105 protein-coding genes and 4 pseudogenes (2 of these 109 only partly in view) are annotated in these 111685 nt (G+C 73.9%); 55 read left to right on the top strand and 54 right to left on the bottom strand.

Annotation, left to right across the window (positions count from 1 at the left end; genetic code table 11):
* On the top strand, positions 1-189 hold the final stretch of the coding sequence (locus tag IG86_RS0107415; protein ID WP_030895679.1) for a glycoside hydrolase family 16 protein. 1233 nt of this gene lie to the left of the window's left edge; only the last 189 of its 1422 coding nucleotides appear in the window; its start codon lies beyond the left edge, outside the window; the stop codon is at positions 187-189.
* Positions 190-254: 65 nt separating this feature from the next.
* On the opposite strand, the gene polX is transcribed toward IG86_RS0107415, so the two are convergent.
* The gene (polX, locus tag IG86_RS0107410; protein ID WP_030818040.1) at positions 255-1982 is read right to left on the bottom strand and encodes a DNA polymerase/3'-5' exonuclease PolX; all 1728 of its coding nucleotides are present in this window, start codon (positions 1980-1982) and stop codon (positions 255-257) included.
* A 142-nt stretch (positions 1983-2124) separates the two neighbouring features.
* On the opposite strand from polX, the gene IG86_RS0107405 reads away from it, so the two are divergent.
* Both IG86_RS0107405 and IG86_RS0107400 read left to right on the top strand, forming a co-directional pair.
* Positions 2125-2667: a hypothetical protein gene (locus IG86_RS0107405; RefSeq protein ID WP_030818042.1), complete on the top strand. Its 543-nt coding sequence runs from the start codon at positions 2125-2127 to the stop codon at positions 2665-2667.
* Between the two features lies 1 nt (position 2668).
* On the top strand, positions 2669-3181 hold the full coding sequence (locus IG86_RS0107400) for a hypothetical protein (protein ID WP_030818044.1): 513 nt from the start codon (positions 2669-2671) through the stop codon (positions 3179-3181).
* A 50-nt stretch (positions 3182-3231) separates the two neighbouring features.
* On the opposite strand, the gene IG86_RS0107395 is transcribed toward IG86_RS0107400, so the two are convergent.
* Positions 3232-5670 carry a SpoIIE family protein phosphatase gene (locus IG86_RS0107395; protein WP_051785014.1) on the bottom strand — a complete coding sequence of 813 codons (2439 nt, stop codon included), beginning with the start codon at positions 5668-5670 and terminating at the stop codon, positions 3232-3234.
* A gap of 147 nt (positions 5671-5817) precedes the next feature.
* Between IG86_RS0107395 and IG86_RS0107390 the strand changes: the two genes are divergently transcribed.
* From IG86_RS0107390 to IG86_RS0107375, 4 genes are all read left to right on the top strand, one after another.
* Positions 5818-6654 carry a class II glutamine amidotransferase gene (locus IG86_RS0107390; RefSeq protein WP_030654414.1) on the top strand — a complete coding sequence of 279 codons (837 nt, stop codon included), beginning with the start codon at positions 5818-5820 and terminating at the stop codon, positions 6652-6654.
* Between the two features lie 142 nt (positions 6655-6796).
* On the top strand, positions 6797-7984 hold the full coding sequence (locus IG86_RS0107385) for a carboxylate-amine ligase (RefSeq protein ID WP_078848347.1): 1188 nt from the start codon (positions 6797-6799) through the stop codon (positions 7982-7984).
* Positions 7985-8032: 48 nt separating this feature from the next.
* A complete protein-coding gene (locus IG86_RS0107380) occupies positions 8033-8278 on the top strand; it encodes a hypothetical protein (RefSeq protein WP_030818052.1) in 246 nt (81 codons plus the stop codon).
* Between the two features lie 10 nt (positions 8279-8288).
* On the top strand, positions 8289-8891 hold the full coding sequence (locus tag IG86_RS0107375; RefSeq protein ID WP_063761499.1) for a hypothetical protein: 603 nt from the start codon (positions 8289-8291) through the stop codon (positions 8889-8891).
* Positions 8892-9021: 130 nt separating this feature from the next.
* On the opposite strand, the gene IG86_RS0107370 is transcribed toward IG86_RS0107375, so the two are convergent.
* Positions 9022-10128 carry an NAD-dependent epimerase/dehydratase family protein gene (locus IG86_RS0107370; RefSeq protein WP_244305798.1) on the bottom strand — a complete coding sequence of 369 codons (1107 nt, stop codon included), beginning with the start codon at positions 10126-10128 and terminating at the stop codon, positions 9022-9024.
* Between the two features lie 266 nt (positions 10129-10394).
* Here IG86_RS0107370 and IG86_RS0107365 point away from each other — a divergent pair, with 266 nt between their 5' ends.
* From IG86_RS0107365 to IG86_RS0107355, 3 genes are all read left to right on the top strand, one after another.
* A complete protein-coding gene (locus IG86_RS0107365; RefSeq protein WP_030818062.1) occupies positions 10395-10748 on the top strand; it encodes a hypothetical protein in 354 nt (117 codons plus the stop codon).
* An 8-nt stretch (positions 10749-10756) separates the two neighbouring features.
* Positions 10757-11767 carry a glutathione S-transferase family protein gene (locus tag IG86_RS0107360; RefSeq protein WP_030818064.1) on the top strand — a complete coding sequence of 337 codons (1011 nt, stop codon included), beginning with the start codon at positions 10757-10759 and terminating at the stop codon, positions 11765-11767.
* Positions 11768-11859: 92 nt separating this feature from the next.
* The gene (locus IG86_RS0107355) at positions 11860-12903 is read left to right on the top strand and encodes a LacI family DNA-binding transcriptional regulator (RefSeq protein WP_030895659.1); all 1044 of its coding nucleotides are present in this window, start codon (positions 11860-11862) and stop codon (positions 12901-12903) included.
* Positions 12904-12946: 43 nt separating this feature from the next.
* Here IG86_RS0107355 and IG86_RS0107350 read toward each other — a convergent pair whose 3' ends face one another.
* Positions 12947-13597 carry a DUF4360 domain-containing protein gene (locus IG86_RS0107350; RefSeq protein WP_030895656.1) on the bottom strand — a complete coding sequence of 217 codons (651 nt, stop codon included), beginning with the start codon at positions 13595-13597 and terminating at the stop codon, positions 12947-12949.
* 267 nt (positions 13598-13864) lie between these two features.
* On the opposite strand from IG86_RS0107350, the gene IG86_RS0107345 reads away from it, so the two are divergent.
* Positions 13865-15739 carry a galactose oxidase early set domain-containing protein gene (locus tag IG86_RS0107345; RefSeq protein ID WP_078905826.1) on the top strand — a complete coding sequence of 625 codons (1875 nt, stop codon included), beginning with the start codon at positions 13865-13867 and terminating at the stop codon, positions 15737-15739.
* On the opposite strand, the gene IG86_RS0107340 is transcribed toward IG86_RS0107345, so the two are convergent.
* Genes IG86_RS0107340 through IG86_RS0107330 form a run of 3 tightly spaced genes read right to left on the bottom strand, consistent with a single transcriptional unit; the run spans position 15736 to position 17137 of the window.
* Positions 15736-16314 (bottom strand): HutD/Ves family protein, encoded by a 579-nt coding sequence (locus tag IG86_RS0107340; RefSeq protein ID WP_030818074.1) that lies wholly within the window; start codon positions 16312-16314, stop codon positions 15736-15738. The two genes, IG86_RS0107345 and IG86_RS0107340, sit on opposite strands and share 4 nt — an antisense overlap.
* Entirely contained in the window at positions 16311-16688 is a 378-nt protein-coding gene (locus IG86_RS0107335; RefSeq protein ID WP_030818077.1) for a DUF4180 domain-containing protein, read from the bottom strand. Before IG86_RS0107335 ends, IG86_RS0107340 begins: the two co-directional genes overlap by 4 nt.
* 11 nt (positions 16689-16699) lie before the next feature.
* Positions 16700-17137 (bottom strand): MarR family winged helix-turn-helix transcriptional regulator, encoded by a 438-nt coding sequence (locus tag IG86_RS0107330; RefSeq protein ID WP_030818079.1) that lies wholly within the window; start codon positions 17135-17137, stop codon positions 16700-16702.
* Between the two features lie 153 nt (positions 17138-17290).
* On the opposite strand from IG86_RS0107330, the gene IG86_RS0107325 reads away from it, so the two are divergent.
* Both IG86_RS0107325 and IG86_RS0107320 read left to right on the top strand, forming a co-directional pair.
* Entirely contained in the window at positions 17291-18805 is a 1515-nt protein-coding gene (locus tag IG86_RS0107325) for an MFS transporter (RefSeq protein ID WP_030895652.1), read from the top strand.
* 79 nt (positions 18806-18884) lie between these two features.
* Positions 18885-19403: a mycothiol transferase gene (locus IG86_RS0107320; protein WP_030895650.1), complete on the top strand. Its 519-nt coding sequence runs from the start codon at positions 18885-18887 to the stop codon at positions 19401-19403.
* A gap of 52 nt (positions 19404-19455) precedes the next feature.
* Here the strand turns inward: IG86_RS0107320 and IG86_RS0107315 are convergent, their stop codons facing one another.
* The 3 genes from IG86_RS0107315 to IG86_RS0107305 all read right to left on the bottom strand — a co-directional run bounded on the left by IG86_RS0107315 (position 19456) and on the right by IG86_RS0107305 (position 22228).
* A complete protein-coding gene (locus IG86_RS0107315) occupies positions 19456-19851 on the bottom strand; it encodes a hypothetical protein (RefSeq protein ID WP_030895648.1) in 396 nt (131 codons plus the stop codon).
* Positions 19852-20080: 229 nt separating this feature from the next.
* Positions 20081-20743 carry an NADPH-dependent F420 reductase gene (locus tag IG86_RS0107310; protein WP_030895645.1) on the bottom strand — a complete coding sequence of 221 codons (663 nt, stop codon included), beginning with the start codon at positions 20741-20743 and terminating at the stop codon, positions 20081-20083.
* Between the two features lie 123 nt (positions 20744-20866).
* Positions 20867-22228, bottom strand: a complete 1362-nt coding sequence (locus IG86_RS0107305) for an FAD-dependent oxidoreductase (protein WP_030895644.1) — start codon at positions 22226-22228, stop codon at positions 20867-20869.
* Positions 22229-22445: 217 nt separating this feature from the next.
* Between IG86_RS0107305 and IG86_RS0107300 the strand changes: the two genes are divergently transcribed.
* The 3 genes from IG86_RS0107300 to IG86_RS0107290 all read left to right on the top strand — a co-directional run bounded on the left by IG86_RS0107300 (position 22446) and on the right by IG86_RS0107290 (position 24287).
* Positions 22446-22637, top strand: a complete 192-nt coding sequence (locus IG86_RS0107300) for a DUF5302 domain-containing protein (protein ID WP_030895643.1) — start codon at positions 22446-22448, stop codon at positions 22635-22637.
* Between the two features lie 177 nt (positions 22638-22814).
* Positions 22815-23228 carry a rodlin gene (locus IG86_RS0107295; RefSeq protein ID WP_030818104.1) on the top strand — a complete coding sequence of 138 codons (414 nt, stop codon included), beginning with the start codon at positions 22815-22817 and terminating at the stop codon, positions 23226-23228.
* 141 nt (positions 23229-23369) lie between these two features.
* Complete coding sequence (locus tag IG86_RS0107290; protein WP_030895638.1) at positions 23370-24287, top strand: glycoside hydrolase family 19 protein; 918 nt, start codon at positions 23370-23372, stop codon at positions 24285-24287.
* 24 nt (positions 24288-24311) lie between these two features.
* Here the strand turns inward: IG86_RS0107290 and IG86_RS0107285 are convergent, their stop codons facing one another.
* The 3 genes from IG86_RS0107285 to IG86_RS0107275 all read right to left on the bottom strand — a co-directional run bounded on the left by IG86_RS0107285 (position 24312) and on the right by IG86_RS0107275 (position 30285).
* Positions 24312-27080 carry a helix-turn-helix transcriptional regulator gene (locus IG86_RS0107285; RefSeq protein WP_030895637.1) on the bottom strand — a complete coding sequence of 923 codons (2769 nt, stop codon included), beginning with the start codon at positions 27078-27080 and terminating at the stop codon, positions 24312-24314.
* Positions 27081-27315: 235 nt separating this feature from the next.
* Complete coding sequence (locus tag IG86_RS0107280) at positions 27316-29079, bottom strand: S8 family peptidase (protein ID WP_030818111.1); 1764 nt, start codon at positions 29077-29079, stop codon at positions 27316-27318.
* A 456-nt stretch (positions 29080-29535) separates the two neighbouring features.
* Positions 29536-30285, bottom strand: a complete 750-nt coding sequence (locus tag IG86_RS0107275; protein ID WP_030818113.1) for a DUF1838 family protein — start codon at positions 30283-30285, stop codon at positions 29536-29538.
* 203 nt (positions 30286-30488) lie between these two features.
* Between IG86_RS0107275 and IG86_RS0107270 the strand changes: the two genes are divergently transcribed.
* From IG86_RS0107270 to IG86_RS0107260, 3 genes are all read left to right on the top strand, one after another.
* Positions 30489-31496, top strand: coding sequence for a DUF1996 domain-containing protein (locus IG86_RS0107270; RefSeq protein ID WP_030895636.1), 1008 nt, complete (start codon positions 30489-30491; stop codon positions 31494-31496).
* A 99-nt stretch (positions 31497-31595) separates the two neighbouring features.
* Positions 31596-32207, top strand: a complete 612-nt coding sequence (locus tag IG86_RS0107265; protein WP_030818118.1) for a sigma-70 family RNA polymerase sigma factor — start codon at positions 31596-31598, stop codon at positions 32205-32207.
* On the top strand, positions 32204-32929 hold the full coding sequence (locus tag IG86_RS0107260; RefSeq protein ID WP_030818120.1) for an anti-sigma factor: 726 nt from the start codon (positions 32204-32206) through the stop codon (positions 32927-32929). Before IG86_RS0107265 ends, IG86_RS0107260 begins: the two co-directional genes overlap by 4 nt.
* Before the next feature lie 402 nt (positions 32930-33331).
* Here IG86_RS0107260 and IG86_RS0107255 read toward each other — a convergent pair whose 3' ends face one another.
* Entirely contained in the window at positions 33332-34063 is a 732-nt protein-coding gene (locus IG86_RS0107255; protein ID WP_030654325.1) for a DUF7873 family protein, read from the bottom strand.
* Between the two features lie 176 nt (positions 34064-34239).
* Here IG86_RS0107255 and IG86_RS0107250 point away from each other — a divergent pair, with 176 nt between their 5' ends.
* The 4 genes from IG86_RS0107250 (at position 34240) to IG86_RS39740 (ending at position 37548) form a co-directional block, all read left to right on the top strand.
* Positions 34240-35151, top strand: a complete 912-nt coding sequence (locus IG86_RS0107250; RefSeq protein ID WP_030895633.1) for an ATP-grasp domain-containing protein — start codon at positions 34240-34242, stop codon at positions 35149-35151.
* Positions 35148-35936 carry an ATP-grasp domain-containing protein gene (locus IG86_RS0107245; RefSeq protein WP_030895631.1) on the top strand — a complete coding sequence of 263 codons (789 nt, stop codon included), beginning with the start codon at positions 35148-35150 and terminating at the stop codon, positions 35934-35936. Before IG86_RS0107250 ends, IG86_RS0107245 begins: the two co-directional genes overlap by 4 nt.
* 115 nt (positions 35937-36051) lie before the next feature.
* Positions 36052-36906 carry a DMT family transporter gene (locus IG86_RS0107240; protein ID WP_030818127.1) on the top strand — a complete coding sequence of 285 codons (855 nt, stop codon included), beginning with the start codon at positions 36052-36054 and terminating at the stop codon, positions 36904-36906.
* A gap of 249 nt (positions 36907-37155) precedes the next feature.
* Positions 37156-37548 (top strand): hypothetical protein, encoded by a 393-nt coding sequence (locus IG86_RS39740; RefSeq protein ID WP_157854780.1) that lies wholly within the window; start codon positions 37156-37158, stop codon positions 37546-37548.
* Positions 37549-37649: 101 nt separating this feature from the next.
* Here the strand turns inward: IG86_RS39740 and IG86_RS0107230 are convergent, their stop codons facing one another.
* From IG86_RS0107230 to IG86_RS0107200, 8 genes and pseudogenes are all read right to left on the bottom strand, one after another.
* Complete coding sequence (locus IG86_RS0107230) at positions 37650-38381, bottom strand: maleate cis-trans isomerase family protein (RefSeq protein WP_045936902.1); 732 nt, start codon at positions 38379-38381, stop codon at positions 37650-37652.
* An 85-nt stretch (positions 38382-38466) separates the two neighbouring features.
* A complete protein-coding gene (locus IG86_RS0107225; protein WP_030818134.1) occupies positions 38467-39405 on the bottom strand; it encodes a fumarylacetoacetate hydrolase family protein in 939 nt (312 codons plus the stop codon).
* A 47-nt stretch (positions 39406-39452) separates the two neighbouring features.
* Positions 39453-40571 carry a cupin domain-containing protein gene (locus IG86_RS0107220; protein ID WP_030895627.1) on the bottom strand — a complete coding sequence of 373 codons (1119 nt, stop codon included), beginning with the start codon at positions 40569-40571 and terminating at the stop codon, positions 39453-39455.
* Entirely contained in the window at positions 40568-41578 is a 1011-nt protein-coding gene (locus tag IG86_RS0107215; RefSeq protein WP_051785012.1) for a carbon-nitrogen hydrolase family protein, read from the bottom strand. The genes IG86_RS0107220 and IG86_RS0107215 overlap by 4 nt, the downstream gene beginning before the upstream one ends.
* An 18-nt stretch (positions 41579-41596) precedes the next feature.
* Positions 41597-43915, bottom strand: coding sequence for an oxidoreductase (locus IG86_RS0107210; protein ID WP_030895623.1), 2319 nt, complete (start codon positions 43913-43915; stop codon positions 41597-41599).
* Positions 43897-44265 (bottom strand): annotated as a pseudogene (locus tag IG86_RS45685) (acyl-CoA thioesterase); the annotation flags it as partial. The gene IG86_RS0107210 and the pseudogene IG86_RS45685, both read right to left, overlap by 19 nt.
* A 207-nt stretch (positions 44266-44472) precedes the next feature.
* Positions 44473-46074, bottom strand: a pseudogene (locus tag IG86_RS0107205) (AMP-binding protein); the annotation flags it as partial.
* A 150-nt stretch (positions 46075-46224) separates the two neighbouring features.
* Entirely contained in the window at positions 46225-46665 is a 441-nt protein-coding gene (locus IG86_RS0107200) for an ATP-binding protein (RefSeq protein ID WP_078848400.1), read from the bottom strand.
* A 225-nt stretch (positions 46666-46890) separates the two neighbouring features.
* Here IG86_RS0107200 and IG86_RS0107195 point away from each other — a divergent pair, with 225 nt between their 5' ends.
* The 4 genes from IG86_RS0107195 to IG86_RS0107180 all read left to right on the top strand — a co-directional run bounded on the left by IG86_RS0107195 (position 46891) and on the right by IG86_RS0107180 (position 49865).
* Complete coding sequence (locus IG86_RS0107195) at positions 46891-47943, top strand: alpha/beta hydrolase (protein ID WP_051785011.1); 1053 nt, start codon at positions 46891-46893, stop codon at positions 47941-47943.
* A gap of 137 nt (positions 47944-48080) precedes the next feature.
* Positions 48081-48899 carry a phosphatase PAP2 family protein gene (locus IG86_RS39735; RefSeq protein ID WP_051785010.1) on the top strand — a complete coding sequence of 273 codons (819 nt, stop codon included), beginning with the start codon at positions 48081-48083 and terminating at the stop codon, positions 48897-48899.
* 96 nt (positions 48900-48995) lie between these two features.
* A complete protein-coding gene (locus IG86_RS0107185; RefSeq protein ID WP_157854778.1) occupies positions 48996-49316 on the top strand; it encodes a hypothetical protein in 321 nt (106 codons plus the stop codon).
* A gap of 42 nt (positions 49317-49358) precedes the next feature.
* Complete coding sequence (locus tag IG86_RS0107180) at positions 49359-49865, top strand: DinB family protein (RefSeq protein WP_030895612.1); 507 nt, start codon at positions 49359-49361, stop codon at positions 49863-49865.
* Positions 49866-50248: 383 nt separating this feature from the next.
* On the opposite strand, the gene IG86_RS0107170 is transcribed toward IG86_RS0107180, so the two are convergent.
* From IG86_RS0107170 to IG86_RS38445, 4 genes are all read right to left on the bottom strand, one after another.
* Positions 50249-50635, bottom strand: coding sequence for a VOC family protein (locus IG86_RS0107170; RefSeq protein WP_030818152.1), 387 nt, complete (start codon positions 50633-50635; stop codon positions 50249-50251).
* A gap of 129 nt (positions 50636-50764) precedes the next feature.
* Positions 50765-51772 carry a LacI family DNA-binding transcriptional regulator gene (locus tag IG86_RS0107165; protein WP_030818154.1) on the bottom strand — a complete coding sequence of 336 codons (1008 nt, stop codon included), beginning with the start codon at positions 51770-51772 and terminating at the stop codon, positions 50765-50767.
* Between the two features lie 65 nt (positions 51773-51837).
* The gene (locus IG86_RS0107160; RefSeq protein ID WP_045936897.1) at positions 51838-53397 is read right to left on the bottom strand and encodes a carboxylesterase/lipase family protein; all 1560 of its coding nucleotides are present in this window, start codon (positions 53395-53397) and stop codon (positions 51838-51840) included.
* Positions 53398-53534: 137 nt separating this feature from the next.
* Positions 53535-54260 carry a phosphatase PAP2 family protein gene (locus IG86_RS38445; protein ID WP_157854777.1) on the bottom strand — a complete coding sequence of 242 codons (726 nt, stop codon included), beginning with the start codon at positions 54258-54260 and terminating at the stop codon, positions 53535-53537.
* 2001 nt (positions 54261-56261) lie between these two features.
* Between IG86_RS38445 and IG86_RS0107150 the strand changes: the two genes are divergently transcribed.
* The 4 genes from IG86_RS0107150 to IG86_RS0107135 all read left to right on the top strand — a co-directional run bounded on the left by IG86_RS0107150 (position 56262) and on the right by IG86_RS0107135 (position 61144).
* Positions 56262-57515 carry an MFS transporter gene (locus IG86_RS0107150; RefSeq protein WP_030818158.1) on the top strand — a complete coding sequence of 418 codons (1254 nt, stop codon included), beginning with the start codon at positions 56262-56264 and terminating at the stop codon, positions 57513-57515.
* A 167-nt stretch (positions 57516-57682) separates the two neighbouring features.
* On the top strand, positions 57683-58606 hold the full coding sequence (gene surE / locus IG86_RS0107145) for a 5'/3'-nucleotidase SurE (protein WP_051785007.1): 924 nt from the start codon (positions 57683-57685) through the stop codon (positions 58604-58606).
* Positions 58607-58718: 112 nt separating this feature from the next.
* The gene (locus IG86_RS0107140) at positions 58719-60353 is read left to right on the top strand and encodes a carboxylesterase/lipase family protein (RefSeq protein ID WP_051785006.1); all 1635 of its coding nucleotides are present in this window, start codon (positions 58719-58721) and stop codon (positions 60351-60353) included.
* A gap of 50 nt (positions 60354-60403) precedes the next feature.
* Entirely contained in the window at positions 60404-61144 is a 741-nt protein-coding gene (locus IG86_RS0107135; protein ID WP_030895602.1) for a class I SAM-dependent methyltransferase, read from the top strand.
* A 7-nt stretch (positions 61145-61151) separates the two neighbouring features.
* On the opposite strand, the pseudogene IG86_RS40905 reads toward IG86_RS0107135, so the two are convergent.
* A pseudogene (locus IG86_RS40905) lies at positions 61152-62234 on the bottom strand (DUF2330 domain-containing protein); the annotation flags it as partial.
* A gap of 85 nt (positions 62235-62319) precedes the next feature.
* On the opposite strand from IG86_RS40905, the gene IG86_RS0107115 reads away from it, so the two are divergent.
* Positions 62320-62832: a hypothetical protein gene (locus IG86_RS0107115; protein ID WP_157854776.1), complete on the top strand. Its 513-nt coding sequence runs from the start codon at positions 62320-62322 to the stop codon at positions 62830-62832.
* Positions 62833-62857: 25 nt separating this feature from the next.
* Here the strand turns inward: IG86_RS0107115 and IG86_RS0107110 are convergent, their stop codons facing one another.
* The gene (locus tag IG86_RS0107110) at positions 62858-63799 is read right to left on the bottom strand and encodes an NAD-dependent epimerase/dehydratase family protein (protein ID WP_030895599.1); all 942 of its coding nucleotides are present in this window, start codon (positions 63797-63799) and stop codon (positions 62858-62860) included.
* 71 nt (positions 63800-63870) lie between these two features.
* Between IG86_RS0107110 and IG86_RS0107105 the strand changes: the two genes are divergently transcribed.
* The gene (locus IG86_RS0107105) at positions 63871-64800 is read left to right on the top strand and encodes a LysR family transcriptional regulator (RefSeq protein WP_030895598.1); all 930 of its coding nucleotides are present in this window, start codon (positions 63871-63873) and stop codon (positions 64798-64800) included.
* Between the two features lie 140 nt (positions 64801-64940).
* Positions 64941-66371: a hypothetical protein gene (locus IG86_RS0107100; RefSeq protein WP_324611336.1), complete on the top strand. Its 1431-nt coding sequence runs from the start codon at positions 64941-64943 to the stop codon at positions 66369-66371.
* A 7-nt stretch (positions 66372-66378) separates the two neighbouring features.
* On the opposite strand, the gene IG86_RS0107095 is transcribed toward IG86_RS0107100, so the two are convergent.
* Entirely contained in the window at positions 66379-67092 is a 714-nt protein-coding gene (locus IG86_RS0107095; RefSeq protein ID WP_051785005.1) for a response regulator, read from the bottom strand.
* On the bottom strand, positions 67089-67949 hold the full coding sequence (locus tag IG86_RS0107090) for a sensor histidine kinase (RefSeq protein WP_030895595.1): 861 nt from the start codon (positions 67947-67949) through the stop codon (positions 67089-67091). The genes IG86_RS0107095 and IG86_RS0107090 overlap by 4 nt, the downstream gene beginning before the upstream one ends.
* Before the next feature lie 133 nt (positions 67950-68082).
* On the opposite strand from IG86_RS0107090, the gene IG86_RS0107085 reads away from it, so the two are divergent.
* From IG86_RS0107085 to IG86_RS0107070, 4 genes are all read left to right on the top strand, one after another.
* The gene (locus IG86_RS0107085; RefSeq protein ID WP_030895592.1) at positions 68083-68793 is read left to right on the top strand and encodes an ABC transporter ATP-binding protein; all 711 of its coding nucleotides are present in this window, start codon (positions 68083-68085) and stop codon (positions 68791-68793) included.
* Positions 68790-71096, top strand: coding sequence for an ABC transporter permease (locus IG86_RS0107080; RefSeq protein WP_030895591.1), 2307 nt, complete (start codon positions 68790-68792; stop codon positions 71094-71096). Before IG86_RS0107085 ends, IG86_RS0107080 begins: the two co-directional genes overlap by 4 nt.
* 84 nt (positions 71097-71180) lie before the next feature.
* Positions 71181-71594 carry a hypothetical protein gene (locus IG86_RS0107075; protein ID WP_030818193.1) on the top strand — a complete coding sequence of 138 codons (414 nt, stop codon included), beginning with the start codon at positions 71181-71183 and terminating at the stop codon, positions 71592-71594.
* Between the two features lie 69 nt (positions 71595-71663).
* On the top strand, positions 71664-73145 hold the full coding sequence (locus IG86_RS0107070; protein ID WP_051785004.1) for a condensation domain-containing protein: 1482 nt from the start codon (positions 71664-71666) through the stop codon (positions 73143-73145).
* Positions 73146-73166: 21 nt separating this feature from the next.
* Here IG86_RS0107070 and IG86_RS0107065 read toward each other — a convergent pair whose 3' ends face one another.
* The 3 genes from IG86_RS0107065 to IG86_RS0107055 all read right to left on the bottom strand — a co-directional run bounded on the left by IG86_RS0107065 (position 73167) and on the right by IG86_RS0107055 (position 75268).
* Positions 73167-74387, bottom strand: a complete 1221-nt coding sequence (locus tag IG86_RS0107065; protein WP_063761498.1) for an RNA polymerase sigma factor — start codon at positions 74385-74387, stop codon at positions 73167-73169.
* Positions 74388-74468: 81 nt separating this feature from the next.
* Positions 74469-74825: a YciI family protein gene (locus IG86_RS0107060; protein ID WP_030895585.1), complete on the bottom strand. Its 357-nt coding sequence runs from the start codon at positions 74823-74825 to the stop codon at positions 74469-74471.
* A gap of 173 nt (positions 74826-74998) precedes the next feature.
* Positions 74999-75268 carry a hypothetical protein gene (locus tag IG86_RS0107055; protein WP_030818200.1) on the bottom strand — a complete coding sequence of 90 codons (270 nt, stop codon included), beginning with the start codon at positions 75266-75268 and terminating at the stop codon, positions 74999-75001.
* A 115-nt stretch (positions 75269-75383) separates the two neighbouring features.
* Between IG86_RS0107055 and IG86_RS0107050 the strand changes: the two genes are divergently transcribed.
* From IG86_RS0107050 to IG86_RS0107040, 3 genes are all read left to right on the top strand, one after another.
* Positions 75384-75722, top strand: a complete 339-nt coding sequence (locus tag IG86_RS0107050; RefSeq protein WP_030818203.1) for a thioredoxin family protein — start codon at positions 75384-75386, stop codon at positions 75720-75722.
* Between the two features lie 131 nt (positions 75723-75853).
* Positions 75854-76207 (top strand): DUF1304 domain-containing protein, encoded by a 354-nt coding sequence (locus tag IG86_RS0107045; RefSeq protein ID WP_030895582.1) that lies wholly within the window; start codon positions 75854-75856, stop codon positions 76205-76207.
* On the top strand, positions 76204-76776 hold the full coding sequence (locus tag IG86_RS0107040; RefSeq protein WP_030818206.1) for a TetR/AcrR family transcriptional regulator: 573 nt from the start codon (positions 76204-76206) through the stop codon (positions 76774-76776). Before IG86_RS0107045 ends, IG86_RS0107040 begins: the two co-directional genes overlap by 4 nt.
* A gap of 85 nt (positions 76777-76861) precedes the next feature.
* Here IG86_RS0107040 and IG86_RS0107035 read toward each other — a convergent pair whose 3' ends face one another.
* On the bottom strand, positions 76862-77068 hold the full coding sequence (locus IG86_RS0107035) for a cold-shock protein (protein ID WP_030818208.1): 207 nt from the start codon (positions 77066-77068) through the stop codon (positions 76862-76864).
* Positions 77069-77239: 171 nt separating this feature from the next.
* On the bottom strand, positions 77240-77608 hold the full coding sequence (locus tag IG86_RS0107030; protein WP_030818210.1) for an HGxxPAAW family protein: 369 nt from the start codon (positions 77606-77608) through the stop codon (positions 77240-77242).
* 107 nt (positions 77609-77715) lie between these two features.
* On the opposite strand from IG86_RS0107030, the gene IG86_RS0107025 reads away from it, so the two are divergent.
* Both IG86_RS0107025 and IG86_RS0107020 read left to right on the top strand, forming a co-directional pair.
* Positions 77716-78237, top strand: coding sequence for a MarR family winged helix-turn-helix transcriptional regulator (locus IG86_RS0107025; protein WP_045936900.1), 522 nt, complete (start codon positions 77716-77718; stop codon positions 78235-78237).
* A gap of 43 nt (positions 78238-78280) precedes the next feature.
* The gene (locus IG86_RS0107020) at positions 78281-79768 is read left to right on the top strand and encodes a DEAD/DEAH box helicase (protein WP_030818216.1); all 1488 of its coding nucleotides are present in this window, start codon (positions 78281-78283) and stop codon (positions 79766-79768) included.
* 15 nt (positions 79769-79783) lie between these two features.
* Here IG86_RS0107020 and IG86_RS0107015 read toward each other — a convergent pair whose 3' ends face one another.
* The 5 genes from IG86_RS0107015 to IG86_RS0106995 form a co-directional block, all read right to left on the bottom strand.
* Positions 79784-80545, bottom strand: a complete 762-nt coding sequence (locus tag IG86_RS0107015; RefSeq protein ID WP_030895578.1) for a GNAT family N-acetyltransferase — start codon at positions 80543-80545, stop codon at positions 79784-79786.
* Entirely contained in the window at positions 80542-81051 is a 510-nt protein-coding gene (locus IG86_RS0107010; RefSeq protein WP_051785003.1) for a hypothetical protein, read from the bottom strand. The genes IG86_RS0107015 and IG86_RS0107010 overlap by 4 nt, the downstream gene beginning before the upstream one ends.
* Positions 81048-81284 carry a hypothetical protein gene (locus IG86_RS0107005; RefSeq protein ID WP_158718520.1) on the bottom strand — a complete coding sequence of 79 codons (237 nt, stop codon included), beginning with the start codon at positions 81282-81284 and terminating at the stop codon, positions 81048-81050. The genes IG86_RS0107010 and IG86_RS0107005 overlap by 4 nt, the downstream gene beginning before the upstream one ends.
* A gap of 101 nt (positions 81285-81385) precedes the next feature.
* Positions 81386-82030: a GNAT family N-acetyltransferase gene (locus tag IG86_RS0107000; protein ID WP_030895574.1), complete on the bottom strand. Its 645-nt coding sequence runs from the start codon at positions 82028-82030 to the stop codon at positions 81386-81388.
* A 4-nt stretch (positions 82031-82034) separates the two neighbouring features.
* The gene (locus IG86_RS0106995; RefSeq protein ID WP_078905824.1) at positions 82035-82691 is read right to left on the bottom strand and encodes an SDR family oxidoreductase; all 657 of its coding nucleotides are present in this window, start codon (positions 82689-82691) and stop codon (positions 82035-82037) included.
* Between the two features lie 110 nt (positions 82692-82801).
* Here IG86_RS0106995 and IG86_RS0106990 point away from each other — a divergent pair, with 110 nt between their 5' ends.
* Positions 82802-83173, top strand: a complete 372-nt coding sequence (locus IG86_RS0106990) for a VOC family protein (protein WP_030895570.1) — start codon at positions 82802-82804, stop codon at positions 83171-83173.
* Between the two features lie 39 nt (positions 83174-83212).
* On the opposite strand, the gene IG86_RS0106985 is transcribed toward IG86_RS0106990, so the two are convergent.
* Both IG86_RS0106985 and IG86_RS0106980 read right to left on the bottom strand, forming a co-directional pair.
* Positions 83213-83728 carry an SRPBCC domain-containing protein gene (locus tag IG86_RS0106985; protein ID WP_045936507.1) on the bottom strand — a complete coding sequence of 172 codons (516 nt, stop codon included), beginning with the start codon at positions 83726-83728 and terminating at the stop codon, positions 83213-83215.
* Positions 83729-83817: 89 nt separating this feature from the next.
* The gene (locus IG86_RS0106980; RefSeq protein WP_234316025.1) at positions 83818-84843 is read right to left on the bottom strand and encodes an NUDIX domain-containing protein; all 1026 of its coding nucleotides are present in this window, start codon (positions 84841-84843) and stop codon (positions 83818-83820) included.
* Positions 84844-85078: 235 nt separating this feature from the next.
* Between IG86_RS0106980 and IG86_RS0106975 the strand changes: the two genes are divergently transcribed.
* A complete protein-coding gene (locus tag IG86_RS0106975) occupies positions 85079-86341 on the top strand; it encodes a DUF418 domain-containing protein (RefSeq protein WP_063761497.1) in 1263 nt (420 codons plus the stop codon).
* 502 nt (positions 86342-86843) lie between these two features.
* Entirely contained in the window at positions 86844-87881 is a 1038-nt protein-coding gene (locus IG86_RS0106970; RefSeq protein ID WP_030818242.1) for an AraC family transcriptional regulator, read from the top strand.
* 10 nt (positions 87882-87891) lie between these two features.
* Here the strand turns inward: IG86_RS0106970 and IG86_RS0106965 are convergent, their stop codons facing one another.
* The 3 genes from IG86_RS0106965 to IG86_RS0106955 are packed head-to-tail and all read right to left on the bottom strand — an operon-like array spanning position 87892 to position 91366.
* A complete protein-coding gene (locus IG86_RS0106965) occupies positions 87892-88245 on the bottom strand; it encodes a UBP-type zinc finger domain-containing protein (RefSeq protein WP_030818244.1) in 354 nt (117 codons plus the stop codon).
* Positions 88242-89693: an ATP-binding protein gene (locus IG86_RS0106960; RefSeq protein ID WP_030818246.1), complete on the bottom strand. Its 1452-nt coding sequence runs from the start codon at positions 89691-89693 to the stop codon at positions 88242-88244. The genes IG86_RS0106965 and IG86_RS0106960 overlap by 4 nt, the downstream gene beginning before the upstream one ends.
* The gene (locus IG86_RS0106955; RefSeq protein ID WP_030895562.1) at positions 89690-91366 is read right to left on the bottom strand and encodes an NAD(P)/FAD-dependent oxidoreductase; all 1677 of its coding nucleotides are present in this window, start codon (positions 91364-91366) and stop codon (positions 89690-89692) included. Before IG86_RS0106955 ends, IG86_RS0106960 begins: the two co-directional genes overlap by 4 nt.
* Positions 91367-91611: 245 nt before the next feature.
* Here IG86_RS0106955 and IG86_RS0106950 point away from each other — a divergent pair, with 245 nt between their 5' ends.
* The 3 genes from IG86_RS0106950 (at position 91612) to IG86_RS0106940 (ending at position 96866) form a co-directional block, all read left to right on the top strand.
* Positions 91612-92103, top strand: a complete 492-nt coding sequence (locus IG86_RS0106950) for a hypothetical protein (protein WP_030818251.1) — start codon at positions 91612-91614, stop codon at positions 92101-92103.
* A 70-nt stretch (positions 92104-92173) separates the two neighbouring features.
* Positions 92174-93976: an RNA ligase family protein gene (locus IG86_RS0106945; protein WP_030895560.1), complete on the top strand. Its 1803-nt coding sequence runs from the start codon at positions 92174-92176 to the stop codon at positions 93974-93976.
* Complete coding sequence (locus IG86_RS0106940) at positions 93963-96866, top strand: poly(A) polymerase (protein ID WP_030895557.1); 2904 nt, start codon at positions 93963-93965, stop codon at positions 96864-96866. The genes IG86_RS0106945 and IG86_RS0106940 overlap by 14 nt, the downstream gene beginning before the upstream one ends.
* A 36-nt stretch (positions 96867-96902) precedes the next feature.
* Here IG86_RS0106940 and IG86_RS0106935 read toward each other — a convergent pair whose 3' ends face one another.
* Positions 96903-97820: an NADP-dependent oxidoreductase gene (locus IG86_RS0106935; RefSeq protein ID WP_107051826.1), complete on the bottom strand. Its 918-nt coding sequence runs from the start codon at positions 97818-97820 to the stop codon at positions 96903-96905.
* A 124-nt stretch (positions 97821-97944) separates the two neighbouring features.
* The gene (locus IG86_RS0106930) at positions 97945-99021 is read right to left on the bottom strand and encodes an RNA ligase (ATP) (RefSeq protein ID WP_030895555.1); all 1077 of its coding nucleotides are present in this window, start codon (positions 99019-99021) and stop codon (positions 97945-97947) included.
* A gap of 203 nt (positions 99022-99224) precedes the next feature.
* On the opposite strand from IG86_RS0106930, the gene IG86_RS0106925 reads away from it, so the two are divergent.
* A complete protein-coding gene (locus tag IG86_RS0106925; protein WP_030818262.1) occupies positions 99225-99968 on the top strand; it encodes an SDR family NAD(P)-dependent oxidoreductase in 744 nt (247 codons plus the stop codon).
* A gap of 29 nt (positions 99969-99997) precedes the next feature.
* On the opposite strand, the gene IG86_RS0106920 is transcribed toward IG86_RS0106925, so the two are convergent.
* Together IG86_RS0106920 and IG86_RS0106915 are read right to left on the bottom strand one after the other, a co-directional pair.
* A complete protein-coding gene (locus IG86_RS0106920) occupies positions 99998-100777 on the bottom strand; it encodes a peptidoglycan-binding domain-containing protein (RefSeq protein ID WP_030818265.1) in 780 nt (259 codons plus the stop codon).
* Between the two features lie 318 nt (positions 100778-101095).
* The gene (locus tag IG86_RS0106915) at positions 101096-102226 is read right to left on the bottom strand and encodes an MFS transporter (RefSeq protein WP_234316024.1); all 1131 of its coding nucleotides are present in this window, start codon (positions 102224-102226) and stop codon (positions 101096-101098) included.
* Positions 102227-102592: 366 nt separating this feature from the next.
* Here IG86_RS0106915 and IG86_RS39730 point away from each other — a divergent pair, with 366 nt between their 5' ends.
* Positions 102593-103042, top strand: a complete 450-nt coding sequence (locus IG86_RS39730) for a hypothetical protein (RefSeq protein WP_157854774.1) — start codon at positions 102593-102595, stop codon at positions 103040-103042.
* Between the two features lie 2 nt (positions 103043-103044).
* Here IG86_RS39730 and IG86_RS38435 read toward each other — a convergent pair whose 3' ends face one another.
* Entirely contained in the window at positions 103045-103368 is a 324-nt protein-coding gene (locus IG86_RS38435) for a hypothetical protein (protein WP_030818272.1), read from the bottom strand.
* A 93-nt stretch (positions 103369-103461) separates the two neighbouring features.
* On the opposite strand from IG86_RS38435, the gene IG86_RS0106900 reads away from it, so the two are divergent.
* Positions 103462-103929, top strand: a complete 468-nt coding sequence (locus IG86_RS0106900) for a hypothetical protein (protein ID WP_030818274.1) — start codon at positions 103462-103464, stop codon at positions 103927-103929.
* Between the two features lie 63 nt (positions 103930-103992).
* Positions 103993-104859 carry a GNAT family N-acetyltransferase gene (locus tag IG86_RS45295; RefSeq protein WP_078905820.1) on the top strand — a complete coding sequence of 289 codons (867 nt, stop codon included), beginning with the start codon at positions 103993-103995 and terminating at the stop codon, positions 104857-104859.
* On the opposite strand, the gene IG86_RS0106890 is transcribed toward IG86_RS45295, so the two are convergent.
* Positions 104850-105815, bottom strand: coding sequence for a helix-turn-helix transcriptional regulator (locus tag IG86_RS0106890; RefSeq protein WP_030818277.1), 966 nt, complete (start codon positions 105813-105815; stop codon positions 104850-104852). The two genes, IG86_RS45295 and IG86_RS0106890, sit on opposite strands and share 10 nt — an antisense overlap.
* A gap of 105 nt (positions 105816-105920) precedes the next feature.
* Here IG86_RS0106890 and IG86_RS0106885 point away from each other — a divergent pair, with 105 nt between their 5' ends.
* Complete coding sequence (locus tag IG86_RS0106885) at positions 105921-106331, top strand: DUF3224 domain-containing protein (RefSeq protein ID WP_030818279.1); 411 nt, start codon at positions 105921-105923, stop codon at positions 106329-106331.
* Between the two features lie 80 nt (positions 106332-106411).
* Here the strand turns inward: IG86_RS0106885 and IG86_RS0106880 are convergent, their stop codons facing one another.
* Together IG86_RS0106880 and IG86_RS0106875 are read right to left on the bottom strand one after the other, a co-directional pair.
* Positions 106412-109144 (bottom strand): DNRLRE domain-containing protein, encoded by a 2733-nt coding sequence (locus IG86_RS0106880; RefSeq protein ID WP_030895544.1) that lies wholly within the window; start codon positions 109142-109144, stop codon positions 106412-106414.
* Positions 109145-109271: 127 nt separating this feature from the next.
* A complete protein-coding gene (locus tag IG86_RS0106875) occupies positions 109272-109883 on the bottom strand; it encodes a helix-turn-helix domain-containing protein (RefSeq protein WP_030895541.1) in 612 nt (203 codons plus the stop codon).
* Between the two features lie 77 nt (positions 109884-109960).
* Between IG86_RS0106875 and IG86_RS44175 the strand changes: the two are divergent.
* Positions 109961-111256 (top strand): annotated as a pseudogene (locus tag IG86_RS44175) (MFS transporter); the annotation flags it as partial.
* Positions 111257-111519: 263 nt separating this feature from the next.
* On the opposite strand, the gene IG86_RS0106860 reads toward IG86_RS44175, so the two are convergent.
* Positions 111520-111685, bottom strand: partial view of a glycoside hydrolase family 5 protein gene (locus tag IG86_RS0106860; protein WP_030895531.1) — the 3' end only. It continues 1763 nt past the right edge of the window; only the last 166 of its 1929 coding nucleotides appear in the window; its start codon lies off the right edge, out of view; the stop codon is at positions 111520-111522.

Here is a 111685-nt window from a genome sequence, read left to right as displayed (position 1 = left end):
CGGCTCGACAGCCGGACCTCGCCGCCGGTCGGCAGCTTCTCCGTCGCGAACACCGGCGGATGGCAGAGCTGGCGCACGGTACCGGCGAACATCACGGCGGTCACGGGCACGCACGACGTCTACCTGACCTTCACCAGCGGCCAGCCGGCCGACTTCGTGAACGTCAACTGGTTCGACTTCGGCCACTGACCGGGCAGCACCGCTCGCGGTCGCGCCGCACGCCGGGCGCGCCCGCGAGCGGGTGGCGAGGGCCGTCAGGCCGTCTTCCCGCCCAGGAAACGGCGCAGTCTGGTCAGCGGCCAGGCGTTGACGACGTCGTCCGCCGTCAGCCAGCCGCGCTGCGCCGTGCCCACCCCGTACCGCATGTAGGGCAGGTGCGTGGTGGCGTGGGCGTCGGAGTTCACCGCGAACTTCACGCCGTACCGCTTCGCCCGCAGGATGTCCTCGTCGCACAGGTCCAGCCGCTCGGGGTGGGCGTTGATCTCCAGAGCTGTCCCCGATCGCGCGCACGCCTCGAAGACGGCGTCGAAGTCGGCGTCGATGCCCGGGCGTTTGCCGAGCCGGCGGGTCGTCGGATGGCCGATCACGGCGACGTGCGGGTTCTCGCAGGCACGGATCAGCCGGCGGGTCAGGTCCCGCCGGCTCTGGTTGAAGTGCGAGTGGACCGAGGCCACGCAGATGTCGAAGCCGGCGAGGAACTCGTCGGGCCAGTCCAGCGAACCGTCCGGGCCGATGTTGAGTTCCGTGCCGTGCAGCAGCCTCATCCTGTGGTGCCTGCCGTCGAGTTCCCGCACCCGCTCGCGCTGGGCGAGCATCTTCTCGCTGGTCATGCGCTGCATGGCGAGGTCCGGGGCGTGGTCGGTGACGGCGTAGTACGCGTATCCCCGCGCGGCAGCGGCGGCGACCATGTCCTCCAGCGGGGCGAGTCCGTCCGTGAGGTCGGTGTGGGTGTGCAGATCGCCGCGGATGTCCTTCTCCGTGAGGAGGTCGGGAAGTTCGCCGCGCAGCCCGGCCGCGATCTCGCCGCGGTCCTCCCGCAGCGCCGGGGGTATCCAGGGCAGGCCGAGCCGTTCGTAGACGCCCTCCTCCGTCTCCGAGGTGACGCTCTCGCCGCTCTCGGCGTCGAAGAGCCCGTACTCGGAGAGCTTCAGGCCCTGGCGCACGGCGAGTTCGCGGGTGCGGATGTTGTGCGCCCTGGACCCGGTGAAGTACTGCAGCCCGGCGCCCCAGGAGGCGGGCGGAAGGACCCGCAGGTCCACCTGGAGGCCCGTGGCGGTCCGTACGGAGGTCTTCTTCTCGCCGCGCGCGATGACCTCGGCGACGTACGGGAGGGACGTGAGGGTCTCCATGAACGGCGCCGGCCGGCGCGCCGCCACCAGGATGTCGACGTCGCCGATCGTCTCCCGCATGCGGCGCAGGGATCCCGCGTACGCGCACCGGACGCAGCCGCGTACGGCGGACAGCTCGGCGACGAGCTGTTCGGCGACGTCCATGGCGGCTCCGACGAGGATCCGGCCCTCGCCCGCCTTCTGCAGCAGTGCGATGCCGTGCAGGATGTTGTCCTCGGTCCGCTCGCCGAAGCCCTTGAGGTCGCGCAGCCGTTCCCGGTGGACGGCTTCGAGCAGCTGGTCGACGGAGGTGATGCCCAGCTCCTCGTACAGCACCATGGCCTTGCGCGGTCCGAGCCCGGGGATCGCGATCAGCTCGCGCACTCCGGACGGTACGGAGGCCCTGGCCTCGTCGACGACGGACATGCGGCCGGTCCGCAGGTACTCCAGGATCTTGTCGGCGACCGACCGGCCGACGCCCGGGATCTCGCGCAGCCCTCCGGCGTCCAGGGTGGCGATGTCCTGGGGGTGGCCCCCGACGGCGCGGGCGGCCTTTTCGTAGGCGCGCGCTTTGAAGGCCTCCCCGCCCCGGATCGCGATGAGGTCCGCGTACTCCTGGAGCATCGCCTCGACCTGGTCGTTGGCTCGGGCCATGCCTCCAGGGTGCCCCGCGGGCACCGGGCGGGCACGCCGGCCGCGCCACAACCGCCCCGGGTCCCGCCGGCCCCGGGTTTGGCGGGCGGCAGCGCGGGCAGCCGCGTGACACATAGCGAAGGCCCCGGAATGGAGTGCGGACATGTCTACAACCACACTCGTAGTGGTGATCGTCATCGCGGCGGTCGTGGTGCTCGCGCTCATCGCGACGCTGTGGCTGTCGGCGCGACGCCGGCACCTGCGTGAACGGTTCGGCCCCGAGTACGAGCGCACCGTGCAGGAGGAGGGCGGCGCGAGGGCCGCCGAGCGAGACCTGCGGGCCCGTGAGCAGCGCCACGACCAGCTCGACATCAAGGAACTCCCCGCCGAACGGCGCCGTGAGTACGCCGAGGCCTGGAGCGACGTCCAGGAGCACTTCGTGGACCGCCCGGAGAACTCCGTGGCGGAAGCGGACGAGCTGGTCTCCAGGCTGCTGGACGAGCGCGGATACCCCACCGCGGGGTACGAGGACCGGCTGCGCGACCTGTCCGTCGAGCACGGGCGCACCCTCGACCACTACCGGGCCGCGCACGACGTCAAGGTGCGAAGCGGCGGGGGCCGGGCGACGACAGAGGAACTGCGCGGGGCGATGGTGCACTACCGCGCCCTGTTCGAAGAGCTGCTGACGGACCAGAGGAGTCGTTGACATGCGTATACGTGGAGACCAGGAGGCCCGGGACAGCGAATCCGGTCCGACCACGGAAGACATCATGAAGTCGGGCGCGGACGAGGAACGGCAGGCGCCGATGTACCCGGGCGAGGCCACCTCCGAGCGTACCGACGGCCTGCGGGCCGAGGACCCGGCCGGGACGACGGGGACGGCGGAGGAGGCAGGGGCGGACGGGACGACCGGCCGGGTCGACGCCGGTGGCCCGGCCGACGCCGACACGGAGGAGCCGCTGCTCGGCACGACGGAGACCGAGGAGTACCGCAGGAAGTGGAGCGAGATCCAGGGCCGGTTCGTCGACGACCCGCAGGAGGCCGTGAGGTCCGCGGACACCCTGGTGGCGGAGGTCATGCAGGCCCTGGCCGGCAGCTTCTCCACGCGCAAGCAGGGCCTGGAGGGCCAGTGGGGACGCGGTGAGCAGGTGGCGACGGAGGACCTGAGGGTCTCGCTGCAGCACTACCGCTCGTTCTTCAACCGGCTCCTCAAGACCTGAACCACCACCTGAACCGACACCTGAGCACCCGTCCCGGCCGGCGCCGCACATCACTCGGCGTCGTCCGGGACGTGTATGTCCAGGACACAGAGGTCGTCGCGGTTGCCCGCGCGCTGCGCCGCCAGCGTGCGGGCGAGCTCGCCGTCCACGCCGGTGCGCAGCAGCTGCAGCGCGGTCTGCGCGAGCCGGCCCAGTCCGAGGTCTATGTCCTCGCCCGGCCGCTCCACGAGCCCGTCGGTGTAGAGCAGGAGATGGTCGCCGGGCTCGAGGTCGATGACGGCCTGCCCGTACACGGAGTCGCGGGCGGCGCCCAGGAGGCAGCCGTCGGGCTGCGCCAGGAATTCGGCCCGGCCGCGCCGGATCAGCAGCGGAGGCAGGTGTCCGGCCCGCGCCCAGGTCAGGCGGCGGACGTCCGGCTGGTAGCGGCCGATGACCATGGTCGCGGTGGCGGACGGCTCCGAATCCGTGTGCAGCAGCAGGTTGTTGAGCCGGCGCAGGACGTCGATGAGGGCCGAACCGGTCGCGGCCATGCCCTTGGCGGTGAACCGCAGCTGGGCCATGGTGCCGACGGCAGCCAGGCCGTGGCCGGCCACGTCCCCGACGACGAAGAGGGCGCTCCTGTCGGGCAGTTCGATGGCGCTGTACCAGTCCCCTCCGACGTTGACCCCGCTCTCGGAGGGCACGTAGGCCACCTCGACGCACAGCCCCGCGAGTTCCACGGACCGTTCGGGGATCGGCAGCAGGGTCGCCTGCAGGCGGGCGGCGAGCGCGCGTTCGGCCTGCAGCATGCCGCTCTGGACCAGGACGGCCCGCTCGCTCTCGCGCAGGGCGAGTTCGGCGTCGCGCAGCGCGGTGACGTCCTGGAAGAAGCCGTGCACCTCGACCGGCCTCCCGCCGGCGTCCGCCCGGGCCTCGACGACCATCCGCACGTGCCGGACGCCCTCGGCGGTGGTGATCCGGAAGGGATGGTCGACGGCCCGCTGCCCCAGCCGGAGCAGCCGGTGGACGACCGCGGCCATGCGTGCCCGGTCGTCGGGCAGGACGTGGCGGGGCAGCTCCTCCAGCCCGATCGGCCCCGTCGCCGGATCCCGGTCGAAGATGGCGTAGACCTGGTCGGACCAGACGACCCCGTCCGTCGTCAGCTGCCAGCCGGCCCAGCCGAGGTTGCCCAGGCGCTGCATGTCGGTCAGCCTGCGGGCCTCGCGCTCACTGAGGTCGTGGCGGATCCAGGACACGACCAGGCGCCCTCCCAGCCGCGTCGCCCGGACCGAGTACACGGACTCCTGGGGGAACCCGGCGCCCAGTTCCTGGTAGGTGAAGGGCTCGCCCTCGTACACGGCCCCGGTGGCCAGGGTGTCCTCGTAGCCCTCCCACAGCGCGGTGCCCGCCACGGTGGGGTAGGTCTCCAGGACCCGTCGGCCCACGAGTTCCTTGCCCCGCCGTCCCTGCACGTCGACGGATTCCGGCGCGGCGCCGTCGATCCGGTAGTCCTCGATCTCTCCGGTCGCCGAACGCAGGGGGGTGAGCAGGACGGCGGGCCCGGACAGCACGTCCAGGATCGCCTGGACGGACGCGACGTCGTCGGGGACGGCGGTCTGCGCACCGTCGCCGCGGGGCCCGCCGTTGCGCAGCAGGGCGGCGCACAGCCGGACCGCCTGGCACAGCACCGTACGGGTGTCCACGTCGAAGGGGCCCGGACGGCTGCGCATGAAGCCGATGGCGCTGCGCACGCGTCCGCCGGACGGTACGGGGATCCAGGCGCGGGACGGCCACTGTCCGGGGGCCTCGCCGATCAGCAGGTAGCGGCGGGCGTCCGTCGCCGGGTCCTCGAGCCATACGGCCTGCCCCGCGGCGATGGCTTCGAGGGCGGCGACGCCGCTGAGCGGGGGAACGTGGCGCCACTGGTCGGCCAGCGACTCGGTGATGCCGGCGTGGCCCGTCAGGTCCAGGCTGCCGGTGGACGTCACGGTGTAGATCATCACGCCGTCCACGCCCAGCGGCGCTCCCAGAGCGTTGCGCAGCAGCTGCGCGATGTCGTCCTCGCAGCCGGCCTCTGCGAGGTCTTCGGCCAGCCGGGGCAGCAGCGTCCGCGGGCCGTCGTCGGCCGGAGCGGCGACGGCGTCGCCGGTCCCGGCGGCCGGATCCGCCGGTTGCCGGCGCTGTCCGGTCCCGCCCGGCCCGGGCGCGGTGGACGGCGACGCGGCGGCTCCGGGGGGCGGCCGGGTCCGGACCTGGCCCAGGGTGAGCCAGCATTCCTCCAGGAGGGTCCTGCCCCACCGGGTCCCGCGCGCGAGCAGCGTCTCGTAGGCCGCGTCGGCGGATATCCCCGTCTGGGCCATCAGCACGCCCTTGGCCCGTTCGATGACGGCGGTGGCCGCGGCGACGCCCTCCAGGTCCGCGATCTCCGATCGCAGCCTGGCCACCACCTTGGCCAACGCGAGCACCTCGGGTGAGGCGCCGTCGTCGGGAGGCACGACGTCGTGCGTCATACCTTGAGGATGGCACGACGGTGCCGGGATGGGCCGGGTCTTCCGGATCAGGCGCCCGGCCACGGGCATGAGGCGCCCGCGGGCCCCGCGGGAAGGGCACGGCCCGCGGAGTTACCCTCGGAGCAAGCCGCGAAAGGGATGGTGCGCATGTGTCGGTGGCTCGCATACTCGGGTACGCCCGTCCTGCTCGACACCGTGCTCTACCGCCCCGAGCACTCGCTGATCAACCAGAGCCTCAAGTCCCGGCTGGGCGTGGAATCGACCAACGGCGACGGTTTCGGCCTCGGCTGGTACAGCGCCGACGGCAACGGCACGCCCGCGGTCTTCCGTGACATCGGCCCCGCCTGGAACAACCGCAACCTCCAGGAGCTGGCCGCTCACGTCCGCTCCCCGCTGTTCTTCGCGCACGTCCGGGCCTCGACCGGTTCGGCCATCCAGCAGACGAACTGCCACCCGTTCCGGCACGGTCGCTGGCTGTGGATGCACAACGGGGCGATCGGGGACTTCGCCCGGCTCCAGCGCGATCTGTGCATGGCCGTCGACCCGGCCCTCTTCTCGTGCATCGAGGGGTCCACGGACTCCGAGGTGATGTTCTACCTCGCGGTCACCTACGGGCTCGACCAGGACGTCCCGGGCGCGGTGGCGCGGATGGCGGGGCTGGTGGAGCGGCTCGGCAAGGAGCACGGCGTGGCGGAACCGCTGCAGATGACGGTGGCGGTGAGCGACGGCGAGCGCGTGTGGGCGTTCCGCTACTCCAGCGTGGGGAAGTCGCGATCCCTCTACTACAGCAGCCGGGCGGACACGGTCCGGCACCTCTACCCGGAGATCGACTACCTCAGGGAGGTGTCCGACGACACGCGCATCGTGGTCTCCGAGCCGCTGGGGGACCTGCCGGGGGTGTGGAACGAACTGCCCGAGAGCAGCTACGCGGTCCTCCCGTCCGGTCCGGACGCGGACTACCTCCCCTTCATTCCGGAATTTTAGCCAGGGCCGTACCCCTGCGTGAGGGGTGGTCCGGCGGGTAAGTGAAGCACAGGAGGAGGGCCTGGAAGGACGGCAACACCGCCTCGGCCGACCGGTCGCAACCGGTCGTCGGCGGCGCCCACCCTCACCGAAAGGACCCCCGATGTCACTGGCCGTGTCCACATCTGCGCCCCACCGCGGGAGCCGGACGCTCGCGCCCCTCGGACCGGGAAGCGGCCGCTCGGCCGCGGCCGTCGTGCCGACCATGGGCGTGGAGGAGGAGTTCCTGCTCGTCGACCGCCGCAGCCGGGCCCCGGTGGGCCGCGCCGCACGGGTCATCGAGGCGGCTTCGGGCAGACTCGGACCGCTGGTCCAGCCGGAGTTCTTCACCGCCCAGGTGGAGTCGTGCACGAACCCCACGTCGAGCACGGCCGTGCTGCGCGCCGAGCTGGCGTGGCTGCGGGCCGAGCTGGTCCGGGCGGCGGACGCACAGGACTGCCTGCTCGTCGGCACCGGCACCGCGGTGATACCCCCGGAGCATCCGCTGACCATCACCCCGGACGAACGCTACGGGCGGATGGCGGTCCGCTTCGCGTCGGCCGTCGGGGGCTACGACCAGCCGGTCTGCGGATGCCATGTCCACGTCGGCGTGTCCTCCCGGGCTCAGGCCCTGGACCTGGCCAACCGGCTCCGGCCCTGGCTGCCCACCCTGCAGGCCCTCTGTGCCAACTCCCCCTTCGACCGTGGCAGGGACACCGGCCATGCCAGCTGGCGGGCGGTCGAACACGCCCGCTGGCCCACGGTGGGGCCCGCTCCCTTCCTCGACGAGGCCTCGTACGAGCGCATCGCCCACGACCTGGTGCAGTGCGGGGCCCTGCTGGACCGGCGGATGATCTACTGGTACGCCCGCCCGTCCGAGCACGTGCCGACGCTCGAGATCCGCGTCGCCGACGTGAACGCCCGACTCGACACGGTCGTCCTGCTGGCGGCGCTCGTCCGCGGGCTCGCCGGCGTGCTGCTGCCCGAGGGCGACGAGGGCAGGCCGCCGCCGTTCCTGGAGTGCGGCCGGCTGCGGGAGGCCCACCGGCTCGCCGCCGTGCACGGGCTGTGCGGGGAAGGCCTCGATCCGGTCGGCGGAGCCCGTGTGCCGGTGTGGGACATGCTGGACCGGCTGCGCGAGCGAGCCGCTCCGGGACTCGCCGCGGCCGGTGACCTGCTCCTGGTGGACACCATGCTCGACCGGCTGCGCGCGGAGGGCGGTGGGGCGGCCCGGCAGCGAGCCGCCCTCGTCCGGCGCGGAAGGCTGAGCGACGTGGTCGACAGCCTGGCGAGGACGACCGCGGCCGTGTGAACCGTGTGAACCGTGTGATTCGTGCGGGATGAGACGAAAGGAACTGTCATGGACGACCAGGGCGGCGCAGGCGGAGTACCGCTGCACCACGACGACGAAGAAGCCCGGCGCCGGGCTCCGCACGCCGGACCACCGGCCCGCAAGCCGCGCAAGGACGACGGAAGGACCCGGGCCGCGGACACGGACGAGGCGAGCCGCCTCGACCGGCCGGTGGAGTCCGGCGGGCCCGGCCCGGACACCCGTTGGACGGGGCCGGACGACGACCGGCCGGCGACCCCCCGACGAGCGCCCTGAGGAGGCCGGAGTGAACCGCAGCCACCGGCCCCCCACGGGCCGCGCCCCCACCTTCCTGGCCATCTACCTCAACGACCACCTGACCGGTGCGAACGGAGGCGTCGAGCTGCTCCGCCGGGCCGCGGCGGCCCATCAGGGCAGCGTCCTCGGCACCTCGCTGCGGTCGCTGGGCGAGCAGGTGGCGCAGGACCGGCAGAGCCTGCTCACCCTGATGGCCGATCTCGACGTCCCCGTCATGCGGACCAGGGCCGCCCTCGGCCGGATCGCCGAGAAGGTGGGCCGGCTCAAACTGAACGGACGGGTCCTGTCCCGGTCCCCGCTCAGCGACGTCCTGGAGCTCGAAGCGATGCGCATGGGCGTGGAGGGCAAGGCGGCCTGCTGGCGTTCGCTGCGGAGCCTGGCGCGCACGGACCCGCGCATCGACGTCTCCATGATCGAGGAGCTCATCGGGCGGGCCGAGCAGCAGGTCCGCGCCCTGGAGGCCATGCGCAGCGCCTGCGCGTCGCAGCTCTTCGCCCGGGAGGCGCGCGGCCGGGCCGCGACGCCCCACGCGGCGCAGGCCGTGTGGCGCCGCGGCCACCTGCGCGGCCTGCCGAGGGCCGGCCCGGCCTGACCGGCCCGGCCTGACCGGCCCGGCCTGACCGGCCCGGCCTGACCGGCCCGGCCTGACCGGCCCGGGCTGACCGCCCCGGGCTGAGCGGCCTTTCGACCAGGCCCTCGGCGGTGGCGCCGACGCCGACGCCTCAGCTGCGTCCCCGGGACCGCGCGAAGCGGCGGGTGTGCTGCGGGTCCGGGGCGAGCGGGGCGGTGTCCATGCCCGCGCCCGAACGCAGGCCGTCGAGGAACTCCTCGACGGCCTCGACCGAGGTGTGGCGGGGCTCCCAGGACAGCTCCCGGCGCGCCCGGGAGGAATCCATCAGCGGGAGCCGCAGGACGGCGTCGAACAGGTCCGGTGATGCCGGGACCAGGTGCAGCCGCCACGCCGCGGCGAGCGCGGCCCGTACGGGAGCCGTCGGCACGGGCAGGCTGCGCGCGTCGAGGACCCGGGAGAGCACCTCCGCGTCCAGCGGCGGATCGGCCGCCAGGTTGAAGGGCCCGCGTACGGGGAGCGTGGCGGCGGCCCGGTAGGCGGCGGCCGCGTCGTCGGTGTGCAGGGCCTGGAAGCGCAGTCCGGCCAGGTCGGGCACGGCGGGGAGCAGTTCGGGGCGCAGGAACCGGCTCGGGAGCAGCCGGCCCGCGAAGATGCGGCGCTGCTCGGAGGCGGACTGCCGTTTGAAGAGGAAGCCCGGCCGCATCCGCACGACCCGGACGTCGGGGTGGGCGCGTTCGTAGGTGTCGAGGACCCGTTCGAGGTAGGCCTTCTCGCGGGTGTAGGCGGCCTGCGGCCAGCCGTGGGTGGGCCAGGACTCGTCGACCGTGCGGTCCTTCGGTCCCGGTGAGTAGGCACCGACCGACGACGCGTGCACGAGGGCGGGCACACCGGCGTCGGCCACGGCGTCGAAGACGCGGATGCTGCCCAGGACGTTGGTGCGCCAGGTCTCGGCGGGGTGGTGGGTGGGCCGGAACTTCCACGCGAGGTGGATGACGGCGTCGGCCCCGGTGAAGAGCGCGGCCAGATCGGCGCCGCCCGGTTCCACGTCCACGGCGTGCCAGCGCGTCTTCGGCGGCCTCCACAGGGGCATCCTGCGGGCCAGGCCGAGCACGGACTCGACGGAGGGGTCCTCGGCGAGGGCGAGCACGACGCTGGTCCCGACGTTGCCCGTGGCCCCGACGACCACGACACGGACGCCCTCACCCCGCCGTTCGCTCCTGCGTTCGACGCTCTTCTCCATCGGTGCCTGCTGCGTCATCGTGTCGGCTCCTCTCGGCGGAGGACGGTGGGGTGGGTCCCGCCGGCCGAACCGGCGGGCCTCCTGGGCCTTGGGGAGCGCCTACCCGTGCCTCCGCACCGCATGCGCGGGCCGGGGCGGGCCGGGCCCGCGCGGGAGCGCGACCGCTCCGGCATCCTTGGCGTGAGCCGGTCTTTTGTGGGGAGGTGCCTGAGTGCCGCTCCCGTCCCGGCTCCCGGGGCGGGCGCAGGCACCGGCACACGTACGGGTACAGAGAGGCGAGAGCCGTGACCGAGAAGGACATCTGGGGCTACCACGAGGACGCCGGCCACCACAGCGGCATCGATCTCGTCGGCTACAAGGTCGAGGCCACCGACGGCCACATCGGGAAGGTCGACAAGCACTCCGCCGACTTCCGGGCCTCCCACATCGTCGTCGACACGGGCGTCTGGATCTTCGGCAAGCACGTCCTCCTGCCGGCGGGCACCATCGAACGCATCGACCCGGCCGAGGAGAAGGTCTACCTCGGGCTGACCAAGGAACAGATCAAGAACGCGCCCGACTACGACGAGGCCAAGTACGCCGGCGAGCCGAACTTCATGGACCGGTTCGGCCACTACTACGGCCAGTCGCACATGTAGGGGCGCGCATGAGGTACGTGAGCCCCGGCAGGGAGTACGCGCGGGACAGCCGCTACCTCACCACCCGGATCACCGCCGACGGGCGCGACGGGTTCCCCGTGGAACCCGGCCGCTACCGGCTGGTGGTGGCCCGGGCGTGCCCGTGGGCGAGCCGGGCCGTGATCGTACGGCGGCTCCTCGGGCTGGAGGAGGCGCTGCCGATGGCGGTGGCGGGTCCGACGCACGACGACCGCAGCTGGACCTTCGACCTGGACCCGGGCGGCCGCGACCCCGTGCTCGGCATCGAACGGCTCCAGGAGGCCTACCTCGCCCGCGACCCCGGCTACGACCGGGGCATCACGGTGCCGGCGATCGTCGACGTGCCGACCGGGCAGGTGGTCACCAACGACTTCGCGCAGATCACCCTCGACCTGTCGCTGGAGTGGGCGGCGCACCACCGTGAGGGAGCCCCCGACCTCTACCCAAGGGCTTTGCGGCCGGAGATCGACGCCGTGAACGAGGTGGTCTACGAGGAGGTGAACAACGGCGTCTACCGCGCCGGTTTCGCCGGGTCCCAGGAGGCCTACGCGGCGGCGTACGGGCGTCTGTTCGCACGCCTGGACCGGCTCACCGAGCGGCTCGAAACGTCCCGCTACCTGGTGGGCGACACCATCACCGAGGCGGACGTCCGGCTGTTCACCACCCTCGTGCGCTTCGACGCCGTCTACCACGGCCACTTCAAGTGCAACCGGCGCAAGCTCTCCGAGTCCGCGGTGCTGTGGGCGTACGCGCGGGACCTGTTCCAGACGCCCGGCTTCGGCGACACCGTGGACTTCGACCACATCAAGCGGCACTACTACCTGGTCCACGACGACATCAATCCCACCGGGATCGTGCCGGCCGGCCCGGACCTGTCGGGCTGGCTCGCGCCCCACGGCCGGGAGGCGCTCGGCGGCCGGCCCTTCGGCGACGGCGCCCCGCCCGCGCCGGTGAGCGCCGGGGAGAGGGTGCCGCCGGACCACACACCGCTGCCCTCCTGACGCCTTACGGTGATCACCCGTTACCCTTCTGTTCGACCGGGCCGTCCCTTTCGATCTTGCCGGGCCCGCCTGTGGATCATGGAGGAAGTCACGTGCCCGAACCGCGTTCCGGCAGCCGCCCCACCCTGGAGGCCGTCGCGGCGCTCGCGGGCGTGTCGAGGGCCACGGTCTCCCGCGTGGTCAACGGCGGCGACGGAGTCCGCCCGCATCTGGCCGACCGGGTGCAGACGGCGATCCAGGAGCTGGGTTACATCCCGAACCACGCGGCGCGCACGCTGGTCACCCGGCGGACCGGCGCCGTCGCCGTGATCATCCCCGAGCCCGAGGCCCGGATCTTCTCGGACCCCTTCTTCTCCCGTCAGATACGCGGCATCAGCAAGGAGTTGACCGCGCACGACACCCAGCTGGTGCTGCTGCTGGTGGAGGACCACTGCGACTACGACCGCATCGAGCGCTATCTGGCGGGCGGCCACGTCGACGGGGCGCTCGCGTTCTCGCTGCACACCGACGATCCGCTGCCCGCCATCGCCAGCCGCCTCGGCATGCCCACGGTGTACGGCGGCCGTCCCGGCTGGACCGCCGGGCCCGGGGAACAGGACCGGGTGACGTACGTCGACGCGGACAACCGCGAGGGCGCCCGGGAGGCCGTACGGCACCTGCTGGGGCAGGGGCGGCGGCGGATCGCGCACATCTGCGGCCCGCTCGACCAGACTTCGGCGGCCGACCGGCTGAGCGGCTACCACGACGTGCTGCCCGCCGCCGGGCCCGAGCTGGTCGCCGTGGGGGACTTCACCGCGGCGGGCGGGGCGCACGCGATGGCCGAACTGCTGGACCGGGACCCCTCGATCGACGCGGTGTTCGCCGGCAACGACCTGATGGCGACCGGTGCACTGCGCGTGCTGCGCGAGCGCGGCCGGACCGTCCCCGGTGACGTGGCGGTGGTGGGCTTCGACGACGCCGAACCGGTGGCGGAGAGCGCCGACCCGCCGCTGACGACGGTGCGTCAGGACATCGAGGGCATGGGGCGGATGATGGCGCGGCTGCTGATGGAGCGGCTGGGCGACAGCCGCGAGGGCCGGAACGTGCCGGGCCCGGTGATAACCGAGACGGCTCTGGTGCGGCGCGCGTCGGCCTGACCCGGGGCCCGCGCGACGGGCGCGGGCCCCGGGTCACGTCCGGTCAGCGCGCGGGGCACTGCTTCCAGGAGAAGTGGTAGACGCTGTTGATGCTTCCGTCCGTGGAGTCGAGGGCCATGAAGCTGGTCCTCGACGGGTCGGAGGTGCCCACCTCCGCACGCAGTTCGGTGTTGATGTTGAAGTTGCGCTGCTCGCCACAGGGCGACCAGGCCAGGGCCTCGATGCCGGTGGTGTCGGTGGCCTGCCAGTTGTCGTCGAGGGCGCCGTCGAACCGGTGGGTCCGGTAGGCGGTCTGGCTCATGCCCTGGAAGTAGTAGCTGGCCTTCTGCGTGCCGATCGCGCCCGGCTGGAGGCTGCCGAAGCCCCTATAGTCGACCTTCGCGATGGCGTAGGTGTAGCCCTGCGGGACGTGCACGACGAGGGACAGCAGACAGTTCTTGCGGCCCTCGACGGCGGGGACGCCGCCGCCGGCCTGGGCCAGGTACTCGCTGTAGGTGACGGTGAAGGCCGAGTTGTCGGGTGAGACGGCGACGGCGGCACTGCCGGGACGGCAGCCCGATCCGTTGACCGTGGCGACGTCGACGGTCACCTGGTCGACGGGGGCCGAGGCGGAAGCCCCCGCGGAGGGGCTGAGCGTGACGAGCGTTGCGGTCACGGCGGCTGCGGTGAATCCGGTACGGAGCGACTTGATCACACCGACATGGATAGCGGTCCGCCGGGGGCGGGCCCGGCCGACGGGTGCGCGGGCTCACCTTGACGGCCGAAACGATTCACCGCAGAAACGATAAATCGCCTCATGCCGACCGACCGAACGGCCCCAAGACACCCCCGGAAAGCACCGATCGGGCGCGGCCACGCCGGTTCAGGCTTTCCCTTTGTCCTAATATCGCCGGGTTCCTTCAGGTCATCAGCGGGCTCCGGCGCCGGACTCGGCACGGTCCCTCCTGCGGTGAGGAGTCCCATGTCCCGCGCATCCCGGTCCGCCGCCCTGTCGGTCCTGGCCCTCGCCGCCGCCCTGGCCGTACCGGCGGCCGGCCCCGCACCGGCCCGCGCCGTGGCCCACCACGCCGGCGACGAGGCCGCCGTGCTCGGCGACGACCACGCCCGCGCCCATGCCCGGCTGCGGCAGGCCGCCAAGGGCACCCAGGGGTATCCGCAGTCGAAGCGGACGGCCGGACTGGCCGCGCTGGAGAAGTCCCAGCGCGAGGCCAACACCCGTTTCGACGCGGCCCGGTTCGGCCGCTTCGCGCAGTTCTTCCCGTCACCCGACTTCGGCGTCCACGTGGCCCTGCTGCCCACGGGCAAGGTGCTGCTCTTCTCCTTCGAACGCGTCGAGGCCGACCCCACGAAGGAGACGGGGCCGACGAACACCGTCGGCCGGACCAACGCCGGCCGCGCCTGGCTCTGGGACCCCGCCAGGGGGACCGGGGCCCGGGCCTTCAAGAACGTGCCGCCACCGGTGGTGCTGATGCCCGACGGCACCTACTCCCCCCGCCCTGCGCCCTTCTTCTGCGCCGGGCACTCGTACCTGCCCAACGGGATGGTCGGGGTCTTCGGCGGCAACGTCGGCGGCAAGGGCGGCAGCGGCGCCAAGCTGTCCTTCGTCTTCGACCCGTGGACCGAGAAGTGGTTCCGCAACCGCGACATGGCCGTCGGCCGCTGGTACCCCTCCGTCGTGACCGGGGCCGACGGCCGGCAGATCATCATGTCCGGCCAGTCCGAACGCGGCACGGGCACCCCCACCCCGGTGGTGGAGCGCTTCCCCGCGCTCGGACACCGCGTGCCCTGGCGCCCGTACGACATCCCGGCGGGCGTCCCCGCCGAGCGGCTCCGCGCGGACGCCCCCTTCCGCAACGACTACCCGCACCTCTTCTCGCTGCGCGACGGGATGATCTACGGCCTCGGCCGCGACGCCGACCAGCAGTGGCTCTTCGACCCGGTCAGGGACGTGCGCAGCGACCTGCCGCGGCGGCCCGCCGACTTCCGCGGCTACGGCTCGGCCGTACCGCTGCCGGCCGGTTTCCGCGGCCCCGACTCCGTCCTGGTCCTCGGCGGCGACCCGCGCGACCCGCACACGTACCGGCTGTCCGGGGGGCGCTGGACCACCGAGGAGCCGAGGGCCTTCGGCCGGACCCAGGACGGCACCCTGATCCTGCCGGACGGCACGCTGCTGACCGTGAACGGCGCCCTGGACACCCGGGACTACGGCCACGGCCCGTTCAACCCGAAGGCGGACCTGAAGTACCGGCAGATCGAGATGCGCGACGCGCAGGGCCACTGGAGGCTGGGGCCCGCCCAACGGCTGCCGCGCGGCTACCACTCCAACGCCCTGATCCTGCCCGACGGCCGGATGATGGTCACCGGAGACGAACTCCAGCAGATCGCCAACGACCCCGACATCAAGGACGGGATGGACGGCAGCATCGAGCTGTACGAGCCGGCCTACCTGCACCGGGGCGCCCGGCCGGCTCTCGACCGGGTCCCCGCGGGCGACCTCCGGTACGACGCGCCCTTCCAGGTGTCCAGCTCGACGGCGAAGGACGTCAAGCGCGCCGTCCTGCTGGCCCCGACCACCGTCACCCACTCGGTGAACACCAGTCAGCGCCACCTGGAGCTGCGGCTCACCGGCGTCCGGGGCGACCGGATCGGGCTGCGGACCCCGCCGGGGGCGGCCGACGCCCCGCCCGGCCACTACATGCTCTTCCTGCTCGACGCGAAGGGCGTGCCCAGCACCGCGAAGTGGATCAAGCTCGGCCCCCGCTGGTCCGCACCCCAAGCCGTGCCGGGTCGTGTCCGCCAGGGGGTGTCCGGCGGATCGGGGTCGGACAGCCCCTAGCGCAGGCGCACCACGGCGGCGCGTCCGTCGGTGCGGACGAGGCCGGTGAAGGCGCCCCGGACCAGGGCGGCGTCGTAGGGGCCCAGGGCATGGCCCGGGCCCCACGCGGCGTCGAGCGTCGCCGCGCCGTCCAGGGCGACCACCAGCAGGGTCTCGCCGGGTTCGGCGGCCACGGTGAGCCGGCCCCGGACCACGGCGGTCTCCGCCGTCGCCGCGCCGCGGCGGTACATCACGTTGAAGTTCACGACGGGGCCGGAGACGAGCCGGCAGTCGGTCGGTTCGTCTCCCGCGAAGTCCTGCGGCGCGAAGCGTTCGTCCACGATCCGGTGCACGCCGCCCACGACGAGGTCCATGCCCGCGCCCTCGGCGAGCGTGAGGGTGCGGTCGATCCCGGGGAAGGCCGAGAAGGGGCCGTCCGCGGCCACCTCGGCCAGGCTCGCCCGCCAGCGGAACGAGTCCATGCCCGCGCCCACGGGCCACGCGGCGATCTCCCGGGTGACTCCCCCGCCGTTCTTCCACACCGTGGCGGGGCGGTCGGCCGCGCGCAGGACGCGGACTTCGCCGCCGCCGTTCACGCCCGGGTCCCGGACCCGGCCAGCCGCTCGCGCAGTTCCTCGGCGTCGGCGAGGAACCACGTCTGGCGCCCCCGGTTGCATTCGCGGACGAAGTCCCGCAGCGCCCCGCTGGCCGCCGTGTGCCGGGAGATGTCGCCGAGGACGACGATGCCCACCCGGTACTGGACGAACTTCTGGATGATGTCGCCCGCGACCCGGGTGCTCAGCCGGAAGAACGCCTCGTCGAAGCGCTCCACGGGGATGACGGCCCACTCGGCGCCCTGGTACGAGGCGTTGCCGATGCAGTCCAGGGCCTCGCGTTCTCCCGCGATGGTCTCGCCCTCGGCCCCGCACATCAGGACGGGCACGTCGTCGATCGTCTGAAGGGTGTCCACGGCGGTCGAGACTAGCCCTTCTCCATCGACGGGCGCAGGCGGGCCAGCAGGGCGTAGAGCGTGGCGCTCTCGGCCTCGTCCAGGGTGTCGAGCGCTCCGTGCGCCGCCTGCATCTCCTCGCGTACGCGGCGGATGACCTGTCGGCCCGCCTCCGTCGCGACCACGTTCTTGACGCGCCGGTCGGCGGGGTCCGGCTCGCGGCGCACCAGCTCGCGGGCCTCCAGCCGGTCCACGATGCCCGTCACGTTGGACGCGTCACAGACCAGCAGGACGGCGAGGCCCCGCATGGGCACCGGGCCGTCCAGCTGGGCGAGCACCCGGGCCTGGGTGGGGGTGAGGCCGTGCTGGGCCGCGGCCGCGGCGAACTCGCGCCACTGGGCGGTGCCGATGGCGGCGAGCAGCTCCAGCAGCTGGACCTTCGTGGGGGCGGGGGTGGCGGTCTCGCTCATGCCCCGAGCCTACTCAGGATGCTTGACATTATCAATTGTTTACTTGACTACCTCAAATATCGACCTCTACCTTCGATCGAGTTACTTGATGACATCAAACATCGCCGTTCCGAAGCTGTTCAGCTCCGAAACACGAAGAAGGTCCCCGCAGCCATGAGCACCCCCTCCCCAGCCGCCCCGGCCTCCGGACAGCGCAACGAGACGGTCATCGTCTTCGCCCTGAGCCTCGCCGCGATGGTCGTGTCGATGATGCAGACCCTGCCGGTCCCCATCCTCGGCCTGATCCGCGACGACCTGGGCACCTCGACCGCCAACGTGAGCTGGGTGACCACCGCCACCCTGCTGTCGGCGGCCGTCTTCACGCCGCTCCTCGGCCGGTTCGGTGACCAGCACGGCAAGAAGCCCACGCTGGTGGCCGTCCTCGGCGTGATGGTGGCCGGCTCCGTCCTCACGGCACTGGCCTCCTCGCTCCCGCTGCTCATCGTGGGCCGCGTCCTCCAGGGCGCCGCCACCGCGATCTTCCCGCTCGCCCTGTCGGTGCTGCGCGAGGAAGTCCGCCCGCAGAAACTGCCCGGTGCGATGGCGCTGGTCAGCGGCACGCTGGCGTTCGGCAGCGGCCTCGCGCTCGTCGCGACCGGGCTGCTCACCTCCGGACCCGACGCGGACTACCGCAACGCCTTCTGGATGGCGACCGGCCTCGCGGTCCTCGCCCTGCTCGCCGTGGTCTTCCTGGTTCCCGCCACCCGTACCAAGACGGGCGGGCGCACCGACGTCCTCGGCGCCCTGACCCTCGGTGCCGCGCTGCTGCTGCTCCTGCTGGCGATCTCGCAGGGCCACGAGTGGGGCTGGACCTCCGGCCGCACCCTGGGCAGCTTCGCCGGCGCCGCCGTCATGGCCGCCGTGTGGGTCGTCACCGAGCTCAAGGTCCGCGAGCCCCTGGTCGACATGAAGATGTTCGTGCACCGCCCGGTGCTCATGGCCAACCTGGCCGGCCTCCTCGTCGGCTTCGGCATGTTCGCGAGCTTCCTCGGCGTCTCGTACCTCGTGCAGATGCCCGAGGCGCTCACCGGCTACGGCTTCGACGCCTCGATCCTGCGGGCCTCCGTGCAGTTCCTGCTGCCCAGCGCGATCGTCTCGCTGCTGGCCTCGCCCATCGGCGGCCAGATCGTGCGCCACCGCGGTCCCCGCGTGGCCCTGGGCGTGGCCGCGGCGCTGGGCGCGGTCGGCTTCGCCTGGCTGGTCGTGGACCACGGCCACGCCTTCTCGGTGATCGGCTCCGGCCTGGTCGTCGGTGCGGCCGTCAGCTTCGGCTACGCCGCCATGCCCGCCGTGATCATGTCGAGCGTCCCGCCGCACCAGAGCGGCATCGCCAACGGCATCAACTCGATCTCCCGCTCGACGGGCAGTGCGATCGGCAGTGCCGTCGTGACCACGATCCTGGCCTCCAAGACCATCGAGCACCTGCCCGCGGGTGTCCCCCCGCTGCCCGCCGAGTCGGGCTTCACCCTCACCTTCGGGATCGGGGCCGTGGCCTTCGCCCTGGTCGGCGTGATCGGCTGGCTCGGCCTGCGCGGCGGCCACAAGCCGGCCGGGGCGGCCGCCGAGCGGCCCGCCGCGACCGAAGGGGCGACGGCCGCCGAGCCCGCGAAGGCAGACGCCGCAGGCTGACCCCGTGACCGCCGGCCCGGCGGCCCGCCCCGCGTGTCGTTCGCGCCGGGCGGGCCGCCGGGCCTTGCATGGTGGGTGCATGAAGGCTACGGACGTCATCGCGGACGGGTTCGGTCGGATCCGGGAAGTCGTGCACGAGGCGGTGGAGGGAGTGCCGGCGCAGCTCCTGGACGCCCGCGTCGACCCGGAGGCGAACTCGATCACCTGGCTGGTCTGGCACCTGACCCGGATCCAGGACGACCACGTCGCCGCCGCCGCGGGTCTGGAACAGGTGTGGCTGACCGGGGGCTGGGCGGACCGGTTCGGCCTGCCGCTGCCCGCCGCGGCCACCGGCTACGGTCATTCCGCGCGGCAGGCGGGCACCGTCCGGGTCGACTCGGGCGAGCTGCTCCTGGGCTACTTCGACGAGGTGCACGAGCAGACCCTGGGCTTCGTCCGGGGGCTCGCGGCCGCCGACCTGGACCGAGTGGTCGACGAGCGCTGGGACCCCCCGGTGACCCTCGGGGTGCGCCTGGTCAGCGTGCTCGCGGACGACCTCCAGCACGCCGGTCAGGCGGCCTACGTACGCGGCGTGCTGGAGCGGGGCCGGGGATCCTGAGCCGTCCGCACGCACGCCCGGCCCGGGCCCGCCCGGCCCCGCCCGTCGGCACTCAGAACGGGTCGATCGCCATGCGTCCCGTGGAGGCCGCGCAGACGTCCCAGCGGTCGCCGGAACGGCGCAGCTCCAGGAGCACCGCGACCCGGTCGCCGCCGGCCGGGGTGAGGTCCACGTTGACGGCGGCGCTGTCGCCGCTCTCGGTGGACGAGACGATGTGGTGGCCGAAGCGGGGCGCGAGGCCGTGCAGGGCGTCCCCGGGGTCGGGGGCGCCGCCCGGGCACCCGCTTCCCGGTCCGGCGGCCGGTGCGGGTCCGCCGCCGCCCACCGTTTCGAGGTACTGGTCCACCGCGCGGTGCAGCGGGCTGCGCCCCACGACACCGGTACCGGTGAACACGACCGCCATGACGATCGCGGCCACCAGCAACGGCAGTCCCACCGCGAGGGCCACCAGCCCCGCTCCCGCCCCTCGGCGTTCCCGCACAGCCCCGCCCGCCCTTCCGCCGCAGTCCGGCCGTTCCGGTCCGGCCCTCTCCGTATGCCCTCGCAGACGCAGCATCACGTGCGGCCGTTCCCGCGCCCGGCCCGGCACCGTCCCGTTGCCCGGACAGCGTGCGGCGGGAGGCGTGTGCCGGAAACGTGTGCGGGGAGCGTCTCGACGGGGCGGCGGGGGGTGCGCGTCAGCCGCGGAATTCCTCGGTACGGACCGGGGAGGCCTCGGCGAGGGCCCGGGTGACGCCTTCGACACCGTCGCGGAGTCCGTAGACCGGGGTGCCGGGCTGCTGTCGCCAGGAGTCGTCCAGGCCGCCCGAGTCGACCGAGTCGAAGCCGAGTTCCCCGATGAGGTCCCGTACGGCCTTCTTCGCCGTCTCGTCGTCGCCCGCGACGGGCAGCGCGATCCGGTCCGGGGCGCCGGCCGGGCGGTGCCGGTCGAGGATGTCCTGCGCGTAGGTGCCGTTGAAGGCCTTGACCACGGGATGTCCGAGCTGCCGCTCGGTCCAGCGGCTCTCCGTCAGGCCCTCGTCCTCCACGCCGGCGATCCGGCCGTCGCGTGGGCGCGGGTAGTAGTTGCCGGTGTCGATGACCACGAAGCCCGGGGCGGCGCCGTCGAAGAGGCCGGCGGGCAGGTCCGGCACGTTCTTGAACGGGATGGTCACGACGACGATCTCGGCGCCGCGCGCCGCCTCGGCCACGGGGACGGGGGTGGCGCCGGTCTCCCGCGCGAGGGCGGTCAGGGTTTCGGGCCCCCGCGAGTTGGCCACCGCGACCTCGTGTCCGAGGGCGGTGAGCCGGCGGGTGAGGTTGCCGCCGATGTTGCCTGCGCCGATGATGCCGATCTTCATGAGCTCTCCAGTGCCTGCGGGGCCGGTCTCGTGCTCGTGTCCAACTCCCGTCGGCAGCGCGGCATTCCGCTCCGGAGGATACGAAGGGGGCGGACACCCGTTCGAGTGTCCGCCCCCTCGTGATCAGGCTCCGCTCGCGTCGAGCATCTCCTCGCGCTCCACGATCTTCACGCGCGCACGGCCCTGGGGCTCGCCGAGGGCCTTCTCGGCCGCGTCCAGCCGGTACCAGCCCTCCCACGTCGTGTAGCGCACGCTGCGCTCGGCGAGGAAGGTCTCCACCGCCGCCGGCTCGGGCGACGCAGGGGCGCCCAGGCGGCCCTCCGCGTGGTCGGCGAGCAGGTTCGCGACGGTCTCGTTGGCGTCGCCCTTGGTGTGGCCGATCAGGCCGACCGGGCCGCGCCGGATCCAGCCGGTGACGTACGTCGACTGCATGTGGCCGCCGGCGTCGATCACGCGGCCGCCCTCGTCGGGGACCGTGCCGGACTCGACGTCCCAGGGCAGCTTGGGCAGCTCGTCGGAGAGGTAGCCGACCGCGCGGTACACGGACTGCACGTCCCAGTCGGTGAACTCGCCCGTGCCCTTGACGTTGCCGGTGCCGTCCAGCTCGGTGCGCTCGGTCCGCAGACCCACGACCTTGCCGTCCTCGCCGAGGATCTCGGAGGGAGACTCGAAGAAGTGCAGGAACAGCTTGTGGGGCCGGTCGCCGATGTCGCGGATCGCCCAGTTCTCCAGGGTCTTGGCGACCATGTCGGTCTGCTTGTTCCCGCGCCGCTCGGCGATCGAGCCTTCGTCGTAGTCGATGTCCTCGGGGTTGACGATGACCTCGATGTTGGGCGAGTGGTCCAGCTCGCGCAGCTCCATGGGGCTGAACTTGGCCTGGGCCGGACCCCGACGGCCGAAAACGTGCACCTCGAGGGCCTTGTTGGCCTTGAGGCCGTCGTAGACGTTGGCCGGGATCTCGGTGGGCAGCAGCTCGTCGGCCGTCTTCGCGAGGATGCGGGCGACGTCCAGGGCGACGTTGCCGACGCCGAGCACGGCGACCTTCTCGGCCTCCAGCGGCCACGTGCGCGGCACGTCCGGGTGGCCGTCGTACCAGGAGACGAAGTCGGCGGCGCCGTAGGAGCCGTCGAGGTCGACGCCGGGGATGTCGAGCGAGCGGTCGGCCGTGGCGCCGGTGGAGAAGATCACGGCGTCGTAGAAGGACCGCAGCTCGTCGAGGCTGATGTCGCCCGGGTAGTCGACGTTGCCGAAGAGGCGGACCTGCGGCTTGTCGAGCACCTGGTGCAGGGCGGTGATGATGCCCTTGATGCGCGGGTGGTCGGGGGCGACGCCGTAGCGGATCAGGCCGAAGGGGGCGGGCATGCGCTCGAAGATGTCTATGGACACACCGGGCTCGACGGCGGCCTCGGACTTCAGCAGCGCGTCGGCGGCATAGATGCCGGCCGGGCCGGCTCCGACGATTGCTACCCGCAGAGGGCGAGGCATGGCAGGGGTTCCCTTCGAGCGACGGCAAGGTGGATCAAGGTGGATCAAAGGGAACCCTAAACGAAGGTAAGCCTAACCCAGCACCCGGTGTCGCTTTATGACCCCATAATCAAATCTTATGACCTCCCCAAGCCACCCTTGGAGCATGCGGGAACTCGCTGGTCAGCGCGTACAGCGCCTGACAGACTGGGGCGGCTTGATCACTCCAGGAGGACGAATGGCTGACGAAGCAGGCACCCCACAGGACGAGTCCGCGGCCGAAGCGGCCAAGCGCCGGTTCCGGGAGGCCCTGGAGCGCAACGCCGCGAAGGCGCACTCACAGCAGTCCCACCAGAACCGGGCCAAGGTCCAGGGCTCCAGCAGCGCCGCGAGCGGCAAGAACAAGAAGGTCCGCCGCAAGAGCGGCTGACCCCTCGAACGCCGGGAGCCCGGCCCGGCCGCCCGCGGCGGCGGGCCGGGTCCGACCCGGCGGATCATTGGGCCACTCGGGTGAGGGGGCATAACCCCGGGCACCGTCGGCAGTTGATCAGCGCGTCCCGCCGTGGGCAGCTATCTCATGCGACAGTGCGACCGAAGGATCCCCCAGATGCTCAAGAAGTTCATGGCCACCGCCGCCGCCACCGCCGCCGTGCTCGGCGCGGGTGCCGCAGCCGCCTCGCCCGCGATGGCGATCGGCAACGACAACGGCGTCAACACCGTGAACGGCAACGACGCGGCGCAGATCTACGGCAACCAGGAGACCCACGGCAAGATGAGCCCGCAGCTGGCTCCGATCCAGGGCTCCCTCAACAAGCTCTGCGTCGGCCTGCCGGCCAAGGTCAACGCCCAGTCCCTGCTCGCGGTCCTCGCCAACATCGGCGTCCAGGACGTCAACGTCCTGTCCAACCCGCAGAACCAGCAGTGCACCGAGAACTCCACCCAGGCCAAGGGCGACGAGTCCCTCTCGCACATCGCCAGCAACATCCCGGTCCTCTCCGGCAACCTCTCCGCCGGCAGCTGATCGGATCTTCCGCGCCGGTGTCACGCGTCACGCGCGACACCGGCGCTTTCCTTTGGTCTAGACCTTGACAGGTTCAGACCATTCCGTTTCAGTGGGCGTCATTGCCCCCACGGCAAGTCCCCCCACTGAAGGAGCAGTTACGTGATACGTGCGCTTCGCCGCCGCGCCCTCGGCCTGGTCGCCGCCGCGGCCGTCACGGCCGGCCTCGCCATCGCCCTTCCCTCCTCCCACGCCGCCGCGGCGGCTCCCTGCGCCTCCCCGTGGGCCTCGTCGGCCGTCTACACGAACGGCATGAGCGCCTCGTACGGCGGCCACAACTGGCAGGCCAAGTGGTGGACCCAGGGCGAGACCCCCGGTACGACCGGCCAGTGGGGCGTCTGGTCGGACCAGGGCGTCTGCGGCGGCGGGGGCCAGGACCCGGACCCCGACCCCAACCCGTCCGGATTCGTTGTCTCCGAGGCCCAGTTCAACCAGATGTTCCCGAACCGCAATCCCTTCTACACCTACAACGGCCTGGTCGCGGCACTGTCCGCGTACCCCGGCTTCGCCAAGACGGGCGACGACACCGTGAAGCGGCGCGAGGCCGCCGCCTTCCTCGCGAACGTCTCCCACGAGACCGGCGGCCTCGTCCACATCGTGGAGCAGAACACCGCCAACTACCCCCACTACTGCGACGCGAGCCAGCCGTACGGCTGTCCGGCCGGACAGGCCGCCTACTACGGCCGCGGCCCCATCCAGCTCAGCTGGAACTTCAACTACAAGGCGGCCGGTGACGCCCTCGGCATCGACCTCCTCGCCAACCCCTACCTCGTGGAGCAGGATCCGGCCGTCGCCATGAAGACGGCGCTGTGGTACTGGAACACCCAGAACGGCCCGGGCACCATGACCGCCCACGCCGCCATGGTGAACGGCGCGGGCTTCGGCGAGACCATCCGCTCCATCAACGGCTCCCTGGAGTGCAACGGCGGCAACCCCGCCCAGGTCCAGAGCCGGATCTCGAAGTACCAGAGCTTCACCCAGCTGCTCGGCGTCACGCCGGGCAACAACCTGAGCTGCTGACGGGCGGCACTGCCGCGGCCACGGTCACCGCGTGCGCAGCGCGGTGGCCAGCTGGGCCCGTGACCGTACGTCGAGCTTCTGGTAGATGCGGGTCAGCCGGGCCTCGACGGTCTTGACGCTGAGGAACAGCTTGGCCGCCGCCTCCTGGTTGCTGGCGCCCTGGCTGACGAGCAGCGCCAGGCGGGTCTCGGCGTCGGTCAGCACCGCGGCCGCGGAGGCCAGGGCGCCGGCCCCGTCACCGGGGGCCGGCTCTCGCGCCAGCTCGCTCCAGGGGCCGGCTCCGGCCCGCTCGAACACCTCGGCCGCGGCCCGGAGCGCCGCACGGGCCGGTGCCCGGCGCCGGCGGCGGCGCTCCACCCGGGCGAGGGCGAGCAGCGTACGGCCCCGCTCCAGCGGCAGCCGGAGTGCTTCGAAGCGCTGCGCCGTGTCCTCCAGGAGGCGGACGGCGCCGTCCGCGTCGCCCTGGGCGGACAGGCACAGGGCGCCGGCCCGGTCGAGGGCGGCGACGACGCCGGTACGGCCGAGCCCGAGGGCGACCGCACGGACGGGCCCGATCAGTTCGGCCGCCTCGCCGGGCGCGTCGGCGGCGATCAGGGCCTCGGCGAGTTCCCCGTGCCAGCGCAGGATCGACGGGTCCACCACCTGCTGGGCGGCCTCCAGTTCGGCGACGCGGCGCAGGGTGGCGACGGCCTTCGCCGCCTCTCCCGTGGCCAGTTCGACGAGCCCGAGGGCGTGCAGGCTGCGGGAGAGGAAGACCTGGTCCTGCTCCTCCTCGGAGGCCTGGATGCCGCGACGCGCGTAGCCCTCGGCGCGTGCGAAGCTGCCGCCCATGGTCTCGGCCGTCGCCGCGACGTACCAGGCGGGGCCGGGCGAGAGGCCCGCCTCGATGGTCAGTTCCAGGGCCCGGCGGGCGTGGGCCGAGGCGGATTCGCACCGGCCGCTGCGCAGTTCCACCTCGGTGAGGCTGCGCAGGACCTCGAAGACGTCCTCGGCGGAACCGGTGCGCTGGACGGCCGGCAACAGCACCATCAGCTGGCGGCGGGCGTCGTCGAGGCGGTCGTCGAAGAGGGCGTGCCGGACGGCCAGGTACTGCGGCGCGTTGCGCATGCCCAGCGGCACCTGGGGCGCGGGCAGGGCGAGCGCCTCGGCGAGGATCTCCTCGGCTCCCGCGTCCCCGAGGATGCGGCCCATGCGGGCCCGTACGGTCAGGGCCATGGCCTCGGCGGTCTGGTCGCCGCCGAGCGCCGCGAGGGTGCCGGCCTCGGCCGCGGCGTCCCGGGAGCGTACGGGGTCGCCGTCGCTGAGGTTGTGCTTCCAGGCGACCCGGAGCTGGACGGCGGCCTGCAGCGCCGGGTCCCCGGCTGCCTCGTCCATGGCGTACGCGAAGGTCTCGTCGAGGGCTCCGAGGGCCTGGCCGGCGGCGTCGATGACGGCGAGCCGGGCCCGTACCCGGTCGGCGGGCGATGCGTCGCGGGCCAGGACGGCCCGGGTGGCGCGGCGGGCGAGGTCGGCGCGCCCGGCCCAGCCGGCGTCCTCGGCGGCGGTGACGAGGCGGGCCAGTTCCTCTCCGGGCAGCGAGGACGGCGTGCGTTCGGCGGCGAGCAGACCCAGCTCTGCGGCGAGGGCCCGCTGGCCGCGGCTGCGGCAGACCGCGGCGGCTTCGGTGATCTCCGCGGCGAGCCACTGGTCGGGGGTGTCGACGGCCAGCGCCCGGTGGCGTACGGCCTGGACGGGGTCGTCGACGGCGGCGGCCAGTGCCGCGTGGCCGGCAGCGCGTTCGGGCCAGCCGGCGTCGGCGGCGAGGGCGGTGGGCAGGGCGCCGGCGGTGAACTCGACGGTGCCGTCCTCGCCGACCCGGACCAGCGCGGCCCGTTCCGCCTCGGCCAGCTCGGCCTCGGCGTCGGGGCGGCCGGCCCGCCGCAGCAGGGAGACGGTGGGGCGGGAGGCGAGGGCGGCGAGCAGCAGGGTGCGGCGGGCCTGGGCGGGGGCCCCGGCGAGGAGCCGGCGGGCGACGTCGCGCGCCTGTCCGGAGACGGGCAGGGGGTCGGCGTGGTGGGCGTTGGAGTCGCGGGCCTCGGCGGCTTCCGCGAGGGAGTGGCCGAGGGCGAGGGCGAGGCGCGGGTTTCCGCCGCTGGCCTGGTGGATGCGGCCGGCGAGGCGGGCGGGCAGTCCGTGGCGCAGGAGGAGTTCGGCGACCTCGTCGGCGCCGAGCGGGGGCACCCGTACGGCGGGGACGCCGGGGCCGCAGAGGGGTTCGCCGACCGGTGCTCCTCCTTGGACGCGTTCGGCGGCCAGGACCCGCACGCGGGGAGGTGTGAGGCGCAGGGCGAAGCGGAGTAGGTCGGTGCTCTCGGCGTCGAGCCACTGGGCGTTGTCGATGACGAGGAGGACGGGCTGGCGGGCGGCGAGGGTACGGAGCACCTCGACGAGGGCCAGGCGCAGCGCGACGTGGTCGCGGCCGGCGCGGGGGGCGTCGGCCTCGCGGCGCAGGAGGGCGATGGCGGTGCGCTGGGGTCCGGAGAGCCGCTCCAGGGCGGCCGCGGGGACGGAGGCGAGGAGGGCCGCGGCGGAGGCCTCGGGTATCCACTGGTCGGCGGCCTCGGGAGCGAGGCACAGTACGGTCTCGCGGCGGGATTCGGCCGCGGCGGCGACGGCGCGGACCACCTCGGTCTTGCCCGCGCCGGCGGGTCCGGTCAGGAGCGCCCGGCCGTGCGTGGTCAGCGCGCGGTCGACCGCCTTGATCAGTTCTCCGTGTCCGACACTTGTGTCAGCGTGCCCCGTCGCCGCCACCACGCACAGCCACCAGCCTTCCAGTCCCCAGCTTCTGTGCCCTTCCTGTGAGAGGCGAGAATACGAGGTCGGACGGCTGGTGGACCCGCATTGTGACGCAGAATTCAGTCACAGGACGCGGAAAACCCGGCGGACCTGCCGATACCCGGAGTATCGGCAGGCCCGGGGATTCATTTGGTCCGTACTATCGCTCCGTCAGGCGGAGTTGGTACCGGACCCCGAGTCGGCGGGAACCGTCTCAGAAGGTGAGATTCCAGGAGTCGATCTTGCCGGTGTCGCCGCCGGCGTTGTCGTTGACCCGGAGCTTCCAGGTGCCGTTGGCGACCTCGGAGGAGGCGTTGACGGTGTAGACCTGGTTGATGTTGTCGGTGCCGCCGCCGGAGCGGTTGTGCAGCGTGTAGACGGAGCCGTCGGGGGCGACCAGGTCGACCTTCAGGTCACCGATGTAGGAGTGCACGATGTTCACGCCGACCTTGAGGGCGGCCGGGGCGTTGCCGGTCTTCCCGGTGACGGTGATCGGGCTCTCCACGGTGGTGTTGTCACCGATGGTGAAGTCCGTGGTGTTCTCGAGGGCCGGGGTGGGCGGGTTCGAGGTCACGGCGGCGACGGTCGCGGCGGCGTCGGCGAGGCCGGTGCCGCAGCCGCCGGTGCAGGTGCCGGCGAGCGGACGGGCGTTGTTCTTGATCGCCGACTCGATCTGGGCCGGGGTCAGCGCGGAGTTCGCCGACTTCAGCAGCGCGGCGAGACCCGCGACGTGCGGGGCGGCCATGCTGGTGCCCTGGTAGGGCTTGTAGATCTCGGCGCCCGGGGTGGTGGTGCCCGCGTTCAGGGACGAGAGGATCGCGTTCTCGGGGGTGGTGACGGTGCCGGGCGTGTCCGTGGCGCGGCGGGTCTCACCGCCCGGGGCGGCGACGTCGATGATCGCGCCGTAGTTGGAGTAGTACGAGCGGTCCCCGGCGCGGTTGCTGGCGGCGACGTTGATCACGTTGTTGCAGCTGGCGGGCGAGTAGCCGGCCGCGTCGGCGTTGCTGTTGCCGGCGGCGACGACGACGGTCGTGCCGCGGGCGACGGCCGCGTTGATCGCGTTCTGGTAGCTGGTGCCGCAGGCGCCGGGGCCACCGAGGCTCATGTTGATGACCTTGGCCGGGGTGGCGTTGGCCGGCACGCCGGCGACGGAGCCGCCGGAGGCCCAGGTGATGGCGTCGACGATGTCCGAGGTGGAACCGCCGCACTTGCCGAGCACGCGGACGGGCTGGATCTTCGCGCCGTAGGCGATGCCGGCGATGCCCTTGGAGTTGTTCGTGGCCGCGGCGATGGTGCCCGCGACGTGGGTGCCGTGCCAGGAGGAGTTGCTGGCCTTGGAGCCGACGCCGCACTCGCCGTCGGTGGCGTTCCAGTCGCCCTCGTCGGCGGGGTTGCTGTCGCGGCCGCCGCCGTCACGGGCGTAGGCGGAGCTGCTGATGAAGTCGTAGCCGGCGACGACGTTCGGCGCGACGTCCGAGTGGGCGACGTAGCCGGTGTCGATCACGGCGACGGTGACGCCGGAGCCGGTGGTCGTGTCCCAGGCGGCCGGGACGTTCATGCCCGCGGTGGACTCGAAGAGGTCCCACTGCTTGGCGTACTCGGTGTCGTTCGGGGTCACGGCCGTGGCGTAGGCGCGGGTGTCGGGCTCGACGTAGGCGACGTCCGGGTCGGCACGGAACTGGGCCATCACGTCGGCGGCGTCGGCGGGAGCGACGGCTGCGCCGAGGTTGACCAGCGCGGCACCGGTGCCCAGGCGGCGGTCGAACTTCGCCTTCTTGCCGGCCTTCTTGCCCTTGGCGGTGGCGTCGTCGGCGGCCGCGGTGTTGGAGCTGGCCTCGGTGGCGGACGACTTGTAGCCGACGATGAGGTTCTCGACGGGCGCGGTCGGGGCGAGCGCGGCGGCCGGGGCCGCGGCGGGGCCCTCGGAGGCCACGGCCACGGCGGCGGTGGCGGTGCCGGCGAGCAGGGTGACGGACATGGCCACGACGGATATGAGCCTGCGTCTCGTTGCGTGCACGTGTTCCCTTTCGAGGGCCGTTTCCGGGCAGACCGGAGCGGCCGGTCGGTGCAGTGTGGGGGTGGTTCCGGCGGCTGCGGGGCCGGTAGCGAGTTGGTCGGTCTCGCCCCGGCTGCCGCCGCACGCCACGTTGTCCCGGCCGCAACGGCGAGGCAGGGGCAACGGCGGTCCCGGCGCGCTTCCCCGGCCGGTAGGCCTACACGCCATGTGGGGTTGGCGTGTGAACCGCCCGGCCTGGGGAAGATCGCCGGTGGGCAGACAGTAGGCAACGCGGGGATGAACTGGATACGGGGAAAACCCTTGTCCACCCCCTGCGGCTCCCCCCGGGGGTCCCTCAGCAGTGGGTGTGACCAGGGCGTTCCCCGCGCGCGCCGGGCATCGGCCGCGAGGGGGCGGCCCGAGGGGCGGGGGCGCTGCTCAGGACTCGCCCCGGTGCGGCGGGAAGAGCCTGCGGAAGTACGTCCAGCTCGTCTCGTTCGGTTCGCTCCACTTCTCCGGTGCGTGGGCGAATTCCGGGTGGTGGTCGGCGATGTACGCGCGGGTGCGTTCGGGGACCTGCTCGTAGGCGTCGAGCTTGCGGCCGCGGCAGTGGAAGGTGAGGCCGCCGGGGCGGGCGCCCTGTTCCATCCACGGCAGCCACGGGGACATGCGGGTCCAGGACATCGTCGCCGGAACGCTCGCCTCCTGCGTGCTCAGTGCGGTCGCGGGTGCGAAGAACTGGAAGAGTTCCAGAGCGCGGTAGGTGTCGTCGGCCGAGTGCTCCGGGTACTCCTCGACCGGCAGCGGCGAGGGGTAGGCGAGCGGGATCTCCAGGCTGAAGCAGATCTGGTCGCCCAGTTCGGTCACGGGGACCGGGAAGGGGCGCCACTTCTGGTTGGCCGGGTCGTTCCAGACGTGGACCACGGGCTTGTCCTGCCAGGTCTCCATGATCTCCCGGGTGACCGGGTCCAGGTAGAACGCGGCCTCCCGGGACAGCAGCTGGTAGCCGCCGCTCTCCTCGTCCGCAACGAGGCGGGCGACGTTGAGCCCTTCGAAGCCGAAGAGCCGCCGGTAGGGCTCGCCCGGTGCCCATGAGTGGACGTCGCCCGTCCACCAGTAGGTGACCTCGCCGCCGTCGAGTCGGGCGCGGGTGCGGGCGAATGCGTGCAGGAGCTCGGCGGGTGTCATACGCCCACTGTGTCCGCCCCCCGCGCGGTCGGACAAGCGGCCCCACGGACAACCCTGGCCACTTCACGGCCGGTTGTACCGCCCGTCCGGCGCTCTCGGCCCCTCCCGCCGGCCGGCCCCGTAGGTACGCACGAACACGGTGCCCCGACCGTCATGCGGATGCCAGGTTGACGGCGGGGTCGCCACCGGTAACCGTGACCGCCATGGGGAAAGAACGCCGACTGCTCACTCTGGTCATCTGCCTGGTTCTGGGCGGTGGGCTGACCGCCGCGGTACTGGGCGCCACGCGCGCCGCCGGCCCGCACGCGGGGGCGGCGGCCGGCGCTCCGGCACCCTCCGACTACGTGGACATACGCGACGTTCCGCCCGCCCCCGCCGCCGCTCCGGCCCGGCCCGCCGCGGCGGGCGAAGGATCGCCGGGGTCGATGGCGGTCGATTGCGGCCGCAATGAGGGGCGGCACTACAACGAGGACAACCTCGTGGTCTCGCCCGGCCTGCGGGCAGGCGCCCACCACACGCACTCCTACGTGGGCAACCTGTCCACGGACGCCATGTCCACCGAAGCCTCGCTGGCCGCCGCCGCCACGAGCTGCGCGGGCGGCGACCGGTCGACGTACTACTGGCCCGTCCTGCGCCGCCTGGACCGTCCGGGCACGCGCCCGCACGAGACGTCCGCGGGGCACGGCAACTCCGGCGAGATCGTGCCCGAGGCCTCGGTCCGGGTGGAGTTCCGGGGCAACCCGGTCAGCAAGGTCGTGGCGATGCCGCCCTTCCTGCACGCGATGACGGGCGACGCGGTCGCCCTCACCGCGGGCGGCGACGCCAACGTCCGGGCCCGCTGGGGGTGCTCCGGCTCCCCCGACCGCGCCACCACCAGCTACCCCCGCTGCCCCGAGGGCGACCGCGTCACCCGCAGCCTGGTCTTCCCCAGCTGCTGGAACGGCCTCGACACCACGAGCGCCGGGCACCGCTCGCACCTGCTGTTCCCCGGCGGCAACGGGGTCTGCCCCACGAACACCTTCCCCGTGCCCGAACTGCGCGTCCTGCTCGCCTACGAGGTTCCCGCCGGGGTGCCCGTGGCGATCGACTCCTTCCCCGAGCAGCGCCACAGCCCCAGGACGGACCACGCGATGTTCGTGAACGCGATGACCGACCGCCAGATGGCCGAGGTCGTCGAATGTCTCAACGGGGGCCGCTCCTGCCGGACTTGAGCACCCGCCGGATCGAGTGACGCAGGTCACATGAACCGGATCGGCCCCGCCGGCGTGTTCCGACCGCACCACGCAAGCGAGGAAGACGGAGAGGGTGAGATGGCCGGACCACTGTGGCCCCGCACTCGGCGGGGCTCGACCGATGAGGCACTGATCAAGTCGGTGTACGAGGAGCACGGCCACGCCCTGCTCGCGTACGCCACCCGGCTGACCGGGGACCGGGCCACCGCCGAGGACGTCGTACAGGAGACGCTGATACGTGCCTGGCGGCACTCCGAAGTCCTGGTCAACGGAAAGGGTTCGGTGCGCGGCTGGCTGCTCACCGTGGCCCGGAACATCATCACCGACCGGTACCGGGCCAAGGCCGCCCGGCCGCCGGAGGTCTCCGGTTCGTCGGCCGCTCCCCCGGTGGAGGCGGACCACGCCGACTCCGTGGTGGACAGCATGACGGTGCTGGGGGCCCTCGACCGGCTGTCCCCGGAACACCGGGACGTGCTGAAGGAGTTGTACTACCGGCAGCTCAGCGTGGCGGAGGCCGCCGACACGCTCGGCATCCCGGCGGGTACGGTCAAGTCGCGCTCGCACTATGCGCTCAAGGCCCTGCGCGACGTCTTCAGGGACGACGGCTTCCGGGAGAGCGGCACAAGAGACGGAAAACGATCGGGCAGGCCGCCCCAGCAGCCGGCCGGACTGCGTGAGGTGGTGGCATGAACCGGCAGCGGCACGAGGAGGAACTGCTCGGCCCATACGTGCTCGGCGTCCTGGACGCCGAGGAGGTCCGCCGGGTCGAGGGACACATGAGCGGATGCGTGCAGTGCCGGGAGGAGGTGGCCGCGTTGCGCGAGATGGAGGCGGCACTGGGCGAGGTGCCCGAAGAGGCGTTCCTCGACGGACCGCCACAGGGCGGTGACCTGCTGCTCCAGCGCACCCTGCGGCAGATGCGGGGCGAGCGGGCCGGTGCCGCGCGCCGACGCGCGGGATTCACGGGCCTGGCCGTCGCGGCCTCGCTGGCCGCCGTGTTCTGGGCCGGTACGCAGCTGGGCGCGGGCGACCCCGGAGGCGTCGCACTGCCCGCTCCCCCGTCCCCGACCGCGTCGGCGGACCCCTCGCCCCCGCCCAAGGGGACCACGCTGCACTCGGCGACCGATGCGGGCACGGGTGCGCGGATGACGGTGCAGGTGACGCCTGCCGCGAAGTGGGTGCGGTTGCGGGCGGCGGTGACGGGAGTGCCGCCGGGCGAGCGCTGCCGCCTGATCGTGGTCTCGAAGGACGGTACGCGCACCACCGCGGGCAGCTGGGTCGTGGGCAGCCAGGAGAACGGCGAGGCCAAGGGCGCCGGCCTGGACGGTTCGGCGGCCGTCGACCGGTCGGACGTCAAGGCCGTCATGGTCGAGAACGAGGCCGGCCGGACGTACGTGTCCGTGCCCGTCTGACCGCTGGGCGAACGTGACGGAGCCCGGGAGCATATCCAGCTCCCGGGCTCCTGTTTGCCACCCAATTGCGCACACCGGCACGTTTAAGAGTCGCGGATCATTCTGAGATCGACGTGTTCTACCTTTGAACTACCGTGCCACGGGAGAGGCACAGGAGGGACTTGAACCCCCGTCCATCGATGGTCGTCCACGCTCGGTCGATCCGGTGTTCGGCGGCGAATACTGAGACTGGAGCGAGAATCTGAGATTCAAGGGGCCGCCTCTACCGGCTTGGGCCACCCCGGCACGCAATGCCGGGGGAGGGATTCGAACCCCCAACTGACACCCCTGTTCAGCTTCAACATCAGTTTCAGCTTGCGCTCTCGCGCACCTCCTGCAGACATGCAGGAGGGGTTTCGTGGGCTACCTGAACAGGTAGCCGAACACCGCGTCCCCGACCCGCTGGTCGGTGACCTCGGCGCTGTTGGCCTCCTCGCGGGCGAACTTGACGGCCTGCTGGAGCTTCTCGACGCGGTCGAGCAGCTCGTTCACCCGGCGGGCGGGCAGCGCGCCGGAGAACTTCACGGTCGTCCAGTACCCGACGGGCACGTCCTCGTAGTACACCTCGACCTGGGCCGGGTGCTTCTCCGTGGCCTCGGCCTTGACGTGGTTGCGGGGCACCTTCTTGGTGCGGATCGTGCGCACCGGGTCCGTCTTCCAGGAGTCCGTCGACGGGTCCAGGTTCCAGGACTCGGAGGCGTCCAGCACCGGCAGCTTCCGCACGAAGGTGTGCAGGTCGGTCAGCTGCTTCTCCAGGAAGAGCAGGTACGGCACGGGCACCTGGGCCAGCAGAACCGTTCCGTCCACGACCACGTCCGCGGCCGCGCTGCGGTTGGCGTAGTCCTTGGTGGCCGTCACGTCGAAGAGCCGCGTGAGCGTTCCCGCCGTCGCGCGCAGCACGTCCTCCGCCTTGACCTGCACCCGGGTGGACTCGGGCGGCAGCTGCTCGCCCTCCTCGTCCTTGGGCTGGTACGTCCGCGAGATGCCGGCCAGCAGGGCGGGCTTCTGCACGTCATGGTGGGCCTGGGTGAGTTCCTGGAGCGACTTGGACTTGACGCCCTTTTCGACTGCGATGATCTGATTCAGCTTCGGCACGCGATCAACCTAGCAGCCGCTTGTCCGATCATTCACCCGGATTTGCGGCACCCCCGCCCGCCAGGAACGACGAAGCCCACAGGCGGACCGATCATCACATTGCGGTCCATGACATCCTGTGACGTCACAACTCGCCGGGCGGATTCGGCGGACGTCCGGGAACTTGGGGAAGGTCGATGAGGCTCTGCTTCCTGGTGGAGGAGCACTACCGCCACGACGGTATGCCGAACGAGGTGATCGGACAGCTGACCGCGTGGGGGCACCGCGTGGACGTCGTACGGCCGGGCGGCTCGCTGCTGCGCATGACCGGGGCGGTGGACGCGGGCGCCCACGACGCCTGGGTGCTCAAGACGGTGTCGGGCGGCCCGGGGCTGACCCTGCTCGAAGCCGCCGCCGCGGCCGGGCTGACCACCGTCAACGACGCCCGGTCGATCCGGGGCGTACGGGACAAGGCGCTGGCCGCCGCCATCGGGCGCGGGCGCGGACTCCCGCTGCCGCCCACGTACGCGGTGGCCCGCCCCGAGCTGCTCAGGGAGGTACCGGCGGCCGAGTACCCCCTCGTCGTCAAGCCCGCCGACGGCAGCTCCGGGCGGGCCGTGCACCTGGTGTCCTCGCCCGGGCGGCTGGAGACCCTGCTGCCCGCGCTCGCGGGCGAGGGCATGCTCATCGCCCAGCCGTACGTGCCCAACTCCGGTACGGACATCAAGGTGTACGCGGTCGGAGGGGAGCTGTTCGCGACCGAGCGCTGCTCCCCACTGCACCCGGACCCCTCGGTGCGCGAACGCCGGGTGCCCCTGTCGGCCGAGGTGGCGGCGATCGCCGCCCAGGTGGGCGCGGTCTACGGGCTGGACCTCTACGGGGTGGACGTACTGCTGGGTCCCGACGGGCCGGTGGTCGTCGACGTCAACGACTTCCCGAGCTTCCGCCAGGTGCCGGACGCGGCGGCGCGGGTGGCCCGCGCGGTACTGGACCTGGCGCGGGCCGGGGGCCCGGCGGCGGCGCCCGTGGCGCTGCCGTACACGCTGCCCCTGTCGATCCCGGCCCAGGCCGCTGCGCAGATCCCCGCCGCGGCGGGTGACGCCGTATGAGGATCGGCCTGATCACCCCGGAACCGGGGCATCCGCTGCTGGCGGACACCACCGCCCTGCTCGCGCCCGAGCACGAGGTGGAAGCGCTCGATCCGGGCACCCTGGGGGACGTGCCCCTGCACCTGGCCGATGTGTACCTCCTGAAGTCGCGGACGCCGCGGGCGCTGGCACTCGCACGCGAGATGGAGCGGCGCGGGGCCCCGGTGATCAACACCGCGGCGGCCACCGCGCTGTGCCAGGACCGGACGGAGATGGCCGGGCTCGCCCTGCGGGCCGGGCTGCCGTTCGCCGCGACCCGTACCGTCGGCGTCCTGGGGGCGTGGGCGCGGGAGGCACGGCCGTCGGCTCCCCTGGTGGTCAAGAGCCGGCTCAGCCGGCGCGGCGACCTGGTCGCCCGTGCCGACGACGCCGCGCGACTGCGGGAGTTGGCCCGGGCCTGGCCGCAGGAGCCCGTCGTGGTGCAGGAGTACGCGCCCAACAACGGCTGGGACCACAAGCTGTGGGCCATCGGCGATCGGGTCTTCTCGGCCCTGCGCCGGTCCGAGCTGTCCCCCGGCGGGCGCGGTCCCACCCACCCGCTGGCACCGGACGAACTGCCCGCCGGATGGGCCGATCTGGTGCGCCGGGTCGGCACCGTGTTCGCCCTGGACGTCTACGGCGTGGACATCATCGACACCGGCGGCGGGACGCCCCTGATCGTGGACGTCAACGCCTTCCCCGGTATCCGCGGCCAGTCCGGCGCGCCGGAGGCCCTCGCGGCCCTGGCCCTGCACCGCGCCACTTAGCGGACACGGCCCGGGCGACGCCCCGGCAGGTCCGGACGGGGGAATGCGGGCGCCGCGACGCCCGCGGCCCGGTGTCGCGGCGCGGCCGGGCGGCGGGCGCGGTGAGGATCGGGACATGGGCGTCGTCCTGCCGGTCCTCTTCGCGCTGTTCGCTGCCTTCAGCAACGCGCTGGCCACCGTGCTCCAGCGGCGGGCCGCGCTCACCGTGCCGCAGAGCGAGGGCTTCCGCTTCGGTCTGGTCCTGGACCTGCTGCGCCGGCCCGTGTGGGTCGCGGGCATCCTGGCGGTGATCGCGGCCGGGGCGGGGCAGGCCGCGGCGCTCGCGACGGGCGCGCTGGCCCTCGTACAGCCCCTGTTCGTGCTGGAACTGCCGCTGGCCCTGCTGATCGCCTCCCTGGTGACGCGGCAGCGGCTGCCGGGGGCGCTGTGGCTGGCCGTGGCGGGGGTGGTGGCGGGGCTCGGGGTCGCGCTGGTGGCCGCCTCCCCCGCGGGCAACCGCACCGACGTGCCGGCCGAGCGGTGGGTGGTGGCGCTGCCTGCCTGCGCGGTGATCGTCGCACTGCTGGCCGTCGCGGGCCTGCGGCGTCCGCCCGGCCGTTCGCGGGCCGGCTGCCTGGGCGCCGCCACCGCCGTCTGCTACGCGCTCACGGCCGCCCTGATGAAGTCCTCCGTGCACGTCCTCGACGACCACGGCATCGGCGCGTTCCTGACCACCTGGGAGACGTACGCCTTCGGCGCGTGCGGCATCTGCGCCCTGCTGCTGCTCGAACACGCCATGCAGGGCGGCCCGCTGGTCGCCTCGCAGCCCGCGCTGACCCTCGGCGACGCGAGCATCAGCATCGCGCTGGGGGTGGTCCTGTACGAGGAACACCTCCGGTCGGGCTGGTGGTTGCTCCCCCAGCTGCTGGGCGTGGCACTCGTCTGCGCCGGGGTGTTCGCCCTGGCCCGCGCGGGCGAGGGCGCACCATAGGCCCCCGCCCGCGCAGAGCACGGGCCGGCCGTGGTGCGCCGCAGGCGGGGCGCGCGGCGCCGTGCCCAGGTGGCGGCCGCCCGTTGGCGACGCCGGCGCCCCTCGGCGGTGTACGTGACCCTCGACCGTGCCGAAGTGAACGTAGTGGCGGTGCACCCGCGTGTACGGCTGTGGCCGGAGCGCTCGGCCGGCCCGCGGGCGGCCCGTAGGATCGCCCCCTCGGGCGGACGGACCGTGCGGGGAGGGTGGGTGGTGGATGTGGGTACCAGGGGCGGATTTCCGGGCGCCGTGGCCGTGGCGCTGGCGGGGGCCCTGACGCTGGGCGGCTGCTCGGGCGATCCGGCCGGTGCGAAGCCGGCCGGACCGGCTCCCGCCTCCACGCCGGCCACCGCGCCGCCGGCCCCCTCCCCCTCGGAGCCGGCGACCGGGGAACCCTCCGCCGAGCCGAGGCCTTCGGCCACCGGCGGACCGGCACCGAAGCAGACCCCCGCGGGGCCGTCGGCCGTCCCCCAGAACCCCGACCGGGGCCCCAACCCGCCGCCGGCGCCCGACCGGCCGCCGCTGCCGACCTGGAAGCCGACGCCCTTCGACCCGAGGGACCCGTCGATCCCGAACTACACGGTGCCGCCGCCCATGCGGTGAGCGGCGTACCGCTGCTGTCCGCAGCGCCGGCGCGGGCCGGCCGTGGGACGGGCCGCCGCTTCCTTCCGGCGTCGCGCAGCGCCCGACGCGGCGAACGCGGCCTACGGTCTCCCCGGCAGCGGGGTCCGCGCGTAGGCGCCGGAGAGCAGGTGGCCCGCGCCCGGGGCTACGGCGTCCAGGTCCAGGGCCCGGAGCATCTGGTGGGCGGTGCAGACCGCCGCGGACACGACCGGCTTGCCCAGCAGCTGTTCGGCCTCCTCGATGGCGCCCAGGGACGGCATCTGCACGCACGCCGACAGCACGACCGCGTCCGCGTCGGAATGGTCCAGCGCCCGGGCGAGGCCCGGCAGACGGGCCGGGTCGTGGGCGGCGACGTCGAGGTTGTCGGGGATCTCCAGGGCCTCGTAGTCGAGTACCTCGATGCCCTCGTGGGTGAGGTAGTCCACGACGGTCCGCGTGAGCGGCCGCATGTACGGCGCCAGCAGGGCGATCTTGCGGGCGCCGATGGTGTGCAGCCCGTGCACGAGGGCTCCGGCGCTGGTGACGACGGGGGCGGGGGCGCCGTTCTCGGCGGTCCGCAGGTGCAGGCGCTGCTCGGAGGTGCGGTGGTAGCCGAGGCCCATGCTCATGATGGCGACCAGGCAGGCGTAGCCGAGTACGTCGACCCGGGCGTCGGAGAGTTCGACGGCGCAGCGGTCCGAGTCGGCGTCCATGGCCTTGAGCTGCTCGGGGGTCACGTGGGTCATGCGCATCCGGCTGGAGTGGAAGGTGAAGCGCTCGTCGGGCGCGACGGCCTGCCGCGCCCGGAGGACGGCGGGGACCTCGGTCTCCATGGTGACGTTGGAACTCGGCACGATCTGGCCGATCCGGTAGGTGCGGGGTGACACGGGGGCGGCTCCTCTTGGCCTGGGGGGCGGGTCAGCGGGCGTCGACGACGGGGTTGGTGAGGGTGCCGATGCCTTCGACCGTGGCCTCGACGGTGTCACCGGGCTGCAGGAACTGCGGCGGGACCATGCCGGCGCCGACACCGGACGGCGAGCCGGTCGCGATGACGTCGCCGGGTTCCAGGGTCATGCCGGAGCTGATGTCGGCGATGAGCCGGGCGATGGGGAAGAGCATGTGACGGGTGTTCGACTTCTGCTTGGTGACGCCGTTGACGCGCAGCGAGAGGTCGAGGGCCATGGGGTCGTGGATCTCGTCGCGGGTCACGATCACCGGGCCGAAGGGGGCGTAGGAGTCCTGTCCCTTGGAGAAGAACCACTGGCCGGAGCGGCGCTGGTCGCGGGCGCTGATGTCGTTGATGATGCTGAAGCCGAAGATGTGCTCGTACGCCTCCTCCTCGCTCACCCGGAAGGCGGTGCGGCCGATGACCACGGCGAGTTCGCACTCCCAGTCCAGCTGGGTGGTCAGGTCGGCGTTGTGCAGGATCGGCGCTCCGGGGCCGGTGACCGCGGTGGCGGGCTTGCCGAAGAGGACGGGGCGCGGCGGCAGGTCCTTGTCGGTGTCGAGGCTGCGGCTGGACTCCTCCACGTGCTCGATGTAGTTGAGGCCGACGCCGATGATCTTGCCGGGGCGCAGCGGGGCGCACGGGGTCACGTCCTGGAGGCGGTGCACGGCCTCGGCCGGCCGGTCGGCAGGGTCGGCGGCGAGCAGTTCCCGGGCCGCCTGCCGGGCGGCGGGGCCGGCCTGGACGAAGGAGAGCAGGTCGTGCGGGAACCGTACGCCGGCGTGGCCGGCCAGGACGGCGAGGTCGAGGACGGTGCCGTCGGTCTCGGCGCCGAGGCGTTCGGGGGTGCCGTGGGCTGCGGTGGCTCCGGTGCCTTCCGTGGTTCGGGGGGTGAAGGTCAGCAGGCGCATGCTGGGCGCTCCTCGTGAGTCGTGGGTCGTGGGTCGTGGGTCGTGGGTCAGGCGGCGGCGACGGGCTGGTGCCCGCCGTTGTCGGCGTACGCCTCCTCCCGGTGGAAGCCGAGCGAGCGCATGACGGGGAAGTCGTTGAAGGAGAAGAGGCAGGCGTCCTCGGCCGGGTCGAGGTTGTGGTGCTCGTGCCAGGCCCAGGAGGGGACGCAGAAGATGTCGCCCTGCTTCCACTCGAAGCGCCGTCCGGCGATCACCGAGACGCCGCGGCCCTTGGCGGCCGTGTAGATCACCGAGCCGGTGTGGCGGTGGGCGAGGGTGGCCTGGCCGGGTCGCAGCAGCTGCATGTGGGCGCCCATGGTGGGCATGACCGGCCCGCCCGTGACCGGGTTGGTGTATTCGGCGATGATCCCGTCGTAGGGGGAGCCTTCGCTCGCCCGGGCCAGGTTGCGCAGGGCTTCGTAGGTGGGCTCCCAGGGGTAGGCGAGGAGCGGCGAGTAGGGCCGGGTCCACTTCTCCACGCCGTGGGGCAGCAGGTTCGCCCCGTAGGTGAGGACCGAGGAGTTGATGACCTTCCCGGGTGTCTGGTACAGGTCGGGGTGGACCTCGTAGAAGCCTGCGTCCAGGGCGTTGACCAGGGGGATGTCGAGGCCGTCCTGCCAGATGACGGGGCCGTCGTCGGCGTCGTTCCCGTGCTCGTGCCAGGTGCCGTTCGGGGTGATGGCGAAGTCGCGGGGGCCGACCTTCAGCTTCTGGCCGTCGACGATCGTCCAGGCGCCGGTGCCCTCGTGGACGAAGCGCAGGGCGGCGGCCTGGTGGCGGTGGGCGGTCATGGCCTCGCCGGGGCCCATGATCTGCAGTCCGGTGTAGAGGAGGCCCGCGGCGGCGCTGACGTCCTTGCGGCCGGGGTTGACGAGCATGACGACGCGGCGGCCGGCGTCGTCGCCCTTGACGAGGCCGAGTGCCTTGAGGACGTGGGGGCGCAGGTCGTCGTAGCGCCACAGGACGGGCACGGAGCGGGGCTGCGGGTACCAGGGCTCGATGTCGTTGGCGACGGTCCACAGGGCGCCCGCGTCGAGGGCGCCCAGCTCGTCGTAGTAGGCGGTGAGTTCGGGGGTGTCGCACACGCGGGCGCGGCCGAGCACGGTGTCGTCCTGCTCGATGGTCATGCGTCCTCCTCGGAAGTGGGGGTGGGGGTGGCGGGGGCCGTGGGCGGCGCCGTGAAGGTCACGGGCGTGCGCGGGCGGTTGTCGACTTCGAGGCGGAAGACGTCGAAGCGGTTGTAGTGGCCGGTGATGTCGTGCATCTGCCTGGGCTGGATGCAGCGGGCGAGGTCGATCTCGGCGTAGACGATGCCCTCGTCGTCGACGAGGGGTTCGGTGACCGGGCGGCCGTCGGGGCCGAAGACGCCGGACAGGGCGCTGCGCGGGCGGGTGAACGCCTCGCGCAGTTCCCCGTCGTCCCCGGCGAGGGCGTCCACGATCTCCGGGGAGATGGTGGAGCAGGCGACGACGGAGAAGACCTTGCCCTCGAAGCTGTGGGCGGCGGTGCGGACGGCGATGGCGTCGGCCATGTCGTAGTCGGCGGGTGCGACGGGCAGGGCGATGTAGCAGGAGGCGTGGACGAGTTCGCCCTGGGCGAGCAGCGTGAAGCGGGCCAGGGTGTTGGTGTTCTCGCCGCAGGCCAGGGCGCCGAGCGGGCCGACGGGGGTGGGGTGGACGACGAGGGAGCTGCCGTCGCCGCCGGTCCAGGTGAGTTTCTCGGCCCAGGTGGGGACCAGTTTGCGGTGGACGCCGAGCAGTGCGCCGTCGGGGCCGATGGTGAGCAGGGTGTTGTAGAGGACGCCGAGGCTGTGCGGGGCGCGCTCGTTGACCCCGATGACGAGGACGATCCCGTGCCGGCGGGCCGCCTCGCGCAGGGCGTCGACGTGCGGGCCGGGGATGTCGACGGAGGAGCGTTGCAGGCGCTCGAACCAGGGGGAGCCCTGGACCGGGTTCATCGTCCAGTTCCAGTAGGGGTAGCCGGGGACGAACGCCTCGGGGAAGACGACGAGTCCGGCTCCGTGCGCCGCGGCCTCGGCGATCAGGGCGACCGCCTTGTCGACGGTGGCTGCGGGGTCGAGGTAGACGGGCGCGGCCTGGACGGCCGCCGCCGTGAAACGGGGCAGGTGGTCCATGTGCGTGGGCACCTCCGGCTATCGGTGGGCGGGGGCGGCGGCCGGGCGGGGCAGCCAGCGGCGGTGGACGGAAGCGGTGGGCTGCCGCAGGAGTTCGAGCCGGGGCGGGATCCGGTCGGTCCGGGCCGAAGGCGGCCGGCCGCTGCCCGCCCGCCAGGCCCGTGCCCAGGGCGCGGCCGGGCCCTGGTAGCCCTGGGCGGCGGCCGCGTGCAGGGTCCAGAGCGGGTCGTGGAGCTGGGCGCGGCCGACGCCGCACAGGTCCGCCCGCCCGGCCAGGATGATCGAGTTGACGTCGTCGTACGTGGAGATCGCGCCGACCGCGATGGTGGGGACGCCGGTGGCGTTGCGGATGAGGTCGGCGTACGGGGTCTGGTAGCTGCGGCCGTACCGGGGTGTTTCGTGGGCGACGACCTCGCCGGTGGAGACGTCGACGGCGTCGGCGCCCGCCTCGGCGAGGGCGCGGGCGATCGCGACGGCGTCGGCCTCGGTGGTGCCGCCCTCGGCCCAGTCGGCGGCGGAGATCCGCACGAGCAGTGCCTTGCCGGCCGGCCACACCTCCCGTACGGCGTGCAGCACTTCGAGTGGGAAGCGCAGTCTGCCGTCCAGATCGCCGCCGTACCCGTCGGTCCGCAGGTTGGTCAGCGGGGACAGGAAACCGGAGAGCAGGTGGCCGTGTCCGTACTGCAGTTCCAGCGCGTCGAAGCCGGCCCGGTCGGCGCGCCGGGCCGCGCTGACGAAGTCATCCGTGACGGCGTCCATGTCGGCGCGGTCTGCCTCGCGGGGGACGGGGCTCCGTTCGTCCCAGGCCGGGGCGGAGGCGGCGACGGGCCGCGGGTCGCCGCCACCGCCACCGCCGCCGGCGGCGCGGCGTCCGGCGTGCGTGAGCTGGATGCCGAGGCAGGTGTCGGACTGGCCGTGGACGAAGCCGGTGATGCGCCGCCAGGCCGCCTCCTGTTCGTCCGTCCACAGGCCGGGGCAGCCGGGGGTGGCCCGGCCGTCGGCGCTGACGGCCGTCATCCCGGCGAGGACCAGTCCGGCGCCGCCGAGGGCCTGCGTGCTGAGGTGGACGAGGTCGAAGTCGCCCGGGATCCCCTCGCGGGCGGTGTGCAGGGCGGTGGGCGGTACGACGACCCGGTTGCGCAGCAGCAGTCCGCCGAGCGGGAAGGGCCGGAACATGGGCGGCACGGCCGGGGTGCGGTTGACGGCGGCGGTGAAGCCCTCGTCGCGCACGCGCAGGTTGTCGTAGGTGACCCGGCGGCTGCGGGTCAGCAGGTTGAAGGCGAACTGGTGCGGGTCCTGGCCGGTGTAGCGGTCGATGTGCTCGAACCATTCCAGGCTGGCCTGGGCCGCCCGCTGGGTGGACTCCACCACCGGCCGGCGCTCCTCCTCGTACGCCGCGAGCGCGGCGGGCACGTCCGGGTGTTCGTGCAGGCTGGCGGCGAGGACGAGGGCGTCCTCCATGGCGAGCTTGGTGCCGGAGCCGATGGAGAAGTGGGCGGTGTGGGCGGCGTCCCCGAGGAGGACGATGTTGCCGTGCCGCCAGGTGCGGTTGCGGACGGTGGTGAAGCGCAGCCACTTGGAGTTGTTCGGGAGGAGGCGGTGGCCGTCGAGGTGGCCCGCGAGGAGTTCCTCGCAGCGCCGGATGCTGTCCTCGTCGCTGGTGCCCGGCGGATGGTCGCGGGTGGCGTACTCCTCGAAGCCGGCGCGCCGCCAGGCGCCCTCCTCCAGCTCCACGATGAAGGTGGAGCGGGTCGCGTCGTAGGGGTACGCGTGCACCTGGAGGGTGCCGAATTCGTGCTCGTCGACGATGAAGGTGAAGGCCTCGAAGACCTTGTCCGTGCCGAGCCACATGTAACGGCCGGCGCGTTCGTCGAGTTCGGTTCCGAAGACGTCGGCGTGGGCGGTGCGGGTGGCCGACCGTACGCCGTCGCAGGCCACCACCAGGTCGTGGGAGGCGGCGAGTTCGGCGGCCGACGGGGCCCGGGTGCGGTAGCGGACGTCGACCCGCAGGGCGGCGCAGCGTTGCTGGAGGATGCTCAGCAGGCGCCGACGGCCCAGGGCGGCGAACCCGTGGCCGCCCGAGGTGAGGGTGGTGCCGCGGTAGCGGACGTCGATGTCGGCCCAGCGCGCGAACTCGGCGGACATGGCCTCGTGGATCTCCTCGTCGGCCTGGGCGATGCCGTCGAGCGTCTCGTCGGAGAAGACCACGCCGAAGCCGAAGGTGTCGTCGGGGGCGCCCCGCTCCCAGACGGTGATCTCCCAGTGCGGGGAGAGCTGCTTGGCGAGGGCCGCGAAGTACAGTCCGCCGGGCCCTCCTCCTATGACTGCGACGCGCACGACGTGCCTCCTGGTGCTTGTGCGGTGGTGAGTAGTTCCGGTTGCTGGGGTCCCGCCGCGCCCAGCAGGTCCCGTACGTCGGGGGGCCAGGGGGTCGACCCGGTGGCGTGCGCCGCCGAGTGCGCGACGACCATGCGGCCGGTGGCGGCCTCGCCGCCCTGTTGGCCGCGGACGGTGAAGGCGTAGTGCAGGGAGGCCGATCCGACCTTCGTGACCCGCAGCTCGGTGCGGACGGTGTCGCCGAACCACAGGCGGGCCCGGTAGTCGGCCTCGAAGTGGACGCGGGGCGTGCTGCCGAACAGGTGGGAAAGGCCCAGCCGGTGGAGCAGGACGGCCTCGGCCGCCTCGACCCAGCGCACGACCGTGGAGTGGTGGTAGTGGCCGGCGGCGTCGGTGTCGGTCCATTCGACGCGGCGCTCGACGACGACACTGGGCGGCACGGGATGCGAGGCCGCCGGGGACGACGGGGACGACGACGGCGGGGCCTGCGCGGAGGACGGGGCCTGCGCCGAGGACGGGGCCTGCGGGCCGGGCGGTGTGTGGCGGGCGTCGGCGCGGGCGCGCTCGCGCAGTGCGCCGCGCCGCAGTTTGCCGGTGCCGGTGCGCGGGAGTTGGGTGACGAACTCGACGGCCCGCGGGTACTTGTAGGGCGCGATGGACGCCTTGACGTGGGCCTGGAGCGCGCGGACCGCCGCCCCGTCCGCCGCGACCCCGGCGGCGAGGACGACGTACGCTTTGACGAGCATGCCGCGCCGCTCGTCCGGGGCGCCGACGACGGCGCACTCCTCGACGTGCGGATGGGTCAGGAGGGCCTTCTCGACCTCGGGGCCCGCGATGTTGTATCCGGAGGAGACGATCATGTCGTCGCTGCGGGCGACGTACCAGAAATAGCCGTCGGCGTCGCGGACGTAGGTGTCGCCGGTGATGTTCCAGCCGTTCCTGACGTACGAGGTCTGGCGCGGGTCGGCGAGGTAGCGGCAGCCGGTGGGCCCGGTGACGGCCAGCAGCCCGGGCTGTCCGTCGGGGACGGGGGCGCCGTCCTCGTCGACGACCGCGGCGCGGTAGCCCGGGACGGGACGGCCGGTGGCTCCGGGCCGGATGTCCTCGTCGGCCGCGGAGATGAAGACGTGCAGCATCTCGGTGGCACCGATGCCGTCGATGATGCGCAGGCCGGTGGCGGCGTGGAACTCGTGCCACACCGCGGCCGGCAGCGGCTCCCCGGCGGAGACGCAGCGGCGCAGTCCGGCCAGCCGGTCCACCGCCCCGGCCTCCATGATCGCCCGGTAGGCCGTGGGCGCGGTGAAGAGCACGGTCGCTCCGTGGTCCGCGACCAGGTCGGCCAGTTGCAGCGGGGTCGCCTGCTCGATCAGCAGGGTCGCGGCGCCGACGGACAGGGGGAAGACCACCAGACCGCCGAGGCCGAAGGTGAAGGCGAGCGGTGGTGTGCCGGTGAAGACGTCGTCCGGGCCCGGCTTGAGGACGTGCCGCGAGAAGGTGTCGGCGTTGGCGAGGACGTCGCGGTGGAAGTGCAGGGTCGCCTTCGGGCGGCCGGTGGTTCCGGAGGTGAAGGCGATCAGCGCCACGTCGTCCGCGGCGGTGGCCACGGTGTCGAACCGGCCGTCTTTGGCCGCGCAGAGCGCGGTCAGGTCCCCCGGGCCCGGTCCCCCGTAGGTGAGGACGGGGAGGGCGGGCAGTGCTGGGAGTTCGCCGGCGTAGCGGTGGTCGCAGACGGCGACCGAGGGGCGGCTGATGTCGGCGAGCTCGGCGAGTTCACCGGCGCGCAGCATCGGCATCGTGGTGACGGCGACCCCGCCGGCCTTCAGAACGCCGAACCAGGCGGCCACGAGCCAGGGGTTGTTGGGGCCGCGCAGCAGGACGCGGTTGCCGGGCAGGAGGCCGAAGTCCTCGGTGAGGACCTGGGCCACCTGGTTGGCGCGGTGCCGCAGTTCGCCGTAGGTCCAGCGCTCGGTCGGGGTGAGCAGGCAGGGGCGGTCGGGGCCGTACCGCTCGACGGCTTCGTCGAGCAGGCGGCCGGCGCAGTTGAGCCGGTCCGGGTATTCCAACTCCGGTAGGTCGAAGTGGAGTTCGGGCCAGAGGGGGAAGGGCGGCAGTCGATCTCGACAGAAGGAGTCGGCATGTGCGGAAGGGGAGAGCTCCATGGGGCGGCACCTCGATCGGGGAGCAGCGGGGGGAGACGGGGAGCAAGGTATGTCGAATATTTGGCGTCCGTCAACATCTCGCGATATCTGGCGGCCCGGGACACCCTCGCCGAGGCTCCGACGCGCCCTCCGCAGGGCAGCACCCCCGACTCAGGCGGTGGGTATGCGTACGCGGACCGTCTTGCCGAACTCGTTTGCCACGACGGAGAGTTCACCGCCGAGTTCGGACGTCATCAGCTGCACGATCAGCAGCCCGCGGCCACTCTCGGACTCAGGGTCGACCTGCGCGCGGGGGGCCGGCAGCCGTGGCAGGCCGGCCCCCCGGTCGGCGACGTCGAGCAGCAGCCAGCCCGCACCCAGGGCGACGCCGACGCGCATGCGGCCGGTGCCCGCGTGGCGGACGACGTTGCCGACGAGTTCACTGACGGCCAGCAGCAGGACGTCCGCGGTGTCGAGCGGGACCGCCCAGGCTTCCAGCGTGGCGCGCACACGGGCCCTGACCTGCGGAACGCTCGCGACGTCCGGGTCCGCGACCCAGTGGACGAAGCGCCGGACCGCGGGAATCGCGGATGTGCCGGTAGTGGTGAGCATGACGTGCTCCCGGAGGGGAAGGCGGCGCGACCGCTGAGTGACTCGTGTTACCGATACCGAAGTCGGATCAATCCTGGGCTTGTCATCAGCGGAAACGCGTCGCTACAGTCCTGATTACACGTGTAACACGCTACGCCTCCCCCGGCTCCCCGCGCAAGCATTTCGGACAAACGACGCGAAGCCTGCGACCGCCCCGCCGGGACCCGCCGATTTGGAAGGGCCGCAATGACGCAATCTCCTCCGACCGCGTTCGACATCGCCGACATGACCTGGCCTCCCCCGCCGTACCGGCCCCCCGTACCGGCCGTGACGGGCACGGACGGTGTGCGCCGCTTCGACGGGATCACCTACGCGACGACGCCCGGCTACCGCCCCCGGCTGCTCGACGTCCAGGTGCCGGCCGGCGACGGGCCGTTTCCCGCGGTCGTCTGGATCCACGGCGGCGGCTGGCTGGACGGCGACCGCCGCTACCCGCCGCCGACCGTGCTGGCCGCCCTGCTGCACGGAGCGGTCCTGGCGGCCGGGCTCGCGCTCGTCTCCATCGACTACCGGCACAGCCTGGAGGCTCCCTTCCCGGCCCAGCTGCACGACGTGAAGGCCGCGATCCGCTACGTCCGCGCCTTCGCCGGCGACCTCGGCGTCGACCCGGACCGGATCGGCGTCTGGGGCGAGTCAGCGGGCGGCCACCTGGCCGCGCTCGCCGGCCTCGTCGGCCCCGCCGGTGCGGGCGCGGCGGATGGCACGGCCGGTGCCGCGGGTGCGGAGGCGGCCGGTACGGACGCCGTCGTTGCGGACGCGGCGGGTACTGACGCCGTCGTTGCGGACGCCGTCGCGCTGGAGGGCACGCAGGGCGTCGGTTCCGGAGAGACCGGTGTCCTCGCCGTCGTCGACTGGTACGGCGTCTCCGATCTGGTGGCCCTGGCCGCCCACCCCATGCCGCCGATGCCGTCCGGTGCGGAGTTCCCCGACCCCTACGAGGCCCTGCTCGGGGCCTCCGTGGCCGACCGCCCGGACCTGGCGCGGGCCGCGAGCCCGGTCACGTACGCCGACGGCTCGAACCCGCCGCCCCCGTTCCTGCTGGTGCACGGGACCCGGGACGGCCTGGTGCCCTACAGCCAGAGCGAGGTCCTCGCCGCCGCCCTGAAGGGCGCCGGGGGCGAGGTCACCCTGAAGCCGGTGGAGGGCGCGGACCACATCTTCCTCGGCTCCCCGGACATCGCGTCGATCGTCGGGGACAGCGTCGCCTTCCTGGCCCGTCATCTCGGCGCGGGCGCCTGACACCCTGGTCCCGGTCCCGCTCCGCGTGGGGGCCGCTGCCCGGCAGCGGCCCCCGCGCCCCCGATCCGCTCCCCCTCCCCCGTATCCCTCCCCAGCACATTCGGCCGCGGGCGCCCCCGCGGGCGCGAGAGGCAGCCATGTCCGCCAACCCGGCCACCGAACCGGCCCCCACCCCCACCCCGCACGGCAGACCCCGCAGACCCGGCGGGCCCCGGAGATCCGCGACGCCCCGCGACTCCCTGGCCGGCCGGCGCCGTACCGGCCTCCTGACGGCGGGCCTCCTGCCGCTCGGGGGCGCCGTGGCAACGGCCTTCGTCGTCCGCGCCGACATCACGGATCCGCCCTTCCAGGGGCTGGACGACCGCTGGCTGGGCTGGATGGGCGGCCCGCACGACGGGCCGTACCTGGCCGCGGCCACCGTCCTGAACTGGTTCGGCGGTCCGGTCGGCGCCGCCCTGCCGCTCGCCCTGCTGCTCCTGCTGCTCGTCCGCAGGCGCTGGGCCTCGGCCGGCTTCCTGCTCGCCGCCTACCTCGGCGGCAACATGCTCGTCATCCAGGGGCTCAAGCACCTGGTGGACCGGCCCCGCCCGGCAAACCCGCTGGTACGCGTGGACCACGGCTCCTTCCCGTCGGGCCACGCGGCCACCGCGGCGCTCCTCGTGGTCGCCGTGGGGGTCCTGCTGGTCCCGGCCGCCCGGCGGCGGGCGTGGTGGTACGGGGGCGCGGCCTTCACGCTGGCCATGATGTGGAGCCGTACCTGGCTGCACGCGCACTGGCTCACGGACACGGTGGAGGGGGCCGCGGCGGGCGCCGGAGCGGGGCTGCTGGCGTGGTGGCTCTTCCAGCCGGCCCTCGCCCGGGAGGCCGTCCGCTCCCACGACCGCCGGGGGGCGGCCGCGGGTGCGGACGCGGCCACGGCCACGGCCACGGCCACTTCGACGCCCGCCACGGGCTGACCGCCCGCCGGAAGGGGCCCGCCCGTAGCGTTCCCGGCGGGCCCCTTCCCCCAGGGGGTCCTGCGGAGGTGCGGCGGCCCGTGAATACTGCTGTCCATGAGCGCAGAGGAAAAGCTTCGGCGGGCGGCGACTCAGGCCGTGGACCTCGTCCTCACCGAGGACTGCGCCTACCTGGACGCACTGCCGGATGCCGTGGCGATCGAGGTGGTCACGCCCCTGTCGGCGGTCGGCCTGGCGCTGGACGAGGGCACGCCGAACGAACTGACGCAGGCAGTGGGGTTGTTCCTGTCGTGCGCCGCCCCTGTGGCACGCGCGATGCCGGGAGACCTCACCGAGGCGGTCACCGAACTCCGCGCCGGGCTCCGCGAGTATCGGGCGACGCGGGCCCTGCAGGGACGTGGCCGGGACCGCCGGTAAACGGCTCGACATCGGCGGCGGTGATCGGGAACCCTTCGCACGATGACCAGAATCGACGACACTCCGCCCGCGTGGGACGAGCGCACCCAGCTCACCACCTTCCTCGACTACGCACGTGACACCGCCCGCGCCAGGTGCGACGGCGTCTCTCCGGAGAACGCGCGCACGTCGCTCCTGCCGGGCTCACCGCTGATGACCGTGAGCGGATTGGTCAACCACCTCCGCTGGGTGGAGTACTACTGGTTCCAAGTGGTCTTCCTCGGCGAGGAGGACCGGGGACCCTGGAGCGACGAGGACCCCGACCGCGAGATGCGCGTCGCCGTCGACTTCCCGCTCCCGCGGTTGCTCGACGAGTACGCCGAACAAAGCGCCCGCTACCGCGAACTGGTCGCCGGCAACTCCCTGGACGAGCGGGCCCGGCGAACCGTCCGCGACGGCCTCCGCGTCGACCTGCGCTGGATCCTCCTGCACCTCACCGAGGAGACGGCCCGCCACAACGGGCACCTGGACATCCTGCGCGAGATGCTCGACGGCACGACCGGGGAGTAGAGGCCAAGACACCCCCTGGAGCTCGCCGATGACCGGGTAGTGGGAGCGGAGTTCGTCGAGCACGTGCTCGTCGGCTGCCCTGACGTCCCACAACGAGCTGTCCACCTCGGTCAGTACGACGGCCAGGCCGTCCTCGGCGAACCCGCGCGCCTCGGCGTCGATCAGCTGGAGGAACGGCGTGGTCAGTGACAGCAGCGTCAACGTGTCCATGCCGTCCCCCGCGGACCGTCGCTCCATCTCGGGCACGCGGGGATCCACCACCTCGTCCACCTCGACGCGCCAGGTCAGCCCCAGTCCGAAGCTGCCGAGCCTGACCAGCAGTTCGGCGAGCGTCACATAGTGGCCGCCCTGCCAGGCACGGAAGGTGATCCCCTTCATCGCCTTCACCTCTGCGCGTCCCGGGACGCCCGGGCCGGGCAGAAGGGGTGGCCGGCCGGGTCGGCGAAGACCCGCCACCGGTCCGCGCCGGGCTGGTGTTCCGGCTTGCTCGCGCCCAGTTCCAGGAGCAGCGCCTCGGCCTCGTCGAGGTCGTCGACCTCGAAGTCCAGGTGGGCCTGCTGCGGCACGGCTGCGCCGGGCCAGGACGGGGCCCTGTGGTCGTCGACCCGCTGGAAGCCGACGAAGAGCCCGTCCGCACCGGTCAGGCCGGCGAACTCGCCGTCGGACGCGGGGTGCGGGTCCCACCCGGTGGCCCGTCCGTAGAACGCGGCGAGCGCCTCGGGGTCGGCGCAGTCGAGGGTGATCGCCGTCAGCTTCGGCCGCGGAGGCATGCCGCTCACTCCCTGTGATCCGTCACGGTGGTCATCGGTCGCGCCGGCGTCCACAGCCGCGCGTGGCGTCACCGTAGTGATCACCGGCAGGTCCCGCGACCGAATTGCGCCCGCGGCGCCGGCCGACTCCTAGGAGGTCTGGCGGGGGACCAGAACGGCTTCCACGGCCGGTACCGGCGCCGCCTTCCCCGTCTCGACCAGCTCGTGCACGGCTTCGGCGATCCGGGCGGCCGACGGCAGCTCCAGCCGGACAGTGGTGAGCGCGGGCTGCTGGAGCGCGGAGAGCACGAGGTCGTCGCAGCCGACGATGGCGACGTCGTCCGGTACGGCGATCCCTTCGGCCTGGAAGGCGTGGAGCAGCAGCGCGGCGTACTCGTCGTTGTAGGCGAAGACGGCGTCCAGGCCGAGGCTCGGCCAGCGGCGGGCCAGATCGCGGGCGGAGTCCCGGGTGTAGGCCAGCTCCAGCGGGGTGACGGTCGCCGGGTGGCGGGCCGCGACCGATTCGGCGCCCGAGAGGCGGGGCTCGGCCAGGGTGCCGAGGCCCCGCTCCTGGGGCATGACCACGCCGATCCGGGTCCGGCCGCGGGCGATGAGGTGCTCGGCCGCGGTGGCGCCGATCCGGGTGTGGTCGAAGCCGATGGTGTGCACGCCCTCGACGGGGTGGGCGGCGAAGGCCAGCAGGCCGCGCACCCCGGCCCGGGTCAGCAGGTCGGCCGCCTGGGCGGTGAAACGGTCGCCGTCCAGGGCGACGACGGCCGCCGGGCGCAGTTCGGCCCAGGCCCGGGCGGCGTCGACCGGGTCGGCGAAGCGGCCCGCGTGGAGCACGGCCGTGTAGCCGAGGCGGTCGAGTTCGCTGTGCAGGTCGTCGACCCAGTCGCTGACGAGGCGGCCCACGGCGGAGATCGACGCGGGCATCAGGACGAGGTTGCTGCGGCCGGCGCGCAGCGAGCGGGCGGCGGCGTGCGGTACGTAGCCCAGCTGCTTGGCCGCGTCGAGCACCCGGGCGCGGGTGTTGGCGCTGACCCGGTGGCCCTGGGTGTCGTTGAGGACGAAGGAGACCGTGGCGCGCGACACCCCGGCGAGGCGGGCCACATCGGCGCTGGTGATCGATGCGGGGACGTGTGTGTCTTTGGCCATGACGTCCCTCGACGCTCCTTGTGCTCGGCTTTCCCTGGTGCTCCTTCCTTTTCAGGTTACACGAGTTAAATCAAGGGAGCGGAGGGCTGCGCAGACGTGCGGGCGCGCTCGTGAAGGAGCCGTGAGGGTCCCGCCAGATCGTCGAGGGCGGTCACCACCGCGTCGAAGCGCATCGTGGTGCGCGCCTCCTTGTCGTACGGGCGCCACGGCGGCAGGTCCGGGTGGTTCGGGTCGCCGGTGCGGACGAAGGAGATCCAGGCCCGGTGCATCGCGTACGCGAGGCCGTCGCGGACGGCGGGGTCCAGCCCGGCCAGGAAGGGCGCGTGCGCCCACTGCGCGAAGTTGTCGAACACGAAGGGGAGTTCGAGGCAGTGCGCGGCGCCGAGCCGGCCTCCGTGCGCGGGGGTGGGCAGGTCGAACTGGTAGGCCCACACGGGGCGCCCCGACGCGGCCCTCGCCTCCGCCAGGCGGACGGCGGGCACCCGGAACAGCTCGTCCGTGATCAGGTCCATGAGGACGTCGACCGGGCGGGATCCGGGCCGTGCCCGCGCGTACGCCGCGTACACGTCGGCGGCGGCCTCCGCCCCGAAGGTGTCCGCGATCCGGTCGGTGACCTGCTCGCGGGTGGCCTCGGCGTACCCCTCGTCGAGCGCGAAGCCGAAGTTGGCCTCTTCGCGCGTCCAGCCGATCATCACGTCGATGTCCGCCGCCACCCCGTCCAGCAGGGCCCGGGCCGGGTGGGTGGGCAGGGAGGTCCCGTCGACGACGGGGAGAAAGGGGGTCGGCCAGTACCCCCACGTCATGGTCCGGGCGAAGAGCCCGCCGGCCGCTCCGATCAGCTCCTGCCAGGGCAGTGCGCGCAGCGCGGCCGCGTCCTCGGCGCCGGCCAGCTCCCGGTAGACGGCGGTGCGCTCCCGGTGGGCGATCGGGTCGGGGAGGTCCAGGCCGAGCGGCGGGCTCTGCAGGATCACCCGCCGGACCACGCCCCGGGTGAGCGGATGTCCGGCGAGGGCGGCGGTGGAGAGCGCGCCGCCGGACTGCCCGGCGACCGTGACGCGGTCGGGGTCGCCCCCGAAGGCGGCGATGTGCGCGTTGACCCAGCGCAGGGCGGCGATCTGGTCGCTGAGCCAGGGGTTGCGGCTCTCTTCGTCATCGTCCGGGGCGAGGTAACCGAGGGGGCCGATGCGGTAGTTGACGCTCACGACGACGAGGTCTCCGTCGCGGGCGAAGGTCTCGCCGGAGTAGCCGGGGAGCGAGCCCGAGCCGGACACGAAGCCGCCGCCGTGGATCCACACGAGCACGGGACGGAGGGCGCCGTCGACGGCGGGGGTCCAGACGTTGAGGGTGAGGCAGTCGTCGTCGAAGGGGGGCGAGCCGTGGCCGCCGAGTACCGGGTCGCCGCCCTCCGCGTACATCTGGGGTGCGCTCGGGCCGTCGGCGGTGGCGTCCCGCGTACCGCTCCAGCCGGGGTGCGGCTGCGCCGGCCGCCAGCGCAGGTCGCCGACCGGTGGTGCGGCGTAGGGGACGGCGCGGAAGACGGCGACCCCGCCCTCGATCGCGCCTCGCAGGCGCCCCGCGGGGAGCTGCGCCTCCGGCCGGGCCGAGCCTGATGGGGAGTGGGGCATGGGCCGTTCCTTCTCTCTCATGACTGCAGCGCAGCGGAGCGCCGGACCATTCGACGTTATGGCGTAAATTTGCCGCCCGTCAATCCATCGAGATATTTTACCGAGGTGGGGCCGCCTCCGCGGGGCGGCGCGGCACTTCAGAGCCACAGGCTGTTCGAGGCCATGCGCTCGGCCTCCGTCTCCAGCAGGGGCGCGAGGAGCCGCCACAGCACGAGGCAGGTTCCGGCACCGAGGAGCGCGCCCGCGACGGTGTCGCTGAGCCATTGGGCGTGCAGCCAGGTCCGGCTCCCCATCATGGCGAGGACGTACGCGGCCCCGAAGGCCCACCACCAGCGTCGCGCACGCGGCGGGAACACCACCACCGCAACCACGATCACGAGCGTCACGGCGCCGAACACCTGCCCGGAGGGGTACGAGCCGTCGTTGACCAGCACCCACGGGTGCGGCGGGCGCGGGCGGTCGGCGAGCTGCTTGACGGGCAGGACGACGAGGGCGTTGGCGACGACGGCGGCCAGGAAGACGAAGAGCCCTGAGCGCCAGCGTCCGTAGACGCAGAGGCAGCCGAGCAGGACCAGCGGCAGGACCATGCCGAGGGGGCCGCCGAGCCGGTCGAGGACGACGAGGAATCCGCCGGGCTCGGCGGACGCGTCGGCGGTGGAATGGTCGACCGCGGCGGCCCAGCTGTCGTCGACCCCCTGGAAGAAGGGCCTCCGATCCAGCCGGAGCAGCAGGGCGAACAGGAACGACAGCAGCAGGAGCCCGCCCCCGAAGGCGAGCGCATGGCGCGGCGGGGCGGCCGGCACCTGGTGCGGTGGCCCGTACGAGGACGAACGCGAACGCGAAGGCGAAGGCGAAGAGGACAAGGCGAACCTTTCGGCGCCACTGCGCGGGCAGCGGCACACAAGCGGGAGCGGGAGGAGCAGGGGACGGAGAAGCAAAGCCGGGGCGGTCCGGGCCGGGGCGGGAGAGCACTACACACAGAGGCCACCCACGGCGCCCCAGCACACCGGACCCAAGCACCCGGCCCGAACCGGACCGTCCGAGCTGGGCCGCCAGACCGAGCCGCACCGGGCCACCCACCCGGGCCAAGCCGGACGAGCCGAGCCCGCGGAGCCGGGCCGCCGGGCCAAGCCGGACGAGCCGGTCCAGGCCGACCCGAGCCCGCCGACCTGAGCCGCCGGGCCAAGCCGGACCCGAGCCGCCGGGCCGGACCGGACCCAGCCCAGCCCAGCCCAGCCGACTGTGCGCGCCGAGCCGGACCAGGTCCGGAGCCACCCAGGCCGAGCCGGGCAGGACCGAACCGGGCCGAGCCAGGCCGAGCCGAGCCGGACCGGGCCGAGCCGAGCCGGACCGGACCGGACCGAGCCGGGCCGGACCGGACCGGACCGAGCCGGGCCGGACCGAGCCGGACCGAGCCGGGCCGGACCGAGCCGGACCGAGCCGGGCCGGACCGAGCCGGACCGGACCGAGCCGGACCGGGCCGGACCGGGCCGGACCGGACCGGACCGAGCCGAGCCGGACCGGACCGGACCGGGCCGGGCCAGGCCGGACCGGGCCAGGCCGGACCGGGCCAGGCCGGACCGGGCCAGGCCTAGCCGGACCGAGCCAGGCCAGGCCAGGCCGAGCCAGGCCGGGCAGGCCCGGGCAGGATCGCACCAGGCCAACCCAGGTGACCCGCGCCAGGTGGAGGCCTGCCGACCCGAGCCACGCAAAGGTGGGCCGGACCGGACCGAGACGGACCAGGCCAGGCCACCCAGCCCGGGCAGCCTGGACGAGCCGGCCCAGACCGGCCCGAGCCCCGCCGAGCTGGGCCGCCGAGCCGGGCCGGACCGAGCCGAGCCGGGACGAGCCGGACCCAGCCCAGTCGACTGGGCCGCGCCGAGCCGGACAGGCCGGGAGCCAACCCAGGCCAGGCCACCCAGCCCGAGTCGGACCGGGCCAGGCCCAGGCCGGGACCGGGCCAGGCCGAGCCCACCCGCCCGAGCCGAGTCGGACCGGGCGCGGGTCGGCCAGACCTGGGACCGGGACGGCCCTTCGGGAACCGGCCGCGCCCTGCGGGACTCGGCACCGGACGAAGCGGGCTCGACCGCGAACGACGCGGCCCAGCCGCCCGGGGAGCCGGTGGCGGGCGGCGCCGCCTTGCGGACTGCCCGGGGAGCGCCTTGTCCGTCAGGCCGAATCACCGGAGCAGCCGCCGGCGCCCGCGCGCCTCCTCAGGCGCAGGCGGACCGGGGAGGCGTACATGCGGCGCCACCGACGAGGACCGCACGGCCGGCCCGGCATCGGCGAAGGCCCTCCCCAACCACCGCCGGGACGGAAGAGGCGAATCCGGAGAGGGCGCCAGCGGGCACGGCCGCCATGCGCCTCCGTGGATGTCCGGGCGAGCGCAGCGGATCGGCACGCACGCCCTCGGGCGGAGGGTCACTCCGCACCACTGGACGCGATCGGGCGCCCCGGTGGCGACCGCCGGGGGCGGCACCGGCCGTCGAGGCCCGGCGCGGCACGGAGTATTGCCGATGCGTGACGGCCGCCACAAGTGCAAGAGGGTATTTCGACACATCTCCCCTGACCAGAGGCCGGGCGACGGCGGTTACACGTCATGGCACGCGGCTCCACCGCATCCACCACCAGCCATCACGATCCGCACAACAAGGCATCTCAGGGCCTAGCGGGGCCCGGGAATGGGTGCTACACAGTCTCCAGCGCACTTGGTGACACGTGTAACAACATCGCCATCTCCCCGGAACGCGTTCGCCCCTCCACCCCCGGTGGCCACCGTTCCCGGCCCTCCGTCCGCCCCGCGCGGCGCCGCACCTTTCCCCCGCGCTCCGCCACCTCCCCGCTCCGTCCCCCGAGGAGTCGTCATGGCCACGCACGAAGTAGTCGATCCACCCGTCCCCCCGACCCCCGGCCCCGCCCGCCACCGCGGGCTGATGCTCCTGCTGCTCGTCGCCAACTCCGCGATGATGGCGGTCTACATGGGTGTCGGATCCGTCCTGCTGCCCACACAGGTCGCCGCGATCGCCCCCGCCGACAAGGTCGCCGTCCTGGGCGTGATCGGCGGCGTCAGCTCGATCTTCGCGACCGCCTTCAACCCGATCGCCGGAGCCCTCTCCGACCGCAGCGGCCGCCGCAATCCCTGGATCCTGGGCGGCGCACTCGCCTCGCTCGCCGGCCTGGCCTTCCTCGGCAGCGTCACCACCGCGCTGCTCGTCGGCATCGGCTGGTGTCTGGTCCAGGCCACCATGAACATCTACCAGGCCGCGGTCACCGCGATCGTGCCCGACCGGGTCCCCGCGGCCCGGCGCGGCACCGCGTCCGCGCTGGTGGGGCTCGGCCTGCCGATCGGCGGAACCGTCGGCGTTCTCGTCGCCTCCCAGACCGCCGAGCACCTGCGCACCGGCTACCTCGTCTTCGGTGCGATCGTCGCCGCGGCCGCGCTGCTGCTCACCGGCTTCTTCCGCGACACACCGCGTTCCGGGCCCGCGGCCGACGCGCAGCCCGTGCCCGTCCGCGCCCAACTGGCGGCGTTCCTCTCCTCCCTGGCCGACCACGACTTCCGGTGGGCTTTCATCGGCCGGGCCCTGATGGTCCTCGGCTACTTCTCCGTCGTCGGCTACCAGCTCTACATCCTCGGCGACCACATCGCCCTCCCCGCAGGCCTCACCCCGCCCGCCGCGATGGCCGTACTGACCCCGGTGTCGATGGTCGCGATGGCCGTCTCCACCGTCCTCGGCGGTCTGCTGTCCGACCGCTGGAACCGCCGCAAGGTGTTCGTGGGGGTGTCGGCCGCCCTCGCCGGCCTCGTCATGGTGGTCCCCGTGGTCAGCCCGACCTGGACCGGCATGCTCGTCTTCAGCGCGCTCAACGGGCTCGCCTTCGGCTGCTTCATGGCCGTGGACACCGCGCTCGTCACCCTGGTGCTCCCCCGCGCCGAGGACGCCGCCCGCGACATGGGCGTCCTGAACATCGCGAACGCGGGACCGCAGATCATCGCCCCCTTCGTCGCCTCGGCCGTCGTCACCGCGCTGGGCGGCTACACCCCGCTCTTCCTGGTCGGCGGAGCGCTCTCCCTGATCGGCGCGCTGGCGATCCTCCCGATCCGCAGCGTGCGCTGACCCCCTGGACCCCTGCCCCTGCCCCTGATCCCCTGACGCGGTTCCTGCCCCGGTCCGGGCGGGTCACGTACTCCGGCGGGCGCGTGCCGAGGGTCGCGCGCCCGCCGGTACCCCCTCACCCACACCCTCACCCTCACCCTCCTCCCACCCTTCCGAAGGAGCACCCTGTGAGACGCAAGCGAGTTCTGCCGCTGGCCACCCTGCTGCTGTGCGCGCCGGCCCTCGCCGGCACGTCACCCGCGGCCGCCGCGCCGCAGACCGCGCCCGCTCCGGCTCCCGCCTCCGGCGGCCCGTTGCGGATCCTGCTCACCAACGACGACGGCTACGACGCCCCGGGCATCCGCAAGGCCTTCGAGCGGCTGACGGCCGCCGGGCACGACGTCACGATCGTCGCCCCGCTCACCAACCAGAGCGGCACCGGTACGAAGATGTCGAACGCTCCCGCGGTCACGGTGAAGCACCCCGAGCCGAAGGTCTGGGCCGTCGACGGCACTCCGGGCGACTCCGTCGCCTTCGGGCTGGCCGAGGTGTTCGCCGGGAAGGCGCCCGACCTGGTCGTCTCCGGAACCAACTTCGGCCCGAACGTCGCCGGGCTCGCCACCCACTCCGGTACGGTCGGCGGCGCCGTCGCCGCGCTCGAACACGGCGTACCGGCCATCGCGTTGAGCACGGGCGGCCTGTCCGTGCCCGACCCGGTCACCACCGTCAACGCCATGGGGCCGACGCTCGACTTCGCGGTCAAGCTGATCGACCGGCTCCGGTCGCGCGCCCGGTCCGGGCCGCTCCTGCCCGAGGGGGTCGGTCTGAACGTCAACCACCCGGTCGTCGGTACGGACGGCAAGGGCAAGGCCGCCGGGGTGTCCGCGACCTTCCAGGATCCGCAGACCGTCCTGGAGCCGGACTTCACGGACGCGGGCGACGGCACGTGGAAGACGACCGTGAAGGTGGTCCTCCGGCCCGCCGCCCGGGGCGGCGACATCGAGGCCGTCAGCGCCGGCCGGATCGCCGTCAGCCCGATGAACGGCGACTGGAACACCGGCCCGGTCGACCAGGCCGTCACCTCCGCGCTCATCGCAGGCCTGCGCCCGTAACACCCACGGACCGGCAGGGGGCGGAGCGACCTGCGGCCCGCCCCCTGCCACCTCCCTGCCACCCCCTGCCCCCCTGCCCCCTTGACCCCCGCACGAGATTCCAGGAGGACGGATGACGAGGCCCGGAAATCCGCTGTCGCGGCTGCCTTCGCAGAGATCCCTGCTCGCAGCGACCCTGGCCCTGGCGGCCCTGCTCGCCTCGGCGCCGACCACCGCCGCCGCGCCCACCGCCGCCACCACCACCGCACCGGGCGGGCCGCCGCGTCCGGTGGTCGCCGTCGCCCAGGGCACACTGCGCGGCCGGGCACGGGACGGCGCCGAGGAGTTCCTCGGCGTCCCCTACGCCGCTCCCCCGGTCGGGACGGGACGGCTGCGGGCGCCCCGGCCACCGGCCCGGTGGCACGGGGTGCGGGAGGCCACCCGACCCGCCCCGGCCTGCCTGCAGTTCTCGCCGTTCGGCCTGGCCGATCCGCAGACCGTCAGCGAGGACTGCCTGTACCTCGACGTGTACCGGCCCCGGACCGCCCGCCCCGGAGCGCGCCTCCCCGTCGTCCTCTGGATGCACGGGGGCGCGTACAGCCAGGGTACGGGCACCCAGTTCGGCGGGCGCACCATGGCCGAGCTGACCGGCAGCGTGGTGGTGAGCATCAACTACCGCCTCGGGCAGCTCGGTTACCTGGCGCTGCCCGAGCTGAGCCGCGAGAACGGCCTGCGCTCCGGGTCCTTCGGCCTGATGGACCAGGTCGAGGCACTGCGGTGGACCCGGGAGAACATCACCGCTTTCGGCGGCGACCCGGGAAGCGTCACGATCTCCGGCCAGTCCGCGGGCAGCGGCTCCGTCTGCGCGCTGCTGGCCGCCCCGTCGGCCGCCGGCCTCTTCCACCGGGCCGTGCTGCAGAGCGGTCCGTGCACCCTGCTGGGTACGCCGGACGGCGCAGCGGCGCAGGCGCACGCTCGGTCCTTCGCCGCGAAGGCGGGGTGCTCCGTCCCGGCCGAGGCGGCCGCCTGCCTGCGCGGCGCGTCCGGACCGGCCCTGGTCGAGGCCGCCCGTACGCTGCCCACGCCGGGCCCGGCCTTCGGTGACGGACTGCTGCCGGCCGCGCCCGCGCGGGCCATCGGGAGCGGAGCGTGGAACAAGGTGCCGGTCCTGATCGGGAGCACCCGCTCCGAGGCCCGCTTCTTCGTCGCGCTGACGCAGCCGCGGCTGACCGCGGAGGAGTACGCGGCGCAGGTCCTGGCGGGCTACGGGGCCGCCGGGCCGGAGGTGCTGGCCCGCTATCCGGTCGCGGAGCACGGCTCGCCGTACCTGGCGCTCTCGGCGCTGATGACGGACTCGACCTTCGCCTGCCACACCGCGTGGACCGCGCAGCTGTTCGCCTCTCAGGTGCCGACGTTCGTCTACGAGTTCGACGACCCGCGCTCGCCCACCCTGGCGGGTGCGCAGGTACCGGGCCTGGACGAGTCGAACGCGCACAGTGCGGAGCTGGCCTACCTGCACGACTTCACCATGGGCGAGCGTCCGCTGACCCCGGTCCAGGTCGCGCTCGGGAACCGGATGAAGCGGTACTGGGGTGCGTTCGCGCGCTTCGGCGCCCCGGTCGTACCGGGTCAGGCCGTCTGGCCGCCGACGGGCACCGGTACCGGTACGGTGCTGACCCTCCACCCGTCGGCGACGCGGACGACCACGTCGTTCGGCGCCGACCACCAGTGCGCCTTCTGGCGGACCCAGCCGCCCCGCCCGCTCTGACCAGGCTCCCCGTCCCCCTATAGGATCTTGGTCTCGGGAGGGGGGACCGGATGGACCGGCACGTTCGCACCATGGAAGACGTACTGCGGCTCATGGACGGCCTGTTCGCACCGGAGGCCGACCGCTGGACCGCCGACGGCGCGTCCTGGTGGGACGGCTTCTACGCGGACCGCTCGAAGCCGGTGCCGTTCTTCGTGGCGAAGCCGGACGAGAACCTGGTCTCGTACCTCGACCGCGGCCTGATCACCCCGGGGCGCGCCCTCGACCTGGGCTGCGGTCCCGGCCGCAACGCCCTCCACATGGCCTCCCTGGGCTTCGAGGTGGACGCGGTCGACCTGTCGCCGCAGGCCGTCTCGTGGGCCGAGGAACGCGCCCGCGAGGCGGGGGCGGACATCCGCTTCCACTGCGGGGACGCCTTCGCGCTCGCCTCCACCGTGCTGAGCGGCCCGTACGACCTGATCTACGACTCTGGCTGCTTCCACCACCTGCCGCCCCACCGCCGGGTCAGCTACCTCGCCCTCCTCGACCGGGCGCTGGCCCCCGGCGGGCACCTGGCACTCACCTGCTTCGCGTCCGGTTCGATGGGCTCGGAGCTCCCGGACGAGGCGTTCTACCGCGAAGCGGGCCTCCAGGGCGGTCTCGCCTACACCCCGGATTCCCTGCGCGGCATCTTCGCCGATCTGACCGAAGTCGAGCTGCGCCGCATGAACGACGAGCCCGCCGAGTCCCCCCTCTTCGGCGAGGCCTTCCTGTGGACCGCCCTCCTGCGCCGCCCCTGCGACGTCCCTTAAACGGTGGCGGACCGGGGCGACTACGACGACGACGGCGGCGGGTCAGGGCGTAGCCGGTGGAGGCGAGGGCCACGGCGGCCGCCGAGACCGTCAGGAGCCAGACCGGGATGCCGTCCCCCACCGTGAGCAGCTCGTAGCGGTAGACGGCCCGGCGGTAGGGGGTGTCCTTCGGTGTCGCGCGCAGTTCGTGGTCGGCGTCGATGCGGCCGGGATCCGGGAACTGCTGGTCGATCGCCGTGAGGAACACCGGCTTTGCGCCGGTGAGCGCGGCGAGCGGGCCGTCCTTCGGCTCGATGGTGCCCGCGAAGGTCACCTCGGGTGCGGAGCCGCCGATGGTGGTGGCGGGCTCCATGCGGTGGTCGGCCAGTACGTACAGGCCGAGTGACTGCGGTGTCCTGGCCATGCGGGAGAGCCGCATCGGGTAGACCAGCCGGTCGCTGTCGAAGCGGATCTTCAGCGGGTCCAGGTCGCCGCGGAGCACCTTGCCCTTTGCGCCGTCGCGCGGGGCGAGGCGTATCGCCACGTACTCCCAGTGCTGGTCGACGTACGGCTTGACCTCGGTGGCGAGGCGGTCGGGGAGCTTGAAGCCGTTGCTCTCCAGCCAGTTCTTGAGGGCGTCGGGGTCGGTGGCGGTCAGCCGGGCCACGTCGAAGTCGCCGAGCTGCTCGCGGCCGACGACCCCGACGGGCGGTGCGGCGCCCGGCGCCGGGGCGCCCGCGCCGTCGCCGGTGACCTGGGAGAAGGGCCAGTCTCCGCTGCGCGGCCAGAAGTAGGAGCGGGTCTTGCGCTCGGGCCGGGTCAGCTCGCGCAGTTCGTCGAACATGTCGCCGTCGCCGAGCTCCACCGTGGCACGTCCCGGCACCGGCATGATCCAGGCGGCCCGCTGCGCGTTCCCGCCGACGGTGAAGCGCATGACGATCTGTTCCGTACGGCCGTCCCAGCGCACGACGGAGGTCTCCCGGTCGACGCCGATGGCGGTCTTGCCGTCGGGGATCATCGCCCCGCAGCCGCAGGCATAGGCGGGGCTGACGAGTGAGCCCACCTGCGTCGCGAGCAGGGCGAACAGCAGAAAAAGGATCCTTCGTTTCATCCACACGGGGTCTCAGACGGCCGATCGTGTGATCCGGTTCCGCCCCCTCTCGCTGCGCGATCCGGCCTGGCTCATACTGTGGCGCATGAGGGGGAGTGAGAAGCAGCCGCATGCCCTGCGGCGCCAGAGCGCGCTACCGCGCAGCCCGATGGTTCCGGACTCCGTGATGGCGGAGATCGCACGGCACGACTGGGAGGGCATCGAGTGCGGCTGCGGCCGGTCCGCGGGCCATCTCGTGGACGCCGTGCGCGACGCCGCGGAGGGTCATCCCGCCGCGTTCCACGCGCTGGAGGGCCATGTCTTCTTCGCGCAGCACCTGAAGCCGCCGGCTCCGGCGGTGTGCGCCGTGCTGATGGCGGTGTGGTCCGCGCGGCCGCCCCGGAGGGCGACCCGCGAGGCGCTGCTGTGGACCCTGCTGGCCCTGCTGTGCACGGTGGACGACGGCGGCACCCACGAGGCCGGGCTGCACGGCCAGTGCGCCGCCTTCATCCGTACCGGTGTGGACGGATTCCGCCTCGAACTGGCCGCCGTCCCCGGGTCCGGTACGGCGGCGTACGCGGAGGGCATCCTGGAGATCCTCGGCCTGCCGGCGTCGTGACGCCCCCCATGGCGAGGTCACGCCGTCACGCCGCGGCGCGCACGGTCTCGGCGACCGCCTCCGGCAGCCAGTCGGCGACCCGGCCGAAGACGAAGCCCAGCGCCTCGGCCCGGCCGTTGTCCATGGCGTAGGCGCGGTCGAAGGAGAAGGGTGAGGCGTCCGCACCCGCTCCGACGACCCGGTAGCGGGGGCGCCGTCCGAGCCGTTCCGCGACGGTCGCACCGAGCGCGAGCACGTCCGGGGCTCCGTGCGAGGCGGCGTTGACGGGTCCGGTGAAGGTCTGCCGCGCGGTCCAGTCGAGGAAGTCGGCCATCTCCAGGTGGTGGATGAACGAGGTGCCGTACGGGGCTTCGTGGACGTCGACCGACCTTCCGGCGCCGATCCGCTCGACGTAGTGGGCGAGGCGGCCGGTGAACTCCGCCGCGCCGCCCCCGAGGACATGCGCGGTCCGCACGCAGACGTACGGGAAGGGCGGTTCGCTCAGGAAGACGGCCTCGGCCCGTCGCTTCCCCTCCGCGTACGCGTGGGCGCCGGTGTGCTCGGGGCCGGGCCCCGGCCGGTCCGGGAGGGGCGGCGTGAGCGGCGGCCGCGTAGGGTCCAAGGCCGCTTCGATCACGGGCACGGTGTGCGGCGCGGCGGCGGCGGGGAGGGTGGCCGGGTCGTACACCTCCATCGTGGAGGTCATCACGTAGCGACCGGTCCGTGCGGCGAACACCCTGCGGGCGACGGCGGCCTGGAGAGGCGTGTAGCAGACCTGGTCGACCACGACGTCGAAGTCGCGTCGGCCCAGGGCCTCCCGCAGGCCGGCCTCGTCGTCGCGGTCGGCGAGGAGCCGGCCGACACCGGCGGGGGGCGGGGCGCTGGAGCCCCGGTTGAGGACCGTGACCTCGTCCCCGGCGTCGCGCAACCGCGTGACCAGGGACTTCCCGAAGTACCGGCTACCGCCGATGACAAGAATCCGCTTCATGCGTCCGACTCTGGCGTTGTATCGTCCCCAGCGGAACCGACCAGCTGCTGAACGGGTCGTAAGGAAAACTGATGATCGATGTGCAGCGGTTGCGCGTCCTGCGGGCGGTGGCCGAGCACGGCAGCTTCAACAAGGCCGCCGGGGCCCTGTTGCTGACCCCGTCGGCCGTCTCCCAGAACATCGCAGCGCTGGAGCGCGCCCTCGGCCATCCGGTGGCGGTGCGCAGTACCCGCGGTGTCACGCTCACGGAGCCGGGACGGCTGCTCGTGGAGGCGGCGGAGACGATCACCGCCGAGCTGGACCAGGTGCGCCGCGCCATCGACCGGCTGACGCAGGAGCGGCCGCGGCTCACCGTCGCCACCTTCACCAGTGGCGGCCGGCATCTGCTGCCGGCGGCGCTCTCCCGCTTCGTGGAAGCGCATCCGGAGGTGGAGCTGACGGTGCTGGAGAGCGAACCGGAGGACGCGGTACCGATGGTGCGCGGAGGCGCGGCGGATCTCGCTGTGGCCTACCACTTCGACGGGCCGCCGCCGGTGGGTCCGGGTGTGCGCCGGGACCTCGACTGGCAGCCGCTGATGGAGGATCCGCTGTGGGTGGTGCTGCCGCGCGGTCACCGTCTGGCCGGCCGGTCCTCGGTGGACCTCGGCGAACTGTCCGCCGACCGGTGGGTGCTGGGCTGTCTCAAGACGGAGGCGTTCCTGCGCCGTTACGCGGAGCTCGCCGGTTTCGACCTGCGCGTGGGGGCCTCCACCACCGACTACTTCTTCGCCCGGACGCTCGTCGCGGCGGGGGTCGGTGTGTCCCTCGTCCCCCGGGTCGCGCTGGCCGGCGCCCCGGAGGCGGAGTCGGTCGCGGTCCCTGTCGAACCCCCGCGTCCCGCCCGGCACATCGGCCTGGTCCTGCCGCCCCGGCGTCGCGCGAACCCCTGGGCCGAAGCACTGGCCGATGCCCTCACGGCTGCTGCCACCACTGCCACCACACAGATCGGAGCCCGTCCCTGAACCGCCTCCTGTGCGGCCTCGCCGCCAATCCCGCGCTGCCGCCCGAGCTGGTCGACCGGCTGATCGCCCTTGCCGCGGCGGCGCCCGAGCCGTCGGCCCCCTCCGACCCCGCCGGTCTTCCCGCCGACTATCTCGCCGACGTGCTCGTCCGGCACCTGTCCGAGCGCTCCGATCTCCGCCCCGCTCAGGTGGCGGCCCTGGCCGCGCTCGACGAGGACACCCCCGCACTGCTCGCCCGCGACGGGCACCTGGGCGCAGCCGACGTCGACCCGGCCGTGTGGCCGCTCGCGGCCCTCGCCCTCCTCGACGAGGGCCGCGGCCTCCCGGAGTGGGCCCGCCGGTTCGCCGCGGACCCCGACCCGTCGCTGCGCCGGCAGCTCGCCTCCTGCCCCGGGCTGCCGGCGGACGTCGAGGACGCCCTGGCCGCCGACGCGGACCCCGAGGTGGCCGCCGAGCTCGCGTGGTGGACCACGTCCGCGCCGGTCGCGGACCGCCTCGCGCGGCATCCGCACGCCGAGGTCCGGCAGGCAGTGGCCGGCAACGAGGCCGTGCCGCCCGCCGCGCTGGCGGCTCTGCTCACCGGACACGGTCTGCCGCCCGCCCTGTCCTGCCTCGTGTGCGACAGCCGGGAGATCCCCTTCACCCACGACCCCTACTGCCAGGACGTCGACTGCGACCTTCCGGCCGGCGCCGCATGCGACGGGGCGCACGGCTCGACCGTCCAGGGCACCTGGGCGCGGGCCCTGTCCAACCCTGCGGCTCCCCCGGAGGCCGTTGCGGGCTTCGCGGAGGATTCGTCCGTGTGGCTGCGCCGGGCCGTCGCCGAGCACCCCGGTCTGCCGGCGGAGGTCTATGCCCGCCTCGCGGGTGACCCCGTGCCCGGGATACGCGCCTCCGTCGCGCAGAACCCGGGGACCGGCCCCGAGGTGAGCCGCGTCCTGGCCGCCGACCCCGATGTCGAAGTACGGCGGGCCGTCGCACGGCATCCGCGGGTGCCGTTCGACGTGCTGGCGCGGCTGACCCCCACGACCCGCCTGGGCCCGCATCCGCTGCCGCGGATCTCCGCCGCCACCGCGGAGGAGCTCGCGCAGGCGGCCGCGTCGGCGAACGCGCGCGTACGGATGCTCGTGGCCCACCGGCACGATCTGCCGCCGGAGTTGCGCGACCGGCTCGCCGCCGATCCGGACGCCTCGGTGGCCAAAGCCGTGGCCCCGCACCCGGGTCTGGCACCAGAGCGGCTGCGGGCCATGGTGGCGCTGCACGGCCAGCAGGTCATCGCTCGGGTCGCGGCCAATCCGGACGTGCCCGGCGACCTGCTGGCGGAGCTGGCCCGGCACGAGCCGCCGGCGCGGCGGGCGCTGCGGGAGATCGCCTCGCATCCGAACGCGACCGCCGGGGCGCTGCTGCCCTGCCTGGCCGACGCGAAGGCGCGGGTGCGCGCCGCCACCCATCCGGCGCTCCCGGCGGGGATCGTCGTCGGGCTTCTCGACGATCCGGACCCCGAGGTGGTGGAGGCCGCGGCAGGCAACCCCTCGCTGCCCCCGGACGTGATGGCGCAGCGGGTGCCGTGACGGTCCGTCAGCCACCCGAACCTGGTGTCACGAGGCCGGTCTCGTAGGCGAGGACCACGGCCTGGGCCCGGTCGCGCAGGGACAACTTGGCGAAGATGCGGGCCACATGGGTCTTCACCGTGGCTTCGCTGAGCGTCAGGTCCCCTGCCAGTTCGGAGTTGGAGCGGCCGTGGCCCATCAGGGTCAGCACCTCGCGTTCGCGCGGTGTCAGCGCGGCCAGTTCGCGGTGGGTGCCGGCGGTCGTGACACGGTCCCTGGCTGCCGCACCCGGGGCGCAGCGCTCCACCAGGCGGCGGGTGATCGACGGGGCGAGCAGCGCGTCGCCGGTGCCGACCAGGCGGACGGCGGCCGCGAGGTGTTCGGGGGTGACGTCTTTGAGCAGGAAGCCGCTGGCTCCCGCGGCGAGGGCCGCGTACACGTACTGGTCGAGGTCGAAGGTGGTCAGCATGATCACCCGGCAGTCCGGGGCTTCGGCGAGGATGCGCCGGGCGGCCTCCAGGCCGTCCATGACCGGCATGCGGATGTCGAGCAGGACGACGTCCGGACGGAGCCGGCGTACCTGGGCGAGGGCCTCGGCGCCGTCGGCGGCCACGCCCACCACGTCGATCCCGCGGGCCGTCAGGATCAGCCGGAAGCCGGTGCGGACCAGGTCCTGGTCGTCGGCTATCACGACGCGGGGCGCCGGCCCGTCGGTCGTGGCGGGGGTTCCGGGCGTGGTCACGGCCGGTCCAGGGGGAGGCGGGCGCGCACCCGGTAGCCGCCGCCGAGCCGGCGGCGGGCGTCGAGGTCCCCGCCGTAGACGGCGACCCGTTCGCGCAGGCCGATCAGGCCCCGGCCGGTCCCCTCGGCCTTCGGCGCGGTCCGGCCCGCGGCATCGGGCCGGGGTCCGGCGGCACCTCCCGCGAGCCCGCCGCTGCCGCCGCTCAGCACCTCCACGCGCAGCGCGTGTTCCGCGTACCGCACCGCCACCTGCGTCCTGCCTCCCTCTCCGTGCTTGAGCGCGTTCGTGAGCGCCTCCTGGATGATCCGGTACGCCGTGACGTCGATCCCGGCCGGGAGCGGGCGCGGGTCGCCGGACATGCGCACCTCGACCGGCAGGCCCGCGAAGGCGAACCGGTCGATGAGCGCGCTGAGCCGGGTCAGGCTCGGCTGCGGCGACAGCCGGGTGGCCGCGGCCACCTGCGCCTCGTACGGGGCGTCCGCGCCGTCCTGCGCGGGCGCGAGCAGCCCCAGCAGGTGCCGCAGTTCGGTCATGGTGGTGCGCCCGGCCTGCTCCACGGCGCCCATCGCCGCCGCGGCCTCCTCCGGCAGGGTGGCGAGCACCTCGCGCGCGGCCCCGGCCTGGACCACCATCAGGCTGACGTTGTGGCTGACGATGTCGTGGAGTTCGGCCGCGATCCTGGCCCGCTCGGCGTCGACGGCGCTGCGGGCCGCGCTCTCGCGCTCCCGCTCCAGCAGCCAGCCGCGCTCCTCCAGCGCCGCCCGGTGGGCGCGGCGGGCGCGCAGCAGTGCCACGCCCAGTGCGCCGCACGCAGCCGCCGCGACACAGGCGACGGCCGTGGCGATGATCTGTCCCACTCTCAACTCCCCACCCTCCGGGCCCCGATGTCATTGTGCCGGACGGGCGCATACATCCCCGGGATGACCTGCGCCGGCCTTTACATCCGGGGGCCGACGCCCCGCCCGCGGCTCCCGGCTTAGGTTCGGGGCCATGACAACCGATCATGACACCGCACGGCAGGTCGTCGTACGACTGGACGACGTGCACAAGGAGTACGGCGACGCGAAGGCACTGGACGGCGTCTGCCTGGAGATCCACGCGGGTGATGCGGTGGCCGTGATGGGACCCTCCGGCTGCGGCAAGTCCACCCTGCTCAACATGGTGGCCGGACTGGACCGGCCGACGTCGGGCACCGTCGAGGTGCAGGGCCACGACCTGGGCGAGCTCAACGAGACGGGGCTGGCGCTGTTCCGGCGCCGGCACGTCGGGATGGTCTTCCAGTTCTTCAACCTCATCGACGACCTGCCCGCCCTGGACAACGTGGCGCTGGCCGCCCAGTTGACCGGCACCCCGGCCCGGCAGGCGCGCCGCCGGGCCCTGGAACTCCTCGACGAGCTGGGCGTCGCCGACCGCAGGAACAACTATCCGGCGACCCTGAGCGGCGGGGAGCGCCAACGAGTGGCCGTGGCAAGGGCGCTGATGAACCGTCCGGCGCTGCTGCTCGCGGACGAGCCGACCGGCGCCCTCGACAGCCGGTCGGGTGAGCAGGTGATGGACCTGCTCATCGACCTCAACCAGATGGGCCAGACCCTGCTGATCGTCACGCACGATCCGGAGCTGGCCACGCGCTGCGCCAGCCGACTGGTCGAGGTCGCCGACGGCCGGATCGCCCGGCAGAGCGTGCTGGAGGCGACCGCGTGAGCGCCGTGTGGCGGGCCTCGCGCGCGGCGGTGAAGCGCCGCAGGCTGCAGGCCTTCGTCATCGGACTGGTCGTACTCTGCTCCACCACGACCGTCCTGCTCGCGCTGGGGCTGCTCGACGTCGCCACCAGTCCTTTCGACAAGGCGTACGCCGCCCAGCGCGGCCCGCACACCGTGGCGGCCTTCGACCCGGCGAAGGCCACCCCGGAGCAGCTGGCGCAGACCGCCCGGCGGCCCGGCGTGACCGCTGCGGCGGGGCCGTTCGGGCAGAGCGTCCTGGACGTGCCCAAGGGCTGGCTCTGGATGCCCGGCGGCTCCCTGAGGGTGGTGGGGCGGGCCGACCCGGGAGGCCCGGTCGACCGTGTCGAGGTCCTGGAGGGCCGGTGGGCGACCGCCCCCGGGGAGATCGTCGTCGCCTGGCCGTCCGCGGGCACCCCCGGCACGGAACTGCTCGGAACCACTCTGGAGGTGCCCGGATCGGCGCCCCTGACGGTCGTCGGATTCGCGGCGGGCATGGGCAAGTCGGCGGACGCCTGGGTCTCGCCCGAGCAGATGACCGCGCTGCGTCCGGCCACCGCCCAGATGCTGTACCGCTTCAGCGACTCCGCGACGCAGGCGCGGCTGGACGCCGCACTGGCCCGGGCCACCGCCGGACTGCCGGAGGGGGCACTGACCAGTGCGCACACCCACCTCGATCTGAGGAAGGCGTTCTCGTCGCTGGCCGACGCCTACCTCCCCTTCATGACGCTCTTCGGCGTCCTCGGCCTGCTGGTGTCCGCCCTGATCGTCGGGAACGTCGTCAGCGGGGCGGTCGTCTCCGGGTACCGGCACATCGGCGTGCTCAAGGCCCTGGGCTTCACCCCGAACCAGGTGGTCGCCGTCTACCTGGCGATGACGGCCGTGCCGGCGCTCGTCGGCTCCGCGGCCGGGACCCTGCTCGGCAACGCGCTGGCCGGGCCCGTCCTGAGGATCGCGTTCTCCGGTATCGAGACCGGCCGGGCCGCCGTCGGCGGCGTCTCCTCGTGGGTGTCGGTCGTCTGTCTGCTGGGGATGCCCGCCCTCGTCGTGCTCACCGCGCTGGTCCCCGCGCTGCGGGCGCACCGGCTGCCGACGGCCCGGGCGATCAGCGCGGGCAGCGCCCCGCTGACCGGCCGCGGGCTGCGCGTCCAGCGCGTCCTGGCGGGCAGCCGGCTGCCGCGCGCGGTCAGCATGGGCCTGGGCCAGCCCTTCGCCCGTCCCGGCCGCACGCTGCTGACCCTGGCGGCCATCGTCCTCGGCGTCACCACGGTGACCCTGGCGACCGGACTGACCAGCACGATGCTCGCGTACAGCGAGGCCGGACGCGGCGGTGGCGCCCTGGTCAGGGTGGAAGCCGGTGGGCCGGACAACGGCCGGGCCGCTCCGCTGCTGGGCGACGCCCGGATCGAGGAGCGGCTGCGGTCCCTGCCCGGCGCGGCGGGGGTACGGGCCCGGGCGCTGGCCCAGGTGACCCTCGTCGGGCAGAGCAGGCCCGCCTTCGCCGACTTCTACCGCGGGGACGACGCCTCGTCGGCCGGCCGGATCGCCGAGGGCCGGATGCCCGGGGCGGCCGGCGAAGTCGTGGCCGGGCCGGCCTTCCTGACGCAGAACGGGCTGCGGCTCGGCGACCGGGTCACCCTGGCGCTGGGCGGCAGGCAGACCTCCGCGACCGTCGTGGGCGAGCTCATCGAGGGCAACGCCCGTGCCCTGGAGGCCTCCTGGGACACCCTCCTGCCGCTGGCACCGGACGCTCGCGCGGTCGAGTACGAGGTGCGGCTGGCTCCCGGGGCCGACGCCCGGGCGTACGCAGCGGCGGCCGAGGCCACCGACCCGGGGCTGCGCGCCTCGGTCTCGGATGCGGGGAACACCGCCACCACCACCGTCGTCGCCTTCTCCACCGTGTTCACGGTCCTGTTGAGCGCCGTCGCGTCCCTCGGTGTCTTCAACACCGTCCTCCTGGGCACCCGGGAGCGCCGGCGGGACCTCGGCATGCTCAAGTCGATCGGGATGACACCACGGCAGGTCGTCCTGATGACCGTGACCTCGGTGGCGGGGGTGGGGGCGGTCGGCGGGCTGCTGGGCATCCCGCTCGGGATCCTCGCCCACCGGCTGGTCGTGGACAACGTCGGGGTGGTCTCCTTCCCCGAGTCGATGAAGGCGGTGTGGGACGCGCCGCAGTTGTCCGGCCTGCTGCTCGCCGGGGTCGCGATCGCCGTCATGGGTGCGCTGGTTCCGGCCCGGTCGGCGGCCCGGACGACGATCGCCGCGGCCCTGCACACCGAATAGGCACGGGAATCACGGATGCGGCCGGTGACCGGGGCTCCGTAGGCTGCTCCCCCGACATTCCGACACCCGGGAAAGGAGCCGCGGATGCCCCGCAATCCGAGGAAGGCCCGGCGTCTGGTCGTGGACGGGGACACCTACACGCGCTCGGTGCGCCACTCCCACAGCAGACCCGGCGGGGGCGAGCGCGACTGCTGCGAGTCCCTGACCGTGCACCTCACCGGGGCGCGGGGGCACCTTCGCGTCGTCTTCCGGGAAGGGCCCGGCAGGCTGGTCCCGACCGGCTACCCGATGGTCTCCGGAGAGGTGTCCCTCAGCACGACCGAGTCGCTGTACCTGCACGAACCCGGCACCGTCCGGGCCCTGATGGAGGAGGCCCTGGCCCGCGGGTGGCGTCCCGACGGCCCATCGGGCATGGAGATCGACGGATGGACCCTCTTCGAGGCCGCCCTCCGCAGGCGGAAGGACTCCGCCGGGCCGCCGCCCGCCCCGCAGGCGTGATTGCGTCACCTCCCCGGGCCGGGGGTCGTTAGGGCCTGGGGGTTGACTCGGGGGCGAAGGGATGGCGGTATGCGGCAATTTCCTCTGGAGATGCACCACGTGGCACCCGGCAGGGTGGTCGAGTGGCGGCTCAGGTCCAGCGCGGTGGAGGCCGAAGGGCCGGGCGACCCGGCGAGCCGGAAGGCGTCCTTCAACCAGGACAAGCACTTCACCGTCGCCGAGGAGAGCCGGGCCGCCGACGACCCCGTCGCGTCGTGGGTCGCCGTCACCTTCGAGGTGACCGGCCCGCTGGACGAACGGGCCCTGGCCCAGGCCCTGCTCTCCTTCGTCCAGCGGCACGAGGTCCTGCGCTGCGCGTTCCGGCGGCTGGCCGGTGAGGTGGCCTGCGAGCCCTTCGCCCCCGCCACGCTCACCCTCGACCCCGAGCGCGTGGGGACCTTCGAGGACGCCGACGAGCTGAGCGACTTCCTCGTCGAACGGTTCAAGCGGAGCATCGACACCCTGTCCTGGCCGCTGTTCATCATGGGATCGGTGGTCCGCGAGGATTCGGCCACGGTCTACCTGGCCTTCGACCACATCGTCTGCGACGGCATGTCGATGCCCATCGTCGCCCGCGAGGTGCTGACCGCCTACGAGGGCCTGTGCCGCGGCGAGGCCGTCGAACTGCCGCCCGCGCCCAGCTATCTCGACTTCGCCGAGGAGCAGCGCCGCCGCTACCTGTCCATCGACGCCCGCGACGGCCGTCTGGACTACTGGAAGGCCTTCATGGGGCCCGCCGGCGAGTTCTTCCCGCGCTTCCCCCTCGACCTCGGCGTGGAGCCGGGCCGGATGTACCCCATCGTCAACGAGGCGTCGATGCTGCTGGACGCCGGTGAGGCGGAGGTCTTCGAGAAGACGTGCCTGGCGGTCGGCGGGAAGCCGTTCATGGGCGTGCTCGGCTCGGTGGCCGTGTGTCTGCGCGAGGCCGGCGGGCCGGGCGTCTACCGGGGCTTCATGCCGGTCAGCGAGCGCGGCCGGAGCACCTGGACGAACTCGGTGGGCTGGTTCGTCAACACTCTGCCGATCGAGTTCGACGCCTCGCCCGGCCGGGACTTCGCCCAGGTGATGGCCTCCGTCCGGGCCGGGTTCACGGAGATGATGACCCATCTCGACGTGCCTTTCGTCCGGGCGTGGGAGCTGCTGGCGCCCGAGGAGTTCGCCGCCCGCTCCTGGCCGTACCCGGTGAACTTCTTCTCGTACATCGACATGCGCAAGTGCCCCGGTGCCGAGCGCCACGACGAGTGGCGGCCCACCACCCACGTGTGGTCGGCCCGCGCCAACGGTGCCTGCTCGTGGTTCCAGCGCGACACGGACGGCCTGCACATGAACTCCATCTACGTCGACACCCCCGCCGCCCGCCGCACCATGAGCGACTTCCAGGAGGCGCTGCGCCTGACGGTCCAGGAGGTCGCCCGTTCCGGCGGTTTCCGCCGACCGGTCGCCCTGACGCCGCAGCGCCGGCCGGTACGGGGGACCCCGCTGGACGTGGCCGCGTTCGCGCGGCGCGGCTGAGCCGGGGCTACGGGGCGCCGCTCAGAGGCGGGCCGCGCGCCGCAGGAGCAGGGTGCGTTCCCGTTCGTTGCGGGTGAGCGAGGCCGCGCGTTCGAACTCGGCCCGGGCCTCGCGCGGCCGGCCCAGGCGCTCCAGCAGGTCGCCCCGTACGCTCGGCAGCAAGTGGTAGGCGCTCAGGGCCGGTTCCCGCGCCAGGGCGTCGACGAGCGGCAGGGCGGCCGCCGGTCCCTCGGCCATCGAGACCGCAACCGCCCGGTTGAGTTCCACCACCGGTGAGGGGGTCAGCTGGACCAGCCGTCCGTAGAGGGTGGCGATCGCGGCCCAGTCGGTGTCCTCGTAGCGGACGGCGGCCGCGTGGCAGCCGGCGATGGCGGCCTGGAGGGCGTACGGGCCGCTGCCGGCGCGGCTCATCGCCCGGGCGCCCCTGGCGATGAGCAGGCGGTTCCATCTGGCCCGGTTCTGGTCGGCGAGCAGCACCGGTTCGCCGTCGGGGCCGGTACGGGTGGCGATCCGGGACGCCTGGAACTCCAGCAGCGCGGCGAGGCCGTGCACCTCGCCCTCCTCCGGCATGAGGGCCGCCAGCACGCGGGCCAGGCGCAGGGCGTCCTCGCAGAGGGCGGGCCGGACCAGGTCGTCCCCGGAGGTGGCCGAGTAGCCCTCGTTGAAGACCAGGTAGATGACCTCCAGGACCGACGAGAGCCGTGCCCCGCGGTCCGCCCCGTAGGGGACTTCGAAGGGCACCGCGGCCTTGGCCAGGGTCCGCTTCGCGCGCACGATGCGCTGGGCGATCGTGCTCTCGGAGGCGAGGAAGGCGCGGGCGATCTCCTGGGTCGTGAGTCCGCCGATCAGGCGCAGGGTGAGCGCGATGCGGGCTTCGGTGGCGAGGACGGGGTGGCAGGCGGTGAAGACCAGGCGCAGCAGGTCGTCGTCGATGTCGTCGGGTTCGGCCGGTTCGGCGGGTGGCGGCTCGTCCTCCAGGGTCCGGCCGACCTCGGCGAGCTTGCGCGCGTACGTCTCCTTGCGGCGGACGAGGTCGATCGCGCGGTGCTTGGCCGTCGCCATGAGCCAGGCGCCCGGGCGGTCCGGGACACCCGACTGCGGCCATTGCTCCAGTGCGGTGACGAGGGCGTCCTGTGCGATCTCCTCGGCGATGCCGACGTCCCGCACGATGCGGGTGACGCCGGCGATGATCCGCGCCGACTCGATCCTGAACACCGCTTCGACCGCCCGGGCCGTATCCACTGCCGTCACGGCCACCCATCAGAGCAGCCGTGACGAGGCAGGGCAAACGCGGTGCGATCGGGCGGGATCACATGTCCCGGATCACATCTCCTGGATCTCCCTGACTTCGGCGCTGACGTTCCATTCCGCCGGGTGGATCTCCAGGAACCGCCGGGTCCACTCGATGGCCTCGGCCTTGTCCTTGCACTGGCTGAGGGAGTAGCCGCCGACGACCTCCTTGGTCTCGGTGAAGGGGCCGTCGGTGTAGCTGATCTTGCCGCCGGACCAGCTGAGACGGGTCGCCTCGGAGGTGGGGAGCAGTCCCGCGGTGTCGAGCATGACGCCGGCCTTGGTGATCTCCTCCAGCAGGGCGCCCATGCGCTGCTCGAACTCCGGCGGGAACTCGTTGGGGGGAAGGTCCTGCTCGTTGATGCGGATCATCGTCAGGAAGCGCGCCATGGTGACTCCTCGGTAGCGGGGGCGGGGTCCTTCCCCGCCTCTCACCCTTGCGTCGAACGGCAGGCTCCCGGATCGACAGCTCTCCGGAAATACTTCGAGGAATTTTTCGCGGCGGCCACCGGGGGCTCCGGTGTGCGCCCGGTGGGCCGTGCGCGGGGCTGTGGCGGGGCCGGTCAGCGGCTGTCGCCGGTCCAGTCCCAGTGGCCCGGGTCCCCCGCCCTGCGGCGGTAGTGGGCCCGGCCGCCCGGTCCGTAGCGGCCTATCTCGGTGGGGAGGCGGGCCTCCTCGTCGAGCTGGGGCGCGCTCCAGCCCGTGATGTCCAGGAGGAGCCCGTCGAGCGGGCCGCCGACCAGTTCGCCGTAGACGTGGCCGGAGCGGGGGCCGGGGTCGGGGTCCTCGTGGTCGGCGCCGTAGACCCGGCGCCGGAGCATCCTGTCGTCCATGCTGATCAGCTTCACAGGAGGCACTGACAACGGCCCGGCGGCCGCCCGTCGGGGCGGCGGCGATGATGGGTGCCGCGCTCCCGGCGGAGGGGCGCACGAGTGAGGAGCGAGACGCATGGCACGTGGGGTGCACCGGCCACAGGAGGACGAGGAGTTCGACTTCGTCCTGTCGATGACGACGGGACCCGTTCTCGCCTATTTCTGCGGCACCTGGCCCAAAGCGGTGGAGGCCTGCCGTGCGATGGACGCGGTCGTCGGGGAGCTGGCACGGGAGTACGGGACGCGGTTCACCGCCGTCCGCACCGACATGACGCGCTGCCCCGGGGCGACGAGGCGCTACGGCGTGACCGGCGCGCCGACCGCCGTGCTCATCGAGGAGGGCGAGGCGGTCGCGAGCCAGGCGGGCCCGATGGGCCGTGAGGAGTTCCGGGCGTTCCTCGACGCCCACCTCTGAGTCGGGGGGACCGGACCGTTCGGGCGGTGCGCGGGAGGTGGCGGCCCGGCAGCGCCGGCCACGAGACTTCCTGTACAGTTGTCCAGGAAGTTGGTTCCCACACCCCCTCACCCCGAGAAGTGGAGACGGCCATGCAGACGGTCGCCCAGGTCCTGATCGGCCTCGTGGCCGCGCTGCACGCGTACTTCCTGGTCCTGGAGATGTTCCTGTGGCAGCGGCCGCCGGGCCGGGCGCTGTCGGGGTTCGACGCGGACACCGCCCGGCTGACCGCGCCGCTCGCCGCCAACCAGGGCCTCTACAACGGCTTCCTCGCCGCCGGCCTGGTCTGGGGGCTGGTCATCGGCTCGCTCGCCACGCAGGTCTTCTTCCTCGTCTGCGTGATCGTGGCCGGCGTGTTCGGGGCCGCGACGGCCAACCGCCGGATCCTCGTCGCCCAGGCCGCACCGGGGGCGCTCGCGCTCGGCGCCGCGCTGCTGGCCGCATGAGCCCGGAGGATCCGCGTACGGCCCGGACGAAGGGGCGGCTGCGCGAGAGCCTGCTGGCCGAGTGCGCCGGCCGGCCGCTCGCCGAGGTCAGCGTCTCGGCGGTGGTCCGCCGGGCCGGCGTCGGCCGCGCCACCTTCTACCTGCACTACGAGGACCTCACCGCGCTCGCCGTCGACGCCTGCGCGGACGTCGTGCATGCGGCGGTCGACGCCCTGCACGCCTGGCAGACCGGCCCCTCACCACTCCCCCCGCCGCATCCTCCGGCGGCACTGGCGGAGTTCCTGACGGGGGCGGCGGAGCGGGCACCGCTCTACCGGACCCTGCTGCTCCCGGGCGGTGGCGGCCCCCTCGGCGACCGTCTGCACCGGGAGCTGCGCGCCCGCGCCCGCGCCGAACGCGCGGCGGTGGGCGCCCCTCAGCCCGACCTCGTCGCCTCGGCGGTCGCCGCGGCCTTCACCGGGGTGCTCGCGGACTGGCTGCACGAGGAGATCCCGGCGGACCCGGCCGCGCTGGCCGAACACCTGTGGCCGCTGCTCCTGGCCCTGCACCGGGCCGTCGGACCGCGGTAGCTCCGGGACGCGACCGGCCCCGGACGCGGAAAACCCCGCCGGCGGACCGGCGGGGCTTCGTTTCGCGGCACGGCTCGTGGTGGGCCTACCCGATGGGGACCACGTTGTCGGCCTGGGGACCCTTGGGGCCCTGGGTGACGGTGTAGTCGACCCGCGCGTTCTCCTCCAGCGACTTGAACCCCGTGGTCTGGATCGCGGAGAAGTGCACGAACACATCAGGACCGCCGTCGTCCTGCTGGATGAAGCCGAACCCCTTCTCCGAGTTGAACCACTTCACGACACCTGTTGCCATCTTGCTGATCCTTCACAACGGTCCACTGCGGGCCGCACGCGCGGCCGTCTCGAATCCTGCCCAAAGCTCCCCCACGGCACACGCCGAACGCGGCCAACCGGGGCGCGTCGCACATTCGAACTTGCGGCCGCCTTGTCCGCGATACGGGGGATCCGCCCCACGCGTACGGACTCAGGCCCCCTCTTCGGCGGCCGGCAGCGCCACCGAAGGGCGGGATCCGGCGGCGGCCGCGGCGGCCCGGCGCGGTCCGGCGACGCGGCAGCCCAGGCAGTCGGCGTGCCCGGCGCGGGCCCCGGTGTCCCGGACCCGCCAGTCCCATTCGGCTTCCGGGCGGGGGCCGCTCGGCTTGCCCCATCCGGCGAGGTGCAGCAGCCAGGTGACGAGCCCGGCGAGGACCACGACACCGAGGCCGATCAGGATCCCGGGCATCCAGGCGGCGCACACGGCGGCCCCCGCTCCGGCGAAGCCCAGTAGGGCCACAGTGGTTCCGGTCCAGCCGGCCACCGTGTGGCCGAGGTCGACGTGACCGTGCGCGCTCATGGTTCTCCCTGGTCGAAGGGGCAGCAGTAGGCTCGGACAAGGAGATGCTTATTTCGCAAGGTAAGTATCTCACTAGCTAAGTAACTTAGATGCTAAGGAGTATTTGCGTGCAGGGCAAGCCCCGCCCCGCGGCCACGGCCGCGGAGGCGCTTTCGCGCATGGACCAGTTCGTCGCCCTCGGCATCGTCGGACAGCAGGAGGTGGCGCAGCGGCTGGGGCTCAACGTCACCGACCTGACCTGCCTCGGGCACGTCCTGGGCGCCGGGGAGACCCCTCTCGCCGCCGGTGACCTGGCCGAACTGGTGGACCTGACCACCGGCGCGGTCACGGGCGTGCTCAACCGGCTCGAGAAGGCCGGATACGCGCGCCGCCGGCCCGACCCGGCCGACCGGCGCCGGGTGCGCGTCGTGGCCGAGCCCGCCGCGGCAGCCCGGGTCTTCGCCGTCTACCAGCCGTTCTACGACCGGCTCGGCACGCTGTTCGCGGACTACACCCCCGACGAGACCGCCGTGATCGCCGACTTCTTCGAGCGCGCCGCGGCCGAGGTCCGCGCCCACTGCGCCCAGGTCCGCTCGGGCGAGCTGGACGCCCCGGCAGGTCCGCCCCCCGCTGGTACCATGGGCGGTTGACCATCTTCTTCTCTTCTTCTCCCCTTGCTTCGAAAGGTCCTGCATGAGGAACCCGTCAGCTCATGGCCGCTTCGGTGTGAAGGGCGGTGCCAAGGCCGGTTCCAAGACCGCAACCAAGGCCCCCCGGAGCCTCGGGCCGCAGGGTGAGTTCGCGATGCCCGAGCCGAAGTCGCCGGCGCTGGCGCCGGTGGAGTCGTTCTCCGAGCTCGACCTGCCCGTGGAGCTGGCGCAGACCATGGCCTCCCAGTCGGTGACGAAGCCGTTCCCGATCCAGGCCGCCACCCTCCCGAACGCCCTCGCCGGGCGTGACGTCCTCGGGCGCGGCCGGACCGGCTCCGGCAAGACGCTGGCCTTCGGCCTGGCCCTGCTGGCGCGCACGGCGGGACAGCAGGCCGACCCGAAGCGCCCGCTGGCACTGATCCTCGTACCGACGCGCGAGCTGGCGCAGCAGGTGACCGAGGCGCTGGAGCCCTACGCGGCGGCCCTGCGGCTGCGGATGGCCACGGTGGTCGGCGGGCTGTCCATCGGCCGGCAGGTGAGCGCCCTGCGGACCGGCGCCGAGGTCGTCGTGGCCACCCCGGGACGCCTCAGTGACCTGGTCGGGCGGCGCGACGTGCACCTGGAGCGGGTACGGATCACGGTGCTCGACGAGGCCGACCAGATGTGCGACATGGGGTTCATGCCGCAGGTCACGGAGATCCTGGACCAGGTGCACCACGCGGGCCAGAAGATGCTCTTCTCGGCGACCCTGGACCGCAATGTCGACCAGCTGGTGCGCAGGTACCTGAAGGACCCGGTCTCCTCGTCCGTCGACCCGCAGGCGGGTGCCGTGACGACGATGGACCACCACGTCCTGCACATCCACGCGGCCGACAAGATCTCGGCGGCGACCGAGATCGCGGCCCGCGACAACCGGGTGCTGATGTTCCTCGACACCAAGCACGGGGTCGACCAGTTCGTGAAGCACCTGCGCGCGATGGGCGTACGGGCGGAGGGGCTGCACAGCGGCAAGTCGCAGCCGCAGCGCACCCGCACCCTGGCCCAGTTCAAGGCCGGGGCCGTCACCGTGCTGGTCGCGACGAACGTCGCGGCGCGCGGCATCCACATCGACGACCTCGACCTCGTCGTCAACGTCGACCCGCCGGCCGACCACAAGGACTACCTGCACCGCGGCGGCCGTACCGCCCGGGCCGGCGAGTCCGGCCGGGTCGTCACCCTCGTCACGCCGAACCAGCGGCGGGACATGGTCCGGCTGCTGTCCGACGCCCGGATCCGGCCGACGATCACGCAGGTGCGGTCCGGTGAGGCGGCGCTCAGCAGGATCACCGGCGCGAAGGCCCCGTCCGGGGTGCCGCTGTCCGGCTCCGCGCCGACCGACGCCAAGGGCAGGCCGTCGGGGACGGAGCTCGGTTTCCGCGGCATCGGCACCCGGCCGGGCCGGCCCGGGAAGGGCAAGGAGTCTCGCAAGACGCTGGAGGCCCGCCAGCAGGCCGAGGCCCGCCGCGCGGCGAGGGTCCGCCGCGGTATCTGAGCCCCCGGCTCGCGCTCAGTCGCGTTCGAAGGCGTGGGAGCGGCCGATGACGCGGAAGCCGCGGCGCTCGTACCAGTGGCGCGGCCAGTCCGTCGCGTCGGCGGTCAGGAAGCGGGTCTCGCAGCCCGCCTCCGCGGCCAGGTGCAGGGCGGTGGCCACGACGGCGTCGGCATGCCCGCGGCGGAAGTGGGCCTCGGAGGTCATCAGGTCCTCGATCTGGGCCGTGCCGGCGGTGGAGTCCAGGTAGAGGTCGGCCCAGGAGGCGACCTCGCCGCCCTCCGTGCGGGAGCCGATGAAGCGGACCTCGTCGGTGCCGCGCAGGCGGGCCTCGCGCCGGTCGACGAGCTGGCGCACGACCTCGTCGTCGACGTCCGGGAGGATGCCTCGCCAGCGGGTGGTCAGCGGGCCGCGCAGGGCGTCGAGGCCGACCTCCTGTGCGGCCGCGCGGGCCGGGACCGGGCCGGTGTGGAGCATCACCAGATAGGTGGAGTGGGTGTAGCCGGCCCGGACCAGCGGTCCGGCGCACGCCCGCGCGGTCTCGTCGTCGAGCACCGAGACCAGGCGGTGCGGCAGGTGACCGAGGGCCTCCTCCGCGATGGCGGGGAGCGCCTCGGGGTCGACGCCGCCGTCGATGACGACCTGGTTGTTCGCGCGGGACTGCGCGAAGGCGTCGTCGTAGGCGGCGAACCCGCCGGGCAGCCCGACGGTGCGGGCCGCCTGGCGGCGGGCGAAGGCCGCCATGAAGCGGTTGATGCCGGAGAGGTGCGGGCTGGTCATCCGGGCAGCCCAGGGCACTCGGATCGTGGAACGGCGGGCCGTCTGCGCAGGCGCTCGGCGGCGGCGTTGCGGACGCGGCGGGTGCGGGCGTCGGCGGCGAGCAGCTCCAGGGCCTCGCACGAGCCGAGCAGCCGGACGGCGGTGCGCTGGCACCAGTCGGACGCGCCGGTCAGCTCGGCGGCGGACCAGGGCTCGCCGCGGGTGACGGCCTTGAGCAGGCTCCACTCCCGCAGCCGGCGCTCGGGGAAGGGCCGGCCGGTGAGCACCCCGGACATGGCCCGCTCCCATGCGGTGAACCCGTCGTCGGCGAGCAGGCCCGCGGCCCGGCGGTCGAGATGGGTGACGACCGCGCTCTCGGCCATCACACGGTCGGGGTCGCGCAGGACGGTGGCCACGACCTCCGCCTCGGCGCTCCCGCCGGGCGTCGCGGCCAGGGCTTCGAGGTGGCGGGCGTAGCGCCAGTGCTCGGGGGGCGCGTCGTCGGGATCGGCGTCGGGGAAGCTCATGCGGCGACGTCCTCGCGGACGTGTCCCGCCCGGCCGCCGTCCGCGAGCGGCTCCCGGGCGGTCCCTACGGTCCGCCCGTGGGGGTGGCGCGCGACGTCGGCCACGGTCGCGGCGGCGATGTCCTCGGCCTGTGCGGCGCCGGTGACGGACGGGGCGGGCCGGCCGCAGCCGCCACCCGTGACCGACGCCGCCCAGCCCCCGGCCACCGGTGGGACCAGCGCCCTCGTCGGCATGCCTATGGCAGGTCGCCGTTCTTCGTTGCCTCTCCGCATGGCCCCCATTCCACACGACCGCTGTCGGGGGCCGGTGGCCAGGGTGCCGTCAGGAGGCGGCGTCAGGAAGGGAGCGCCATCAGGGCCTCCGCGCCGACCGGGCGGTAGCCGGCCGCCTGGAAGGCGCGGACGCTGCGCGCGTTGCCGGTGGCCTGCTGGGCCCAGACCGGCTGCCCGTCGGGGACGAGGTGGCGGGCGGCGCGGGCCAGTTCCCTGCCGAGCCCCCGGTGCCGGACGTCCTCGTCGACCTCGACGGCCGCCTCCCAGCGGCCCGCGACACCGCGGCCCAGGACGAGCACTCCCCCGTCGGCGGACCAGACCCGTACGTCGTGACGGCGGCGCAGGGCCCTGCGTACGCGCGAGTGGTCGGGGTCCGTCGTCTCCCGGAGCCGCAGCGGGGGGCGGCCGGGCAGCGGGCCGGCGACGGTGAGCAGGTCGATGGTGTCGGTCCGGCGTCCGGTGCGGTCCAGCAGCGCGGCCAGGAAGCGGGGGTTCATGGTGGCGGCCAGTGCGTCGCAGTCCAGGGCCGCGAGGGTGGCCAGCACCCACTCCGGGTCCTCGTCGGTGAACACGACGGAGTGCGCGGTGAAGGCGAGGACGCCCGCGTCGCGGCGGTGCTCCTGCGCAACCACGGTCGTGCCGCCGTCGGGTGGCGGGAACCGTCCTTCGGCCGCCGCGTCCAGGATCTCGGCAAGGGTCCTGCCCATGCCGTCAGACCTGCTCGAAGTGGAAGGACTTGATGAAGCAGTCGCGGGGCCGGCCGATCGCGAAGAAGACGCAGTCGACCAGCGACTGTGCGGTGAGGGGGTCCTTCGCCGTGCGCGGGGCGGCCTCCCAGGCCTCCGACAGCGGGTCGTGGTTGTCGAAGTCCGGCGGGTAGAGCGAGATCACGCGGACGCCCCGGTCGCGCAGTCGGCGGGAGAGGATCTCGGTGAATCCGGCCTGCGCGCTCTTGGCGGCGTAGAAGGCGTCGTGGGCGTCGTGGGCGTCGGACCGGTCGTGGCCGGCCTCTCCGCAGCCGGACACCATGGTGACGACGTCCGGCTTGGCCGACTTCAGCAGGAGCGGCAGGAACGCCTTGGTGGCGAGTACGGTGCCGGTGGCGCCGGAGGCGAGGGTGTCGACGACGTCCTCGTCGGAGGCGGACAGCAGGTAGGTGCCGTGCTGGTAGCGGGAACCGTTGTTGACGAGTACGTCGACGTGGTCCGTGCGGGCGGCCACCGCGGCGGCGAACTCCCGTACGGAGGGCGGGTCGGTGAGATCGCGGGCGTAGGCGTGGACGCGGTCGGCGTCGTGGCCCTGCGCCCTGATCTCGTCACGGACGCGTTCGGCGGCGGTGATGACGACGCGGTGGCGTTCAAGTGCCATGTGTGCGCTCCTGACTCATGGTTCATACACATGGTCTCAGCTCGTTCCTCAACTTCGGCTCGGGGCCGTGCCGTTCGGCCCGCCCGCCAGCCAGTGGCAGAGTGAGCTGCATGATCGGACGCCTGTACACCGTTGTCATCGACTGCCCCGACCCGGATGAACTCGCCGGCTTCTACGAGAAGCTGCTGTCGCTCTCGCGGCGGGCGGACACCGGCGACTACGTCGTGCTCCAGGACGAGGCGGGGACCCCGGTGGTCCTCTTCCAGCGGGTGGACGATTACCGCGCGCCGCGTTGGACGGATTCCGCGCGTCCTCCTCAAATGCACATCGACGTGATGGTCGAGGACCTCGACGTGGCTGAGGCCCAGGTGCTCGCCCTCGGCGCGACGTTGCTGGACGGTTCGGACAAGCCGATCGGATACCGCGTCTACGAGGACCCCGTCGGCCATCCCTTCTGCCTGATCACCCCCGAGGGAGCATGACTCGACCCGGGCGCCCGCCGGCGCCGGTTCGGGCGCGGGTCAGGCTCCGGGGGCGCCGGGCCCGTGCCCGGGTTCCGGTTCGGGGAGTGGCGCGCCGGTCTCCAGCAGGGTCTTGAGGCTCGACGCGAGCATCGGCCATGCCTGCCCGCACATGGCGATCAGGGTTCCGCCCGGTTCGAAGCCCTCGTGGCGGATCGTCAGCCGTGCGAGGGTGTCGCCGACCGGCTCGATCTCGTACGTCACCTTCGTACGGGGCTCCTTCGCCAGCTCGGACCGGACCTCCTCGTCGATCCCGGCCGTGGCCGCCCACTGCGGGCTGAAGGTGTGCCAGGTGTAGGACAGCAGGCGGTCCGGGACGCAGCCGAGGACGAGCTGGCCGGGGTCGCTGGTGCGGGTCCCCCGCTCGACCCAGTGCATCGGCGAGCCCACCGCCCAGTCGGTCTCGAAGCTCAGCCCCCAGTAGCGGCGGGTGAGGGCGGGATCGGTGAGGGCCTGCCAGACCCGGGACGGATCGGCCTGGATGTAGAGGGTGTAGGTGATCGCGCTGTCGCTCATGGCCCCATGCTGCGGGACCGCGGACCGCGGACGACGGATTTCACGGTCACGGCGGTGGCGGGCGGTTCCCCGTGCGGTCCCCCGGGCGGTCACCAGCGCAGGCCCTCCTCGGGGAGTTCCGTGAGCGGGCTGCGGGCCGGGGCGGGCAGGCCCAGACGGGCGCGGGCCGCGTGGACCGCGGCGAGCTCGTCCTCGCCGGCCGGACCCCAGTCGCTCAGCTCGCGGACCTGTTCCGGGGTGGCCAGCAGGCGGGCGTACGCCGGGTCCGTGGCCGGCGGGAGGCCGGTGAGGCGGGCCGCGACGCGGGCGTGGGCGCCCTGCTCGCCGTGGCGGTAGCCGAGCGGGGCGGATCCCGTGGCGGTCGCGGCGGCCGGGGGCGGCAGGTGGGCGGCGCCGGTGGCCCGGGCGACCAGGAGCAGGACCCGGCCGTCGGGGGCGAACAGCCAGCCGGTCAGGTCGCGTACGGGCCGCTGCGCGGGGACCGGGCCGCCGTGCCAGGCACCGCGCTGCGGGATCCGGCGGGCGCGGAGCACACCGAGCCGGTCGAGGGCGGTCGGCGCGGTGGGGCGGCCGTCCTCCAGGAGGGCGGCGCCGGAGCCGTTGATGCGGGCGCGCAGCGCGGACAGGGCCCGGCGGGCGTCGCCGGGGTCCATCAGGGCGGGCAGGTCGGCCGGCTCGGCGAAGTGGATGCCGGTGATCTCCTGCGCCGGGAGTCGGACGGCGTCGATCCGGTCCGGTGTCCAGGTCCCGCCGTCGTAGACGTGCAGGATCTCGCCGGGGAACCGCATCTCCGGGGGGAAGCCGGGGGTGTCGGCGGGGATCCAGTCCACGGCCAGGCCGCGCGGGTAGTGGCCGTCGACGCCGAGCTCCTCGCGCAGCTCGCGGGCGGCCGCCGCGGACGGCGCCTCGCCGGCGTCGATCGCCCCGCCGGGGAGCAGCCGGTCGGCGCGGTAGTCGACGCTCTGGATGAGGATCCGGCCGTCGGTGTCGGTGACGAGGACGACGGCCGCGGTCCAGACGGCGGACCGGGAGGCGCCGTACTCCTCCGGGGTCATCCAGGTCCCGGCGCCGCACTCACGGTCGTCGGTCGCGCTGTGGTCGGTCAGCTGCGGCATCGGGACTCCGTTCACCTGGGTGGACCCGTGTGGACCCGCCGCCTGTGCAACAGCGGGCACGGCCCGCGGGTTACGGCGGGCCGTGCGGCCGCGAGCGAGGGGCCCGCTTTACCTCCGCCATACCTCCTTATTACCGGGTTATGTCGCCGTTGGTACCGTGCGGGAGCGGGCTGGCGGCTTGAACACCGCCGGTCCGACCAACTTCAGAGCGGGAACGGCAGTGGCGGGGACAGCGGTGGGAACAGGGGCCGGGGCAGAGGCGGGGACGGGAGCGGGTGCCGGTGCGGGAGCGTCGGCGGGCCGGCGGATCGGCGGCGGCTCCGGGCGGCTGGCCGGGGTGGACGCCGTGCGCGGCCTCGCCGTCCTCGGCATGTTCGCCGTGCACGTGGGCCCCACTCCGCAGCCCGAGGGCGCCGGCTACCTGCTCGTCGCCGCCGACGGGCGCGCCCCGGCCCTCTTCACCCTCCTCGCGGGCTTCTCCCTGGTCCTCGCGCAGCGCGGCACCGACCCGGCGCGCCGTCCCGAGGGCTGGGCGGCGCGGTGGCGTCCGCTGCTGATCCGAAGCGCCGTCCTGGCCGTACTCGGCCTGTACCTGGCCTCGTTGTGGCCGGGGATCCTGGTGATCCTGGCCTTCTTCGCCGTGTACTTCCTGGCCGCCGAGCCCTTCACCCGGCTCTCCACCCCGGTGCTCACCGCCGTGGCGGGCGCGTCGGTCGTGGTGGGGCCGCTGCTGTCGTTCCTGCTGGGCCCGCTGTTCGGGTACGGGTCGTCCGGGCGCGGCCTGGTGCCCGAGGCCGCGGATCTGACCAGCTGGCCGGGGCTGGGGACGGTGGTGTGCGAGCTGCTGCTGACCGGGGCGTATCCACTGGCCACGTACTTCCCGTACGTCCTGGCCGGGATGGCCCTCGCCCGCCTGTGCGACGTGCGGGAGCGGGTGATGGCCCGGCGGATGGCCGTGTGGGGCACGGCGGCCGCGATCGCCGGGTACGGCTCCGCCTGGCTGGCCGGCCACGCTTTCGGGACCCGGCAGCGGCTGCTGGGGGCGATAGCGGTCCACCACCCGGAGGCGATGGCCGCCGCCGACCCCGTACGGGAGGTGCTGAGCAGCCAGTTCGGCGCCGTGCCGAGCACTTCGTGGGACTGGCTGCTGCTGGCCGACCCCTACAGCCAGACCCCGCTGGAGACCCTGGGCAACGCGGGGGTGGGGTGCGCCCTCATCGGCCTGTGCGCACTGGCCGCGCGGCACGCGGTGGGCGCCCGCCTGCTGCGGCCGCTCACGGTGCTGGGGGCGATGGCGCTGAGCGCGTACGTCGTCCACGCCCTGGTCCTGGCCGGCCCGGCGCACGGCGCCGCGTCCTGGTCGGCGTGGATCGCCTTCAGCGGCGCGGCGCTGGCGCTGACCTGGGTCTGGCAGCGGATCTGGGCGGACAGCCCGCTGCGCCGCGGCCCGGTGGAGCACGCCCTGCGGCTGGCCACGCAGGTGGGCGCCCGGGCGTGACGCCGAGCGCGGCGCCCGGCCTGCGCGTCGGAGCAGGCTTCCTCGGTGTCGGTCCGACGGATCGCCGGCCGCCTCGTGGCCCTCCGTGCGCAGGGCCCGCGCCGCGGCCGCGAGCCGGTACGGCACGACGATCTGGACACGGGGTCCCCGTACCCGGCGGTCGCGGCCCGTGCGACGGCCATCCGGTACCGGTCGGAGGCCACGACCCGCAGCTCCCGGACGCGGGCGTGGGAGGTGGTCCCGTGGGCGGGGATGCCGAGCCCCCCACCCCCGTGGGGGGGCTCCGATCCGGACGGGACCTCCCGTGCGCCTCCGGGTGCCGGGGCACCCTGCGAGAACGATCACAACGCTAGGCCCGGACGGCCGGCCCGACCCATGGCAGCAGACGTCAGCAAGGGGACCGAACGCGCCACGGGGGGACCCTCCACGCCGTATTGGGGACATCAGGACCCAAACCGCGGCGTCCTGCTGGTATTTCACGCTGCGTCTATGCTCACCCCCTGTGGTCTCGCATGCGCACCAGGGGACGACGTCCTCCGCCCTCACCCGCCTGAACGCCAATGCCGCACGCCTGCTCGGCATACCCCCGACCGGCTACGCGCACCTGCTGGGCATGGCACCCGAGCACCTCAACGACGACCTGTGCCGGCCCCCCGTCGTCACGAGCATCCGCATCGCGGAACTGGCGACCGTCCACGCTCCGTGGACCGAGGTGTCCCTGCTGATGGCACGGCAGTCGGCCATCGGGAGCCTCGGGGTCTGGGACTACCTGATCACCTCCGCGCCCACGCCCCTCGAAGGGATCCGGGACGCCGGGGCCTACCTCGCCACCGTCCTCGACACCAGCACGGACGACCTGCGCATCGCCGAGGACGGGGACCGTGTCGTCCTCAGCCACCTCAACCGGGCCGACCTGGCCCACGAGGCGGCCTGCGCCGTCCGCGCCTGCGCGCTCGGCCTGTACCTGCGCCGCCTGGGCGAAGCCGCGCAGCGGCGCCTCGTCCCCCTCCGCGTGACGCTGGCCGCCGAGGCACCCCGCCGGCACGACGCGCTGATCGAGCTCTACGGCACCCGCAGCATCGAGTTCGAGGCCCCGGTCAGCTCCCTCACCTTCCGCACCGCCGACCTGACCGCTCCGGCGCCGCACGCCCAGCCCGGGCTGTCGGCCGTGCTGCGGCGGCACGCCGACCAGACCCTCGCCACCGCGGTCCCGCTGCGCGACTGGCTGGACCTGTTCCGCGGCGCCCTGGCCTCCGTCCAGGACGAAGCCGCCCCGGCCCTGGCCACCGTGGCGCGGCGGATGGCGCTCAGCCCGCGGACCCTCCAGCGCCGCCTCGACGAACACGGCACCACGTGGAGCGCCGAGGTCGAGACGGTGCGCCGGGACCGGATCTCGCGGCTGCTGCACACCACCGACCTGAGCATCGAGGCGATCGCCGCGCGCAGCGGCTACTCCGACGCCCGCGCCCTGCGCCGGGCCGTCCAGCGCTGGTACGGGACCACACCCGCGGCCCTGCGCCGTGTCGTGCCCGATCGGTGAGGCCCCCGGGTCAGCGGTTCAGGCGGCGCGTCCAGTCCTCCGGCACCCGGCCGGCCGGCCCGGGGGCCGGCTGGTCCACGGGGTGGTCGCCGGGCGGGGCCAGCTGGGGCCCGGACTCGTACATCTCGTCGCCGTCGTAGTCCCAGAACCACTGCTCGCCCGGCTCGAAGCTCTGCACCAGCGGGTGGCCGGTGGCCTTCCAGTGGGCGGTGGCGTGCTGTGCGGGCGAGGAGTCGCAGCAGCCGACGTGGCCGCACTGGGCGCAGCGGCGCAGGTGGAACCACCAGCCGCCCACCGCGTCGCAGTCGGCGCAGCCGGTGCCGGTCGGCGGGACGCTCGGGTCGATTCCCTTGATGTCGCTCATGCGGGCTCCTCGGCCGTCTCGGTTGCGGACAGGGGCAGCAGTACCTGGAAGCGGGTGTCGCCCGGGGCGGACTCGACCTGGAGGCTGCCGTGGTGTTTGTTGACGACGATCCGCCAGGAGATGTCCAGGCCCAGGCCGGTGCCCTCGCCGACCGGCTTGGTGGTGAAGAAGGGATCGAAGATGCGGCTGCGGATGTCGGCCGGGATGCCGGGGCCGGTGTCGCGGAACTCCACCAGCAGCCGCTCCCCCTCCCGCGCCGTGCGGACGGTCAGGGTGCCGTCGCCGCCGGTGCTCCCGATGGCGAAGACGGCGTTGTCGATGAGGTTGGTCCACACCTGGTTGAGCTCCGCCGGGTAGGCGGGCACGTCCGGCAGGGAGCGGTCGTAGTCCTTGACCACCCGCACCCGGGAGCCGATCTTGCCGGAGAGCATCAGCAGGGTGCTGTCGAGGAGTTCGTGGACGTCGACGACCCGGTGGGGGGCCCGGTCGAGCTGCGAGTACTGCTTGGCGGCGTCGACGAGGTGGGAGATGCGGGTGGTGGAGTCGTCGATCTCGTCCATCAACAGCTCTGTCTCGACCGAATAGTTGAGCCAGCCGATGGCTCCCGGGAGGATGTCGTCGGCCACGGCCGCCGCGACCTGGTCCAGCCAGTCCACGTCCAGTCCGGCCTGGACGAAGGTCGGTGCGATGCGCCAGCCCTCCGCGATGCCGTGGTCCTCTAGCCAGTCGGCGAGCTCGTCCTCCCGGTCGGACGCCTCCAGCGGACTGAGCGCCGTCGCCTTCGCGACGCGTTCCACCGTGCGTTCCTGGACCTCGATGAGGTCGGCGATCGCCTCGCGGGAGTAGTCGCCCTGGGCGATGACGGCCAGCTTGTGCCGCATCTTGCCGACGCGTTCGCGCAGGGTCGCGGTGGCCCGGACGGCCGCCGCGGCCGGGTTGTTGAGCTCGTGGGTGAGGCCGGCGGACAACGACCCCAGGGCCAGGAGCCGTTCGCGCTGCCCGATGGCCCGCTGGGTGTTCTTCGCGCCGAAGAAGAGCCCCTCCAGCAGGTGCGCGGCCATCGGGAACCACTGCTGCATGAAGTCCGAGAACGCCTGCCCGGGCAGCACGAAGAACCGGGTCGGCTCGGTCACCCGCATCGAGTTCGTGTACGTCTGGGGCACCCGGTCGCCCAGGTAGGCCTGCATGGCCCCCGCGTACACCCCGCGCTGCGAGGTCCGGCTCACCTCGACGTCGTCGCCGCCGACCCGGCGGGACAGGACGACGGTGCCCTCGATCATCACGTAGAAGCAGGTCGCCGGGTCGCCCTCGGTGTACACGGGGCCCGCTTCGAAGCACTCCACCCGGCCCTCGGCGCACAGCTGTCCGAGCTGCTGCGGGGTGAGCTTTTCGAACAGGAACAGCGAGGCGATCTCCTGCGGGTCGCAGTGCACGTACGTTCCGCTCATGACTGCTCCAGGTAGCGGTGGACGAGCATCACGGCCATGGCTCCCTCTCCGACCGCGGAGGCCACGCGCTTCGCGGACTGGGCGCGCGCGTCGCCCGCGACGAACACGCCGGGGATGTTGGTCTCCAGGTGGTAGGGCGGCCGGTCCAGCGGCCACTCGGCGGGCGGCCGCCCGTCGGGCGTGAGGTCGGGGCCGGCCAGGATGAAGCCGCGGTCGTCGCGCAGCACCGTGCCGTCCAGCCAGTCGGTCAGCGGGGCCGCGCCGATGAAGACGAACATCCACTGCGCGTCGACGAGTTCCGTCTCGCCGGTGTCGACGTCCCGCAGGGCCAGCTGCTCCAGGTGCTCCTCGCCGTGGGCCGACTCGACGACGGTCCGGGTCCGCACCGAGATGTTCGGTGCCTCCTCGATCTGCTGGATCAGGTAGTACGACATCGACGCCGTCAGGGACTGCCCGCGCACCAGCAGCGTCACCGACTTGGCCCCCCGGGAGAGGTACATGGCCGCCTGGCCGGCGGAGTTGGCGCCGCCCACGATGTACACGTCCTGGCCCTGGCAGGAGGCGGCCTCGGTGAGCGAGGAGCCGTAGTACACGCCGCGGCCGGTCAGGTCGTCGCAGCCCGGCGCCAGGAGCTGCCGGTAGGACACGCCCGTCGCCAGGATGACGCTGTGCGCGGCGACGGACGAGCCGTCGGAGAAGCGGACGACGCGTGCGGGGCCGTTGGCCTCCAGTCCCGTGACCTCGCGCGCGGTGAGGATCTCGGCGCCGAACCGGCCGGCCTGGCGGCGGGCGCGTTCGGTGAGCTGGGCACCGGACACGCCGTCGGGGAAGCCGAGGTAGTTCTCGATGCGGGAGCTCTGCCCGGCCTGTCCGCCGGTCGCCGACCGCTCGACCAGTACGGTCCGCAGTCCCTCGGAGGCCCCGTAGACGGCCGCGCCGAGCCCGGCCGGGCCGCCGCCGATCACGACCAGGTCGTAGAAGTCGGCGGCGGGTGTCGTCGCGAGCCCGACGTGGGCGGCGAGGTCGGCCGCCTCGGGCTCGATCAGCACGGTGCATTCGGGGGTGACGACCAGGGGCAGCCGCTGTCCGTCGGCCCCGGCGGCCTCCAGCAGCCGCCGTCCCTCGGGCTCGTCGGAGGAGTACCAGCGGTACGGCACCTGGTTGCGGGCCAGGAACTCCCGTACCTGCGAGGAGCGCGCCGACCAGCGGTGCCCGACGACCTTGGTGGCGGGGACCGGCCGGTAGTCGCTGGAGCGCCAGGCCGTGAGCAGGTCGTCCACGACCGGGTAGAGCTTCTCCTCGGGCGGGTCCCAGGGTTTGAGCAGGTAGTGGTCGAGGTCGACGACGTTGATCGCGTCGATCGCCGCGCCGGTGTCGGCGTAGGCGGTCAGCAGCACGCGCCGCGCGCCGGGGTACACGTTCAGGGCCTGTTCGAGGAACTCGATGCCGTTCATCTGCGGCATCCGGTAGTCGGCCAGGATCACCGCCACCAGGTCGCCCCGCAGCTTCAGCTCGCGCAGTGCCTCCAGCGCGGACTCGCCGGACTCGGCGCGCACGATCCGGTACCCGGCCCCGTAGTGGCGCCGCAGGTCGCGGGCGACGGCGCGGGAGACCCCGGGATCGTCGTCCACGGTCAGGATGACGGTCCGCGCTGGTTCGGCGGCCTGTGCCATACGTCTCCCACGAGCGGCCCGGTCGGGCGGCGCGGCGAGCCGTCCGCGCCGGTTCCCGCCCATCGTATGTTCGGTCGACCGGATCCGCTCCGCTTCGCCACGGAGCGTACGCCCCCGGTGCACGCCGAGCGTCCGCCCGCCGGATCGCCCCGGCGGGCGGACGAGGGTTTCGGGCCGGAGGGCCGCAGTCACCCGACCGTGTGATCGGCGCGGCCCGCACGGCGCCGGTACGGCAGGCTGGTCGGATGCAGCTGCGCCGGGCCCTGCCCCTGACACTTGCCGCGATCGTCATGGCCTCCGGATGCGTGACGGTGCGTCCCGCCCCCGCACCGGAGGCACCGCAGCCGGCGCCCGCGCCGGCCGGGAAGGCCGGGCGGCAGCCGCGTGAACCCACGGCTGCCGCCCGGCCGTTGGTGCGGCTGCCGGCGGTGGGGGCCGCGGAAGCCGCGCCGGAGACGACCGGTCCCGTGCCCGTGCCGGCGTCGGAGCCCCGCCGGGCGGCCGGCGGCCTGGCACCGCACCGGCCGGCGCTCCCGCCGCGCAGGGCCAGGGCCAAGACCCCCAGGGCCGCGCAACCGGCGAAACGGGCGGAGCCCGCGCCCCGGGCGAAGGCCCGCCGGCAGTCGGCGGCAGCGGCGAAGTCCCGCCCCGCACCCGGACGTTCGTACGACATGGCGCCCTTGTGCGAGGCGGCCAAGGGCACGGTGTCGCCGGCCATCGTGGCTCTCTGCCGCTGAATTGGGTGGATCCGCCCGCTGCCGGATACCTACAGTGACGACTGACCCCGTCGTCGAGCCGGAGCGGATCATGCGCACCCACTATCCCCGCACGCCCCACCTGCCCTGGTCGCCCGGGGCGTCGGCGGACGACGTACGCGCCGTCGGACTGGCCGGGCTGACCGGTCGCGAGGTCGTGGTCACCGAGAAGCTCGACGGGGAGAACACCACCCTGTACGCGGACGGCCTGCACGCCCGCTCGCTCGACTCCGGGCACCACCCTTCCCGGGCCTGGGTCAAGGGTCTCCAGGGACGGATCGGCCCCGGCATTCCGGCCGGGTGGCGGGTGTGCGGCGAGAACCTCTACGCCCGGCACTCGATCCCGTACGACGACCTGGACAGCTGGTTCTACGGGTTCTCGGTGTGGGACGGGGAGCACTGCCTCGACTGGGACCGGACCGTACCGTTCCTGCGGGGCCTGGGGGTGCCCGCCCCGCGGGTGCTGTGGCGCGGCACCTTCGACGAGCGCGCGCTGCGCAAGCTGAAGCTCGACACCGCCCGGCAGGAGGGCTACGTCGTGCGCACGGCCGCCGGTTTCTCCCGTGCTGACTTCGGGCGGTGCGTGGCCAAGTGGGTGCGGGGCGGCCACGTGCAGACCGACACGCACTGGATGTACGCGCAGGTCGTGCCCAACGGGCTCGGTCCGGCGGCCCCGTTGTGGGCGGTGCGCTCGGGTGCCGAGCCCGACGCCGCGGCCCTGTCGGCCGCAGTGGGCGCGGACGCGGACGGGGAGGCGGACACGAAGACGGACGGGGACGGCGCCGCGGACGGGGACCGGGACGCGGTCGCCGAGGCGGCCGCCCGGATCGACGCGTCGGGGCGGACCGGCGACGACCGGCTGGCCGGGGTGCTCGCCGCCGTGCTGCGCCGCGCACCGCGTGCCCGGGTCGCCGCTCGGCTCGCGGCGGGGCCGGCCGGGATGGCCCTCGCGCGGCGGGTCGGCGACCTGCTGGGGCTGTACCCGTACCTGCAGCAGCCGTTCCCCGACGCGGACCGGCGGGCCGGGCTCGTACGGATGGCCGCCGCGGCCGACCTGGGGGTGCTGCACGCGCTCGCCGGGGCGCTGGCCGACGGCCCGGAGGCGCGGGAGTACGTCGACTGGTCCGCGCTGTGGGCCGAGGAGGCGGGGCTGCTCGGCGGCCCCGATCCGCTGGAGTCGCTGCGCGCCGCGCTGCGCGAGCCCCTCGCCGGGCTGGACGCGGCCGCGGCCGACCGCTGCTGGGCGCAGGCCCGGCGCGCGTTCGCGCACGGCCGGATCTCCGGATCCTCGGTGGAGGAGGCGGTGGCGGCCACGTGGCAGTGGCGCGACGGATCGTTTCCCCGGCTGGTGCAGCTGTGCGGGCCCTCCGGCAGCGGGAAGAGCACCTTCGGCCGTGGGCTGCCCGGGGTCGACACGTACATCGCTCTCGACGACCTGCGCACCGCCCGGGGTTCGCGTACGGACCAGCGGGCCAACGCGGAGGTGCTGGGCGAGGGCCTGGAGCGGCTCGACGCCGCCCTGGCCCGCGGCGGGACGGTCGTGTGGGACGCCACCTCGCTCACCGACCAGCAGCGCGGGCTGGCCGGTTCGGTGGCGCGCCGCCGCGACGCGCTGGTCACGCACGCCGTGGTGCTGGTCGGGGAGGCCGAGCTGGTGCGCCGCAACGGCGTGCGCCCGCATCCGGTGCCGCCGCAGGTGCTGACCTCGCAGCTGCACCGGTTCAGCCCGCCGTACGCGGGCCAGGCGCACCGTACGTGGTACGTCGGCGCGGGCGGGCACGTGGAGGACACGGCGGGCGCCCTCGCGCCCGGCACGGTGACGGCGGGCGGAGGCAGCGGCGATGCGCACCAGTGAGCAGCTCTACCACCAGGTCCGCTGGGACCCCCGGTTCGATCCGGCGCGGTTCGTCCTCGGCCTGCTCCAGCGCGGGGCGGCGCCCAAGCGGGTGCCGCTGCCCTCCTTCGTGCCGGGCGGGGACATCCCCTGGCACCGGGTGCTGTTCGTCGAGGCCGACGGTGAGCTGGTGTGGGACCGGGCCACCGGCGTGGACCTGATCGACGTGACGGCGGCGGGCCGGGTCCGTGACCCGCGCCTGCTGCGGGCCCCGTTCTTCACCGCCCGGACCCCGTACGCGTGGGATCCCGCGGACGGCGGCGCCTGGCGTCCCGCGCAGGCCGGCCCCGTGGACGCGGCGGCGGCACCGTCCTCGGTGCGGCTGCTGACCTGGAACACGCTCTGGGACCGCTACGACGCCCCGCGCATCGCCACCGCCCGGCGCAGGCCGCTCCTGCTGGACGACCTGGCCGCCGCGGACGCCGACGTCATCGCGCTGCAGGAGGTCGAGCCGGAGCTGCTCGGCATGCTGCTGGCGGCGCCGTGGGTGCGGGCCGGGTACACCCTGGGCACGGATCCGGGCGGCCGGGACGTCGCCGAGTGCGGGCTGCTGGTGCTGAGCCGGCTGCCGGTGCGGGAGGCGGGCCTGCACATGTTCCGCGCGCACAAGGCGGTCACGGCCGTGACGGTGGACACCGCGGCCGGACCGCTGGTCGTCGCCGCCACCCACCTGACCAGCGACCACACCGAGAACGGGCACGAGCGGCGGGAGGCCGAACTGGCCCGGCTGGCGGAGGGGCTGGGCGGCGTCGAAGCCGGTGTGGCCCTGCTGGGCGACTTCAACGACGGCCGGCACGGGGCCGAGGGGCCCGCGCCCGCGCTCGGCATGCGGGACGCCTGGTGCGAGGTGCACGGGGCGGCGGACGCCACGCCGACCTTCGACCCCGTGGTCAATCCGCTGGCCGCGGTGGGTTCGCTGACGGGCCGTGCGGGCCGGCTGGACCGGATCCTGCTGGGTTCCGCCCCGGCCCGGGTGACGCGGGCGGCGCTGCGCGGCGACTCCCCCGCTCCCGACGGCCTGTTCGTCTCGGACCACTTCGGGGTGGAGGCGACGGTGGACTTCGGTCCCCTCGGTGCGGGGCCGGCGCGGCTCGACGTGCCGGCGACGGTGCGGACGGCGGTGGCGTGGCTGCCGCCGCGCCTGCCGGACGCGGTACGGGAACTGCGCCGCGCACACGACCCGGCGGACGGTCGCTGGCCCGCGCACGTGAACCTGCTCTTCGGCTTCGTGCCGGAGTCCTCCTTCGCCGAAGCCGTCCCGCTGCTGGCCGAAGTGGCCGCCGGGACCGCGCCGTTCGAGGCCCGGCTGGAGGGCGTGCACAGCTTCGGGCACCGCGAGGAGGCCACGCTCTGGCTGGACCCGGCGGCGGCCGGTGAGGCGCCGTGGCAGGGCCTGCGGAGCGCGCTGACGGAGCGGTTCCCCGGATGCAGGGGGCGTTCCGGCGAGTACCGCGGCTACACCCCGCACCTGACGCTGGGGCGCAGTGGCGACCCGCAGCGGGCGGCCCGGGAGTTCGCGGCGCGCCTGGGTGGGGCGGTGTCCGCGCGGGTGGGGGAACTCGCCGTGCTGTCGCGGCGCGGGGACGGCCCGATGCGGGTCCGGGCGACGGTGGCCCTGGGCACGGGCGAGGTGCGCTGGGCGCCCGAAACCCCGGCCGAAGCCCGGCCCGAAGCCCGGCCCGAGGCCCGGTCCGGTGCCCTGCCGGACTCCCTGCCAGACGCCCTGCCGTGGCCCGGGGACGATCACGCCGGGTCCGTCGCCGCGCGCATCGGCGCCGCGCTGCCCGGCGCACGGGTGCATGTGGCCGGCTCGCGCCGGATGGGCTGCGAGCTGCCGGGGGCCGATCTGGACCTGGTGGCGGCGGTCCCGGGTCCGGCCGACACCGCCCGGGTCGGCGACCTGGTCGCGGCCGCGCTGCCGCAGGCCCGGGGCCTGCGCGAGGTGCCGGGGGCCCGGGTGCCGGGCCTGCGCCTCCGTGTCGGGGCGCTGTCCGTGGACCTGGTGGTGGTCCCGACCGGCGAGCTGGATCCGGCGCGGGCGGTGACGCGGCGGGCGGAGCTGGGTGAGGCGGCCGCCGTCGCGCTGAGCGCGGTGAGCGACGCCGACGCCGTACGGGAGGCGGTGGGTGCGGAGCATGCCGCGTTCGCCGGGCTCGCGCGGCGGGTGAAGGCGTGGGCGCGGGCCAGGGGGCTGGACTCGGCGCCGTTCGGGGGCCTGCCGGGAGTGGCCTGGTCGGTCCTCGCGGCGCGCACGGTCCGTGAGGCGGGCGCGCTGCCACCGGACGCCCTGGTGCGGGAGTTCTTCGGCCGATGGGCCGCCTGGGACTGGCGCGACCCGGTCGCGCTGATGGATCGGGCGCCGGCCCGGGGGACGGATCCGGTCACGGTCCTCACCCCGTCGGAGCCGGTGCGCAGTTGCACCGCCCAGGTGACACCGGGCCTGCGGGACCTGCTGGTGCAGGAGCTGTACGGGGCCTGGGAGCTGCTGGAGTCGGGGCGCGGTGCGGACGTACTGGCTGCGGCCGCGCCGGCGCCGCACCGGCGGCACGCCGCCTGGGCGGTGGTGACCGTACGGGCGGCCGAGGAGGAGTACGAGGAGGTACGGGGCCGGGTGCGCGGGCGGCTGCGGGCGCTGCTCGGCGCTCTGGAGGAGGCCGGCGTCACCGACGCGCACGCCTGGCCCCGCCCGTTCGAGTCCGCGCCGGGCCTCGCCCGGTACGCGATCGGCCTGGGGGCCGCGCCGCCGGACGCGGCGCGGCTGGCCGTGGCGGCCGGCCACTGGGGGGCCGGCCTGCGGGGGGTCGAGGTGTCCTGGGCGGCGGGCGGTGAGGTACCGGACCTGGGCGCCTGAGCCGCCGCCCGGCCGGCGGGACAGCGGGGCCGAGGGTCAGACCTCGATGATGATCTTTCCGGCGGTGTGGCCGCCCTGGCTGAGCTCGAAGGCGGCCGCCAGCTCGGCCAGCGGGAAGGTCTTGGCGACGGGCACCTTCAGTCGGCCGCTGTCGGCGAGGCGGCCCAGTTCGGCCAGGTCGCTGCCGACGGGGCGGACCCACATCCACTCGCCGCCGGATCCGAGGACGCTGGGGTCGGCGATGGACGCGTGCCGGCCGTCGTCGTGGAGGACCTCGCGCGTGACTCCGCCGACCCCGCCGACGAAGTCCGCGACGACGGTGGGACCGTCGGGCACGAGGGCGCGGACGCGGTCGGCGAGCCCGTCGCCGTATTCGACGGGCTCGGCGCCGAGTTCACGCACCCGGTCGTGGTTGCGGGGGGACGCCGTGCCGATGACGCGGGCGCCCAGCGCGCGGGCGATCTGCACGCCGAGGGAGCCTACGCCGCCGGCGGCGCCGTGGATGAGGACGGTGTCGTCCTTGCCGGTGCCCAGGCGGGTGAGCAGCTGGTAGGCGGTGAGCCCGGCGAGCGGGAGCCCGGCGGCCTCGGCCCAGCTCAGCGAGGCCGGCTTGTGCGCGAGGGCGCGTACGGGCACGGTGACGAACTCGGCGAAGGTCCCGCCGTGCACGTAGTCCTTGCGGGCGTAGGCGATGACCTCGTCGCCCTCGGCGTACTCGGGGACGTCGATGCCGACCTTCTCCACCGTGCCGGCTACGTCCCAGCCGGGCACGACGGGGTAGACGACGTCCATCAGGGGGTCGAGGCCGCCCGCCATGATCTTCCAGTCGACGGGATTGACGGCGGCGCACTTCACCCGGACGAGGACCTCGCCGGGGCCGAGCTTGGGCAGCGGCAGCCGCCTCTCGGAGAGCACCTCCGTCCCGCCGTACGTCTCGTACGCCATCGCCCGCATGGTTTCCTGGCTGCCCCGGCCCGACTCGGACATGTCCCCGACCTCTCCGTGTGCTGATGGAATCCGCCTGCGCTCCATCCCACCACGCACACGGCGCCCCGGCCGGTCGGACACGACCGGCCGGTCACTCGTACTCGGTGCCGCCCTTGCGGGTCAGGTAGGCCGGGCTGACCGCCTTGGCGATGGCGCGGCCGCCCACGACCGGGCTGTACCGCTCGGACGCCGGGCGGATGACCACGCCCTCGCGCAGGTGCACGGCGCGCCCGGACACCGTCTCGCGGCCGCTCGCGTGCTCCAGCACCGTGTCCAGGTCGTACGGGCCCTCGTACAGCCGTGGCACCAGCGGGAGTTCGCCGTCCGGCAGGACGGTGGACGGGTCCAGCCAGCGGACCTGTCCGTCGATCTCGGCGCAGACGTCGAAGACGGCGTATCCGGGCGGCGTGTCGGCGGTGCGCACGTCGGTTCCGTAGGCCAGGTCCTGGACGCCCGCGCCGTACACCTCGGCGAAGATCCCGATCCGGGTCGCGCCGAGACGGTCGGCCAGCGCCTCGGCGACGGCCGGTACACCGTGGCCCCGCACCGCGCGCCAGTAGAGGTTGCGCTCGTCCTCCTTGAGGGCGAGTCCCTTGGCGCCGAAGCCCTTGGAGGAGACGATGGAGCGTCCGCCCTCGACGACGTACGTGTACAGGCTGGCCGTTCCGTGGAGCTTCTCGGTGAGGACGACGGGCTCGCCGGGCTCGAAGATGTGCGGATAGCGCTGGAGGTTCTCGATGTCCACCCACGGCATCAGGTCGGCGGCGGCCTCGACGTCGCCGCTCATGGTGGTGGGGATGGGCGGGGCCCATTTGGTGATGCCGAGCACCTCGGCGAAGTCCGTGCCCTCCTTGGCCGCCCGTACGAGGTCGACGTCGGCCAGCGCGCGGGGCCGGCACACCAGGCCCTGCGAGAGTTCGCCGCGCAGCCGGACCGCCTTGACCCGGTCGGCGGAGCCGCCGGCGAGCCGCCCCGTCAGGCCCAGCTCCTCGATCAGGCCGGCGGGCAGTACGGCCTGTTCGGGTATGTAGAGCGCGAAGTCACCGGTGCGGTAGGCGCCCTTGGCGATCACGGCGCGGTAGAGGCCCACCTGGGCCAGTTCCAACGCGTCGGCGTTCGGGTGTTCGTGGACGGTCAGCTCTTCGGCGGTGACGCGCAAGGTCGACATGGTGGAGCTCCAACGGGTCGTCATGGACGGGACCGACACGCGGACTTGCGGCCGCCAAGCCGTGCGGCGCATCGGTGACGCCACTCTCCGTCTCGGCATTTGCGCTGGTCCAGCGATTATCCCGGTGCTAGCCTGCCGCACCGTGCGACGCGAAGGGCGCCCGCACGCGCCCGTTCCACGTCCGCGTCCCACAGGAGGTCCACATGTCACGTCGTCCGGTCACCGTCGTCACCGGCGGCAGCAGGGGCATCGGCGCGGCGACCTGTCTGCGGCTGGCCGCCGACGGGCACGATCTGGTGCTGGGTTACGTCCGCGACGAGGCGTCGGCTGACGCCGTCGCCGGGCGGGTACGGGCTGCCGGGGCCCGGTGCGTGACCGTGCGGGTCGACACCGCCGAGGAGTGCGCGGTCGAGCGGCTCTTCGACATCGCCGGCGCCGAACTCGGCACGGTGACGGGCCTGGTCAACAACGCCGGGGTGACGGGGCCGCTGGGTCCGCTCGCCGACGCCCGGACCGAGGACCTGCGCCGGGTGGTCGAGGTGAACCTCCTCGGGTACCTGCTGTGCTGCCGCCGGGCCGCCCGGGACATGGCGGAGTCGGGGGGCGGGGCGATCGTGAACGTCTCGTCGGCGGCCGCGACCCTGGGCAGCCCCGGGGAGTACGTGCACTACGCGGCGACCAAGGCGGCCACCGACGCGCTGACCGTGGGGCTCTCCAAGGAACTCGGTCCGCACGGGATCCGGGTGAACGCCGTGGCGCCCGGCACCATCGAGACCGACATGCACGCCGCCATGGGCGACCCCGACCGCCCGGCGCGCATCGGGGCCGGGACCCCGCTGCGGCGGCCCGGCCGGCCCGAGGAGATCGCCGGGGCGATCTCCTGGCTCCTGTCGCCGGACGCCTCCTACACGACGGGAACCGTGCTGCGGGTCGCGGGCGGCCGCTGAACCGTGGGGGCGGGACTTTGGGACACCCCCTAGCCCATGGCCGCCTGGGTGTTCGGGCCGTAGACGCCCTGGGGGTCGCCCTTGATGGACCGGTCGCGCTGGAGCTGGCCGACACCGCGCTTGGTCTGGCCGTCGTAGACGCCGGTGACGGAGACGTACGTGAACCCCTGGCCGTAGAGCATCTCCTGGAGGGCCCGTACCTCGGGCCCGCTGTCGCCCATGCGCAGGGTCACGTACGCCTTCGACGGCCGCGGCGCCGACGCGCTCGGGGTGGTGGGCGTTTTCGCTCCGGCGCTCGCGGGCGCGTCGGTGGCCGAGGCCCGGGCCGACGGGTCGGCGGGCCGGACGGACGGCGTGGGACGGGGAGATTCGCTACCGGTGTCCGCGCCGCGGGCCGGGAGCGCCGGCACGGACAGGTCGGCCGGCGCCTCGGCCCGGGGCGGCTGCGGGTCGGGCCCGGTCAGCAGCAGTACGAGGGCGCCGGCGGCCGCGAGCGCGAGCACGGTGACCACGGTCAGCGGGAGCCGGCTGCGGCGGCCGGCCCCGCCGGAATGCCTGGCTTCGCGAGTGGCGGGCACGCTCACCGGTGCGGCAGCCGCGGCGTTCGTGCCGTGCACCGTGCCGTACACCGTGCCGTGCGCGGTGCCGTCCGCCGGGCCGTCCGCCGGGCCGGGGAAGGCGAAGGGCCCGCTCTGCGGCCAGGGCGGAGCGGCCGCTCGGGGCGGCGGGCCCGAGGGGGCGACGTACGGGCGCACGAACAGGGCGTCGTCGGGGGCGACGAGCCCGCTCTCATCAGGATCCTGGGACATGGCGGTCTCCCGGCGGGGACAGGGGCCGGCGCGGCGGTGCGGTGCCGGCCCCCGCCCGGCCGGTCAGGCTCTGCGCCGCCGGGCGGCGGGAGCCTGGGCCGCGCCGGCGCCGTGAGCGCCGGGCGTGCCGAGTGCCGGAGAGCCGCCGATCGCGGGCGGGGCGAGCGGTGAGCGAACCGGTATGGACATGTGCGGTATCTCCGGGGTGCGGCTCGAACTGTGGTTCTTGATCGGGCGCACTCTCGCCGTCCGGCACGGGCCGGGTCAAGCCGGATGTCCGATCTGCTCCGGTCCACCCGGTCTGTCGGGTGCGATCCGTCAGCCGAGGCGGTCGGGGCGGCGGCGGATCGCCGTGGCCCGGACGGTGACGGCGGACAGGAGCATCAGGGCGGCTCCGCCGAGCGGGGCGGCGGGGGCGGAGATGCCGTCGACCGCGAGGCCGCCGAACAGCGCTCCGGCCGCTATCGCGAGGTTGAACACGGCCACCATGAGCGAGGTGGCCGCCTCCGTCGCGGCCGGGGCCGCTTTGATCATCCAGCCCTGCACGCTCACCGAGACCCCTCCGTAGGCGAGTCCCCAGGCGAGCAGCAGCGTCGACCCCGCGACCGGCCCCGGCAGCACCGCGATGAGCGCGAGGATCACGGCGAGGGCGGCGCTGATGACGAGCAGCGTCCGGTACGCGTCGCGCGCCCCGGCCAGGAAGTTGCCCGCGACGCCCGCGACGCCGTAGCCGAGCAGCAGGGTGCTGACGAACCCGGCGTCGATGCCGGAGACGTCCTGGAGGATGGGCCGTACGAACGTGTAGGCGGCGAACTGCCCGGTCACCACGAGGAAGGTGACGACGACCCCGGCGCGGACGGCACGGTTCTCGCGGAGCAGCGCGGGCAGTTCGGGGAAGGCGATGTGCCGGGACGGCGGCAGCGGGGGCAGCAGCAGGACCAGGGCGGTCAGCGTGACGAGGCCGAGGGCGCCGACCGCGGCGAAGGCGGTGCGCCAGCCTCCGAGTTCACCGAGGAGGGTTCCGGCGGGGACTCCGAGCACGGAGGCGGTGGGCACGCCCCCGAAGACGAGCGCGGTGGCCCGGCCGACGTGGCGTTCGGGGACGAGCCGGACCGCGAGTCCGCCGGCGACGGCCCAGAACCCGCCGACGCCGACGCCGACGAGCAGGCGCGCCGCGAGGACGACCGCGAAGCCCGGGGCGACGGCGGCGGCGAGGTTGGCGGCGGCCGTCAGGGCGATGAGCACGCACAGGACGAGGCGCCGGTCGAGGCGGCCGGCTCCGACGGTGACCAGCGGCGCGCAGAACCCGGCGACCAGCCCGGGCACGGTGACCATCAGCCCGGCGGTCCCGTCGGACACCCCGAGGTCGGCCCCGACGGGGGTGAGCAGGCCGACGGGCAGCAGCTCGGAGGTGATGAGGCAGAAGATGCCGAGGGCGACCGCGCACACCGCCGCCCAGCCCTTCCAGGGGGCGGGGCCGGGCGCGGGGGCGGTTGCGCGGCCCGGTCCGGCGCCGGGCCGACCGGGTATGGACCCCGCGGCGGGGGGCGGTGCGGATTCGGACGGTCTTCCGGACCCGGGGGACGGCGCGGGACTGCCGGGCGCGGCGGATGCTGTCATGGATCGGTACTCCGTACGGGTCGATCGGCGGGCAGGACCAGGGGGTGTCCGGGCGCCGGAGGTCGCGCCTCCCCCGCCGCCCGTACGTGCGGGCCAATCTCCCACACGCCGCGGCCGTTCCCGTCGGCGGCCGGTGTCACCCGGACGCGTGAGGCGGGGAGCGGAACGCGGCGGGCCGTACGGCAAGGTGGTCGGATGCAGTTACGCCGGGCCCTGCCCCTCTCCCTCGTCGCGCTCCTCGCGAGCGCAGGCTGTGTCTCCGTCGGCCCGCAGGACCCGGCTGCGGCCTCGGCCCCGTCACCTGTACGGGGATCCGTTCCGTCGGCCGACGCAGCCGTGCGGCCCGCACGGCCGGGGCTGCCCCTGGGGGAACTGCCCGCGGCCGCCCCGCCCGGGCCGGCCCCGGCCGCCGGCCGGGAACCGGGCGCGGATCCGGAGCGGGCTCCGGCCCCGGCCGCACCCCGTGAGCGGGCGCACGCGAAGCAGGCCGCCCCGCCCCGGCGGACGCGGCTGCCCGGGTCCGCGACCGCCCATACGCGCCGGCGCCCGGCGCAGCCGCCCCGCGTGGACGAGCTGTGCGCGGCCGCCGACGGGGTCGTACCGCCGTCCATCGTCGACCTGTGCCTGCGGCAGTACGGCCGCTGACCTCACCCGCCGTGGACGCGCCCCCGGGGGCGCGTCCGGGAGCCGCAGGCGCGGGCGCAGCGGCGGGCCGTGTCGCGGCGGGCGGTGCGCAGCCGGTGCAGGGTGGTGTGGCCGCGCCGCTTCCACTCGCCCCGCGGCAGCGCGGCCCGCTGGCCGCCACCCGCGATGAGGGCGTTGACGGGGGTCATCGGGTCGGCGGCCATCGCCTTGGCGAACAGGACGCCGACCACGAGCGGGACCAGGGCCACGGCCAGGGCCGAGCCGGCGGTGGTCACGTGCTGCATGCGCGGGCGGACGGTCGCGCTGCGCGGGGCGTCGTAGGTCATGGCCCCATTCGACCAGCGGCGGCGCTCCGGGGAATCGGGGCGGATACTCAGGCCGTTGGGCGTGAGGTACTCAGACGGGCGGGTGGTGGGGTGATGACGGACCCGGGGCGGGGCTTCGAACCGGCGACCGGCGACGGCGTGGAGGCGCCGTCCGGGCGGCGGGAGGCGGAGCTGCGGACCGCGTACGAGGGGCTGCTGCAGATCCGCCGTCTGGTGAACGGCCCGGCGGGCGCGGCGGTTCCCGCGCCGTGGGAGGTGCGGCAGCTGCCACGCGCGGTGGCCCTCGTACTGGAGGCGGCGGGGATCCCGCCGTCGGCGCTGGACGCGGAGGGTCGCCGTACGCGCACGGGCTACCGCGTGGCCGCCTCCGGGTCCGGGCCCGCGGCGGGGGCGGGGCACGTGGAGGTGACCTGGGTCGGGCCGCCGGGCGGTGGCGCGGCGGAGGAGGAGCAGGAGCGGCTGACGGCCTGCGCGGCCGTGCTGGAGGAGCTGGGCTGGGTGTGCCTGCTGTACCGGGGCCCGCGCCGGCGCCGGTTCCTGGAGGTGGAGCCCCCGCGCTGACGTGGCGTCGGCCGGGGCGTAATCCGGTGGCCGGGGACCCCGGCGCACGGCGAGACTGGCGCGATGGGCATGCTCGAAGCGCAGGCGGACCGTGTCGGTCGCGGCGAGACCGTGGAGTTCCGGCCGACCGGCGGGTCGATGACGCCGCTGGTGCACAGCCGGCAGAAGGTCCGGGTCGCGCCGGCCGATCCGGCGCTGGTGGAGGTCGGCGACATCGTCCTGGCGCGCGTGGCGGGCACGGTCCACCTGCACCTCGTCTCCGCGCTGGACGGCCCGCGCCGGCGCGTGCAGATCAGCAACAACCACGGCCGTGTCAACGGCTGGACCGGCCACGACCGGGTGCTGGGGATCTGTGTGGCCGTGGACGACGTACCCCGGCCGGGGGCGGCGGCGAAGGTGCGCCGGGCCCCGGTCCGGCCGGCCGCCCTGGCCACCGCGCGCCTGGACCTGTTGCCGCTGCTGCCGGAGCACGCCGACGAGATGGGCCCCGTCCTCGCCGACCCGGCCCTGCACGCCTTCACCGGCGGCGCGCCCCTGTCGCGGGAGGCGCTGCGCGCCCGTTACGAGCGCCTGGCCGCCGGCTCCCCCGACCCGGCGGTGGTGTGGGCCAACTGGGTCCTGCGCCTGCGCGGGCCGGGAAGGCTCGTGGGGACCGTCCAGGCCACGATCGTCCCGGGGGACGGCCTCGCCGAACTGGCCTGGGTCGTCGGTGTCCCCTGGCAGGGCCACGGTTTCGCCTCGGAGGCGGCCCGTGCGCTGGCGGGCTGGCTGGAGGGGCTCCCCGTCGAGCGCCTGGTCGCCCATGTCCATCCCGACCACGCCGCGTCGGCCGCGGTGGCGAGGGCGTGCGGGCTCCGCCCGACCGGACACCGCCGGGACGGCGAGGTCCGGTGGCAGTCCCCCGGCGTCCGGGACGGCGCTCACGCGTAGCGTTCGGCGAGGGCCCTCACCGTTTCGGCGAGGGCGCGGCGCAGCCCGGGCGGGCCGAGCACCTCGGCCTCCGTGCCCAGACGGAGGAGGTCGCCGACGGCGACGGCCTCGGACTCGACCGCGACGCCGACCCGGACCCAGCCGTCCGCGTCCGGCGGGCCGGCGTCGGCGAGGGCCCGGGTGCCCGCCGCCCCGAACTGCATGGGCAGCAGCAGCCGGCCGCGCGGGGAGAGGCGCAGCTGCGCGGTCTGCCGGTGGAGGGCGGCGTCCAGCCGTCTGGTGGACTCCTGCCAGTAAGCGGCGAGTTCGAATCCGGCGGGCCGTTCGAAGCCCTCCTCGGCGGTGTCCACCGCGAGGAACCGGGCGACGCGGTAGGTCCGTACGGCGTCCTCCTCGACGCCGGCGACCAGATACCAGATGCCGCTTTTGAGGACGAGGCCCAGCGGATGGAGCTCGCGACGCACCTCGCCGTGCCAACGGCGGTAGTGGGCGTGCAGGACGCGCTGGTCCCAGACGGCCCGGGCGATCCGGGCGAGGTGCGGGACGGGATCGGCGTCGCGGAACCAGGCGGTGGCGTCGAGGTGGAAGCGGTCCTGGATCTGCCGGGCCCGGCCGGCGAGCTGGGCGGGGAGTGCGGCCTGGAGCTTCAGCTGGGCGGCGGCCAGGTCGGCGCCGAGCCCGAGGTCCTGCGCGGGTCCGGGGGCTCCGGCCAGGAAGAGCGAGCCGGCCTGGGTGTCGGTGAGGCCGGTGAGGCGGGTGCGGTAACCGTCGGCGAGCCGGTAGCCGCCCGCCGGGCCGCGGTCGGCGATGACGGGGACGCCCGAGGCGCCGAGCGCGTCGATGTCCCGGTAGACGGTGCGTACGGACACCTCCAGCTCTGCGGCGAGCTCGGGGGCGGTCGTCCGGCCGCGGTTCTGGAGGAGCAGGAGGAGGGAGAGGAGCCGGTCGGCGCGCATGGGTGCCATTGTCGCCGTACCTGACAGAAGGTGTCAGGTACGGCTGCCAGCCTGGGTCGCGGAACACCGGGCGGAGGGACCGTCCGGCCCGCCGAGAGGACCTTCATGCCCACGCCCGTAGAGACCCGTGGCCGCTTCACCTTCGCCGACTGGGAGGAGAATCCCGTCGCAGCGTCGGCGGCGGCCCCTCGGCTCGCGCACGCCCGCGTCGCCAACACCTTCACCGGCGGTGTCGAGGCGGCCGGCACCAGCTGTGACTACACGATCGCCTACACCGGTGAGAACACCGGGAGTTACAGCGGTATGGAGCTGCTGTCGGGCAGTGTCGACGGCCGCAGGGGCAGCTTCGTGCTGGAGGAGCGCGGCACCTTCGACGCGGGCGGCACCGTCTGCCGTTTCGAGGTGGTACCCGGATCCGGCACCGGGGACCTCGTGGGCCTGACGGGCTCGGGCGGTTTCACCCACCGCCACGGGGACACCTCCGTCGAGTACGCCTTCACCTACGCCCTGGCCTGAGCCGGCCTGATCCGAAAAGACACGGCCGAGGGGCGCGGACCCCAGTGGTCCGCGCCCCTCGGCATCCGGTCGGCCTCAGCTCACGGCGCGCCGAAGGTGAGCGTCAGCTGCGGCGTGCCCTCGTTGGCCTGGGCCTCGGAGGACCACAGCCACAGGGCGTCCGTGCCGGAGCTGCTCAGCGCCAGGGCGAGGCTGCCGCCGAGCGCCCCCGCGACGGATCCCGTCGTCAGCGTGGCGGTGTGGACCGCCGAGCCGTCCGGGATCCCCGGGTAGCCGCCGAGGGCCGGACCGCCCAGGGCGGGGCGGTTGTTGTACGTCGTCCCGCCTTCGCTCCACGAGCCGGTGACCGGGACGACCGAGACGGTGTCCGTCGTGCCGGCGCCGCTCGTCGTGCTCGTCTTCACGCTGAGCGTGGCGGACTTCAGCACCGTGCCGGCGGGCGCCGCCGGCAGGTCGAAGCGCAGGTAGCTCGCGTAGAAGGAGGTGCCGCGCACCGCGAGCGAGGAGGAGGTGCCGTAGTTGGTCGCGGGGGCGCCCGCGTTGGCGTAGGTGTCCTCCGCGGCGGTGACCTGGACCACCGAGTCGGCCGGGGCGGTGGCCAGCGCGTAGTGGTTCTGCACCTGCGCCGCGCTCAGGACGGTCGGGTAGACGGCGCTCTCGTCGAGCTGTCCCGCCCACATCTCGCTGGTCGGGCGGTCGGGCCAGCCGCCGAGGCTGTCGCCGCCCGCGTGCCAGTAGCCGGAGTAGTTCTCGTGCGTGGTGACGGCGAGGGTGCCGCGCTGGACGCCGTCCACGTAGAGGGTCATGCCGCCGGGGCCCTGGGTCGCGACGACGTGGTGCCACTGGTTGTCGTTGTACGCGCTGCTGGTGGTGATGGTGCGGGTGACTCCGGTGTAGGCGCCGAACACCACCCCGCCGTCATTGGTCATGTAGATGTGCTTGTCGTACTGATAGCTGCCGCGGTCCTGGTTGCTCCCGAAACCGAAGAGTTTGCCGCCGCGGGTGGTGTTCGTCTTGAACCAGGTCTCGACGGTGTAGGCGCTGCCCACCGTCTGCCGCTTGTCCGCGTAGATCCGGGAGTCCGTGCCGTTGAAGCCGATCGCCGTGCTCGCGCCGGAGACCGCGCCGGGTGTCTGGCGCAGGGCGGGGGCGTTCATGTGCACGCCGTTCTGGTTCCCGCCGGCCGAGGAGTCCGCGGCGTAGGGCAGGACCGCGTCGTCGTACCGCCAGTAGAGCTGGGCCCCGTCGGCGCGGACCTGGCTCGGATAGCTCTCGGTGCCGGTCGGGACCGTCACACCGGCCGTGGCGGACGGGGCGCTGGTGTTGCCGGCCGCGTCGGTGGCCGTCATCCGGTAGGTGTACGACTGGCCCGCCGCGACGGTGGTGTCGGTCCAGGAGACCTGCGGGCGTTTGAAGAAGAGCGAGTCGGCCGTGACCGTGGCGATCGGCGTGGCCGCGCCGTTGCGGTAGATCCGGTAGGTCAGCGCGCTGTCGTCGAGGTCGAGGCTGGAGCGCCAGCGCACCTGGACCTCGCCCGGCTTGAAGCTCGCCGCGCTCGCCACGGGAACGGTGGGCGCGCCGGTGTCGCCGGTGGAGGCGAAGCGCGTCAGGCCCTGCTGCGCCGCGCCGTTGACCGTGGTGAACTCACCGCCCACCCACAGGTACTGCACCCCGTTCTTCGAACCGACCGTCATCACGCGGGGGCCGATGCCCTCGCCGATGCCGTCGTTGGTGTCGGGGGACCAGCCCAGCTTGCCGATGCCGGTGGTCGGCTGGGCGAGCAGGTGGTGGCGCTGGCCGTCGGGGAACTCCCCCATGGCGGCGCAGTCGTGCGCGTGCGAGGCGCTGTAGAGGACGTTCTGGTACGGCAGGACGGCCTGGGTGGCGCCCAGGCAGGTGTCGCGCCAGCGCTGGCCGAAGCCCGGGAGGTCTAGCGCGATCCGGCCGTCGAAGACGCCGCCGCCGGTGCCCTCGTTGGCGGTGTAGAAGCCGGTCGCGTCGGTCGCGATGTCCTTGACGACGGAGTTGGTCTCGATGAAGCCGGGGTAGGACTTGGTGAGCGCGCCGCTCGTGGCGTCGACGACGGCCAGGGCGTGGCTGTTCGTGCCGTTGACGGTGAAGAAGTCCCCGCCGAGGACCACGTTCTCGCCGTCGGGGGTGACCTCGACGGCGCGGCCGGGCTCGTCGGCGTCGGCGGTGAAGGGCTTGAGCGCCCCGTCGGCGGCGCCGACGGCGGCGAACCTCTGGCGCGGCTGGCCCGCGACGGTGAGGAAGTCGCCGCCCGCGTAGACCGTGTCGCCGGTGACGGCGAGGGCGCGGACGGTGGCCGCGAAGGCCGGGCGGAATGACGTCTTCACGGTGCAGCTCGCCACGTCGATGGCGGCGAGGCTGGAGACCGCCGTGCCGTTGACCGCGCCGAAGTACCCGCCGGCGTAGAGGGTCGACTTGTCCGGTGAGAGGGCGAGCGCCCGGACCGTCGCGGTGCCGGACGCGATGGTGAAGGACAGTTTGCAGGAGGTCGGCGCGCCCGTGGCGGCGTCCAGCGCCACGAAGTTCACGGCCTGCTGTTCGCTGCCGCCGCCGCCCGCGGGCGGACGCACGGTGGAGAAGGTGCCGCCGGCGAAGACCTGTCCGCCGGCCTCGGCGAGGGCCCATACGACGCCGTTGGGCTGCCAGGTGGACAGCGGGTCGGCGGTGAAGGCCACGGGCGGGGTGAGTGCCGCCGCCTGCGGGGCGAGGGCGATGCCCAGCCCTGCTCCGGCTCCGGTCAGGGACAGGGCGAGAGAGACCGCCAGCCCACGGGATCTGCGCATGAACCCCCCAGTTCGGTGTGCGGTGCGACCGCGGGGTACGGTCGGCGGGTCATGGCCGGAAACCGCCGTACATACATACGTCAGCGACCATGCTTACGGCGCACCCTAGAGCGAATCCGCGATCGGTTCACCCCTCTTGACGCATCGGATGCCGAACCTGACGGGGTTTCGCTCGGACGTGCATGCGCTCCCCCTGGCGCCCGAACAGGCTCAGGATCTCCACGGGACGCCCGTCGGCACTGGTGAACCAGTGCGGCAGCCGTGTGTCGAACTCGGCCACCTCCCCGGGGCCCAGGACCAGGTCGTGCTCGGCGAGGACCAGCCGCAGCCTGCCGTCCAGCACGTACAGCCACTCGTACCCCTCGTGCGTGCGCGGGTCCGGCTCGGCGCCCCGGTCGGGGATCAGCATCTTGAACGCCTGGAGCGGGCCGGGACTGCGGGTCAGCGGTACGACCGTGCCGCCGCCCGACATGCTGCGGGGCGTCAGCCGCACCCGGGGATCGCCGACCTCGGGAGCCCCGACGAGGTCGTCCAGGGGAACGCGGTAGGCGCCGGCGAGCGGCAGCAGCAGTTCCAGGCTGGGACGGCGCTGTCCGGACTCCAGCCTGGACAGGGTGCTCTTCGAGATGCCGGTCGCCTCGGAGAGCGCGGCGAGGGTGAGACCGCTCTGGGCGCGCAGCCGCCGCAGGCGCGGGGCCACCTGGTCGAGGACCGCCTGGTGGGACGGTGGTTTTTCCATGCGGCCATTCCATCTCGGCGTCCCGGAATCGGCAACAAGGTTTGCCGTCGGAGCCCGGCGGGCCGGACCCTGCCCGCATGACGTCACCCAGAGCCTCCGGCCCCGGAGCCGGCCCCGAACCCGCAGCCGTCCCACCGACCGCCGCCCGGACGACCGCCGCCCGGACGACCACCGTCCCACCGACCGCCGCCCGGACGACCGCCGCCCGGACGACCACCGTCCGACCGACGGCCGTCCGACCCGCACTCGCCGGGCTGTCACTGTCCATGCTGCTGTCCGCACTGGGCACGAGCATCGCTCCCGCCGCCCTGCCGACCCTGGCGGACGTCTTCTCCGCGCCCTTCCGGTCGGTCCAGTGGGTCGTGCTCGCCCATCTCCTCGCCGTCACCGCCCTCGTGGTCGGGGCGGGACGGCTCGGTGACCTCTTCGGGCGCCGTCGGCTGCTCCTGGCCGGTCTCTCCCTGTTCACCGTCGCCTCGGCCGTGGGCGCGGCCGCGCCCACCCTGTGGCTGCTGATCGCCGCCCGGGCGGCGCAGGGTGTCGGAGCGGCCTTCATGATGGCCCTCACCATGGCGTTCGTCGGGGAGGCGGTCCCGAAGGAGCGGACCGGCCGCGCCATGGGGCTGCTCGGGACGATGTCCGCGGTCGGCACGGCGCTCGGGCCCTCGATGGGCGGCGCCCTGATCGCCGGGTTCGGCTGGCGGGCGGTCTTCGCGGCCCCCGTCCCGCTGGGCGTCGCCGCGCTCCTGCTCGTCGGCCGTCACCTGCCCGCGGACCGGCAGGCCGCCGGGGCGGGACGCGCCCGCTTCGACGTCTCCGGCACGCTGCTGCTGGCCCTGACGCTGGCCGCCTACGCCCTGGCCATGACCCTGGGCCACGGCGGTTTCGGCCCGCTGGACGCGGCGCTGCTCACCGCCGCCGCCCTCGGCGCCGGCCTCTTCGTACGGGCGCAGGCGCGGGCTGCGGCGCCGCTCGTCCCCCGGGCGGTCCTGCGCACCCCCGGCCTGCGCGCGGGCCTCGCCACGAGCGCGCTCGTCTCCACGGTGATGATGACGACGCTGGTGGTCGGGCCCTTCCAGCTCTCCCGCGCGCTCGGGCTCGACGCGACCCTGACCGGGCTCCTGCTGTCGGTCGGCCCGCTGGTGGCCGCCGGGACCGGGGTGCCCGCCGGGCAGCTCGCCGACCGCTTCGGGGCGCCCCGCACGACCGTCCTCGGCCTCGCGGCGATGGCGGCCGGCGCCCTCGCCCTGTCCGTGGCGCCGGCGCGGCTGGGCGCCGTCGGATACGTCGCCCCGCTCGCCGTACTGACCGCCGGGTACGCGGTGTTCCAGACGGCGAACAACACGGCCGTCATGGCGGACGTGGCCCCGGACCGGCGTGGAGTCGTCTCCGGCGCGCTGGGCCTGGCGCGCAATCTGGGCCTCGTCACCGGGGCCTCCGCCATGGGCGCGGTGTTCGCGCTGGGGGGCGGCCACGAGCGACATCGCGACGGCCTCCCCCGCGGCGGTGGCCAGCGGCACCCGGACGACCTTCGCGGTGGCCGCGGCCCTGGTCCTCCTCGCACTCGCCGTCGCGGCGCGCGGCCGTGCCGGGTCCGGCCCTTCGGACGGTCCCGGCACGGTCCGCGGGACTTCTCCTACGTCGCGTCGGGACCCGGCAGGGGGCGGCAGAGCAGGGCGGCCGGGGACGGGCGCGAAGCGATGCGGGTCGTGAAGGCGATGCCCGCCGCGTACTCCGTGGGCAGGCACTGGCCCTTGTGGCTCCCGAGGGCGAAGTCACCGCCCGCGCCGCCCGCCGGACGG

Source organism: Streptomyces virginiae (assembly GCF_000720455.1).
Lineage (GTDB): Bacteria > Actinomycetota > Actinomycetes > Streptomycetales > Streptomycetaceae > Streptomyces > Streptomyces virginiae.
The sequence above is the reverse complement of the archived record's forward strand: the minus strand, read 5'-3'. Positions and strand labels throughout refer to the sequence as shown.

Coding starts and splice junctions, on each gene's coding strand:
- polX (WP_030818040.1), bottom strand. CDS start 1,982: ATGGCCCGAGCCAACGACCAGGTCGAGGCGATGCTCCAGGAGTACGCG.
- IG86_RS0107405 (WP_030818042.1), top strand. CDS start 2,125: ATGTCTACAACCACACTCGTAGTGGTGATCGTCATCGCGGCGGTCGTG.
- IG86_RS0107400 (WP_030818044.1), top strand. CDS start 2,669: ATGCGTATACGTGGAGACCAGGAGGCCCGGGACAGCGAATCCGGTCCG.
- IG86_RS0107395 (WP_051785014.1), bottom strand. CDS start 5,670: ATGACGCACGACGTCGTGCCTCCCGACGACGGCGCCTCACCCGAGGTG.
- IG86_RS0107390 (WP_030654414.1), top strand. CDS start 5,818: ATGTGTCGGTGGCTCGCATACTCGGGTACGCCCGTCCTGCTCGACACC.
- IG86_RS0107385 (WP_078848347.1), top strand. CDS start 6,797: ATGTCACTGGCCGTGTCCACATCTGCGCCCCACCGCGGGAGCCGGACG.
- IG86_RS0107380 (WP_030818052.1), top strand. CDS start 8,033: ATGGACGACCAGGGCGGCGCAGGCGGAGTACCGCTGCACCACGACGAC.
- IG86_RS0107370 (WP_244305798.1), bottom strand. CDS start 10,128: ATGACGCAGCAGGCACCGATGGAGAAGAGCGTCGAACGCAGGAGCGAA.
- IG86_RS0107360 (WP_030818064.1), top strand. CDS start 10,757: ATGAGGTACGTGAGCCCCGGCAGGGAGTACGCGCGGGACAGCCGCTAC.
- IG86_RS0107345 (WP_078905826.1), top strand. CDS start 13,865: ATGTCCCGCGCATCCCGGTCCGCCGCCCTGTCGGTCCTGGCCCTCGCC.
- IG86_RS0107330 (WP_030818079.1), bottom strand. CDS start 17,137: ATGAGCGAGACCGCCACCCCCGCCCCCACGAAGGTCCAGCTGCTGGAG.
- IG86_RS0107325 (WP_030895652.1), top strand. CDS start 17,291: ATGAGCACCCCCTCCCCAGCCGCCCCGGCCTCCGGACAGCGCAACGAG.
- IG86_RS0107320 (WP_030895650.1), top strand. CDS start 18,885: ATGAAGGCTACGGACGTCATCGCGGACGGGTTCGGTCGGATCCGGGAA.
- IG86_RS0107310 (WP_030895645.1), bottom strand. CDS start 20,743: ATGAAGATCGGCATCATCGGCGCAGGCAACATCGGCGGCAACCTCACC.
- IG86_RS0107305 (WP_030895644.1), bottom strand. CDS start 22,228: ATGCCTCGCCCTCTGCGGGTAGCAATCGTCGGAGCCGGCCCGGCCGGC.
- IG86_RS0107300 (WP_030895643.1), top strand. CDS start 22,446: ATGGCTGACGAAGCAGGCACCCCACAGGACGAGTCCGCGGCCGAAGCG.
- IG86_RS0107295 (WP_030818104.1), top strand. CDS start 22,815: ATGCTCAAGAAGTTCATGGCCACCGCCGCCGCCACCGCCGCCGTGCTC.
- IG86_RS0107280 (WP_030818111.1), bottom strand. CDS start 29,079: ATGTCCGTCACCCTGCTCGCCGGCACCGCCACCGCCGCCGTGGCCGTG.
- IG86_RS0107275 (WP_030818113.1), bottom strand. CDS start 30,285: ATGACACCCGCCGAGCTCCTGCACGCATTCGCCCGCACCCGCGCCCGA.
- IG86_RS0107270 (WP_030895636.1), top strand. CDS start 30,489: ATGGGGAAAGAACGCCGACTGCTCACTCTGGTCATCTGCCTGGTTCTG.
- IG86_RS0107265 (WP_030818118.1), top strand. CDS start 31,596: ATGGCCGGACCACTGTGGCCCCGCACTCGGCGGGGCTCGACCGATGAG.
- IG86_RS0107260 (WP_030818120.1), top strand. CDS start 32,204: ATGAACCGGCAGCGGCACGAGGAGGAACTGCTCGGCCCATACGTGCTC.
- IG86_RS0107250 (WP_030895633.1), top strand. CDS start 34,240: ATGAGGCTCTGCTTCCTGGTGGAGGAGCACTACCGCCACGACGGTATG.
- IG86_RS0107245 (WP_030895631.1), top strand. CDS start 35,148: ATGAGGATCGGCCTGATCACCCCGGAACCGGGGCATCCGCTGCTGGCG.
- IG86_RS0107240 (WP_030818127.1), top strand. CDS start 36,052: ATGGGCGTCGTCCTGCCGGTCCTCTTCGCGCTGTTCGCTGCCTTCAGC.
- IG86_RS0107230 (WP_045936902.1), bottom strand. CDS start 38,381: ATGGAGACCGAGGTCCCCGCCGTCCTCCGGGCGCGGCAGGCCGTCGCG.
- IG86_RS0107225 (WP_030818134.1), bottom strand. CDS start 39,405: ATGCGCCTGCTGACCTTCACCCCCCGAACCACGGAAGGCACCGGAGCC.
- IG86_RS0107220 (WP_030895627.1), bottom strand. CDS start 40,571: ATGACCATCGAGCAGGACGACACCGTGCTCGGCCGCGCCCGCGTGTGC.
- IG86_RS0107215 (WP_051785012.1), bottom strand. CDS start 41,578: ATGGACCACCTGCCCCGTTTCACGGCGGCGGCCGTCCAGGCCGCGCCC.
- IG86_RS0107200 (WP_078848400.1), bottom strand. CDS start 46,665: ATGCTCACCACTACCGGCACATCCGCGATTCCCGCGGTCCGGCGCTTC.
- IG86_RS0107195 (WP_051785011.1), top strand. CDS start 46,891: ATGACGCAATCTCCTCCGACCGCGTTCGACATCGCCGACATGACCTGG.
- IG86_RS39735 (WP_051785010.1), top strand. CDS start 48,081: ATGTCCGCCAACCCGGCCACCGAACCGGCCCCCACCCCCACCCCGCAC.
- IG86_RS0107185 (WP_157854778.1), top strand. CDS start 48,996: ATGAGCGCAGAGGAAAAGCTTCGGCGGGCGGCGACTCAGGCCGTGGAC.
- IG86_RS0107180 (WP_030895612.1), top strand. CDS start 49,359: ATGACCAGAATCGACGACACTCCGCCCGCGTGGGACGAGCGCACCCAG.
- IG86_RS0107170 (WP_030818152.1), bottom strand. CDS start 50,635: ATGCCTCCGCGGCCGAAGCTGACGGCGATCACCCTCGACTGCGCCGAC.
- IG86_RS0107165 (WP_030818154.1), bottom strand. CDS start 51,772: ATGGCCAAAGACACACACGTCCCCGCATCGATCACCAGCGCCGATGTG.
- IG86_RS0107160 (WP_045936897.1), bottom strand. CDS start 53,397: ATGCCCCACTCCCCATCAGGCTCGGCCCGGCCGGAGGCGCAGCTCCCC.
- IG86_RS0107150 (WP_030818158.1), top strand. CDS start 56,262: ATGGCCACGCACGAAGTAGTCGATCCACCCGTCCCCCCGACCCCCGGC.
- IG86_RS0107140 (WP_051785006.1), top strand. CDS start 58,719: ATGACGAGGCCCGGAAATCCGCTGTCGCGGCTGCCTTCGCAGAGATCC.
- IG86_RS0107135 (WP_030895602.1), top strand. CDS start 60,404: ATGGACCGGCACGTTCGCACCATGGAAGACGTACTGCGGCTCATGGAC.
- IG86_RS0107115 (WP_157854776.1), top strand. CDS start 62,320: ATGAGGGGGAGTGAGAAGCAGCCGCATGCCCTGCGGCGCCAGAGCGCG.
- IG86_RS0107110 (WP_030895599.1), bottom strand. CDS start 63,799: ATGAAGCGGATTCTTGTCATCGGCGGTAGCCGGTACTTCGGGAAGTCC.
- IG86_RS0107105 (WP_030895598.1), top strand. CDS start 63,871: ATGATCGATGTGCAGCGGTTGCGCGTCCTGCGGGCGGTGGCCGAGCAC.
- IG86_RS0107085 (WP_030895592.1), top strand. CDS start 68,083: ATGACAACCGATCATGACACCGCACGGCAGGTCGTCGTACGACTGGAC.
- IG86_RS0107075 (WP_030818193.1), top strand. CDS start 71,181: ATGCCCCGCAATCCGAGGAAGGCCCGGCGTCTGGTCGTGGACGGGGAC.
- IG86_RS0107070 (WP_051785004.1), top strand. CDS start 71,664: ATGCGGCAATTTCCTCTGGAGATGCACCACGTGGCACCCGGCAGGGTG.
- IG86_RS0107060 (WP_030895585.1), bottom strand. CDS start 74,825: ATGGCGCGCTTCCTGACGATGATCCGCATCAACGAGCAGGACCTTCCC.
- IG86_RS0107055 (WP_030818200.1), bottom strand. CDS start 75,268: ATGGACGACAGGATGCTCCGGCGCCGGGTCTACGGCGCCGACCACGAG.
- IG86_RS0107050 (WP_030818203.1), top strand. CDS start 75,384: ATGGCACGTGGGGTGCACCGGCCACAGGAGGACGAGGAGTTCGACTTC.
- IG86_RS0107045 (WP_030895582.1), top strand. CDS start 75,854: ATGCAGACGGTCGCCCAGGTCCTGATCGGCCTCGTGGCCGCGCTGCAC.
- IG86_RS0107040 (WP_030818206.1), top strand. CDS start 76,204: ATGAGCCCGGAGGATCCGCGTACGGCCCGGACGAAGGGGCGGCTGCGC.
- IG86_RS0107035 (WP_030818208.1), bottom strand. CDS start 77,068: ATGGCAACAGGTGTCGTGAAGTGGTTCAACTCGGAGAAGGGGTTCGGC.
- IG86_RS0107030 (WP_030818210.1), bottom strand. CDS start 77,608: ATGAGCGCGCACGGTCACGTCGACCTCGGCCACACGGTGGCCGGCTGG.
- IG86_RS0107020 (WP_030818216.1), top strand. CDS start 78,281: ATGAGGAACCCGTCAGCTCATGGCCGCTTCGGTGTGAAGGGCGGTGCC.
- IG86_RS0107015 (WP_030895578.1), bottom strand. CDS start 80,545: ATGACCAGCCCGCACCTCTCCGGCATCAACCGCTTCATGGCGGCCTTC.
- IG86_RS0107010 (WP_051785003.1), bottom strand. CDS start 81,051: ATGAGCTTCCCCGACGCCGATCCCGACGACGCGCCCCCCGAGCACTGG.
- IG86_RS0107005 (WP_158718520.1), bottom strand. CDS start 81,284: ATGCCGACGAGGGCGCTGGTCCCACCGGTGGCCGGGGGCTGGGCGGCG.
- IG86_RS0107000 (WP_030895574.1), bottom strand. CDS start 82,030: ATGGGCAGGACCCTTGCCGAGATCCTGGACGCGGCGGCCGAAGGACGG.
- IG86_RS0106995 (WP_078905824.1), bottom strand. CDS start 82,691: ATGGCACTTGAACGCCACCGCGTCGTCATCACCGCCGCCGAACGCGTC.
- IG86_RS0106990 (WP_030895570.1), top strand. CDS start 82,802: ATGATCGGACGCCTGTACACCGTTGTCATCGACTGCCCCGACCCGGAT.
- IG86_RS0106985 (WP_045936507.1), bottom strand. CDS start 83,728: ATGAGCGACAGCGCGATCACCTACACCCTCTACATCCAGGCCGATCCG.
- IG86_RS0106980 (WP_234316025.1), bottom strand. CDS start 84,843: ATGCCGCAGCTGACCGACCACAGCGCGACCGACGACCGTGAGTGCGGC.
- IG86_RS0106965 (WP_030818244.1), bottom strand. CDS start 88,245: ATGAGCGACATCAAGGGAATCGACCCGAGCGTCCCGCCGACCGGCACC.
- IG86_RS0106960 (WP_030818246.1), bottom strand. CDS start 89,693: ATGAGCGGAACGTACGTGCACTGCGACCCGCAGGAGATCGCCTCGCTG.
- IG86_RS0106955 (WP_030895562.1), bottom strand. CDS start 91,366: ATGGCACAGGCCGCCGAACCAGCGCGGACCGTCATCCTGACCGTGGAC.
- IG86_RS0106950 (WP_030818251.1), top strand. CDS start 91,612: ATGCAGCTGCGCCGGGCCCTGCCCCTGACACTTGCCGCGATCGTCATG.
- IG86_RS0106945 (WP_030895560.1), top strand. CDS start 92,174: ATGCGCACCCACTATCCCCGCACGCCCCACCTGCCCTGGTCGCCCGGG.
- IG86_RS0106940 (WP_030895557.1), top strand. CDS start 93,963: ATGCGCACCAGTGAGCAGCTCTACCACCAGGTCCGCTGGGACCCCCGG.
- IG86_RS0106935 (WP_107051826.1), bottom strand. CDS start 97,820: ATGCGGGCGATGGCGTACGAGACGTACGGCGGGACGGAGGTGCTCTCC.
- IG86_RS0106930 (WP_030895555.1), bottom strand. CDS start 99,021: ATGTCGACCTTGCGCGTCACCGCCGAAGAGCTGACCGTCCACGAACAC.
- IG86_RS0106925 (WP_030818262.1), top strand. CDS start 99,225: ATGTCACGTCGTCCGGTCACCGTCGTCACCGGCGGCAGCAGGGGCATC.
- IG86_RS0106920 (WP_030818265.1), bottom strand. CDS start 100,777: ATGTCCCAGGATCCTGATGAGAGCGGGCTCGTCGCCCCCGACGACGCC.
- IG86_RS39730 (WP_157854774.1), top strand. CDS start 102,593: ATGCAGTTACGCCGGGCCCTGCCCCTCTCCCTCGTCGCGCTCCTCGCG.
- IG86_RS38435 (WP_030818272.1), bottom strand. CDS start 103,368: ATGACCTACGACGCCCCGCGCAGCGCGACCGTCCGCCCGCGCATGCAG.
- IG86_RS0106900 (WP_030818274.1), top strand. CDS start 103,462: ATGACGGACCCGGGGCGGGGCTTCGAACCGGCGACCGGCGACGGCGTG.
- IG86_RS45295 (WP_078905820.1), top strand. CDS start 103,993: ATGGGCATGCTCGAAGCGCAGGCGGACCGTGTCGGTCGCGGCGAGACC.
- IG86_RS0106890 (WP_030818277.1), bottom strand. CDS start 105,815: ATGCGCGCCGACCGGCTCCTCTCCCTCCTCCTGCTCCTCCAGAACCGC.
- IG86_RS0106885 (WP_030818279.1), top strand. CDS start 105,921: ATGCCCACGCCCGTAGAGACCCGTGGCCGCTTCACCTTCGCCGACTGG.
- IG86_RS0106880 (WP_030895544.1), bottom strand. CDS start 109,144: ATGCGCAGATCCCGTGGGCTGGCGGTCTCTCTCGCCCTGTCCCTGACC.
- IG86_RS0106875 (WP_030895541.1), bottom strand. CDS start 109,883: ATGGAAAAACCACCGTCCCACCAGGCGGTCCTCGACCAGGTGGCCCCG.